Annotated in this window: 115 protein-coding genes (2 of these 115 only partly in view); 65 read left to right on the top strand and 50 right to left on the bottom strand. The window is 69.4% G+C overall.

Going from position 1 to position 109736, the window contains the following annotated elements:
- From ASC65_RS01340 to ASC65_RS01375, 9 genes are all read left to right on the top strand, one after another.
- Window positions 1-115, top strand: the end of a protein-coding gene (locus ASC65_RS01340) for a F0F1 ATP synthase subunit delta (protein WP_056448405.1). The gene continues 440 nt to the left of window position 1, outside the view; the window shows 115 of its 555 coding nt (coding positions 441-555); its start codon lies off the left edge, out of view; it ends in the stop codon at window positions 113-115.
- Between the two features lie 69 nt (window positions 116-184).
- Window positions 185-1717, top strand: a complete 1533-nt coding sequence (gene atpA, locus ASC65_RS01345) for a F0F1 ATP synthase subunit alpha (RefSeq protein WP_056448408.1) — start codon at window positions 185-187, stop codon at window positions 1715-1717.
- 30 nt (window positions 1718-1747) lie between these two features.
- Window positions 1748-2626 carry a F0F1 ATP synthase subunit gamma gene (locus ASC65_RS01350; RefSeq protein ID WP_056448411.1) on the top strand — a complete coding sequence of 293 codons (879 nt, stop codon included), beginning with the start codon at window positions 1748-1750 and terminating at the stop codon, window positions 2624-2626.
- Window positions 2627-2670: 44 nt separating this feature from the next.
- The gene (atpD, locus tag ASC65_RS01355; RefSeq protein WP_056448414.1) at window positions 2671-4221 is read left to right on the top strand and encodes a F0F1 ATP synthase subunit beta; all 1551 of its coding nucleotides are present in this window, start codon (window positions 2671-2673) and stop codon (window positions 4219-4221) included.
- Window positions 4222-4223: 2 nt separating this feature from the next.
- Complete coding sequence (locus ASC65_RS16970; protein ID WP_156459509.1) at window positions 4224-4391, top strand: hypothetical protein; 168 nt, start codon at window positions 4224-4226, stop codon at window positions 4389-4391.
- 23 nt (window positions 4392-4414) lie between these two features.
- The gene (locus tag ASC65_RS01360; protein WP_056448417.1) at window positions 4415-4684 is read left to right on the top strand and encodes an ATP synthase F1 subunit epsilon; all 270 of its coding nucleotides are present in this window, start codon (window positions 4415-4417) and stop codon (window positions 4682-4684) included.
- 7 nt (window positions 4685-4691) lie between these two features.
- Window positions 4692-5642 (top strand): metallophosphoesterase, encoded by a 951-nt coding sequence (locus ASC65_RS01365; protein ID WP_056448421.1) that lies wholly within the window; start codon window positions 4692-4694, stop codon window positions 5640-5642.
- Between the two features lie 122 nt (window positions 5643-5764).
- Window positions 5765-6094, top strand: a complete 330-nt coding sequence (locus ASC65_RS01370; protein ID WP_056448422.1) for a DMT family transporter — start codon at window positions 5765-5767, stop codon at window positions 6092-6094.
- A gap of 227 nt (window positions 6095-6321) precedes the next feature.
- Entirely contained in the window at window positions 6322-6564 is a 243-nt protein-coding gene (locus ASC65_RS01375) for a DUF1272 domain-containing protein (protein ID WP_056448424.1), read from the top strand.
- Here the strand turns inward: ASC65_RS01375 and ASC65_RS01380 are convergent.
- The 10 genes from ASC65_RS01380 to ald all read right to left on the bottom strand — a co-directional run bounded on the left by ASC65_RS01380 (window position 6561) and on the right by ald (window position 16290).
- Window positions 6561-7034, bottom strand: a complete 474-nt coding sequence (locus ASC65_RS01380; protein ID WP_056448425.1) for an RNA pyrophosphohydrolase — start codon at window positions 7032-7034, stop codon at window positions 6561-6563. The two genes, ASC65_RS01375 and ASC65_RS01380, sit on opposite strands and share 4 nt — an antisense overlap.
- A 94-nt stretch (window positions 7035-7128) precedes the next feature.
- The gene (locus ASC65_RS01385) at window positions 7129-8319 is read right to left on the bottom strand and encodes a divergent polysaccharide deacetylase family protein (RefSeq protein WP_056448426.1); all 1191 of its coding nucleotides are present in this window, start codon (window positions 8317-8319) and stop codon (window positions 7129-7131) included.
- A gap of 142 nt (window positions 8320-8461) precedes the next feature.
- The gene (locus ASC65_RS01390) at window positions 8462-9832 is read right to left on the bottom strand and encodes a S41 family peptidase (protein ID WP_056448427.1); all 1371 of its coding nucleotides are present in this window, start codon (window positions 9830-9832) and stop codon (window positions 8462-8464) included.
- Window positions 9833-9967: 135 nt separating this feature from the next.
- The gene (locus ASC65_RS01395) at window positions 9968-11038 is read right to left on the bottom strand and encodes a murein hydrolase activator EnvC family protein (RefSeq protein ID WP_056448429.1); all 1071 of its coding nucleotides are present in this window, start codon (window positions 11036-11038) and stop codon (window positions 9968-9970) included.
- A gap of 21 nt (window positions 11039-11059) precedes the next feature.
- Entirely contained in the window at window positions 11060-11524 is a 465-nt protein-coding gene (gene rlmH, locus ASC65_RS01400) for a 23S rRNA (pseudouridine(1915)-N(3))-methyltransferase RlmH (RefSeq protein WP_056448432.1), read from the bottom strand.
- Window positions 11525-11533: 9 nt separating this feature from the next.
- A complete protein-coding gene (gene rsfS, locus ASC65_RS01405; protein ID WP_082525819.1) occupies window positions 11534-11938 on the bottom strand; it encodes a ribosome silencing factor in 405 nt (134 codons plus the stop codon).
- A 117-nt stretch (window positions 11939-12055) separates the two neighbouring features.
- Window positions 12056-12730 (bottom strand): nicotinate-nucleotide adenylyltransferase, encoded by a 675-nt coding sequence (locus ASC65_RS01410; protein ID WP_056448435.1) that lies wholly within the window; start codon window positions 12728-12730, stop codon window positions 12056-12058.
- 67 nt (window positions 12731-12797) lie between these two features.
- Entirely contained in the window at window positions 12798-13790 is a 993-nt protein-coding gene (locus ASC65_RS01415; RefSeq protein ID WP_056448438.1) for a DUF6624 domain-containing protein, read from the bottom strand.
- Window positions 13791-13839: 49 nt separating this feature from the next.
- Window positions 13840-14898, bottom strand: coding sequence for a GTPase ObgE (gene obgE, locus ASC65_RS01420; protein ID WP_056448441.1), 1059 nt, complete (start codon window positions 14896-14898; stop codon window positions 13840-13842).
- Between the two features lie 273 nt (window positions 14899-15171).
- A complete protein-coding gene (gene ald, locus ASC65_RS01425; RefSeq protein WP_056448444.1) occupies window positions 15172-16290 on the bottom strand; it encodes an alanine dehydrogenase in 1119 nt (372 codons plus the stop codon).
- A gap of 157 nt (window positions 16291-16447) precedes the next feature.
- On the opposite strand from ald, the gene ASC65_RS01430 reads away from it, so the two are divergent.
- The 3 genes from ASC65_RS01430 to ASC65_RS01440 all read left to right on the top strand — a co-directional run bounded on the left by ASC65_RS01430 (window position 16448) and on the right by ASC65_RS01440 (window position 17957).
- Window positions 16448-16915 (top strand): Lrp/AsnC family transcriptional regulator, encoded by a 468-nt coding sequence (locus ASC65_RS01430; protein ID WP_268750049.1) that lies wholly within the window; start codon window positions 16448-16450, stop codon window positions 16913-16915.
- An 86-nt stretch (window positions 16916-17001) separates the two neighbouring features.
- Complete coding sequence (locus tag ASC65_RS01435; protein ID WP_056448447.1) at window positions 17002-17409, top strand: hypothetical protein; 408 nt, start codon at window positions 17002-17004, stop codon at window positions 17407-17409.
- Window positions 17410-17465: 56 nt separating this feature from the next.
- Window positions 17466-17957 carry a hypothetical protein gene (locus ASC65_RS01440; protein WP_056448451.1) on the top strand — a complete coding sequence of 164 codons (492 nt, stop codon included), beginning with the start codon at window positions 17466-17468 and terminating at the stop codon, window positions 17955-17957.
- On the opposite strand, the gene ASC65_RS01445 is transcribed toward ASC65_RS01440, so the two are convergent.
- The 6 genes from ASC65_RS01445 to nepR form a co-directional block, all read right to left on the bottom strand.
- Window positions 17954-19405, bottom strand: a complete 1452-nt coding sequence (locus tag ASC65_RS01445) for an NAD-dependent succinate-semialdehyde dehydrogenase (RefSeq protein ID WP_056448454.1) — start codon at window positions 19403-19405, stop codon at window positions 17954-17956. The genes ASC65_RS01440 and ASC65_RS01445 overlap by 4 nt on opposite strands.
- A gap of 43 nt (window positions 19406-19448) precedes the next feature.
- Entirely contained in the window at window positions 19449-21110 is a 1662-nt protein-coding gene (locus ASC65_RS01450) for an MFS transporter (protein ID WP_056448457.1), read from the bottom strand.
- A 166-nt stretch (window positions 21111-21276) separates the two neighbouring features.
- Entirely contained in the window at window positions 21277-21414 is a 138-nt protein-coding gene (locus ASC65_RS01455) for an entericidin A/B family lipoprotein (RefSeq protein ID WP_056448460.1), read from the bottom strand.
- Between the two features lie 44 nt (window positions 21415-21458).
- Entirely contained in the window at window positions 21459-23204 is a 1746-nt protein-coding gene (gene phyK / locus ASC65_RS01460) for a sensor histidine kinase PhyK (RefSeq protein ID WP_056448465.1), read from the bottom strand.
- A gap of 34 nt (window positions 23205-23238) precedes the next feature.
- Window positions 23239-23847: a sigma-70 family RNA polymerase sigma factor gene (locus tag ASC65_RS01465; RefSeq protein WP_056448468.1), complete on the bottom strand. Its 609-nt coding sequence runs from the start codon at window positions 23845-23847 to the stop codon at window positions 23239-23241.
- Window positions 23844-24044 (bottom strand): anti-sigma T factor NepR, encoded by a 201-nt coding sequence (gene nepR, locus ASC65_RS16635; RefSeq protein ID WP_082525821.1) that lies wholly within the window; start codon window positions 24042-24044, stop codon window positions 23844-23846. The genes ASC65_RS01465 and nepR overlap by 4 nt, the downstream gene beginning before the upstream one ends.
- 195 nt (window positions 24045-24239) lie before the next feature.
- Between nepR and phyR the strand changes: the two genes are divergently transcribed.
- Complete coding sequence (gene phyR / locus ASC65_RS01470) at window positions 24240-25034, top strand: anti-anti sigma factor/receiver protein PhyR (protein WP_056448471.1); 795 nt, start codon at window positions 24240-24242, stop codon at window positions 25032-25034.
- Between the two features lie 66 nt (window positions 25035-25100).
- Here phyR and ASC65_RS01475 read toward each other — a convergent pair whose 3' ends face one another.
- Window positions 25101-25484: a hypothetical protein gene (locus ASC65_RS01475; RefSeq protein WP_056448474.1), complete on the bottom strand. Its 384-nt coding sequence runs from the start codon at window positions 25482-25484 to the stop codon at window positions 25101-25103.
- A gap of 341 nt (window positions 25485-25825) precedes the next feature.
- Between ASC65_RS01475 and ASC65_RS01480 the strand changes: the two genes are divergently transcribed.
- Both ASC65_RS01480 and ASC65_RS01485 read left to right on the top strand, forming a co-directional pair.
- Window positions 25826-26848, top strand: a complete 1023-nt coding sequence (locus ASC65_RS01480; RefSeq protein ID WP_056448477.1) for an NADP-dependent oxidoreductase — start codon at window positions 25826-25828, stop codon at window positions 26846-26848.
- A gap of 10 nt (window positions 26849-26858) precedes the next feature.
- Window positions 26859-27266, top strand: coding sequence for a hypothetical protein (locus tag ASC65_RS01485; RefSeq protein ID WP_056448480.1), 408 nt, complete (start codon window positions 26859-26861; stop codon window positions 27264-27266).
- 157 nt (window positions 27267-27423) lie between these two features.
- On the opposite strand, the gene ASC65_RS01490 is transcribed toward ASC65_RS01485, so the two are convergent.
- Window positions 27424-28215 carry a SapC family protein gene (locus tag ASC65_RS01490; RefSeq protein ID WP_056448483.1) on the bottom strand — a complete coding sequence of 264 codons (792 nt, stop codon included), beginning with the start codon at window positions 28213-28215 and terminating at the stop codon, window positions 27424-27426.
- A gap of 109 nt (window positions 28216-28324) precedes the next feature.
- On the bottom strand, window positions 28325-30370 hold the full coding sequence (locus ASC65_RS01495; protein ID WP_056448486.1) for a TonB-dependent receptor domain-containing protein: 2046 nt from the start codon (window positions 30368-30370) through the stop codon (window positions 28325-28327).
- A 113-nt stretch (window positions 30371-30483) separates the two neighbouring features.
- Between ASC65_RS01495 and ASC65_RS01500 the strand changes: the two genes are divergently transcribed.
- Both ASC65_RS01500 and ASC65_RS01505 read left to right on the top strand, forming a co-directional pair.
- Entirely contained in the window at window positions 30484-30969 is a 486-nt protein-coding gene (locus tag ASC65_RS01500) for a Fur family transcriptional regulator (protein WP_056448489.1), read from the top strand.
- A gap of 47 nt (window positions 30970-31016) precedes the next feature.
- Complete coding sequence (locus ASC65_RS01505) at window positions 31017-31907, top strand: alpha/beta fold hydrolase (protein WP_056448492.1); 891 nt, start codon at window positions 31017-31019, stop codon at window positions 31905-31907.
- Here the strand turns inward: ASC65_RS01505 and ASC65_RS01510 are convergent, their stop codons facing one another.
- Both ASC65_RS01510 and ASC65_RS01515 read right to left on the bottom strand, forming a co-directional pair.
- Window positions 31908-32282 (bottom strand): hypothetical protein, encoded by a 375-nt coding sequence (locus ASC65_RS01510; RefSeq protein ID WP_056448495.1) that lies wholly within the window; start codon window positions 32280-32282, stop codon window positions 31908-31910.
- Window positions 32279-33922 (bottom strand): TROVE domain-containing protein, encoded by a 1644-nt coding sequence (locus ASC65_RS01515; RefSeq protein ID WP_082525822.1) that lies wholly within the window; start codon window positions 33920-33922, stop codon window positions 32279-32281. Before ASC65_RS01515 ends, ASC65_RS01510 begins: the two co-directional genes overlap by 4 nt.
- Before the next feature lie 640 nt (window positions 33923-34562).
- Here ASC65_RS01515 and ASC65_RS01520 point away from each other — a divergent pair.
- From ASC65_RS01520 to ASC65_RS01530, 3 genes are all read left to right on the top strand, one after another.
- On the top strand, window positions 34563-36065 hold the full coding sequence (locus ASC65_RS01520; RefSeq protein ID WP_056448498.1) for a CoA-acylating methylmalonate-semialdehyde dehydrogenase: 1503 nt from the start codon (window positions 34563-34565) through the stop codon (window positions 36063-36065).
- 62 nt (window positions 36066-36127) lie between these two features.
- Window positions 36128-37075 (top strand): hypothetical protein, encoded by a 948-nt coding sequence (locus ASC65_RS01525; protein WP_056448501.1) that lies wholly within the window; start codon window positions 36128-36130, stop codon window positions 37073-37075.
- An 82-nt stretch (window positions 37076-37157) separates the two neighbouring features.
- Complete coding sequence (locus ASC65_RS01530; RefSeq protein ID WP_056448504.1) at window positions 37158-38027, top strand: hypothetical protein; 870 nt, start codon at window positions 37158-37160, stop codon at window positions 38025-38027.
- 58 nt (window positions 38028-38085) lie between these two features.
- On the opposite strand, the gene ASC65_RS01535 is transcribed toward ASC65_RS01530, so the two are convergent.
- The gene (locus tag ASC65_RS01535; protein WP_056448506.1) at window positions 38086-39252 is read right to left on the bottom strand and encodes an aminotransferase class V-fold PLP-dependent enzyme; all 1167 of its coding nucleotides are present in this window, start codon (window positions 39250-39252) and stop codon (window positions 38086-38088) included.
- Window positions 39253-39353: 101 nt separating this feature from the next.
- Window positions 39354-42248, bottom strand: a complete 2895-nt coding sequence (secA, locus tag ASC65_RS01540) for a preprotein translocase subunit SecA (protein WP_056448509.1) — start codon at window positions 42246-42248, stop codon at window positions 39354-39356.
- 242 nt (window positions 42249-42490) lie between these two features.
- Between secA and ASC65_RS01545 the strand changes: the two genes are divergently transcribed.
- From ASC65_RS01545 to ASC65_RS01560, 4 genes are read left to right on the top strand one after another with little or no spacing between them, the layout of a single operon-like run.
- Window positions 42491-43477: a peptidylprolyl isomerase gene (locus ASC65_RS01545; protein ID WP_056448513.1), complete on the top strand. Its 987-nt coding sequence runs from the start codon at window positions 42491-42493 to the stop codon at window positions 43475-43477.
- A complete protein-coding gene (argJ, locus tag ASC65_RS01550; protein ID WP_056448516.1) occupies window positions 43474-44865 on the top strand; it encodes a bifunctional glutamate N-acetyltransferase/amino-acid acetyltransferase ArgJ in 1392 nt (463 codons plus the stop codon). Before ASC65_RS01545 ends, argJ begins: the two co-directional genes overlap by 4 nt.
- A gap of 20 nt (window positions 44866-44885) precedes the next feature.
- A complete protein-coding gene (gene mutT / locus ASC65_RS01555) occupies window positions 44886-45284 on the top strand; it encodes an 8-oxo-dGTP diphosphatase MutT (RefSeq protein WP_056449174.1) in 399 nt (132 codons plus the stop codon).
- 18 nt (window positions 45285-45302) lie between these two features.
- Window positions 45303-45491, top strand: a complete 189-nt coding sequence (locus ASC65_RS01560) for a Flp family type IVb pilin (protein ID WP_056448519.1) — start codon at window positions 45303-45305, stop codon at window positions 45489-45491.
- A gap of 3 nt (window positions 45492-45494) precedes the next feature.
- Here the strand turns inward: ASC65_RS01560 and ASC65_RS01565 are convergent, their stop codons facing one another.
- Window positions 45495-46388 (bottom strand): methyltransferase domain-containing protein, encoded by an 894-nt coding sequence (locus ASC65_RS01565; RefSeq protein ID WP_056448522.1) that lies wholly within the window; start codon window positions 46386-46388, stop codon window positions 45495-45497.
- Between ASC65_RS01565 and ASC65_RS01570 the strand changes: the two genes are divergently transcribed.
- Genes ASC65_RS01570 through ASC65_RS01595 form a run of 6 tightly spaced genes read left to right on the top strand, consistent with a single transcriptional unit; the run spans window position 46387 to window position 49719 of the window.
- A complete protein-coding gene (locus tag ASC65_RS01570; protein WP_056448525.1) occupies window positions 46387-47193 on the top strand; it encodes a ComF family protein in 807 nt (268 codons plus the stop codon). The genes ASC65_RS01565 and ASC65_RS01570 overlap by 2 nt on opposite strands.
- Window positions 47194-47246: 53 nt before the next feature.
- Window positions 47247-47504 (top strand): glutaredoxin 3, encoded by a 258-nt coding sequence (gene grxC / locus ASC65_RS01575; protein ID WP_056448528.1) that lies wholly within the window; start codon window positions 47247-47249, stop codon window positions 47502-47504.
- Complete coding sequence (locus ASC65_RS01580) at window positions 47504-48340, top strand: carbon-nitrogen hydrolase family protein (RefSeq protein WP_056448531.1); 837 nt, start codon at window positions 47504-47506, stop codon at window positions 48338-48340. Before grxC ends, ASC65_RS01580 begins: the two co-directional genes overlap by 1 nt.
- Complete coding sequence (locus ASC65_RS01585; RefSeq protein ID WP_056448534.1) at window positions 48337-48768, top strand: DUF1178 family protein; 432 nt, start codon at window positions 48337-48339, stop codon at window positions 48766-48768. The genes ASC65_RS01580 and ASC65_RS01585 overlap by 4 nt, the downstream gene beginning before the upstream one ends.
- A gap of 10 nt (window positions 48769-48778) precedes the next feature.
- Window positions 48779-49225 (top strand): DUF6265 family protein, encoded by a 447-nt coding sequence (locus ASC65_RS01590; protein WP_056448538.1) that lies wholly within the window; start codon window positions 48779-48781, stop codon window positions 49223-49225.
- Entirely contained in the window at window positions 49222-49719 is a 498-nt protein-coding gene (locus ASC65_RS01595) for a GNAT family N-acetyltransferase (RefSeq protein WP_056448541.1), read from the top strand. The genes ASC65_RS01590 and ASC65_RS01595 overlap by 4 nt, the downstream gene beginning before the upstream one ends.
- Here ASC65_RS01595 and ASC65_RS01600 read toward each other — a convergent pair.
- Window positions 49716-49946: a hypothetical protein gene (locus ASC65_RS01600; RefSeq protein WP_056448545.1), complete on the bottom strand. Its 231-nt coding sequence runs from the start codon at window positions 49944-49946 to the stop codon at window positions 49716-49718. The genes ASC65_RS01595 and ASC65_RS01600 overlap by 4 nt on opposite strands.
- Window positions 49947-50103: 157 nt before the next feature.
- Here ASC65_RS01600 and ASC65_RS01605 point away from each other — a divergent pair, with 157 nt between their 5' ends.
- Window positions 50104-50661, top strand: a complete 558-nt coding sequence (locus tag ASC65_RS01605; protein ID WP_056448548.1) for a lipocalin family protein — start codon at window positions 50104-50106, stop codon at window positions 50659-50661.
- A 6-nt stretch (window positions 50662-50667) separates the two neighbouring features.
- On the opposite strand, the gene ubiG is transcribed toward ASC65_RS01605, so the two are convergent.
- A complete protein-coding gene (gene ubiG / locus ASC65_RS01610) occupies window positions 50668-51471 on the bottom strand; it encodes a bifunctional 2-polyprenyl-6-hydroxyphenol methylase/3-demethylubiquinol 3-O-methyltransferase UbiG (RefSeq protein WP_082525823.1) in 804 nt (267 codons plus the stop codon).
- Between the two features lie 55 nt (window positions 51472-51526).
- On the opposite strand from ubiG, the gene ASC65_RS01615 reads away from it, so the two are divergent.
- From ASC65_RS01615 to ASC65_RS01650, 8 genes are all read left to right on the top strand, one after another.
- Window positions 51527-52801 carry an aspartate kinase gene (locus tag ASC65_RS01615; protein ID WP_056448550.1) on the top strand — a complete coding sequence of 425 codons (1275 nt, stop codon included), beginning with the start codon at window positions 51527-51529 and terminating at the stop codon, window positions 52799-52801.
- 112 nt (window positions 52802-52913) lie between these two features.
- Window positions 52914-55118: a phosphoenolpyruvate--protein phosphotransferase gene (ptsP, locus tag ASC65_RS01620; RefSeq protein ID WP_442854110.1), complete on the top strand. Its 2205-nt coding sequence runs from the start codon at window positions 52914-52916 to the stop codon at window positions 55116-55118.
- Window positions 55119-55307: 189 nt separating this feature from the next.
- A complete protein-coding gene (locus ASC65_RS01625) occupies window positions 55308-56414 on the top strand; it encodes a helix-turn-helix domain-containing protein (protein ID WP_056448556.1) in 1107 nt (368 codons plus the stop codon).
- A 57-nt stretch (window positions 56415-56471) separates the two neighbouring features.
- The gene (gene ispG, locus ASC65_RS01630; RefSeq protein WP_056449180.1) at window positions 56472-57620 is read left to right on the top strand and encodes a flavodoxin-dependent (E)-4-hydroxy-3-methylbut-2-enyl-diphosphate synthase; all 1149 of its coding nucleotides are present in this window, start codon (window positions 56472-56474) and stop codon (window positions 57618-57620) included.
- A 10-nt stretch (window positions 57621-57630) separates the two neighbouring features.
- Window positions 57631-57906, top strand: a complete 276-nt coding sequence (locus ASC65_RS01635; protein ID WP_056448559.1) for a putative hemolysin — start codon at window positions 57631-57633, stop codon at window positions 57904-57906.
- Window positions 57903-58505, top strand: a complete 603-nt coding sequence (locus ASC65_RS01640) for a glutathione S-transferase family protein (protein ID WP_056448561.1) — start codon at window positions 57903-57905, stop codon at window positions 58503-58505. The genes ASC65_RS01635 and ASC65_RS01640 overlap by 4 nt, the downstream gene beginning before the upstream one ends.
- Before the next feature lie 178 nt (window positions 58506-58683).
- Complete coding sequence (locus tag ASC65_RS01645) at window positions 58684-59169, top strand: translation initiation factor 2 (protein WP_200939767.1); 486 nt, start codon at window positions 58684-58686, stop codon at window positions 59167-59169.
- 25 nt (window positions 59170-59194) lie between these two features.
- The gene (locus tag ASC65_RS01650) at window positions 59195-59725 is read left to right on the top strand and encodes a hypothetical protein (protein ID WP_156459511.1); all 531 of its coding nucleotides are present in this window, start codon (window positions 59195-59197) and stop codon (window positions 59723-59725) included.
- Between the two features lie 76 nt (window positions 59726-59801).
- Here the strand turns inward: ASC65_RS01650 and ASC65_RS01655 are convergent, their stop codons facing one another.
- On the bottom strand, window positions 59802-60584 hold the full coding sequence (locus ASC65_RS01655) for a sulfite exporter TauE/SafE family protein (RefSeq protein WP_056448567.1): 783 nt from the start codon (window positions 60582-60584) through the stop codon (window positions 59802-59804).
- A gap of 168 nt (window positions 60585-60752) precedes the next feature.
- Between ASC65_RS01655 and prfA the strand changes: the two genes are divergently transcribed.
- Window positions 60753-61820, top strand: a complete 1068-nt coding sequence (gene prfA, locus ASC65_RS01660; RefSeq protein WP_056448569.1) for a peptide chain release factor 1 — start codon at window positions 60753-60755, stop codon at window positions 61818-61820.
- Window positions 61821-61826: 6 nt separating this feature from the next.
- On the opposite strand, the gene recF is transcribed toward prfA, so the two are convergent.
- The 12 genes from recF to ASC65_RS01720 all read right to left on the bottom strand — a co-directional run bounded on the left by recF (window position 61827) and on the right by ASC65_RS01720 (window position 71645).
- Complete coding sequence (gene recF, locus ASC65_RS01665) at window positions 61827-62963, bottom strand: DNA replication/repair protein RecF (RefSeq protein ID WP_056448573.1); 1137 nt, start codon at window positions 62961-62963, stop codon at window positions 61827-61829.
- 83 nt (window positions 62964-63046) lie between these two features.
- Window positions 63047-64165, bottom strand: coding sequence for a DNA polymerase III subunit beta (dnaN, locus tag ASC65_RS01670; protein ID WP_056448576.1), 1119 nt, complete (start codon window positions 64163-64165; stop codon window positions 63047-63049).
- A gap of 196 nt (window positions 64166-64361) precedes the next feature.
- Window positions 64362-65789, bottom strand: a complete 1428-nt coding sequence (gene dnaA / locus ASC65_RS01675) for a chromosomal replication initiator protein DnaA (protein ID WP_235561365.1) — start codon at window positions 65787-65789, stop codon at window positions 64362-64364.
- Window positions 65790-66250: 461 nt separating this feature from the next.
- Complete coding sequence (gene rpsT / locus ASC65_RS01680) at window positions 66251-66520, bottom strand: 30S ribosomal protein S20 (RefSeq protein WP_056448584.1); 270 nt, start codon at window positions 66518-66520, stop codon at window positions 66251-66253.
- A 188-nt stretch (window positions 66521-66708) separates the two neighbouring features.
- The gene (locus ASC65_RS01685) at window positions 66709-66888 is read right to left on the bottom strand and encodes a hypothetical protein (RefSeq protein ID WP_056448587.1); all 180 of its coding nucleotides are present in this window, start codon (window positions 66886-66888) and stop codon (window positions 66709-66711) included.
- Window positions 66889-66915: 27 nt separating this feature from the next.
- Window positions 66916-67704 (bottom strand): enoyl-CoA hydratase-related protein, encoded by a 789-nt coding sequence (locus ASC65_RS01690; protein WP_056448592.1) that lies wholly within the window; start codon window positions 67702-67704, stop codon window positions 66916-66918.
- Between the two features lie 52 nt (window positions 67705-67756).
- Window positions 67757-68206 carry a hypothetical protein gene (locus ASC65_RS01695; protein ID WP_235561366.1) on the bottom strand — a complete coding sequence of 150 codons (450 nt, stop codon included), beginning with the start codon at window positions 68204-68206 and terminating at the stop codon, window positions 67757-67759.
- Window positions 68207-68208: 2 nt separating this feature from the next.
- Window positions 68209-68757, bottom strand: a complete 549-nt coding sequence (locus ASC65_RS01700) for a DUF1697 domain-containing protein (RefSeq protein ID WP_056448595.1) — start codon at window positions 68755-68757, stop codon at window positions 68209-68211.
- The gene (locus tag ASC65_RS01705; protein WP_156459512.1) at window positions 68754-69311 is read right to left on the bottom strand and encodes a DUF1697 domain-containing protein; all 558 of its coding nucleotides are present in this window, start codon (window positions 69309-69311) and stop codon (window positions 68754-68756) included. The genes ASC65_RS01700 and ASC65_RS01705 overlap by 4 nt, the downstream gene beginning before the upstream one ends.
- Window positions 69308-70183, bottom strand: coding sequence for a TraB/GumN family protein (locus ASC65_RS01710; RefSeq protein WP_056448602.1), 876 nt, complete (start codon window positions 70181-70183; stop codon window positions 69308-69310). The genes ASC65_RS01705 and ASC65_RS01710 overlap by 4 nt, the downstream gene beginning before the upstream one ends.
- 50 nt (window positions 70184-70233) lie before the next feature.
- Window positions 70234-71097, bottom strand: coding sequence for a bifunctional DNA-formamidopyrimidine glycosylase/DNA-(apurinic or apyrimidinic site) lyase (mutM, locus tag ASC65_RS01715; RefSeq protein WP_056448605.1), 864 nt, complete (start codon window positions 71095-71097; stop codon window positions 70234-70236).
- A 95-nt stretch (window positions 71098-71192) separates the two neighbouring features.
- Window positions 71193-71645, bottom strand: a complete 453-nt coding sequence (locus ASC65_RS01720) for a c-type cytochrome (protein WP_056448608.1) — start codon at window positions 71643-71645, stop codon at window positions 71193-71195.
- Between the two features lie 212 nt (window positions 71646-71857).
- Here ASC65_RS01720 and ASC65_RS01725 point away from each other — a divergent pair, with 212 nt between their 5' ends.
- The 3 genes from ASC65_RS01725 (at window position 71858) to ASC65_RS01735 (ending at window position 76659) form a co-directional block, all read left to right on the top strand.
- Complete coding sequence (locus ASC65_RS01725; RefSeq protein ID WP_056448611.1) at window positions 71858-73924, top strand: OPT family oligopeptide transporter; 2067 nt, start codon at window positions 71858-71860, stop codon at window positions 73922-73924.
- A gap of 138 nt (window positions 73925-74062) precedes the next feature.
- Window positions 74063-75895: a translational GTPase TypA gene (gene typA / locus ASC65_RS01730; protein ID WP_056448614.1), complete on the top strand. Its 1833-nt coding sequence runs from the start codon at window positions 74063-74065 to the stop codon at window positions 75893-75895.
- Between the two features lie 203 nt (window positions 75896-76098).
- Window positions 76099-76659 (top strand): hypothetical protein, encoded by a 561-nt coding sequence (locus ASC65_RS01735; protein ID WP_082525824.1) that lies wholly within the window; start codon window positions 76099-76101, stop codon window positions 76657-76659.
- Window positions 76660-76730: 71 nt separating this feature from the next.
- Here ASC65_RS01735 and ASC65_RS01740 read toward each other — a convergent pair whose 3' ends face one another.
- The gene (locus tag ASC65_RS01740) at window positions 76731-76985 is read right to left on the bottom strand and encodes a GlsB/YeaQ/YmgE family stress response membrane protein (RefSeq protein WP_056448616.1); all 255 of its coding nucleotides are present in this window, start codon (window positions 76983-76985) and stop codon (window positions 76731-76733) included.
- Between the two features lie 182 nt (window positions 76986-77167).
- On the opposite strand from ASC65_RS01740, the gene ASC65_RS01745 reads away from it, so the two are divergent.
- Together ASC65_RS01745 and hisN are read left to right on the top strand one after the other, a co-directional pair.
- Window positions 77168-77545 carry a helix-turn-helix domain-containing protein gene (locus ASC65_RS01745; RefSeq protein ID WP_056448619.1) on the top strand — a complete coding sequence of 126 codons (378 nt, stop codon included), beginning with the start codon at window positions 77168-77170 and terminating at the stop codon, window positions 77543-77545.
- A gap of 96 nt (window positions 77546-77641) precedes the next feature.
- A complete protein-coding gene (hisN, locus tag ASC65_RS01750) occupies window positions 77642-78427 on the top strand; it encodes a histidinol-phosphatase (RefSeq protein ID WP_056448622.1) in 786 nt (261 codons plus the stop codon).
- 8 nt (window positions 78428-78435) lie between these two features.
- Here hisN and ASC65_RS01755 read toward each other — a convergent pair whose 3' ends face one another.
- The 3 genes from ASC65_RS01755 to ASC65_RS01765 all read right to left on the bottom strand — a co-directional run bounded on the left by ASC65_RS01755 (window position 78436) and on the right by ASC65_RS01765 (window position 81317).
- On the bottom strand, window positions 78436-79482 hold the full coding sequence (locus ASC65_RS01755; protein WP_082525825.1) for an alpha/beta fold hydrolase: 1047 nt from the start codon (window positions 79480-79482) through the stop codon (window positions 78436-78438).
- Window positions 79479-80381, bottom strand: coding sequence for a class I SAM-dependent methyltransferase (locus ASC65_RS01760; protein WP_056448625.1), 903 nt, complete (start codon window positions 80379-80381; stop codon window positions 79479-79481). The genes ASC65_RS01755 and ASC65_RS01760 overlap by 4 nt, the downstream gene beginning before the upstream one ends.
- Before the next feature lie 105 nt (window positions 80382-80486).
- Entirely contained in the window at window positions 80487-81317 is an 831-nt protein-coding gene (locus ASC65_RS01765) for a class I SAM-dependent methyltransferase (RefSeq protein ID WP_056448628.1), read from the bottom strand.
- A 537-nt stretch (window positions 81318-81854) separates the two neighbouring features.
- On the opposite strand from ASC65_RS01765, the gene ASC65_RS01770 reads away from it, so the two are divergent.
- On the top strand, window positions 81855-82325 hold the full coding sequence (locus ASC65_RS01770) for an Hsp20 family protein (RefSeq protein ID WP_056448631.1): 471 nt from the start codon (window positions 81855-81857) through the stop codon (window positions 82323-82325).
- Window positions 82326-82431: 106 nt separating this feature from the next.
- Window positions 82432-83703, top strand: a complete 1272-nt coding sequence (locus tag ASC65_RS01775) for a pentapeptide repeat-containing protein (protein WP_056448634.1) — start codon at window positions 82432-82434, stop codon at window positions 83701-83703.
- A gap of 119 nt (window positions 83704-83822) precedes the next feature.
- On the opposite strand, the gene ASC65_RS01780 is transcribed toward ASC65_RS01775, so the two are convergent.
- Entirely contained in the window at window positions 83823-84146 is a 324-nt protein-coding gene (locus ASC65_RS01780; RefSeq protein ID WP_056448637.1) for a hypothetical protein, read from the bottom strand.
- 126 nt (window positions 84147-84272) lie between these two features.
- A complete protein-coding gene (locus tag ASC65_RS01785) occupies window positions 84273-84824 on the bottom strand; it encodes a hypothetical protein (protein WP_056448640.1) in 552 nt (183 codons plus the stop codon).
- Between the two features lie 223 nt (window positions 84825-85047).
- Here ASC65_RS01785 and ASC65_RS16975 point away from each other — a divergent pair, with 223 nt between their 5' ends.
- Window positions 85048-85410, top strand: a complete 363-nt coding sequence (locus ASC65_RS16975) for a hypothetical protein (RefSeq protein ID WP_156459513.1) — start codon at window positions 85048-85050, stop codon at window positions 85408-85410.
- Window positions 85411-85968: 558 nt separating this feature from the next.
- On the opposite strand, the gene ribD is transcribed toward ASC65_RS16975, so the two are convergent.
- Together ribD and gpmA are read right to left on the bottom strand one after the other, a co-directional pair.
- Window positions 85969-86607 carry a bifunctional diaminohydroxyphosphoribosylaminopyrimidine deaminase/5-amino-6-(5-phosphoribosylamino)uracil reductase RibD gene (gene ribD / locus ASC65_RS01790; RefSeq protein ID WP_056448643.1) on the bottom strand — a complete coding sequence of 213 codons (639 nt, stop codon included), beginning with the start codon at window positions 86605-86607 and terminating at the stop codon, window positions 85969-85971.
- 5 nt (window positions 86608-86612) lie between these two features.
- The gene (gene gpmA / locus ASC65_RS01795) at window positions 86613-87332 is read right to left on the bottom strand and encodes a 2,3-diphosphoglycerate-dependent phosphoglycerate mutase (protein WP_056448646.1); all 720 of its coding nucleotides are present in this window, start codon (window positions 87330-87332) and stop codon (window positions 86613-86615) included.
- 159 nt (window positions 87333-87491) lie between these two features.
- Here gpmA and ASC65_RS01800 point away from each other — a divergent pair, with 159 nt between their 5' ends.
- The 3 genes from ASC65_RS01800 to ASC65_RS01810 are packed head-to-tail and all read left to right on the top strand — an operon-like array spanning window position 87492 to window position 90928.
- Window positions 87492-88988, top strand: a complete 1497-nt coding sequence (locus ASC65_RS01800) for a phosphomannomutase/phosphoglucomutase (RefSeq protein WP_056448649.1) — start codon at window positions 87492-87494, stop codon at window positions 88986-88988.
- 4 nt (window positions 88989-88992) lie between these two features.
- Window positions 88993-90312, top strand: coding sequence for an FAD/NAD(P)-binding protein (locus ASC65_RS01805; protein WP_056448652.1), 1320 nt, complete (start codon window positions 88993-88995; stop codon window positions 90310-90312).
- Window positions 90313-90340: 28 nt separating this feature from the next.
- Entirely contained in the window at window positions 90341-90928 is a 588-nt protein-coding gene (locus tag ASC65_RS01810; protein ID WP_056448655.1) for a DUF805 domain-containing protein, read from the top strand.
- Here the strand turns inward: ASC65_RS01810 and glmM are convergent.
- Window positions 90925-92274 (bottom strand): phosphoglucosamine mutase, encoded by a 1350-nt coding sequence (gene glmM / locus ASC65_RS01815; protein ID WP_056448658.1) that lies wholly within the window; start codon window positions 92272-92274, stop codon window positions 90925-90927. The genes ASC65_RS01810 and glmM overlap by 4 nt on opposite strands.
- A 166-nt stretch (window positions 92275-92440) precedes the next feature.
- On the opposite strand from glmM, the gene glmS reads away from it, so the two are divergent.
- Both glmS and galU read left to right on the top strand, forming a co-directional pair.
- Entirely contained in the window at window positions 92441-94255 is a 1815-nt protein-coding gene (glmS, locus tag ASC65_RS01820) for a glutamine--fructose-6-phosphate transaminase (isomerizing) (protein ID WP_056448661.1), read from the top strand.
- A 71-nt stretch (window positions 94256-94326) separates the two neighbouring features.
- On the top strand, window positions 94327-95205 hold the full coding sequence (galU, locus tag ASC65_RS01825; protein ID WP_056448664.1) for a UTP--glucose-1-phosphate uridylyltransferase GalU: 879 nt from the start codon (window positions 94327-94329) through the stop codon (window positions 95203-95205).
- 6 nt (window positions 95206-95211) lie between these two features.
- On the opposite strand, the gene ASC65_RS01830 is transcribed toward galU, so the two are convergent.
- Together ASC65_RS01830 and ASC65_RS01835 are read right to left on the bottom strand one after the other, a co-directional pair.
- Window positions 95212-95430 carry a hypothetical protein gene (locus ASC65_RS01830; protein ID WP_056448667.1) on the bottom strand — a complete coding sequence of 73 codons (219 nt, stop codon included), beginning with the start codon at window positions 95428-95430 and terminating at the stop codon, window positions 95212-95214.
- A 38-nt stretch (window positions 95431-95468) separates the two neighbouring features.
- Window positions 95469-96206 (bottom strand): alpha/beta fold hydrolase, encoded by a 738-nt coding sequence (locus ASC65_RS01835; RefSeq protein WP_056448670.1) that lies wholly within the window; start codon window positions 96204-96206, stop codon window positions 95469-95471.
- A 71-nt stretch (window positions 96207-96277) separates the two neighbouring features.
- Here ASC65_RS01835 and ASC65_RS01840 point away from each other — a divergent pair, with 71 nt between their 5' ends.
- From ASC65_RS01840 to ASC65_RS01895, 12 genes are all read left to right on the top strand, one after another.
- Window positions 96278-97243 (top strand): glycosyltransferase family 9 protein, encoded by a 966-nt coding sequence (locus ASC65_RS01840; protein ID WP_056448673.1) that lies wholly within the window; start codon window positions 96278-96280, stop codon window positions 97241-97243.
- Window positions 97244-97358: 115 nt separating this feature from the next.
- Window positions 97359-97880 (top strand): translation initiation factor IF-3, encoded by a 522-nt coding sequence (gene infC, locus ASC65_RS01845; protein WP_056448676.1) that lies wholly within the window; start codon window positions 97359-97361, stop codon window positions 97878-97880.
- Window positions 97881-97981: 101 nt separating this feature from the next.
- Window positions 97982-99232 carry an MFS transporter gene (locus tag ASC65_RS01850; RefSeq protein WP_082525826.1) on the top strand — a complete coding sequence of 417 codons (1251 nt, stop codon included), beginning with the start codon at window positions 97982-97984 and terminating at the stop codon, window positions 99230-99232.
- A 91-nt stretch (window positions 99233-99323) separates the two neighbouring features.
- Window positions 99324-101255 (top strand): alpha/beta hydrolase family protein, encoded by a 1932-nt coding sequence (locus ASC65_RS01855; RefSeq protein ID WP_162245648.1) that lies wholly within the window; start codon window positions 99324-99326, stop codon window positions 101253-101255.
- Between the two features lie 164 nt (window positions 101256-101419).
- Window positions 101420-101617 (top strand): 50S ribosomal protein L35, encoded by a 198-nt coding sequence (gene rpmI / locus ASC65_RS01860; RefSeq protein ID WP_003166435.1) that lies wholly within the window; start codon window positions 101420-101422, stop codon window positions 101615-101617.
- 104 nt (window positions 101618-101721) lie between these two features.
- On the top strand, window positions 101722-102078 hold the full coding sequence (gene rplT / locus ASC65_RS01865) for a 50S ribosomal protein L20 (RefSeq protein WP_056448681.1): 357 nt from the start codon (window positions 101722-101724) through the stop codon (window positions 102076-102078).
- Window positions 102079-102247: 169 nt separating this feature from the next.
- Window positions 102248-104218, top strand: a complete 1971-nt coding sequence (locus ASC65_RS01870) for an alpha/beta hydrolase family protein (protein WP_082525827.1) — start codon at window positions 102248-102250, stop codon at window positions 104216-104218.
- A 52-nt stretch (window positions 104219-104270) separates the two neighbouring features.
- The gene (locus ASC65_RS01875; protein ID WP_056448684.1) at window positions 104271-105218 is read left to right on the top strand and encodes a polysaccharide deacetylase family protein; all 948 of its coding nucleotides are present in this window, start codon (window positions 104271-104273) and stop codon (window positions 105216-105218) included.
- Window positions 105219-105275: 57 nt separating this feature from the next.
- The gene (gene pheS / locus ASC65_RS01880) at window positions 105276-106364 is read left to right on the top strand and encodes a phenylalanine--tRNA ligase subunit alpha (protein ID WP_056448687.1); all 1089 of its coding nucleotides are present in this window, start codon (window positions 105276-105278) and stop codon (window positions 106362-106364) included.
- A gap of 4 nt (window positions 106365-106368) precedes the next feature.
- Window positions 106369-106761, top strand: coding sequence for a hypothetical protein (locus ASC65_RS01885; RefSeq protein WP_056448691.1), 393 nt, complete (start codon window positions 106369-106371; stop codon window positions 106759-106761).
- Window positions 106758-109166, top strand: a complete 2409-nt coding sequence (gene pheT / locus ASC65_RS01890) for a phenylalanine--tRNA ligase subunit beta (RefSeq protein ID WP_056448695.1) — start codon at window positions 106758-106760, stop codon at window positions 109164-109166. The genes ASC65_RS01885 and pheT overlap by 4 nt, the downstream gene beginning before the upstream one ends.
- A 112-nt stretch (window positions 109167-109278) precedes the next feature.
- Window positions 109279-109736 carry the 5' portion of a TIGR00645 family protein gene (locus tag ASC65_RS01895; RefSeq protein ID WP_082525828.1) on the top strand. The gene runs 85 nt beyond the window's last position, so the window shows 458 of its 543 coding nt (coding positions 1-458); the start codon lies at window positions 109279-109281; its stop codon lies off the right edge, out of view.

Consider the following 109736-nt stretch of genomic DNA (forward strand, 5'->3'; position numbering starts at 1 on the left):
CCGCGTCGATCCGTCGATCCTGGGCGGCCTCAAGGTCAAGGTCGGCTCGAAGCTCTTCGACGCCTCGCTGAAGACCAAGCTCGACCAGATGAAGTTCGCCCTCAAGCGCGCCTAAGCGCGCCCCGACCATAAGATTGCAGCGCGCCTGACGGCACGCCCGAAAGACGAAGACAGAGAGATCCACATGGACATCCGCGCCGCCGAAATTTCGGCCATCCTCAAGTCGCAGATCGCCAACTTCGGCGTTGAAGCCGACGTCTCGGACGTCGGCCAGGTGCTGTCGGTCGGCGACGGCATCGCCCGCATCCACGGTCTGGACAACGTCCAGGCCGGCGAGATGATCGAGTTCCCGAAGGCCGGCGTGAAGGGCATGGCCCTGAACCTCGAGCGCGACAACGTCGGCGCCGTGATCTTCGGCGCGGACACCGCCATCGCGGAAGGCGATGAAGTCCGCCGCCTCGGCGAGATCGTGGACGTGCCGGTCGGCAAGGGCCTGCTGGGCCGCGTCGTCAACCCGCTGGGCGAGCCGATCGACGGCAAGGGCCCGATCCAGTTCACCGAGCGTCGCCGCGTGGACGTGAAGGCCCCGGGCATCATCCCGCGCAAGTCGGTCCACGAGCCGATGCAGACCGGCCTGAAGGCGATCGACACCCTGATCCCGATCGGCCGCGGCCAGCGCGAGCTGATCATTGGCGACCGTCAGGTCGGCAAGACCGCCGTCGCCATCGACACCATCCTGAACCAGAAGTCGGTCAACGCCACGTCCGACGAGTCGGCCAAGCTGTACTGCATCTACGTGGCCATCGGTCAGAAGCGTTCGACCGTCGCCCAGATCGTGAAGACGCTCGAAGAGTCGGGCGCCCTCGAGTACACCATCGTCGTCGCCGCCACGGCTTCGGAACCGGCCCCGCTGCAGTTCCTGGCTCCGTTCGCCGGCACCGCCATGGGCGAGTTCTTCCGCGACAACGGCATGCACGGCCTGATCGTCTATGACGACCTTTCGAAGCAAGCTGTGGCCTACCGCCAGATGTCGCTGCTGCTGCGCCGTCCGCCGGGCCGCGAAGCCTACCCGGGCGACGTCTTCTACCTGCACTCGCGCCTGCTGGAGCGTTCGGCCAAGCTGAACGCCGACTACGGCTCGGGCTCGCTGACCGCCCTGCCGCTGATCGAGACCCAGGCCAACGACGTGTCGGCCTACATCCCGACCAACGTGATCTCGATCACCGACGGCCAGATCTTCCTGGAATCCGACCTGTTCTACCAAGGCATCCGCCCGGCCGTGAACGTCGGCATCTCGGTGTCGCGCGTGGGCTCCTCGGCCCAGACCAAGGCGATGAAGAAGGTCGCCGGCACCATCAAGGGCGAGCTGGCCCAGTACCGTGAAATGGCCGCCTTCGCGAAGTTCGGCTCGGACCTGGACGCTTCGACCCAGAAGCTTCTGGCCCGCGGCGCCCGCCTGACCGAGCTGCTGAAGCAGCCGCAGTACTCGCCGCTGACCATGGAAGAGCAGGTCGTCTCGGTTTACGCCGGCACCCGCGGCTACCTGGACGGCGTCGCCGTCGCCGACATCGGTCGCTTCGAGAGCGAGCTGCTGGCCCGCATCAAGTCGTCGAACGCCGGCCTGCTGGAAGGCATCCGCACGAAGAAGGATCTGACCGCCGAGCTCGAAGCCGAGCTGAAGTCGGTGCTCGAAGCCTTCGTCAAGACCTTCGCCTGAACTGACCCCGGACTGAGAGAGTAGCGCCGGATGGCCAGCCTCAAGGAAATGCGCAATCGGATCGACAGCGTGAAATCCACGCAGAAGATCACGAAAGCCCTGAACATGGTCGCCGCGGCCAAGCTGAAGCGCGCCCAGGAACAGGCCGAGAGCGCCCGTCCCTATGCCCGCAAGATGGCCGCCGTCATCGCCAACCTGGCGGCCGGCGTCTCCGGCGACGGCGCGCCCAAGCTGCTGGCCGGCACGGGCAAGAACCAGAAGCACCTGATCGTCGTCGCCACCGGCGACAAGGGTCTGGCGGGCGGCTTCAACACCAACGTGATCCGGGCCGCGCGCGATCGCATCAAGGACCTGATCGCCGACGGCAAGGACGTCCGCATCATCGCCGTGGGCCGCAAGGTCCGCGACGGCCTGTCGCGCCTGTACGGCGACAAGCTGGTCAAGACGTTCGAGATGTCGGACCACAAGGTCATCGGCCTGCCGGCGGCGGAGCCCATCGCGGCCCTGATCGCCGAGGAGTTCGAGGCCGGCAACGCCGACGTCGTGACCCTGTTCTACAGCCGCTTCCAGTCGGTCATCTCGCAGGTGCCGACGCCCAAGCAGCTGATCCCGGCCGTGGTCGACGGCGACGCCGAGCCGATCAACCTGAACGGCGCGGTCTATGACTACGAGCCCTCGGAAGAGGAAATCCTCGACGTCGTCCTGCCGCGTAACATCACGACCCAGGTCCTCGCCGCCCTGTACGAGAACCAGGCCAGCTTCTTCGGGGCCCAGATGGGCGCCATGGACAACGCCACGCGCAACGCGGGCGACCTGATCAACAGCCTGACCCTGCAGTACAACCGCAAGCGCCAGGCCCAGATCACCACCGAACTGATCGAGATCATCGCCGGCGCTGAAGCGCTCTGATCCCGATACCCGCCCAGACAAGACTTTCCGAACGGAACGAACCGATGACCGACACCGCCGCCCCGAAGAAACCCGCCGCCAAGAAGCCCGCCGCCCCGAAGGCCCCGAAGGCCGCCGCCGCCACCGCCCCGAAGGCTTCGGGCGCCGTCGCAACCGGCCGCATCGCCCAGGTCATCGGCGCCGTCGTCGACGTTGAGTTCGACGGCCACCTGCCGGCCATCCTGTCGGCCCTGGAAACCCAGAACATCGACCAGAAGACGGGCGAGCCCTTCACCCTGGTCCTGGAAGTCGCCCAGCACCTCGGCGAGAACGTGGTCCGCACCATCGCCATGGACACCTCGGAAGGCCTGACTCGCGGCCAGCCGGTGACCGACACCGGTTCGTCGATCCTGGCGCCGGTCGGCCCGGGCACGCTCGGCCGCATCATGAACGTCGTCGGCGCGCCGATCGACGAACAGGGCCCGATCAAGACCACCATGTACCGCCCGATCCACCGCGAGGCGCCTTCGTTCGAAGAGCAGTCGACCTCGTCGGAGATCCTGGTCACCGGCATCAAGGTTATCGACCTGATGTGCCCCTACACCAAGGGCGGCAAGACCGGCCTGTTCGGCGGCGCCGGCGTCGGCAAGACCGTGACCATGCAGGAACTGATCAACAACATCGCCAAGGCGTACGGCGGTTATTCGGTTCTGGCCGGCGTGGGCGAGCGCACCCGCGAAGGCAACGACCTGTACCACGAGATGATCGAGTCCAACGTGAACGTGGACCCGACCAAGAACAACGGCTCGACCGAAGGCTCCAAGTGCGCCCTCGTGTATGGCCAGATGAACGAGCCGCCGGGCGCCCGCGCCCGCGTCGCCCTGACCGGCCTGGCCCAGGCCGAGTATTTCCGCGACGAAGAAGGCAAGGACGTGCTGCTGTTCGTCGACAACATCTTCCGCTTCACGCAAGCCGGTTCGGAAATGTCGGCTCTGCTGGGCCGCATCCCGTCGGCGGTGGGCTATCAGCCGACCCTGGCCACCGAGATGGGCAACCTGCAGGAGCGCATCACCTCGACCAAGAAGGGCTCGATCACTTCGATCCAGGCCATCTACGTCCCCGCCGACGACCTGACCGACCCGGCGCCCGCCGCCTCGTTCGCCCACCTGGACGCCAAGACCGTGCTGTCGCGCGACATCGCCGCCCAGGCCATCTTCCCGGCCGTCGACCCGCTGGACTCGACCTCGCGGATCATGGACCCGCTGGTCATCGGCGAAGAGCACTACCAGGTCGCCCGTTCGGTCCAGGAAGTCCTGCAGTCTTACAAGGCCCTGAAGGACATCATCGCCATCCTGGGCATGGACGAGCTGTCGGAAGAGGACAAGCTGGTCGTCTCGCGCGCCCGCAAGATCTCGCGCTTCCTGTCGCAGCCGTTCTTCGTGGCTGAGCAGTTCACCAACTCGCCGGGCAAGTTCGTCGAGCTGAAGGACACCATTCGCTCGTTCAAGGGCATCGTGGCCGGTGAATACGACCACCTGCCGGAAGCGGCCTTCTACATGGTCGGCTCGATCGAGGAAGCCGTCGAGAAGGCCCAGAAGCTGGCCGCGGACGCCTAATCATGTCGGTGGAGGAGCCGCTCTCGGATCGGCTCCAACGCCTGCTGGAAGGCAAGGTCGTCAAACAGACTCGGTTGACCGAGACTGAAGTGATGATCGAGTTCACTGATGGCAGTCGGTTCTACATCGACGGCCGAGAAGACAGAAAGATCGAGGTGTCGGTCACCTGACCGACGGTTCGAGGAAGAAGCACATGGCAGGCAAGCTGCAGTTCTCTCTGGTGTCGCCGGAACGCGAGGTCTTCTCGGGCCTCGTGGACCAGGTCGACGCCCCGGGCGTCGAAGGCGACTTCGGCGTCCTCGCGGACCACGCTCCGTTCATGACCGCCCTGCGCGAAGGCGTGGTGACGGTCATCGACGGCGGTTCGCGCCGCCAGTTCGAGGTGCACGGCGGCTTCGCCGACGTCACCCCGGCCGGTCTGACCATCCTGGCCGAACAGGCCTCGGAAGTGACGGCCGCCTGATCCGGGAATGTCAGGAGGGGGCGTCGTCCTGATCCTGGCCTGGGTCGCCGCCGCGGTCGGCCCGTTCCTCTGTTTGCTATTGGTCCGGCGGATGCTGCGCGTCCGCCGGATTTTTCTTGGCTGGAGCCTGGCGGCCGTCACGGCCGTAGCCTGGGCGCTGGGCGTCTGGGCCTTCCTGCTCGAGCCGACGACCCTCAAGGTCCGCCACGTCACCATTGAGAGCGCGACCTGGAGCGGCCCGCCGGTCCGTATCGGCGTCATATCCGACACCCATGTCAGCGCGCCGCACGTCGATGTCGGTCGGCTGCGCGGCCTTGTTCGGCGGATGAACGGCGAGCAGCCCGACATCATCCTGCTGCTCGGCGACTACACCGGAGGCTCGAGCTGGGCCGCCGAACGGAACCGCGCCGAGATCCTGGAGGGGATCGAGGCGTTCGGCCGCCTCAAGGCTCCGCTGGGCGTCTACGGCGTGCTCGGCAATCACGACTCGGATTTCGACGACGCCGCCATCGCCGCCGCCATGGGCCGGGCCCAGGTCCCCGTGCTGGAGAACCGCGCTGTCCGCATCGACCGCCCGGGCGGGGCCTTCTGGATCGCCGGCCTGGCCGACATGCACTCCCCGCGCACCCCTCCGCTGCCGCGCACGGCCCTACGCGAGGTCTCGCCCGGCGAGCCCTCGATCGTCATCACCCACTGGCCCGATCCCTTCGTCGCCGTGCCGCAGGACGTCGCCCTGACCCTCGCCGGCCATACCCACTGCGGCCAGGTCAACCTGCCCGTCCTCGGCCGACTGGTGCACGCCTCGCCGGCCTCGGAGCGCTGGGCCTGCGGTCTCTACGACGAGGGCGGCCGCAAGCTGTTCGTCACCGGCGGGGTCGGCGTCTCCATCCTGCCGGTGCGCTTCCGCGTCCCGCCGGAGATCGTGGTGGTGACCCTGAAGGGGCCATCGGGGACTTGACCCCCGGGCCCCAGGCCCTAGATAGCCCCTCGCAAGACGAGGCCACGTCCTCGCCCCGGCGGCCGCACGGCCGAGGGCCAAGTCCGGGACGGCCCGGCCCTTTGCAAGGAGGGCCGGAAACCATGGCCTGGATCTATCTTCTCATCGCCGGACTGTTTGAAATCGTCTGGGCGTATTTCATGAAACAGTCGGACGGCTTCACCCGCCTGTGGCCCAGCGTCGCCACCATCGGCTTCATGGTGGTCAGCTTCGCCCTGCTGTCCCTGGCCATGAAGAGCCTGCCCATGGGCACCGCCTATGTGGTCTGGACCGGCATCGGCGCCGTCGGCGCCTTCGCGGTCGGCGTCATCTTCCTCGGTGAACACCTTAGCCCGATGCGCATCCTCGCGGCCGTACTGGTGTTGGCCGGCCTGGTGATCTTCAAGCTGGCCCCGAACGGCGCGGCGCACTGACGGCGGCGTGAGACGGCGGCGGAGGGGCGCTCGGGCGCAACTGGCGCGTTGCAAGTGGCTAGTGGCTAGTGGCTAGTGGCTGGCAGGCGACGGTACAGCCGCGCTGTTAGCGCCGCCGCCCGCCAAGGTCAGTTGATCAGGGCCCTCCGACCCGCCACCGTCCACTAGCCACTAGCCACTAGCCACTAGCCACTAGCCACTAGCCACTAGCCACCCAGCCGCCGCCCATGCTCGAACTCCGCCCCAACTGCGAATGCTGCGACCGCGACCTGCCGGCGGACAGCCCGGACGCGCGGATCTGCACCTTCGAATGCACCTTCTGCGCCGACTGCGTGGGCGGCGTGCTCAAGGGCGTCTGCCCGAACTGCGGCGGCGATTTCGCGCCCCGCCCCATCCGCCCGGCGCGGCTGCTGTCGAAATACCCCGCCTCGACGGAGCGCGTGTTCAAGCCCGAAGGCTGCAGGTCCTAGACCAGCAGCGGCGCGAACACCGAAACCATCCGCTCATAGGCGTCGCGCTTGAACGGCACGATCAGGTCGGGCGCTTCGGACAAAGTCCCCCAGCGCCACGCGTCGAACTCGATCTCGTCGTGCTGGTTCAAATCGATCTCGGCCTCGTCGCCGGTGAAGCGGAAGGCGAACCACTGCTGCTTCTGCCCGGCCCAGCCGCGCGCATGCTTGGTCCCGCCATAATCGGCCGGGAAGTCGTAGGCGATCCAGTCCTCGGTGCGGGCGATCAACTCGGCGGAGGTCACGCCGGTCTCCTCGGCCAGCTCGCGCCGCGCCGCCGCCTCGAGGTCCTCGCCGTCGTCGACCCCGCCCTGCGGAAACTGCCAGTTGTGCGGCCCGGGCGTGCCGGCCCGCCGCCCGTACCAGACCCGCCCGTCCGGATGGAACAGCACGACGCCGACGTTGGGGCGGTAGTTCGCGAGATCGCTCATAGGGGCTAGGTTTTAGGTTCTAGGGGCTAGGGAAGGAAGACGGTCTGGCGGACGCGCAGGCGTCCCCTGGAACCTAGTCCCTAGAACCCAGAACCTACCGCCCGGGACGGGCGGTGACCGCGCTGGCCGGAGCCAGCTGCAGGCCGCGGGCGTCGAGACCGGCGGTCCAGCGGGCGGCGGCCTCGACCGTCACCGGATAGCTGAAGCCAGTCCCCAGGGCCTGGCCGCGCGCCTTGGCCAGGGCCTCGAGCGCATTGAGCTGGCCGACGATGGCGGTGGCGGACTGTTCCTCGTCGATGATGCGGTTGGCGCTGGCGCGGGCCCAGGCGCCCGGCTTGCGGCTCATCGAGCCGTCGTCGAGGAAGGCCACGCCGCGCGAGCGCAGCACGCCCATGAAGGCGGTCATGCCCTCGTCCGAGGCGGCGAAGCGGTCACCGAGATAGTTGGTCACCCCGAAATAGCCGGTGGCGCGGCCCAGCAGCCAGTTCATCTTGGCCTGAATGTCCGAGGCGTCGGCCGAGGCCAGCAGGGTGTAGGGGCCCGGGTCGTTGTTCGGATAGCCGGTGGGCTCCATCGGCATTTCGAGCATGACCTCGTGGCCGTGGGCGCGGGCGAGGTCGATCCAGCCCTGCAGGCCCTCGGCGTAGGGCACGAAGCTGAGGGTGACCTCGGCGGGCAGGCGCTCGATGGCGGCCCGGGTGGTCACGGCGTTGAGGCCGAGGCCGCCGACGATCAGGGCGATGCGCGGCTTGCCGTTGGACGTGAACGGGCGGGCGTAGGCCTGGGCCGGCACGCGGCCGTCCGGGGCGATGCGCGGCAGCAGGCCGTCCGGGCCCGGCTGGGTCAGGCCGGCGATCGGGGCCTGGGCCAGGGGGCGGGCGGTCAGGCGCGGAGCGGTGATGGGGGCGCCCGGACCGGAGACGGTGGCGCCGTCCGGCAGGGTGATGACGGCTTCGCCGGCCACGTCGGGCACGCCGTCGCCGGTCAGGTCCTGGTACAGGCCCGAGCCGTCCAGCGAGAACGCCTCCAGCCCGGTCGGGGCCGTGGCGGCTGCGGCGGTTGGGCGGTTCAGCGAAACCCGGGCCGACGGGGCGCCGGCGCGCGGATCGCCCAAGACGGTGATGAACAGGGCCGCGGCGCCGATCAGCAGGGCTCCGGCCCCGGCGACCGCAACGGGCGGCTTGGTCACGATGCGCAGCACCGGCGCGAAGGTTTCACGCAGGCTCTTGCGGACGGGCGGGGCCCCCGCGGTGGCGGCGAGTACGGACTGGCGCTTGGCGAACATGGGCAGGATGTGACGCTCGGGGCGAAGCCCGCACGCGGACCTCTTCGCAGCGGACACTGCACCGGGCCCGGTTAAGAAAGCCTAACGCTCCGTTAGCCATGCGGCAGGTCTGCGACGACCTGCCTCACGGCGTCGGACGGGTTCACTCCGACGGCGCGTCCGACGTCTCCACCGCGGCCATGGCGGTGCCCGGGGCGGTGACCACGATGCCTTCCGGCGCGGCCGCCAGCTGGGTCAGCTTGCCGCCGGCGCGCAGCACGTCGAAGGCCCGCTCCAGCTGGTAGTCCTTCTCCTTGTCGTAGGCCTCGCTGGGCGCCTCATGCGGCGTGTGCGGACCCTTGCGCTCGGCCCCGATCGAGGCGTCCAGCGCCGTGGCGTAGGCCGCCTCGGAGTAGATGAAGTTCGAGCGCGAGACGATCTTGGCCTCGGCGAAGGAGCGAGCCACCTCCAGGTCCGGCTCGATGCCGATCTTCTGGATCGAGGCGCCCGACGGAGTGTAGTAGCGCGCCGTGGTGATCGACAGGGCGCCATCGGCGCCGCCGCGCAGCGGGATGACGCTCTGCACCGAGCCCTTGCCGAAGCTGGTCAGGCCGACGATCGTCGCGCGCTGGTGATCCTTCAGGGCGCCGGCCACGATCTCCGAGGCCGAGGCCGAGCCGTAGTTGACCAGCACGACCAGCGGCAGGCCGCCGGTCAGGTCGCCGGGCTTGGCGGCGTAGCGCAGGATCTGGTTCGGCTGACGGCCGCGCTGGCTGACGATCTCGCCGCGCTCAAGGAAGGTGTCCGACACGGCGATGGCCGCATCCAGAAGACCGCCGCCGTTGTTGCGCAGGTCGATGACATAGCCCTTCAACGCCGGGTTCTCGGCCTTCAGCTTGGCGATGGCGTCGGACAGTTCGCGGCCGGTGTTCTCGTTGAAGGTCGAGATCCGCAGCACGCCGTAGTCGCCCTCGACGCGGCCGGTGACGGAGTCGATCTTGATGATCTCGCGGGTCAGGGTGACTTCGCGCGGCTCTTCGCCGTCGCGCAGGAAGGTGACCTTGACGTTGGTGCCGGCGGCGCCGCGCAGCTTCTCCGAAACTTGGCTGACGGTCAGGCCGGAGGCGCTCTGGCCCTCGATCGAGGAAATGACGTCGCCCGCCTGGACGCCGGCGCGTGCGGCCGGGCCGCCGTCCATCGGCGAGATGATCTTCACCAGGCCGCCTTCCGACGAAATGGTCAGGCCGACGCCCGAATACTGGCCCTCGGTGCGCTCGCGCAGCTCGCCGTAGTCCTTCAGCGGCATGTAGCTGGAGTGCGGATCCAGCGCGCCCATCATCCCTTGCAGGGCCGCCTCGACCAACTTCTTGTCGTCGACCGGCACGACGTAGTCGCGCTCGACGATGGTCAGCGCGTCGCCGAACAGGCCGAGAAGGCGATAGGCCTCGTTGCGCGGGGTCTGCCCGGCGGTCGTGGCGGCGCCCAGACCGACCACGGTAACGGCGGCGGCGCCGATCATCAGCAACTTGCGCATTGGTCTCTTCCAGCGGACTGCGAAACAGCAGCCTGAACATCAGCAGTTACAGACCGCGCGGCGCCCAAATCGTGGCCGAGCGGCGGTCATTGGATAAAATCAGCGTCATCTCTGAATGGAAAGCGGTTTCGCGTGTCAGCGTAGCCAGGGCGCGGGGTCCACGGCCCGTTCCTCGCGCCGCAGTTCAAAGGTGATCTCGCCGTCGGCGCCCGATCGACCCAAGACCTGGCCGTCGGCGACGCGGGCGCCGCGTTCGACCCCGACCGTCTCCAGCCCGGCGACGACCGCGCGCCAACCCGGGCCCAGGTCGATGATCACCACCTGGCCCCAACCCCGCAGCGGGCCGGCGAAAGCGACGTAGCCGGCGGCGGGGGCGCGAGCCTCGGCGGCGTCCGCCCGCCAGCGCCAGCCGTTCGAACCCTGGCCGAAACGGACCGACGGGGCGCCGTCGATCGGCGGGGTCAGGCGGTTGCGGCCGGCGGGCAGGCGGGCGACCGTCACCGGAGCCTCCGTATCCGGACCGGGCACCGTCCCGCCGACAGCGCGGAGGCGGGCTTCCAGCGCGCTCGAGGCCCGCTCCGCCGTCTCGGCCTCGGCGCGCAGGATCGCTTGCTGCCGCAGCTGACGACGCGAGGCCGACTCCAGTTCGGCCCGCCGGTCCCCCTGCGCGCTTTCGGCGGTGAACAACTCCTCGCTGCCCAGGGCGGCGAGGCGGCGGATGCGGTTGATCTCGTTCTGGCGATCCGCCAGCACCCTCGACTGCGCCTGAAGTTCGGGGGCCATGGCCTTCATCAGGATGGCGGCGCGCACCGTGTCCACGGCCTTGTCCGACGGCGTCAGCAGGGGCGGCGGCGGGCTGCGGCTCATCATCTGCAGGGCCGACAGCAGCCGCGCCTGACGCCCGCGCGCCTTGGACAGCTCGGCCACGAGGAGGGCCTCGCGCTCGCTGAGGTCGCGCAGCCGGGCGCGCTGGGCGTTCATCGTCGTGTCGCCGGCGGCGATGTCAGCGCCGAGGGCGTTCAGTTCGCGCTCGAGCCGGGCGGTCTCGGCGGCGGCGTCGGAGGCCTCGGCGCGCAGCTGCTTGGCCCGGGCCCGCTCGTCGCGGAACTCGGTCTGCAGCCGCCGGATCTCGCCGGCCTGCGGACCCGCGGCGGCGACAGGCGCGGCCGCCAGCACGATCAGAAATGAAAGGAGCGCCCGACGCATGGCTCTTGGTGTGAATCCGCCCTAGTCGCGATGATAGGGCGATCCGGCCAGGATGGTCACGGCCCGATAGAGCTGCTCGGCCAGCATGGCGCGCGCCAGGGCGTGCGGCCAGGTCTGGGGGCCGAAGGCCAGGGTCGAGGACGCCGCGGCGCGCACGCTCGCGTCCAGCCCGTCGGCCCCGCCGATGGCGAACACAAGCCGCCGCTCGCCGCGGTCGCGCAAGCCTGCGATGTGCTCGGCGAAGGCGCGGCTCGAAAAGGTCTTGCCGCGCTCGTCGCAGGCGATCAGGTGCGCGCCCTCGGCCGCCTTGAGGATCAGCTCGGCCTCGGGCGCCTTGCCGGCCTTGCGCGGTTCGAGGTCGACCAGCTCCAGCGGGCCGAGGCCGAGCGCGCGCCCCGCCAGGGTGGCGCGCTCGGCGTAGTCGGCGGCGAGGGTGGACTCCGGCCCACGCCCCGGCTTGCCGATGGCGATGACGGCCAGCTTCATCGGCTCAGATCAGGAGCGGGTGTCGACGCGGTGGCCGCTCTCGACCGACCAGATCTTCTCGATGTTGTAGAAGGTGCGCACTTCCGGCCGGAACAGGTGGACGATCACGTCTCCGGCGTCGAGCAGCACCCAGTCGCAGTGCGGCAGGCCCGAGACCTTCACGCGGCCCAGACCCTGTTCCTTCAACGTGCGCTGCAGGTGATCGGCCAGGGCGCCGACGTGGCGGTGCGAACGGCCGGAAGCGATGATCATCGTGTCGGCCATCGGGCTTTTGCCCTTCAGGTCGATCAGGACGATGTCCTGGGCCTTGTCATCGTCCAGGCGCGAAAGGATCGCCTGTTCGAGCACAGTTGCGCCGACGGGAAGGGAAGCCTGCGGACCGTCTTCGGATTGGATGGCCGGGATTACGTCCATCTCGTGCGCCGTGTTGGAAACGGCGGCGTCTTGCGCGTCATGCGCGGGCGAGGGGGTCAGCGGAGGGCTCCAGGGAGGTTGACTAAAGAAGGACCCTAGCACGGACCGGGCCCGCCGTCACGGGCGGCCGGTCGCGGCCTTGCGTCTCGCCCTCAACGCGGTCGACGATCGATCGTTCAGCGGCCCCGCGATCCAGGTCCAGGCCGGGGCTTCCATCCCGTGCAGAAGCTTGGCCTTTTCAGTCGGAATTCGAGCGCCCGCGAAGCGCCGGGCGGCCGGGGACGTGGGTGCGCTGAGGGTCGAGCCGGGCCGGGCGATCACCGCCACCGGCATCATCTGGAGGATGTCGGTCCAGCCCCTCCAGCGATGAAAGCTCGCCAGATTGTCCGATCCCATCAGCCAGACGAAGCGCACGCCGGGGTGGCGTTCTGCCAGGGCGCGCAGGGTGTCGACAGTCCATTGCGTGCCGATGCGGCTCTCGACGTCCGAGACGATCATGGCCGGGCCGACCGTCGCCGCCACGGCCCGCGCCGAGGCCATGCGCTCGGCCAGGGGCGCGCTGTGGCGGGCGTCTTTCAGCGGGTTCTGCGGCGAGACCAGCCAAACGACCCGGTCGAGGCCCAGCTTGCGCAGGGCGGTTTCGGCCAGGTGGGCGTGGCCGTCGTGGGCCGGATTGAACGACCCCCCGAACAGACCGACCGTCATCCCCGGCGCGAGGTCCAGCCCGTCGCGCAGGGCCCCCCGGCGAGGGCCGGGACGGCGGGGCGCGGGTCCGGCATGGAAGAAGGGCAAGGCGGGGCTCGCAGGGCTTATGCTCAGGCTGGAGCTAACACGCCGCCGCGGCGGTGTCGCCTCCGGCTCAGCCGGTGAAGTCAGCGCACCACCGGTTCATATGGGCGGCGTAGTCGGCCAGCGGCCCGAGGTCGACCGAGGCGCGCAGCGCATCGACCCGGCTCTCGTCCTCCAGGGGCTGCGGCCCCCAGACATTGGCGGCGACGCAGCGCCCTTGGCTGCCGTACCGCTGGGGGCGGCCCGTCCCGACCGCGATCCGGTCGTAGAGGTAGGCCACGTCGGCGGGCTCGACCTCTTTCTCGACGGCGAGGGGCTCCAGCAGGGCCAGCACCTCGCGCTGGAAGGCCCGGTCGTTGTCGGCGTGCTGGGTCATCAGCCAGGCGGCCTTCGAGGGCCCTTCGCCGTAGGTTGAGATGCGGTACCAGCCATGGGCCGCCAGATCAGCCCTGAGCCAGGACGTGTTCTCGGCGTCGGTCTCGCACATCTGCCGGGACAGGCGGGCCTCGAAGCGGGCGCGTGCGCCGGGCGACGGGGCGTTGCTCCACACCGCGGCGCCGGCTTCCCAACCGCGCCGGATCAGCTGGTCCCGCGCGGCGCGGCTCAGCAGTTCGCGCGATCGGGGATCGGTCGCCGCCCCGGCCAGTCGCACGCGCTCGGCCACGTAGCTGAAGGGCGGCTCTGCGATCTGCGCGCCGCCCAGGACGTGATCTCCGAAGGCCACCCAGCGTCCCCAGGCCGCTTCCGCCGCCGCCCGGTCGGCGTTGAGGGTTGCCGCATCGGGCGCGGCCGCCGCGGCCGCAAGCTCGGCCTGCAGCACGGACTCGGCCTCGGTTAGGCAGCGACGCGTGTCCGCATCGACCTGGGCGCGCATGTAAACGGCGTCGGAAAGAGCGCCCAGGTTCGCGCCTTCGCCCCTCAGCGCCCAATAGTCGAAGGTCCGCGCGGCCTCTGCGTCCTCCGTCAGGACGAGCAGTTCGGGCGTCAGTTGCGGCGGCCCAGGCGGCGCCGACTGGAAAGCCATGAGCAGCGCGGCCACCGCGACCGTAGCGAAGCGAACCATTCGATGCTCTCCCGTTTGCCGGGAAGACATGCGCTGCTTCAGATCGAAATCAAGGCTGCCAGCCGCCGGGGCTTTCGATCGGCACTTCCTCGTCGTCGACGATGGCGATCTCGCCGCGGGTCTTGCGGACTTCGGCCCAGGCGGCGCGCAGCAGTTCGGTGACGCCTTCGCCCGACACGCCCGAGACCAGGTAGGGCTTCACGCCGGAGACGGCCTCCAACTCGGCGGCCTTCTCCTCCCGCATCTCGGGGGTCAGCGCGTCGATCTTGTTGAGCGCCAGAATCTCGGTCTTCTCGCCCAGGCCCTCGCCATAGGCCTCGAGCTCATGGCGGATGGTGCGATAGGCGCCGGCGACGTCGTCCTGGGTGCCGTCGATCAGGTGGATCAGCGAGGCCGAGCGCTCGACGTGGCCGAGGAAGCGGGTGCCCAGGCCGGCGCCTTCCGAGGCGCCCTCGATCAGGCCGGGGATGTCGGCGATGACGAACCGCTCCGACGGGCTCAGGTCGACCATGCCCAGGTTGGGGGTCAGGGTCGTGAACGGATAGTCGGCGATCTTGGGCCGCGCGGCCGAGGCGGCGGCGAGGAAGGTCGACTTGCCGGCGTTGGGCAGGCCGGCCAGGCCGATGTCGGCGATCAGCTTCAGGCGCAGCCAGATCCAGCGCTCCTGGCCTTCCTGGCCCGGATTGGCATGGGTCGGAGCCTGGTTCGACGGGCCCTTGAAGCGGGTGTTGCCCCAGCCGCCGTTGCCGCCGCGCAGCAGCATCTCGGTCATGCCGGCGTGGTCCATGTCGAGCAGGACCGTCTCCTTGTCCTCGTCCAGCACCTGGGTGCCGACGGGAACCTTCAGGATCACGTCCTCGCCCTTGCCGCCGTGCATCTGGCGGCCCTGGCCGTGGTGGCCGGTCTGGGCCTTGAAATGCTGCTGGTAGCGGAAGTCGATCAGGGTGTTCAGGCCGTCCATGGCCGTGATCCAGACGTCGCCGCCCTTGCCGCCGTCGCCGCCGTCCGGCCCGCCCTGCGGGATGAACTTTTCGCGGCGGAAGGAGACGGAGCCCGCGCCGCCGTTGCCGGAGCGGATGTAGATCTTGGCCTGGTCGAGGAACTTCATCGCGGGCTTATGCCGCAAGAGAGCGGCGATTTACAGGCGGCAGTGTGGGCGGCGGCGCGCGCTGCCGAGAGGGCGAGCCCGGAAAGTGGCTGGTGGCTAGTGGCTAGTGAGCGGCGTGGGGCCTGCACCGGTGCGAGCTGTCGTCGACAACGACAAACCCCGCCCGGACGAACCGGGCGGGGTCGCTCTCTCAGCATGGCGGCAATCCACTAGCCACTAGCCACTAGCCACTTGGCCGCCGCGGACCGTGGAGACGGCCCGCATCAGCCAGCCTTAGCCCTTGGCCCAGACGCCGAACGGATCGCTCCACGGCATGTCCAGCGCCTCGGCGACGGCCGGGTAGGTCAGCTCACCCTTCAGCACGTTCAGGCCGCGGGCCAGGTGAGGGTTGTCCTTCAGGGCGTCGAGGCCCTTGTCCGCCAGGGCCAGGCCGAAGGGCAGGGTGGCGTTGTTGAGGGCTTCCGACGAGGTGCGCGGGGCGGCGCCCGGCATGTTGGCGACGCAGTAATGGACGACGCCGTCGACGACGTAGGTCGGGTCCTCGTGGGTGGTGGCCTTCGAGGTCTCGAAGCAGCCGCCCTGGTCGATGGCGACGTCGACCAGCACCGAACCCGGCTTCATCTGCTTCAGGTGCTCGCGCTTGATCAGCTTCGGCGCCTCGGCGCCCGGGACCAGCACGGCGCCGATGATGACGTCGGCCTTGACCAGCTCCTCCTCGATCGCGCCGATCGAGGAATAGCGGGTGACGACCCGGCCGTTGGTGACCTCGTCGATGTAGGCCATGCGCGGGATCGAGCGTTCCAGCACCACGACCTCGGCGCCCAGGCCCATGGCCATGCGGGCCGAGTTGAGGCCGACGACGCCGCCGCCCAGCACCAGCACGCGGGCCGGGGCCACGCCCGGAACGCCGCAGAACAGCAGGCCCATGCCGCCGTTGTGCTTCAGCAGGGTCTCGGCGGCCGAGAAGACGGCGATGCGGCCGGCGACTTCCGACATCGGCGCCAGCAGCGGCAGGCCGCCCTGGGCGTTGGTGACGGTCTCATAGGCCACGGCGGCGCATTTGGAGGCGATCAGGCCCTTGGTCTGCTCGGGATCGGGCGCCAGGTGCAGGTAGGTGAACAGGATCTGGTCTTCGCGGAGCATCTCCCACTCAACCTTCTGCGGCTCCTTCACCTTCACGATCATGTCGTTGTTGGCGAAGATGTCGGCGGCGTTCGGCGCGATCTGGGCGCCCGCCTTCTTGAAGTCGGCGTCGGTGAAGCCAGCGCCGAGGCCGGCGCCGGTTTCGATCGAGACGGTGTGGCCGTGGGCCACATACTCGCGCACGGCGGTCGGCGTCAGGCCGACGCGGTGCTCGTTCTTCTTGATTTCCTTGGGGACGCCGACGCGCATGGGGCTTTTCCTCTTCCGAATGGGACGGGCGCGCTCTCGGGGCCGCCTCGTTTCGCGCGGCAATCTAGCGGCGGTCCTCGCGCAGGTTCCTGTTCTTTTCGTCACCTGATCACTGTAAACTCGCAGAATCTGCGAACAGGAGGTCAGATTGAAGACCATTTCCGCTGTCGCCCTCGACGACACCGACCGGCGCATGATCCGCGCCCTGCAGGGCGACGGGCGCATGACCAACGCCGATCTGGCCCGCACGGTGAACCTGTCCGAGAGCGCCTGCCTGCGCCGCCTGCGAGCGCTGGAGGCCGAAGGGGTGATCAGCCGCTACGCCGCCATCATCAACGAGCGCGCCGTCGGCCTGCCGATCAGCGTCTTCGTCACGGTCACCCTGTCCTCCCAGGCCGAGAGCGCCCTGACCGCCTTCGAGACCGCCATCGCCACGGTGCCCGAGGTCGTCGAATGCTATCTGATGACCGGCGGCTCGGACTATCTGCTGCGGCTGGTGGTGCGCGACGTCGACGACCTCGAGCGGGTCCACTCGCGCGAACTGACCCGCATCCCGGGGGTGACCCGCGTGTCCTCCAGCGTGGCCATGCGGACGGTGGTCAAGCGCGGCGCGCTGCCGGTGTGAAAATCGGCCGATCTGGCCGATTTTACCAATCGCAGGTGGGAGCCAGGGGTTTGACTTCGCTTCGACGAAGCGCCCCTATCCAACTCATGGCCGTGCACGAGACCATCGCCGTTTGGACCGATCGAGAACCGACCCTCGATGAGGAACTGCGCGTGCTCGGGGAGGAGGACGTTTTCGAGATGGCCAATCTCCCGCCCGAGTGGACCGGAGTGCTCGCGACCATCTTCATCTCGACGGCGCTCGGCCAGCACGGACCCCGCATCAAGCTGTACCTGAAGCCCGGCCGGCATCAGCCCAGCGCGTCCATATCGATCGGTCCGAATCCTCGTGTTCTCGCAAGCAGCCTGGACGAACGGGACCTCGCCCGCATTGCGCCCAAGGCGCTGGAGTGGGTGGCCTTGAACCACGCGGCGCTGACGAGCTTCTGGTTCGAAGGCGAGACGATGAACATCTCGGATGTCGCGGATTTCGGCCGGAGCCTCAAGAAGGTCTGACCTTGCGCCCGCGGCGTTCGCTCCCACCTGAAAGCGTGGCTGTTCGGGAGGAAGCGATGACGCGCGAGGCGTGGGTGTGGTTCGGGCTGGCGATGCTGTCGCTGCTGTGGTGCGGCGTCTGCCTGGCGCTGGATGGCGGGCTGTTGCTCCCGGCCTTGGCGGCGACCGTCACCATGATTTGCGCCGCGGACGCCTCGGCGCGCGGACGGACGGCGCGGGGTGTCGGTTGGGTGTTCTCGGGATCGATCTGGCGAACCGCCCTGATCCTGGTCGGCGCCCTGATGTTGATCCAGTTGCTGCCCGTCGAGATGGCCTTGCTGCTGGCCGGGGACGTGCTGGCCTATGTCGAGGTCTTGGCGGCCGTCGGCCTGATCGCCGCCAACACCCGGCTGAAGGCTGTCGTCGAGGCGACGCGCCGCGCGGTCGAGGGTTGGCTGGGGCCGGTCCTGAGGACGCGGACGGCGGCGCGCGCCATCCGTTCGCCGAGGCCTCCGCGCCGACCGTCCTCCGCCGACGACGCCGACGGACGAGGCTGGGCCTTCGCCTAGCGCAGCGCCAAGGTCAGGGTCTTGATGTCCACATACTCGGCGATGCCGTGGGTCGAGCCCTCGCGGCCGTAGCCGGACGACTTGACCCCGCCGAAGGGCGCGACCGCGGTCGACATCAGGCCGGTGTTGATCCCGCACATGCCCGCCTCGATGCGCCGGCCGATGCGGAAGGCGCGGTCGAGGTCGCGGGCGAACAGGTAGGAGGCCAGGCCGAACTCGCTGTCGTTCGCCTTTTCCAGCACCTCGTCCTCGGTCTCGAAGGCGAAGACCGGGATCAGCGGGCCGAAGGTCTCCTCGTCGCGGAACAGCTTGTCGTCGCCGCCCAGGGTCACGGTCGGCTGGAAGAACCGCCCGCCCAGGTCGTGCCGCCCGCCGCCGATCAGCACCTTGCCGCCCGAGGCCTGAACCTTCCTGAGGTGGTCCTCGACCTTGGCGATGGCCTTGTCCTCGATCAGCGGCCCGACCTTGACCCCCGGTTCGAAGGCCGGACCGACCGGGATCTGCGACACCGCCTCGGCCAGCTTGCGGGCATAGGTCTCGGCCACCGAGGCCTCGACATAGACCCGGTTCGGACAGACGCAGGTCTGGCCCGAGTTGCGGAACTTGCCCTTGATGGTCTCGGCCACGGCCAGGTCGAGGTCGGCGTCGGCGAAGACGATCAGCGGGGCGGCGCCGCCCAGCTCCATCGACACCCGCTTCAAGGTCGGGGCGCACTGCGCGGCCAGCAGGCGGCCGACCGGCGTCGAGCCGGTGAAGCTGAGCTTGCGGATCTCCGGTGAGGCGGTCAGCGCCCCGCCGATGGTCGCCGCGTCGCCGGTGACCACGCTGAGCACGCCGCGGGGCAGGCCGGCGCGGTCGGCCAGTTCGGCCAGGGCGAGGGCGGTGAAGGGGGTCTGGCTGGCCGGCTTGACCACGGCGGTGCAGCCGGCGGCGAAGGCCGGGCCCAGCTTGCGGGTCAGCATGGCGGCCGGGAAATTCCACGGCGTGATCAGGGCGCAAGGGCCCACCGCCTCGCGGAAGGTGAGCAGCACATGGCCCAGCGGGCTGTCCTGGGTCTCGCCCAACATCCGCTCGGCCTCGCCGGCGAACCATTTGATGAAGCCGTTGGCGTAGGCGACCTCGCCCTTGGCCTCCTCGAACGGCTTGCCGTTCTCAAGCGCCATCAGCGCCCCGAGGCCCTCGGCGTTCTCGTCGATCAGCCGGGCCCACTCGCGCAGGATCTGGGCGCGCTTGTGCGGGTCGGACCGCGACCAGGCCGGGAAGGCGTCGACCGCCGCTTGGATGGCCCGCTCCGTCTCGGCGACGCCCAGGTCGGGGATGCGGCCGATGATCGAGCCGTCGGCCGGGTCGTCGACCTCGATCCAGGCCGAGCCCTTCACCGCCTCGCCGGCGATCAGGGCGTGTTCGCGCAGCAGCTTCAGGCCGGCGTCGCGGGCGTTCTGGCTCATGGTCTCGGTCCGGTTCGGGGAGGAACGGATAAACGCGTCAGGTCTAGATCGTGTTCAGGTCTCGGCCCTTGGTCTCGGGCAGCCAGAGCAGGCTGACGATCACCGCCACGACGGTGAAGCCGATGGAATACCAGAGACCGAAATAGATGTTCCCGGACCAGGCCACGAGGGCGAAGCTGGCCGCAGGCAGCAAGCCCCCGACCCAGCCGGTGCCGATGTTGTAGGGCAGGCTCATCGCCGTGTAGCGCACCCGCGTCGGGAACAGCTCGACCAGGGCCGCGGCCTGCGGGCCGTACAGAGCCGTGGCGGCGACCATGAAGAGCATCAGGATGCCGAACACGAGCGGCAGGTTTATCCGCGCCGGGTCCGCCTTGGTCGGATAGCCGGCCTCGGCCAAGGCGGCCTTGATGCGGGTCTCGACGTCGGTCCGCGCGGCCTTCAGCTCGGCCGGGGCCAGGCCGGTCGCTTCGACCGATGGGATCTCGACCTCGCCGACGCGGACCACGGCGACCGAGCCCGGCTCTGCGGCCTCATTGCTGTAGGAGACGCCGGCGTTGGACAGCACGCTCTTGGCCAGGTCGCACGAACTGGCGAAGGTCGCCTTGCCGACCGGGTCGAACTGCAGGGCGCAGGTGGCGCGGTCGGCGATGACGGTCACGGGCGCGGCCGCCTGGGCCTCGGCCAGGGCTGGGTTGGCGGCGCGCGTGAGAGCCTGGAAGCCCGGGAAGAAGGCGATGAGGGCCAGGATCATGCCGAACAGCATGACCGGCTTGCGCCCGACCCGATCCGAAAGCCAGCCGAAGAAGACGTACAGCCCGGCCGAAGCGATGGTGACGGCGAGGACCAGCTGGTCGACCGTGTTGGTGTCGACCCTCAGCATCCGCTCCATGAAGAAGCGGGTGTAGAAATAGCCGCAGTACCAGACGGCGCCCTGGGCGATCATGATCCCGAACAGGGCGATCAGGACGAAGCGGCCGTTGCTCCAGGTCAGGAAGGCTTCGCGGAAAGGCGCGCGGTGGTCGTCGTCCGAGGCCTCGGCCTCCATGCGCTGGTAGGCCGGGCTTTCATGCAGTTTGAGCCGGATCCACAGCGAGATGGCCAGCAGCAGGGCCGACAGGATGAAGGGGATGCGCCAGCCCCAGGCGTCGAACGCCTCAGTCCCGAGCGCGGCGCGGGTGGTCAGGATCACCGCCAAGGCGCCGATCAGGCCGAAGGCGGCGGTTGTCTGGATCCAGCCGGTCATGAAGCCGCGCTTCTTCGGGGGCGAATGCTCGGCGACATAGATGGCCGCGCCGCCGTACTCGCCGCCCAGGGCGAAGCCCTGCAGCATGCGCATGATCAGCAGCAGGATGGGTGCGGCGATGCCGATCTGCCCGTAGTCGGGCAGCAGGCCGATGGCCACGGTGGCCAGGCCCATCAGGGTGATGGTGACCAGGAAGGTGGTCTTGCGGCCAGTGCGGTCGCCGAACCAGCCGAACACCAGCGCGCCCAGCGGGCGGACCACGAAGCCCAGACCGAAGGTCAGCAGGGCCATGATGTAGCTGACCGTCTCGCCGGCGTCGGCGAAGAAATGCTTGGCGATGATCGTGGTCAGGGACCCGAAGACGAAGAAGTCGTACCACTCGAACGCGGTGCCCGCCGCGGAGGCGGTCACCACCGTCTTGAGGCCGGGCCCCTGGGTTTCTTCAGTCGTTTGCGCGGTCATGGTCTTCCCCCCCGGCGTCGTCTGCCGGACGCCTTGGCCCGGATGCTAGCGCCGCCGGCGCGTCAGGCAAGCGCCAGACAAGCGAAGGCCCGCCGGCGGGGGGAACTCGGCGGGCCTTCTTCGTCCGAACCGCGCGTCGGGGGGGTAACGCGGCCGGGAACCGATATTAGTTCTTGGCGTCTTCCGCCGCGCCGCTGACGGCGTTGCCGGCGGCCGAGGCGTCCTTGCCGACACCGGAAACGGTGTTGCAGGCAGCAGTGGTCAGGGCGGCCGCAGCCGCGACCAGAATGAAGAGCTTGCGCATGGGGTTGAACTCCTGGGGCGCCGGGGAGGGCAGCGGGTTACACCCTAAGAACGCCGCGTCCCTTGGCGGGTTCCCAGGTCGGCCGGGTCAGTTGGAGTCACCGCCTCTGGCGTCGCGAAGGTCATCCGCGCGATCGCCCCGCCGGTCGGGGAGGGCACCAATTCCGCCTCGCCGCGCAGCTGTTTGGCGAAGGCCCCCATGAGGGTGCGGCCCACGCCGGCCCGCTGGGTCTCGCTGACGCCGGGGCCGTCGTCCTCGACCTCCAGCACGCTCTTGTCGCCCAGCACCTTGAAGCGGACCTTCAGGTCGCCGCCGCGGCCGGCGAAGGCGTGCTTCTGCGCATTGGTCACCGCCTCGACCAGCCACAGCGCCAGCGGGGCCAGCTTGTCCGGGTCGACGACCAAGGAATCCGCTTCGACCGAGGAGGTCACCACGGGCCCGCGTCCGGCCTCGCTGGACACCAGCTGGCCGACCAGGTCGGTCAGGAAGATGCGGGCGTCGGCGTAGCGCAGGTCGGCGCTCTGGTAGAGGGTGCGGTAGATCAGGGCGAGCGCCGAGATGCGCTGGCGCGTGTCGCTGACCGCCACCTTGGCCTGCGGGTCGGTCAAGGCCCGCTGCTGCATCGACAGCAGGGACGAGATGATCTGCAGGTTGTTCTTCACCCGGTGATGGATCTCGCGCATCAGCGCGTCCTTCTCCGCGATGGAGGCGTTCAGCGCCTTGTCCCGAACGGTGATGGTTTCGGCCAGTTCGTCGAGGGTGCGGGCCAGGACGCGGATCTCCGACGGGGCGTTCATCGCCTGCACCGGGCGCACCGTGAACCGGCCGCGGGCGTAGATGGCGGCGACCCGCTCCAGATAGGCCAGCCAGCGCACCACGATCCGCTCCGACACCCACATGACGGCGGCGAAGGCGAACAGCCAGGCCATCAGCGGGGCCAGCAGGGCGCCCACAGGGTTCAGCCGGGCCCACGACAACAGTCCCGGCGCCGGGGCCGACAGCAGGGCGTAGACGTCGCGGCCGGCCAGGGCCGAGCCGGCATAGACCCGCCGCCGACCTTGCGCGTCGTCGGCTTCGAAGATGGCCGAGGCGTCCTCGCGCGCCCGGTCGACCCAGCCGATCAGGGTCTGGCCCTCGGACAGGGTGAAGGCGCTCATGTCGGTGGCCGTCAGGATGCGCCCGTCGCCGTCGGTCAGGGCCGCCTGCGACCCCTCGGGAAGGGCGCGGTCGTTGACGTCGGGCTGCAGCGACGACAGCGGAATGACCGCCACCATCACGCCGTCGAAAGCCCCCAGGGGACGCTCCAGGCGGATGGCCACGATCAGCCCCGGGGGGCGGCCGGGCTGGGCCGGCGCGCGGGCCAGCACCGTGTCTTCGCCGGCGCGCAGACGCTGGAACCAAGGCGAGGCCCGGGCCTGCACCAGCCAGGACGGAGGGCTTTCGTTCAGACTGTCCGAGGCGCAGGTGGTCTGGCCTGTCGGGCTCAGCCGCGCCAGCCCCTCCAGGTCCTCGATGCGGTCAACCAGGGCTGTCAGTCGCGGCTCGCAGTACAGCTCGAGCGCCTCGGGACGCAGGGCCTGGAGCAGCACCGTGGTGCTGTCCAGGCGCGCCTTTACGTTGGCGGCCGTGCGTTCGGCGGCCTGCTGCAGATCCTGCCGTCGCTCCAGATCCTGGGTGCGGAACTGCGCCTGGGCCTGAAACAGGGCCAGGGCCAGGATCGGCAGGAGGGCGAAGGTGGCGAGCGCGAGCCCCAGCCGGAATCGGATGCCCTGGAACTTAGGCGGAGCCAATCCCCGGCCGAGCGCTCGCCCGATACGGACCACCTCAGCCCCGGACGCTGCTCAGGCGATCCGCATCGGCTAGGATGGAGCGCATGGCGTCGCCGGCCGCGCGCCCGTCCCGGGCGTAGCCGCCCCGTTCGAGCGTGGCCTGCAGGGCCTTACGGGCGCGCGAGACCCGGCTCTTCACCGTGCCCACCGCGCACTGACAGATCTCGGCCGCCTCTTCATAGGCGAAGCCGCCGGCCCCGACGAGGATCAGCGCCTCGCGCTGCTCTTCCGGCAGGGTCGCCAGGGCCAGACGCAGTTCGTCCAGCGCCACCGGCGATTCCGGATCGTCGACGGCGACCAGGGTCCGCTCGGCGGCTTCCTGGTCCAGCTGCGACTGACGCCACGAGCGCCGCTTCTCGGAATAGAACTGATTGCGCAGGATCATGAAGGTCCAGGCCTTCATGTTGGTGCCCATCTGATAGCTGGCCCGAGCGTCCCAGGCCTTCATCATGGCGTCCTGCGCCAGATCGTCGGCTGCGGTCGGATCGCCCGTCAGGGTGCGCGCGAACGCCCGCAGATGCGGGATGAGCGCGACCAGCTCCCTCTTGAAGGCGTTATCGTCTGCGGAGGGCGGCTTGGGCGGCGGATTGGACGCGCCACTCATGCTTTTTTCCCCGACGACCGCTCATCGGCCCGGCGGAGAATCTCTAGGAATTCATCCGGCACGGGCTCGTTGACGACCTCGTCGAACATGTGCCGGAGCTTTACCCCGATCGCCTGTTGGCGAAGACGCGCTTCCTCAAGGGCTGCGCCACTCGTAGGCGGCGCCGCCTTCCGGGAAGGGTTCGGATTGTCTGTCATGAATTGAACGGCCGCCACCCTGACGCTGTTTGCTTGCGATTGCCGAAAACGCCAGCGCCTCTCGACGGTTCCTACGCCCGTGACGATTTATGCTCAAGCTTGCGCTGGTCTGACGGGAACCGTGCCCTATTTGATACGTTGACGGTGCCTGCTCGGGTTCCATCATTGGAACCGCATTTTGTCGGGGACTTATTCATGAGCTTGCTGGCCCGTCTTGCGCCGCATCTTCCTTATGTGCGTCGATACGCGCGCGCCTTGACCGGCGATCAGACCACTGGCGACAACTACGTTCGCGTCGCCCTGGAGGCCCTCGCCGCCGGCGAGCGCCAACTGCCGGCGGAGATGACTCCGCGGGTCGCCCTGTACCATGTGTTCCACGCCATCTGGGCCTCTACCGGCGCTCAGCTCGAGGACAAGAGCGGCATGGAGGGCCAGGACGACGCCTCGCGCCGGCTGATGCAGATCGCCCCGCGTTCGCGCCAGGCCTTCCTGCTCACCGCGCTCGAAGGCTTCACCCCCTCCGAGGCCGCCCAGATCCTCGACGCCGACGCCCAGGACGTTGAGCGCCTGATCGCCGAGGCCCAGTCGGACATCGACGCCGAACTGGCCACCGACGTCCTGATCATCGAGGACGAGGCCATCATCTCGGCTGACATCGAAAGCCTGGTGCGCGAACTCGGCCACCGGGTCACCGGCACCGCCACCACCCACGACGAGGCCGTCGACGCCGTCGCCCGCCACCGTCCGGGCCTGGTCCTGGCCGACATCCAGCTGGCCGACGGTTCGTCGGGCATCGACGCGGTCAAGGACATCCTCAAGCGGATCGACGTGCCGGTCATCTTCATCACCGCCTTCCCGGAGCGCCTGCTCACCGGCGAGCGGCCGGAGCCGACCTTCCTGATCACCAAGCCCTTCCAGCCGGAGACGGTGAAGGCGGCGATCAGCCAGGCTCTGTTCTTCCACCCGTCGCGGCAGCGCGAAGCGGCCTGACGGGTCTGTCCGGACAAAGGAAAAGCCCCGGTCTCGCGACCGGGGCTTTTTTGTTTTCCCAGGTGATCAGTAAGCGGGCGCTGGCGTGGTCGCCGCCGGCTGGGTCGCCGAGCTCGTCGGCGCATTGACGTTCGGCGCCTCGCCGGGCGGCGGGGTGGTCGGCTGACCGGTCGCCGTGGTCGGGGCGTCGGCCGCCGGGACTTGCTCGGCGTCGGTGCGGAAGGCGGCGGAATCGATGGCCTGAGCGCCGGTGTTGGCGTTAGTGCGAGCGAAACCGCCCTGGCTGAGGAACCACATGCCCAGCAACAGGACAGCCACCGCCGCCAGGGAGATGACGAGCAAGGTCAGGATACGAACGCCGCCCCGACCGCCGCGGACGTACTGAGCCTCGACCGGGCGGCCTTCGTGGACCGCGTCGGCGGCCTTGTCGTGGGGGGATTCGTGGGTCATCCGGGGCCTCCGTCCAAGGGTGATCTGCCCTTGATCAACGCCTCGGCCAGCGGAGCTGTTCCGGCCACTTGGCGGGGCGTTCGCCCCTCTGGCGAAAAAAGTTCGAAATCCCCGGAACCGGGTTCGGTCGGGCTCGTTATCGGTCTGCGGAGGCGGCGACGCCCCCCCGACTTGAGACTGGCGAAAGCCAGTCTGTCGCCTCCGCGCCTCATTCTCGATGATGCCACTTCCGGCGGACCCCTTGCGGTCCGCCTTTTTCTTTGTCCCGCCCAATGAGCGACTGGACAGCCGCGCGGCGCGCACCATTATGCGCGTCCACAAAGAAAACTCGGAGGATCGTCATGGCTCGCGTCAACCGTCAGTGGGTGCTTCGTCAGCGGCCGCAGGGCCTGATCAAGCCGGGCGATCTTGAGCTCGTGGAAAGCGCCATCCCCGATCTCGCCGACGGCGAGATCCTGGTCCGCACCGTCTACCTGTCGCTCGACCCGACCAACCGCACCTGGATGAACGACGCCGAAGGCTACCTCCCGGCCGTCCCGCTCGGCGGGGTGATGCGCGGCCTGACCCTCGGCGTCGTCGAGGAGAGCCGGTCGGAGCGCCACAAGGTCGGCGACATCGTCTCCACCGCTGCGGGCGGCTGGTCGAACTACGCGGTCCTGGCCGACAGCGTCGTCTCGCGCGTCCATCGCGCGCCCGGCCTGCCCCTGACGGCTAACATGTCGGTGCTCGGCATGACCGGGATGACCGCCTATTTCGGCGTCACCGACGTGCTCAAGGCCAAGGAAGGCGAGACCCTGGTCATCTCGGCCGCCGCCGGCGCCGTCGGCTCGATCGCCGGTCAGATCGCCAAGGCCCGCGGCGCTCGGGTCATCGGCATCGCCGGCGGGCCTGAGAAATGCCGCTGGCTGACCGAGGAGCTCGGGTTCGACGCCGCCGTCGATTACAAGAACGAGGACGTCGGCGAGGCCCTCGACCGCCTGGCCCCCGGCGGCATCGACCTGAATTTCGAGAACGTCGGCGGCGACATCATGATCGCCGTTTTCAACCGCCTGAAGGTGCACGGCCGCATGGCCGTCTGCGGTCTGATCTCCGCCTACAACGCCACCCGCATGCCGCCGTCGCCGAACTTCAGCCGGCTCATCACCCATCGTCTGCAGGTCCAGGGCTTCCTGGTGCTCGACTACGCCCACCGGGCCAAGGAGATGGTCGCCGAGATGGGGCCCTGGCTGGCCAATGGGCAGGTCAAGTGGAAGGTCCACGTCGACGATGGCCTCGAAGGCGCCGTCGACTCGCTGAATCGCTTGTTCACCGGCGACCATGACGGCAAGTTGCTGGTTCGGGTCTCCGAGGAGCCCGCGGCCTGAGGACCTTCGCATGACCGAACCGCTGCACGTCCATTTCGAGGATCTGGCGGTAGGCGAGGTCGTGCCCTTGGGGGCCTGCATGGTGGACGCGGCGGCGCTCGACATGTTCGTCGAGCGCTTCCTGCCGGGCTGGGACGCCGCCTACGGCGCTCCCGACGCCATGGTCTACGCCCTGTGGAGCCGCCTGTTCACCGACAAGGCCGCAGGCTGGGCCCAGTCCAAGATCCTGGCCGTCGACGGCCTGCGCTACATGCGCAACCCGCCCGCCGGCGAACTGATGCGCGGCCGCATGACCGTCATGGGCAAGGACCCGGTCGGCGACGAAAAGGGCATCGTCATCGCCCAGCACGACATGCTCGACGAAGCCGGGCGGCTGATCTTCTCCTGCCTGACCCGGTCGCTGCTCGCCCGTCGCTGAGCCAGTGATCAGGGGGTGGGCGGCGGTTCGATCTTCACCCGCGCCAACGAAAAGCCCCGCCCGGCGAACCGGACGGGGCTTCTTGTAGGATCAGCCGAGGGCTGAGCAGTCAGTGACCAGCAACCCCTAGTCTCTAGCCGCTGATCACTGTCGCGCCTTAGGCGTTGCCGGCGGTCGGCTGGGCGGCGGCGGCTTGCTGCACGGCCATGGCGATCAGGCGATCCCAGCCCAGCAGCGAGACGATGTGGGCGTAGATCTGGCCCAGGGCGCCGTTGTCGCGCAGTTCGGCCAGCTTCTCGGCCGACAGACCCTTCACCTTCTCTTCCGAGACGGCGAAATATTCGGCGATCTTCTGCGGGGCGGCGGCGGTGCCGTCCGGGTTGCGCGGGGTGAACAGCGCTTCCTTGGTTTCCAGCAGGTCCAGCTCGGTCAGCAGGGCGATGAAGGCCTCGGTGCGCTGACGCTCCTGTTCGAAGCTGTTGCAGAACTCCATGGCCTGCTGGGTGTACGGCGAGGGCTGGCCGTCGACGAACAGCGGGGTCGAGCCGCCTTCCGTGAGGAACGGAGCCGAGCGATCGACGCACAGGATCAGGCGCTTCTGGACGTCGTCATTGGCGAAGACGAACGGATAGCGGCGGACATAGGCCGGAATGTAGGCCTCGGCGCGGAACTCGCCGCCTTCGTTGACGAACAGGTTCTCGCCCTGGCGCAGGCCCATGACCGCGACCGGCTGCTTGGCGTCGCCGACGAAGATGACCGGATAGGACAGGGCGGCCGGCGCGAATTCGGTGACCGTCAGCGGCACGATGTTACTTTGGGCGACGAAGGCGTACGGCTGGGCGACAGGCTCGACGCCCAGCTTGCCGTGGGTTTCGACCGAGAGCGGCTCCGGCTGGCTGTAGAACAGGACGTTGCCCGAGAGCGGGGCGGCGTTGGTGGTGTCGGTCATGGACGCGGCGGTCTCTGAAAGGAGAAAGGAGGGGGCGGTTCTAACCCAGACGCGGACGACCGGCAAACCGGGTTCCCCCGGCCGTTGCGCATCATCGTTACCGCCTCGCTCAGAAGCGGTAGGTGACCCCCGCGCGGAAGTTCCGGCCAGGAAGCGGCGCGATGTCCTTCTGGAAGCTGGCGTGCTCGCGCGCTTCCTCGTCGGTCAGGTTCGAGGCCTCGGCGAACAGGGTGACGTCCGTATCGGCGAACGGGCGCACCGCCCCCTTCAGACTGACGAGGGTATAGGCGTCGGTCGGGCGCTCGAAGTCGGCGGTCCGATCCTGCTCGCCCACATGGCGCACCTCCAGCCCGGCGTCGAAGCGGCGCGAGGTCCAGTCCAGCCCGGCGGTCAGCGACCAGGGCGGGATCCGCGCGGCCGGGCCGAGGTCGGTGTCGGCCTTGACCAGGTCGGCGGCCAGTCGGGCGTTCAGCTCGCGGCCGCCGCTTTCCCAGACCGCGTATTCGGCCTCGGCTTCGAAACCGCGGAACTCGGCGCCGGTCTGGACATAGGCGAAGACCGGCAGGTGGCTGTCCGGATCCTCGGCGCCGGTGGGGCGCAGGTCGATGAAGCCGTCGTAGTTCGCGGCATAGGCGTGCAGGTCGAATTCGACCGGCCCGGAGGCGTAGTGCATCGTCGCCTCCAGCGAGGTTGCGACCTCGGAGTCCAGATCGATGTCGCCGACCTCAAAGGCCCCGGTGGCCACGTGCGGGCCGTTGGCGAACAGCTCGACCTCGCTCGGCGCGCGTTCGTTGCGCGCCAGGCTCAGGCCGAGGAACAGCGGCTGCGACGGCCGCACGAACACCCCGGCCGACGCCGAGACGTTGGAGAAGTCGCGTTCGCCGGCCACGCTGTCCAACTTGCGCTTGTCGAAGCGCAGGCCGCCTTCGGCGCCCAGACTGCCGCGGTCGTAGCGCTGCACGGTGTAGATCCCCTGCTCTGAGATCTCGGTCTGCGGCACATAGGCCTCGTCGCCGACGGCGTCGAAGTCGCGCTGCAGCACCTGGGCGCCGAGCACGCCCTGCCAGCCGGCCCGCTCGCGCTGGATCAGCTCGAACCGGCCCTCGGCCCCTTCCGAGAAGAACTGGGTGCCCACCTCACCACCCTCGAACTCGGTGTGGTGATAATCGGCCCAGCCGCCCGACAGCCGCGCCGAGCTGAACGGGCCGCTGTCGAACTCGAGCTCTCCGCGCAGATCCCAGCGGGTCTGCTGCAGGCCGATTGAGACGCCGCCTTCCTCGTGCTCGTGGTCGTGATCTTCGTGCTCATGCTCATGCTCGTGACCCGGCACGCCGTAGGTGGTGTCGGTGTGCTTGGCCGAGACGCCGATGTAGCCGCGCGAGCCGATCCAGCTGACCCCGCCGCCGATCTGGTTCAGCTCGACGAAGGTGTTCTCGACCGTGCGCTCCGGCCCGGCGGTCTCGCCCTCCTCGTCCAGCAGCCGCTGCGATTCCGGATAGACCGGAACGGCGTAGTCCTCGGCCTCGTGGGTGTAGCCGTCCAGGGTCAGGACCAGCGGCCCGGCGTTGAACTTGGTGTGGGCGCCGAAGCCGCGTCCGTCGTCGACCGTCGAGGCCTGGGCCGAGACGTGGCCGTCGACGCCGCCTTCGGCCCGCTCGGTAGGGATGCGGTCGTCGATGATGTTGACCACCCCGCCGATGGCCGAGCCACCGAACACCAAGGTCGAGGGGCCGCGCACGATCTCGATCCGGCGCGCCTCGGCCGGGTCGACCGCCACCTGGTGGTCCGGCGACACCGAGCTGGCGTCGATCATACCCAGGCCGTTGGTCAGCACCTGCACGCGCGGGCCGGACAGGCCGCGGATCACCGGGCGGCTGGCGCCGGGCGCGAAATTGGTGCTGCGCACGCCGGGCAGGCCGTTGACCAGATCGCCCAAGGTCGCCGCCGGGGCCACCGCCAGGTCTTCCTCGTCCAGCACGTCGACGGCCAACAGGCTGGCGCGGTCGGTGACGCCGAACGGGGCGCCGGTGACCACCACATCGGCCAGGGTCGCCTCGTCGTCCTGGGCCGGGGAGGGCGCAGTCTGGGCGGCGGCGACGCCGGACAGGCCGCTCCAGGCGGCGGCGGCGAGCAGGAGGGAACGGGAAGAGGTCATGAACAGTCTCGGCGTCGGGGAGGCTGTAGTGTTATGAGATAACATCACAGATGGTCAAGCCCGGCGTTGCGGCCGACGTTGCGGCTTGGGGCCCGAAGCATTAGCTGTGGCCTATGGGCGAAGCCTGTCACCACCACCATTCCGATGGTCCGCCGAGCGCCGGCGAGGTCGAGCGCGCCCTGCACGCCGCCGAGACGCGGCTGATCGGCGAGGGCGAGCGGATGACCGCCGCCCGCTCGCGCGTCCTCGCCCTGCTGCTGGAATCCGGCGAGCCGGTGAAGGCCTACGACCTGATCGCTCGCTTCGGCGAGGACGGCCAGCCCGCCAAGCCGCCGACCGTCTACCGCGCCCTGGAGTTCCTCGAGCGCAAGGGCCTCGCCCACCGCATCGCCTCGATCAGCGCCTATGTCGCCTGTTCCTCCGGCGCGCGCGACCACGCCGCCGCCTTCCTGATCTGCGACTGCTGCGGCGCGACGGAAGAGGTGTCCTCGCCGGTGGCCGGGGACCTCGGCCGCGCCGCCGAGCAAGCGGGCTACGCCATCGAGCGCACCACCATCGAAGCCCACGGCCGCTGCCCCGCTTGCCGCGTCGCGGCCTGATCGCGCTTTCGCTGGCGTCCGCGCGCGTCAACGCCTATCTGCCCTGAATGGACGCGATCCGGCTCTCCCCGCCCCGTCGCCTGAAGCTGCCTGTCGATAACCGATGGGGCGCCGGCGAACTCAGCGTGCTCGACTTTGGTGATCCGAAGCGGCCCGTCGACATCATTTTCGTCCACGCCAACGGCTTCAACGCCCTGACCTACCGCACCCTGCTGGCCCCCCTGTCGGGCTCGCTGCGTCTGTGGGCTCCGGACCTCCGCGGTCACGGCGGCAGCACCCTGCCGGCCGAGCCGCTGGGGCGCCGCGGCTGGGGCGACCACCGCGACGATCTCGTGGGGCTGCTCGACGCCCTGGACGGCCCGCCGGTGGTTCTGGCCGGCCACTCGATGGGCGGAACCTCGGCCCTGCTGGCCGCCGCCGAGCGCCCGGCCAAGGTCTCCGGCCTGGTTCTGCTCGATCCGGTGATCTGGGGCCGGCTGACCGTCGCCGCCTTCAACCTGCCTCTGGTCGGCCGCTTGGCCGAGCGCATCCCCCTGGTCCAGAACGCCCGCAAGCGCCGCGCCGTCTTCGAAAGCCGGGAGCAGGCCATGGCCGCCTACACGGGCCGCGGGGCCTTCCGCGGCTGGCCCGAGATCATGCTGGCCGACTACCTCGCCGACGGCCTGGTGGAGACGCCAGAGGGCTATGTTCTGGCCTGCCCGCCCGAATGGGAGGCCTCCAACTACGCCGCCCAAGCCCACAACCCCTGGCGGGCCCTGAAGCGGTTCGACGGTCCGGTCCACATCCTCAAGGGCGAGGCCGGCTCGACCTGCGTCATGTCCGACCGCCCCTACGGCCTGCCGCACGTCACGGTCGAGACCGTCCACGGCGGCACCCACTTCTTCCCCATGCTCAAGGCCGACGTCGCCCGCGACGCCCTGTTCGACGCGGCGGTCTGATCAGTCGTCTTTCCGGCCGGTGCGCTCGCGGGTCAGGCTGGTGCTGCGCGGCCGCGAGGGTAGGGGCGCCGGCGTCGGCTCCCGCCCGGCCAGCAACTCGCCGGCCTCGCGGGCGGTGAGCATCAGGCGGATGGCGACCTTGGCCGGATTGGGCACCGCCACCGCGCCCGAGACCCACCGACGCACGGTCGACCCATCCACTTCCAGCGCCTCGGCCAGGCGGGTCTGCCAGCCCCAGCGTCCGAACAATCGCTCGCCGGCCAGGGCCAGGTCTTCGGGCGTCAGCGACGCCCCCGGCGCGAGCGTCGCCGGAACGAAAGACGCCCCCGCCCCGGGCAGGGGCGAGGGCGTCTGGGCTGTGCCCTTGCCGGTCACTCGGCTTCCCGCAGGAAGTCGGCGATCAGGGCCGGGGCGGCGGCGTCGAAGCCGACTACGTCGAGCATGCCGCCGTCGGTCGGATCGGCGATGCTGAAGCCGTTGGACACCAAGCCCACGACCACCAGCTTCGCCGGGATCCCGGTCGCCTGCCGGTAGCGGCGCAGGGCCTCCACCGGCTTGACCTGACCGGCCCAGGTCTCCGAGTCCGTGTAGATCACGAACGCATCGACCTTCAGGCCCCGATCGAGGGCGTACAGCATCGGCGCCGCGCAGTCGGTCCCGCCGAACGGCAGGTTCGCGACCGAGGCGACCGCATCGCCCAGGCGCTGGCGCGGCGACAGAGACAGGGGCGAAATCCCCACCTCGTAACCGTGCATCGCCCCGCCGCTGCGCCAGGCGCCCGGCAGGCCGGCGGTGAAGCCGACCACATGGGTGTGCGGCTCCGTCGCCAGGGTGACCAGGGCCATGGCCGCGGCCGCCTCGCGGGCCGTCAGGGACGACCCGGCCACGCCCGCCACACCCATGGAGCCGGACACGTCCAGCGCCACCAGCATCCGCTTGCCGCTCGGCTCGACGGTTTCGAACGCCTGGTAGAAGGCGTCGTCCAGCGCGTCGACGACCGGGATCACGGGATCCCAGGTCAGCGAGCCCTTCTCGCCGCGGCCGGACCCATAGGTCCGCTGGGCGAGCAGCAGCTGCATCGGGTGGACCCGCGCCTTGGCCAGAACGCGCGCGTCCCGCAGGCGGCCGAGGACATGCGCGGCCGCGTCGGAACCCGGAGCGACCAGACCCACCGCCGTCATTCGGTTCAGGGTCCGGATCAGGGCGGTCGACGGCATGTCGGCCAGCAGGGCGTCCCAGATCGCGGCGTCCTTCAACGCCTCGGTCGGCACGGCCTCGCGCGGCAGCGACTCCATCCGGATCAGCTCGGCCAGGGCCGCGCGCTCATCCTTCAGGGACCGCGCCTGGATCGTCGCGCGGACGAGCGCAGGCAGGGTCTCGGCCTCGACCTCGCGGCCGCACAGCCAGTCGAACAGGGCCCGACGGCCTGCGTCCTCGGCCGCCGCCTTCGGGTGGGCCAGACGCAGCAGGTCGCGGTGCGACCAGCCCTCGCGGGCGCCGTACTTCACGGCCTGCAGGGCCAGCCGGTCCAGCGGCATGTCCAGGTACCAGCGGGCCACCGCGCGGCGGAGGCCGCGGCCCCAGCCGCGCAGGCCGTCCACCGCTGCGGCGAACTGGAACAGGTGCGTCCCGGTCCGCGCCACGCGCGGCAGGGCGGCCAGCGCCAGGGCGCGCGTCGCCTCGTCCCCGACCGAAGCAGCCAGGGCCAGGGCGAACAGGGCCGGATCGTTCTTGGGCGCGCGGCCGGCCTCCGAGACCTGAACGATCGTTTCGACCGCGCGGGCGCCGTCGGCGGCCAGACAGCGTTCGACCGCCTGGGCGTTCTCGCGGGTCAGGGTGCGGGCGCCGGCGTAATAGGACGCGCTCTCCGACCCGAGGATCAGGAAGCGCTTCAGGCGCGTCCAGTCATCCACCGGGAAGGCGAAGCCTCCGGCGCTGTTGGGAACCAGGCCCGTATTGGCGGCCCTGCGCTTGTCACCCGACAAACCCAAAAGCCGCGCGTAGAACCCGCTCATGCAAACCTCCTTGGCTGAGCGTTGACGCGGCGTCCGCCGGGCGTGGGGTGAGACGGGATCAGAGGCGCGGCGAACCACGGCTCCGGCGGGATTTGAACCCTGCTTGACACCAGATAACCCGAGCTCTTCGGCCCGGCGGACGAGGCTGATTTAGTGCGTAATGCACTAATGCGCAAGCGGCTTTCGCAGCCTCGCCGGGCGTGGGTCGATTCCGGGCAGCCTGGCGCCGAAGCGCCTCCCGCTTGCGGCGGGAACGGCCAGGGGTGCGAGAACCCGGAAATCATCGGCCCGGCGAGGCCGCGAGGCGAACAGGCGTGGGTGGCGAGGGTGTGGCGTACCTAAAACGATAACCCTCGGCCTTCGGCCCGTTCGGTTCGCGGACGTGGGATCGGCCAGGCTCGGTGCTCTACCATCTGAGCTACGGCGTTTCCGCCGGCGGGATTCGAACCCGCGACACCCGGTGTGACAAACGTTAAGCCTGGGCCATCGGCCCGCGAACGAGATGCGATTAGTGCATTATGCGCTAACGGTCAAGCCGTGCCTGTGACTGCGGTGCCTGGGCGCCCTAGCCGAGGCCGCCCCGGGGGGCTAAACCGCCGCCCATAAGAACAAGCCCCCCAGTTCAGGAAACGCCCACCCCATGCGCGACATCCATCACTTCATCGACGGCGCCTCGTTCACCGGCGCGTCGGGCCGCTTCTCGGACGTGTTCAATCCGAACACCGGCGAGGTCCAGGCCCGGGTCCAGCTGGCCACCGCCAGCGAGGTGGACCGCGCTGTCCAGGCCGCCCAGGCCGCCTTTGACGGCTGGTCCTCGACCAATCCGCAGCGCCGCGCCCGGGTGATGTTCGAGTTCAAGCGCCTGGTCGAGGCCAATATGGGCGAGCTGGCCGAGATGCTGTCCAGCGAGCACGGCAAGGTCATCGCCGACTCCAAGGGCGACATCCAGCGCGGCCTCGAGGTGATCGAGTTCGCCTGCGGCATCCCGCATGCGCTGAAGGGCGAATACACCTGGGGCGCCGGCCCCGGCATCGACGTCTATTCGATGCGCCAGCCGCTGGGCGTGGTCTCGGGCATCACCCCGTTCAACTTCCCCGGCATGATCCCGATGTGGATGTTCGGCGTCGCTATCGCCGTCGGCAACACCTTCGTGCTGAAGCCGTCCGAGCGTGACCCCTCGGTGCCGGTGCGCCTCGGCGAGCTGATGATGGAGGCGGGCGCTCCCGCCGGCGTTCTCAACGTCGTGCACGGCGACAAGACCGCCGTCGACGCCATCCTGACCCATCCCCAGGTCCACGCCGTCAGCTTCGTCGGCTCGTCCGACATCGCCCACTACGTCTACCAGCTGGGCGCCGCCCACGGGAAACGGGTCCAGGCCATGGGCGGGGCCAAGAACCACGGCATCGTGCTGCCCGACGCCGACATGGACCAGGTGGTCAAGGACCTGTCGGGCGCCGCGTTCGGGAGCGCCGGCGAGCGCTGCATGGCCCTGCCAGTGGTCGTGCCGGTCGGCAAGAAGACCGCGGACGAGCTGCGCGAGCGCATGGTCGCCGAGATCGACACCCTGCGCGTCGGCGTCTCGACCGACGCCCAGGCCCACTACGGCCCCGTCGTCACCGCCGCCCACAAGGCCCGCGTCGAGGGCTGGATCGACCAAGGCGTCAAGGACGGCGCCGAACTGGTCGTCGACGGCCGCGGCTTCAAGCTGCAGGGCCACGAGAACGGCTATTTCGTCGGCCCGTCGCTGTTCGACCACGTCACTGCGGACATGGAGTCCTACAAGGAAGAGATCTTCGGCCCGGTGCTGCAGATCATGCGCGCCGCCAGCTTCGAGGAGGCCCTGAGCCTGCCGAGCAAGCACCAGTACGGCAATGGCGTGGCCATCTTCACCCAGAACGGCCGCGCGGCCCGCGACTTCGCCGCCCGCGTCAACGTCGGCATGGTCGGCATCAATGTGCCGATCCCGGTGCCGGTGGCCTATCACACCTTCGGCGGTTGGAAGCGCTCGGCCTTCGGCGACACCAACCAGCACGGTATGGAAGGTCTGAAGTTCTGGACCAAGGTGAAGACCGTCACCGCCCGTTGGCCCGACAGCGAGCTGGAGCACGCCGACTCCAGCTTCGTCATCCCGACGATGGCCTGATCCGACAAAGGCGCGCCCTCCGGGGCGCGCCTTTCTTTTCCAGCCCCTGACCCGAGGACTCCATGAAGCCCAGGCTCCGCCTTCTCGCTGTCGCCCTCTGCCTGGCCTTTGCCTCGCCCGCCGCGGCGCAGACGATGAGTCCCGCTCTGGAAGCGAAGGTCATCGAGCGGGGCGAAGCCATCTCCGCCGCCACGGTGCGGACGACCGAACTCCTCGCCGGGACGATGAGCGATCCCGCGATCGCGTCGCCGACGTCGCTTCCCGGCCTCGTCGCCGCAATCGAGGCCAAGGCTGACGTCATCGCCGCCGCCCGCGTCGAACTGCGCGCCCTTCACGACGATCTCCTCGCCCGCGCCAATCTGGCGGATCAAGGCGACGGCCTGGGCGCGTCCGACGCGGCCACGCTTCGGGGCATGGACGGCAATGCGCACAAGATCGCGGCCCTGACGCTGCGCGCGGACGCCATCCTGGAGGCCTTGCAGGCGATCCCGCCGGCGGCGCGGAGCGGCGACGCTGAGCGCGTCAACGCCTCGATTCGCACCTTCGTCAGCGGGACCGTGGTGCTGCACGAGGTCCAGGCCCAGAACATGCGGTCGAAGGCGTCGGAAATGGATTCGGGCTCCCCGCAGGAAGCGCAGTTCCTCGCCATGGCCTGTTTCAGCGACGGCCAGGCGACGCTTCAGTCGGCCGTGGCCGGACTGACGGCGCGACCCGCGGCGGTCGGCGAACTGGCCAGCGCCGAGGCCTGCATGCGCGACAGCGTCGCCGCCGGACGGCGCAGCCTCGAGGCTCTTCGGCCCTGGGACGAATTCGATACCCTGGACGGTGAGATGCTGGACGCCATCGACGCGGGGGCCGGCTGGCTGGCCGACGTGAAGGACGCCGTCGCGTCCAATCAGGATACCGGCGCGATCGCCCAGGGGTTCAACCCGCCGTACTATCAGGTCGTCGCTCGGATCCAGGACGTGACCATGCGGATGAACGCCGCAGTCGCCGCCCACGCCGACTGACTCCGCCTTCTCCGTTCCCGACAACGCATTTCAATGTTAGGCGTTAAACCCGTCGCACAGTGAAGCTGGAGCGCCCTGCCGAATGCGTCGTTTTTTCATCTGGTCTGCCCTGGCGGCCGTGCTCGGCCTGGCCGTCGCCATCGGCGGTTTCTGGGCCTATCAGCACTTCTACGCCCGCTTCCAGCCGATCACCGTGGCCCAGAACCAGGCCGCCATCCAGAAGCTGCTGGATGAATCCTCGTGGCTCTCGGACGGCGGCGGCGGCGAGCCGCTCTACATCATCGGCTATCGCGACAGCCCGGCCATGCAGCGCTACGAGCGCGAGGAGGCGCCCAAGCTGCGCGCCGCCGGGGTCGAGGTGCGGGTCGTCGTCTTCGCTCGCCCTGACCGCGAGGGCCTGACCCAATCGACGGCGGCCGAACGCGCCACCGTGGCCGAGTTGTGGCTGACCCGCGATTGGACCCTCTATCAGCGGTGGACCGCCACCCCGCCGCGCAACTGGACCGCCGCCGGCATCCCCAGCGCCGATGACAGCCTGGCGCGTCGCGCCGTCGTCGACGTCGGCCGAAGCTTCGCCCAGGACCTCAGCGACAACCTCAACGGCGCCGGCCTGCAGGTCCGCTATCCGCTGATCATCTGGCGCGACCGCGAGGGCTTCATGAAGGCCTGCGCCTGCTCCGACAACCGGTCCTGGGCCTTCGTGCGCGACGATCTGGGCGCGCCTGACCGCATCGACAACGCTCCGGTCGACGCCACGCCTCTGGCCCCGGAGCCGAACGCCGAGACCCAGAGCCTGCCGTATCCGAACCTGCCGACGATCCCGCCGGCCGAGACCCCGGCGGACCCGTCGACGGCCGAGGGCGCCGCCCCGGCCCAGCCGCAGGCCGGTCGCGCTCCGACGCCGCGCAAGGCGCCCGTCGCCAGCCAGCAGGCCGAGTCGACCTTCTTCTGATCGCGTGGGGTGAGGGACGGAGGCCGGCGTCGGCGCGCCTCCAGCCGCTCGCTGGCGGCTAGAGCGCGCGCCGACAGGCCGTGATCAGTCGGGCCAGATCGCCCTCGTCCTGATACAGACCGAAGCCGAAGCGGATCGTGTCGTCGCGCACGTCGGTGACGACATTATCCTCCAGCAGGCGCTTGCGCCACGCCTGGGCCTCCGGGTGGCGGAAGGCCAGGAAGCGCGCCCGGTCGCCGTCGCCCGACACCGGATTGATCAGTTCGGCTTCGGACAGCCGCCCCGCAGAGCCGGACGCGACCGCCTCCTGTAAGCGCCGCGCCAGGGCGTTCGAATGGGCCGCGATGTCGGCGGTCGTCAGGCCGACCTGGTCCAGCAGACGGCGCACGGCGTTGAAGCGGTAGAGCGGCGACGGGTCGAAGGTGGCGCCCCAGAATCGGCCGGCGTCGCCGCGGTAGCGAACGCCCTCGGGCGGCCCCTGCAGATTGCCGAATTCGGCGAACCAGCCGGTGATCACCGGCCGCGGGCAGAAGCCGTCGGGTGCGTGCAGCATGCTCGCCCCCTCGCCGGTCATCGCGTATTTGTAGCCGCCGGTGACGTAGAAGACCTTGTCCGCGATCGCCGACAGGTCGGTCGGAATGGCCATGAAGCCGTGGTAGCCGTCGATCACCACCCACGGTCCCGCGGGCTTGGAGAGATCCGCCAGCTCCTTGAGGCGGCCGAACACCTGGCCGGTCTTGAAGAAGACGTGGCTGATGACGATCAGGTCGTAGTCGCCGCTGCGCGCCGCCTCTAGGAAGCGTTCATCGAAGGTCCCGAACGGGTGCAGGGGCACGCGGGTGACGATGGCCTCGCCGGCCTCCTCCCAGCGTTCGCCCTGGCGGCGGAAGGAGTGGAACTCGCCGTCGGTCGACAGGATGCGGGCCGGCTTGCGCTCCACGCCCGAGAAGATGCGCAGCAGGAAGTCGTGGGTGTTCGGCGCGAAGACGACGGTGTCGAGGGTGGGCAGGCGCAGCTCGCGCGCCACATGCGCCTGGGCCTCCGGGATCACGTCGCCGAAGACCAGGTCCCACTTCCGGTCGGCGAAGCGGTTGGCCTCGACCCAGGCCCGCACCTGGGCGTCGAAGGAGGCGTCAGGCCAGAGGTGGTGGCTGTGGGCCGCGAAATGCAGCCGCTCCGGATCCAGCGAGAGGGCGCGGGAGAAGAGGTCCTTGCGAGCGGGCATACGTCGTCTCCCCAGTTTCCGTCCCCACAGGTTCGATAGCGACCCGCGGGCGTCGGCTCAAGCCGTGAGCGACCGGGGGTCGCCCACGGCTCGGGGAGAAATCAGACCAGGGCGCCGTGACAGTGCTTGAACTTGCGGCCCGAACCGCACGGGCAGTCGGCGTTGCGGGGGGTGCGCTCCCAGCCGACCGGCAGGGCGTCGACGGGCAGGCGGGCGCGGTCTTCGCCCTGCAGCTGGCCTTCCGGCAGCTGGGCCAGCGGGTTGGCCATTTCATTTTCGCCGGTGCCCGGATTCAGGTGGATTTCCTGGAATTCCGGCATCTCCATCGGCGGCGGGGTCTCGAAGCGGAACTCCACCGTCATCAGCCAGCGGGTGACGTTGTGACGGAGGTCGTGCAGCAGCGTCTCGAAGAGGTTGAAGGCCTCGGTCTTGTACTCGTTCAGCGGATCGCGCTGGCCGTAGCCGCGCAGGCCGATGACCCCGCGCAGGTGGTCCAGGTGGACCAGGTGCTCGCGCCAGTTCAGGTCGATCATCTGCAGCAGGAACTGCCGCTCGAGGTGACGGGTCTGGTCGGCGCCGATCAGGGCTTCGCGCTCGGCGACGCGGGCGTCGGCGGCCTGGACGATACGCTCCTCGACTTCCTCGTTCGAGACGCCTTCCTCCGCGGCCCACTCGGCCAGCGGCAGCTCCAGACCGAGGGTCGAGCGGACCTTCTCATCCAGGCCCTCGATGTCCCACTGCTCGGCGTAGGCCTTCGGCGGCATGTAGCGCTCGACGAAGTCGGCGATGACGTCGTTGCGGAATTCGCTGACCAGCTCCGACAGGTCGGTGGAGTCCATGAACTCCTGGCGCTGCTCGAACACGGCCTTGCGCTGGTCGTTCACGACGTCGTCGTACTTCAGCAGGTTCTTGCGGATGTCGTAATTGCGGGTCTCGACGCGCTTCTGGGCGGTTTCGACGGCGCGGTTCAGCCACGGGTGGCTGATGGCCTCGCCCTCGGCCACGCCGAAATTGCGCATGATGGCGTCCAGGCGGTCGCCGGCGAAGATGCGCAGCAGGTCGTCCTCGCAGGACAGGAAGAATTTCGACGTGCCCGGGTCGCCCTGACGACCGGTCCGGCCGCGCAGCTGGTTGTCGATGCGGCGGCTCTCGTGGCGCTCGGTGCCGAGCACGAACAGGCCGCCGGCGGCCAGCGACTTCTCTTTCTGGACCGCGATGTCGGCCTTCAGGCGGGCTTCCTCGGCCGCTTCCATCTCAGGGGTGATTTCCTGCGCCAGGTTGCGCAGCTCCTGACGCCACTTCTGCAGGCGCATTTCCAGGTTGCCGCCAAGCTGGATGTCCGTGCCGCGGCCGGCCATGTTCGTGGCGATGGTCACCACGCCCGGCAGGCCGGCGTCGGCGACGATATAGGCTTCCTGTTCGTGCTGGCGGGCGTTCAGCACGCTGTGCGGGATGCCCTTGCCCTTGCGGACGTCCAGCTCGAAGTCCTCGTCCTTCAGCGCCTGATAGGCCTTCTTGGCGGCGACGCGGACCTTCTGGTCGTCGCTGGCCGCCTCGGTCAGCAGGTGGGCGTGCTGCGGCTTCAGGGTCTTGAGGGTGACCTCGTATTCGAAGGTCTTGAGCAGCTCCGACAGGACTTCGGACTTCTCGATCGACACGGTGCCGACCAGGATCGGCTGGCCGCGCACGTGGCAGTCGGCGATCAGGGCGGCGATGGCCTGGTTCTTCTCGGCTTCGGTGCGGAAGATTTCGTCGTCGTGGTCGATCCGCTTGATCGGACGGTGGGTCGGCACCTCCAGGACATCCATCTTGTAGATGTCCATGAACTCCTGGGCCTCGGTCGCGGCCGTGCCGGTCATGCCCGAGAGCTTCTCGTAGAGGCGGAAGTAGTTCTGGATGGTCACCGAGGCCAGGGTCTGGTTCTCGGGCTGGATCTTGACGCCTTCCTTGGCCTCGATGGCCTGGTGCAGGCCTTCCGACAGGCGGCGCCCGGTCATCATGCGGCCGGTGAACTCATCGATGAGCATCACCTCGCCGGCCTTGATGATGTAGTCCTTGTCCTTCTGGTACAGGGTGTTGGCGCGCAGGGCCTGGTTGATGTGGTGCACCAGGCTGATGTTGGCGGCGTCGTACAGGCCGGTGGTGTCGGCGGCGAACAGGCCGCGGGACTCCATGATCTCCTCGATCTTTTCGGAGCCTTCCTCGGTCAGCAGGGCCTGGCGCTGCTTTTCGTCGAGGTCGAAGGTCGACTTCTCCTGGATCAGGTCCTTGATGATCGCGTCGACCGTCACATACAGATCCGAGCGGTCCTCGGTCGGGCCCGAGATGATCAGCGGCGTGCGCGCCTCGTCGATCAGGATGGAGTCGACTTCGTCGACGATGGCGAAGTGGTGCGGACGCTGCACCATCTCCTTGCGGTCATAGACCAGGTTGTCGCGCAGGTAGTCGAAGCCGAATTCGTTGTTGGTGCCGTAGGTGATGTCGGCCGCGTAGGCCGCCTGACGCTGGCCCTGCGACAGGCCGTTGACGATCACGCCGACCTCCAGGCCGAGGAAGCGATAGACGCGACCCATCCACTCGGCGTCGCGGCGGGCCAGGTAGTCGTTCACGGTGATGACGTGCACGCCCTTGCCCGACAGGGCGTTCAGATAGGCAGGCGCGATGGCGACCAGGGTCTTGCCCTCGCCGGTGCGCATCTCGGCGATGCCGCCCTCGTTCAGGATCATGCCGCCGGTCAGCTGCACGTCGTACTGGCGCTGGCCCAGCACCCGCTTCGAGGCTTCGCGGGCGACGGCGAAGGCGTCGTTGAGGATCTTGTCCTGGGTCTCGCCGGCGGCGAGGCGATCCCGGAACGTGTCCGTCATCATGCGCAGCTCGTCGTCGGACAGCGCGGCGTACTTGGCCTCCAGCGCGTTGATCTTCTGAACCCGGCCCATGAAGTCCTTGACCTTGCGGTCGTTGGAGGAGCCGAAAATCTTCTTGGCGATGCCGAGCATGAATGATCCGAAGGCGGGTGAGCGCGGGGGCTCTGGTACTGGAACGGTCCCGAAGGAGCGGTGGCGAAGGGGCGCTGTGCGAGGCCTCGGCGACGGCGGCCCGGTGCGCCTGTCACAAGGCGCGCGCGAGGGCCGCGCGAACGATCGAAAACCCCTCGACTTGGGCGCAGGCGGGACTTAAGCACCGCCCTTATCCCTGTCAACGCGAGGGCCTTTCCCGCCCGTGACGGAGCGCGCACGAAATGAGCCTCATCCTGCCCCGGACTCTGGCCCGTAGCCTGTTCCCGCTGGTGCTCGCGGCGACCCTGGCCCTGGCCGCCTGCGGTCAGGGCGGCGGCGGCGAAAAGGCCCCCGAACCGGGCGATCGCGCCGTGGCCAAGGTTCAGGACGAGACCATCTGGGCCTCCGACGTCAAGCGCGAGGCCGTGGCGCAGGGACTGGTCGGCGAGGGCGAGCCGCTCGATCCGACCTCCGACCTTTTCCGCCGCGTGCTCGATGAAGTGATCGACCAGAAGCTGCTGGCCCGCGAGGCCGAACGCCGCGGCCTCGACAACTCTCCGCTCGCCAAGCGCCGTCTCGAGGCCACTCGCGAACGCATTCTCGGCGACATGCTGGTCGAAACCGTCGTCAATGGCACCATTTCCGACCGCGCCGTCGAGACCATCTACCGCGAACAGGTCAAGCTGGCCGAGACCTCCGAGGAGATCCGCAGCCGCCTGATCCTGTCGCGCACCCGCGCCGAGGCCGACGCCGTCGTCGGCCTGCTCGCCCAGGGCGCCGCCTTCGAGGCGGTGGCCCAGCAGCGTTCGATCGATGAGGCCACCCGCTTCTCCGGCGGCGATCTCGGCTACGCCACCCTCGACGTCCTGCCCCAGGCCTACGCCGACGCCATGCGCGATCGGCCGGCCGGCTCCACCGTCGGCCCGTTCCAGACCGAGGGCGGCTGGGCTGTTCTGCGCATCGAGGATCGCCGCAAGGAGACGCCGCCGACGCTTGAACAGGCCCGTCCCCAGATCGTCCGCTACCTGACCTATGAAGGCGTGCGCCAACTGCTCGAGCAACTGCGCGGCAAGGCCGAGGTGGAGGTGCTGCTGAACGGCGACGCCGCGACCCGCGAACCGGCCTCGGCGCCGCGGCCCGCCGCCGCAACGAAAGCCGCCGCCGCTCCCGCGCCGGCCGCCCCAGCGACGCCTGCCCCGGCGACCCCTGCCCCGGCGAAATCCCAATGACCCCTCCGAACCAGAACCGCGGCAAGGGCCAGAAGCTCGAGCAGGCCCTCGAGAAGGCCCTCGACCCGCTGACCACCGCCCTCAAGCGCGCCACCGCGCCCGCCAAGACCGCCGCCCCGGCCGCCCCGGCCGCCGCGCCCGGCAAGCCCGGCCTGCAGATTTCGCCGCTCGCCGTGCCCTTCCCGACCATTCCGCCGATCGGCGGGGTCGAGATCGCCACCGCGCGGGCCGGCTTCTACAAGCACGAGCGCGACGACCTGGTGGTGTTCAGCTTCGCCCGCGGCACGACCTGCGCCGGGGTCTTCACCCGCCACAAGGTCGGCTCCGCGCCGGTCGACTGGTGCAAGCGACACCTCGACGCCGAGGGCGGCGGCTCGGACGTCCGCGCCCTGGTGGTCAACGCCGGCTGCGCCAACGCCTTCACCGGCAAGGCCGGGGCCGACGCCGCCCGACGCACCGCCTCCGAGGTGGCCAAGCGCTTCGGCTGCCGCCAGCGCGACGTCATGCTGGCCTCGACCGGGGTGATCGGCGTGGTGCTGGACGACCGCAAGATCGCCGCCCGCCTGTCCGACATCGAGGCGGGCCTGGACGCCGACGCCTGGGCCAAGGCCGGCCAGGGCATCATGACCACGGACACCTTCCCCAAGGGGTCCTACGCCGAGTGCGAGATCGACGGGCACACGGTGCGCATCGCCGGCATCGCCAAGGGTTCGGGCATGATCGCCCCGGACATGGCCACCATGCTGGCCTTCATCGTCACCGACGCGGACATCCATCCGAACGTGCTGCGCGCCCTGCTGGGCCTGCACGTGCGCACCACCTTCAACAGCGTCACGGTCGACGGCGACACCTCGACCAATGACACCGCCCTGCTGTTCGCCACCGGGGCCTCGGGCGCGCCGCGCATCGGCCGGGTCGGCGACCGTCGCCTGAAGGATTTCTCGGCCGCCCTGGACAAGGTCATGCTCGACCTCGCCCACCAGCTGGTCCGCGACGGCGAGGGGGCGACCAAATTCTTGCGCGTCCAGGTCGACGGCGCCGCCAGCCCGGCCTCGGCCCGCAAGCTGGCCAAGTCGATCGCAGACAGTCCCCTGGTCAAGACCGCCCTGGCCGGCGAGGACGCCAACTGGGGTCGCGTCGTCATGGCTGTCGGCAAGACCGAGGAGGCCGTCGACCGCGACCGGCTGATGATCAAGTTCGGTCCTCACGTCGCCGCCATCGACGGCGCCCCGTCGCCGACCTACGACGAGGCCAAGATGAGCGCCTATATGAAGAACCCGGAGATCGACATCACCGTCGACGTCGGCTCCGGTCGCGCCTCGGCCACCGTCTGGACCTGCGACCTGACCAAGCGCTACGTCGAGATCAACGGCGACTACCGCTCGTGAGCGAGACCTCAAAGGCCGATCTGAAGACCGTCCTCGTCGTCGCCGTCGCCCTGATCGACGCCGACGGCCGCGTGCTCATCGCCCAGCGGCCCGAGGGCAAGCAGCTGGCCGGCCTGTGGGAGTTTCCGGGCGGCAAGGTCGATCCCGGCGAGCGGCCCGAACAGGCCCTCATCCGCGAGCTGAAGGAAGAGCTGGGCATCGATGTGAACGAGGCGTGCCTGGCTCCGTTCGTTTTTGCGAGCCACGCTTACGATTCATTTCACCTGTTGATGCCACTCTACCTCTGCCGCCGCTGGTCAGGGGTGGTGCAGGCGCACGAGCATTCGGCGCTGAAATGGGTGCGGCCCAACCAATTGGCCGACTACCCCATGCCCCCGGCCGACGAACCTCTGGTCGCCTGGCTGCGCGACCTGCTCTAGCCGCCGAAGGAGGGGGCCATGCGCGATCTGGCGTCCCGGGTCCTGTCCGACGAAAGCGGCGCCACGGCCATCGAGTACGGCCTGATCGTCGGCTTGGTCTTCGTGGTCATGCTGGCGGCGCTGAGCGCCTTCGCCGAGAACGGCACCGGCGTTTTCAACGACGCCATGAACGCCATCTCCGCGGCCATCACCGGCGCCCTGAGCTAGGCTTCAGCCCGGGTCTTCGGTCCCGGTCCATTCCTTGACCCCCAGGGCGTCCGCCAGGCGCACCTTGGCCGAACCGCGCGGCAGCGGCTTCTGCTGGCGCTCGTGCGGGGCCCAGCCCGCCAGGTGGACGATTTCGAAGGTCGCCTGCAGCCGCCCGTCGGGCTCGCTGAAGCGCTCGGCGTAGAGTTCGGCGGCGCGGGCGAGCAGGCCGCGCGTCAGCGGCCGTATGCCGCCCGCCAGCGCATTGGTCTCGCCCATGCCCCTCAGGTCGGTGATCAGGGCGTAGAGATCGCGATAGCGCACCGTCACCCGGTCGACATCGGACACCGGCAGGGCGAAACCGGCCCGCTGCAGCAGGGCGGCGCCGTCGAAACCGTCGGCGAACGGCGACACCCGCGCCTGGGCCCCGCCGCGCACCTCCAGCTCGGCCTCGGTCAGGACCTGGCGCAGCTCCTTCAGCGTCCCGGCCCCCAGCAGGGTCCCGATGAACAGCCCGTCCGGCTTCAGCGCCCGCCGGATCTGGGCCAGGGCGCCGGGCAGGTCGTTGGCCCAGTGCAGGCTCATCAGCGAGACGATCAGGTCCTGCGACTGGTCCGGCAGGTCCAGCGGCGTCGCCCCCGGCGCGGCCCGGGCCGCGGCGTCTCCGACCACCTTCGCTGCTCCGACCCGCTGCGCCGCGTCGCTCTCGGCCATCAGGCGCGCGAACGGCCCCGGCCGCGCCGACAGGTCGACGACGTCTGGAAAGTCGCGCAGGATGACTTCCAGGCTGTTCACCGCATTGTCGGCGGCTCGGACGTGCAGAAAGTCAGAGGCCGCGAAGGCGGTCTCGCCGCGGGCCAGCTTGGCGGCGCGGCGGCGGGCGTCGAAGATCTCGGGGGGACCGGAGGAGGGGGGCATGGGCGTTCAGGATGGGGCCTGGCGTGCGCGATTGGAAGCGGGCGGCGCGCATCTGGCGCACGCCCTGCGCGCCGTCGGGCGAGGCGCGGCCGACCTGCTGCTTCCGCCTCTGGCTCACGACAGCGCCGAAGCGACCGCTTCAGCCGGGCTGACGCCGGACGCCTGGAGCCGCATCGTCTTTCTCGAGGATCCGGTCTGCGACGGCTGCGGCGCGCCGTTCGCGGTCGAGGGCGGGGCCTTTGCCGACGCCCGCTGTCCGGCCTGCATGGCCCAGCCCTACGCCTTCGATCGAGCCCGCGCCGCCTGTGTCTACGACGAGGCCTCGCGCGGCCTGATCCTCAAATTCAAGCATGGCGACCATCAGCCGTTCGCCCCGCTGTTCGCCCGCTGGGTCAGCCGCGCCGCCGCGCCCCTGCTGGCCGAGGCCGACTGCGTCGTACCGGTGCCGCTGCACCGCTTCCGCCTGCTGGCGCGCCGCTTCAACCAGGCGGCCGAGGTCGCCCGGCCGCTGGCCCGCGACGCCGGCCTCGACTTCATTCCCGACGCCCTGGTCCGCCAGACCCATACCGCCACCCAGGGCGGCAAGTCGGCGCGGGGGCGGCGCCTGAACGTCAGGAAGGCCTTCGCCGTCACCGAGGCGGGCCGTCGCCGCATCAAGGGCCGGCGCATCCTTCTGGTCGACGACGTGTTGACCACGGGCGCCACCGCCGAGGCCTGCGCCCGCGCCCTGGTCGAGGCCGGCGCCCGCGCCGTGGACCTGGCCGTCGTCGCCCGGGTGCGAAGTGCGCGCGAACTGACTAAATGATGTCTACGCCCCGGGACTGCGCGCCCGAGGCCCAGTTGATTTGGAGATATTTGTTGGCCGACGTCGTCATCTACACCAAGCCGGGCTGCGGCTACTGCTACGCCGCCAAGGACCTGCTCGATCGCAAGGGCGTCGAGTACACTGAGATCGTAGCCTCGGCCGATCCGACCCTGAAGCAGGAGATGATCCAGAAGTCCGGCGGGCGGATGACCTTCCCGCAGATCTTCATCGACGGAAAGCACATTGGCGGCTCCGACGACCTGCACGCGCTTGACGCCCGGGGCGGCCTGGACCCATTGCTCGAGGCCTGATGTCGAACCTCCCCATCGCCCTGATCCAGACCCGCACCCCGGCTTCGCCGGCGGCGGGCCTCGCCCACGTCGAACCGCTGGTCCGCCAGGCCGCGGCCGGCGGGGCGAAGCTGATCCTGACGCCTGAGGCCACCAATTTCCTGATCCAGGATCGCGCCGCCCGCGACGCCGTCCTGGCGGAGGCCGACCGCGATGCGACCGTCATCGGCCTGCGGGCGTTGGCGAGGGAGCTGGGCGTCTGGTTGCTGATCGGCTCGGCCATCGTCCGCTCGGGTCACGAGGGCGACGAGCGCGCCGCCAACCGCTCCATCCTGGTCGACGATCAGGGCGAGGTGGTCGCCACCTACGACAAGCTGCACGTCTATGACGTCGACCTGCCGACCGGCGAGCGCTGGCGCGAGAGCGCTGCGGTGCGGCCCGGCGACGGCGCCGTGGTCGCCGACACCCCTTGGGGCAAGCTCGGTCTGACCATCTGCTACGACATCCGCTTCCCGCAGCTGCATCGCGCCCTGGCCAAGGCCGGGGCCGCCATGATCGCCGTGCCGGCCGCCTTCACCGTCCCGACCGGCGAGGCCCACTGGGAGACGCTGCTGCGCGCCCGGGCCATCGAGACCGGCGCCTATATCCTCGCCCCGGCCCAGGCCGGGACGCACGAGGACGGCCGCAGGACCTGGGGTCGCTCGACGGTGGTGGCTCCGTGGGGCGAGGTCATCGCCAAGCTCGACCATGACGAGCCCGGCGTCCTGTACGCCGAGCTTGATCTGGAGGCGGTCGAAAAGGCCCGCAGCGCGGTGCCTCAGTTGACCCACGACCGGGCCTTCGCCCTTCCGTCATGATCCGCTACGCCCTCCAGTGCGAGCACGGCCATGGCTTCGAAGCCTGGTTCGGGGCCTCGGCCGACTACGACGACCAGGCCGCGCGCGGGCTGGTGGAATGCCCGGAGTGCGGCTCCACGACGATCAGCAAGCAGATCATGGCCCCGGCGGTCGCGGGGACGAAGAAGAGCGCCGCCGCGCCGGACGCGACCCAGCTGCGCACCATGATGACCCAGGCGGTCCGCGAGGTCCGCGCCCACGTCGAGCAGAATTTCGACTACGTCGGCGACGCCTTCGCGCGCGAGGCCCGCGACATCCACGAGGGCCGCTCGGAGAAGCGCGAAATCTACGGCGAGGCCAGCCCCGCCGAGGTGAAGAAGCTGCGCGACGACGGGGTGCCCTGCGCGCCCCTGCCGTCGCTCCCGCCGGACCCCGCTAAGCTCAACTGAGGCCAGACCGATGTCGCCCGCCCTGCTCGCCGCCCTCGCGCTGGATCCGACGGTGGCCGACCTGTCCTGGATGTCCGGCTACTGGCTCAGCTGTGAGGACGGTCGCGAGGTGTCCGAAACGTGGAGCGACCCGCGCGGCGACCTGATGGTCGGCCATGGCGTGACCCTGTCCCGCGGCCGCTCCAGCTTTGAACTGTTCCGCATCGCCCCGCACGAGGGCGGCGTCGCCTATTTCGCCCAGCCGTCGGGCGGGCCGGCGACGATCTTCGCCGCGGCCGAGGTCGGGTCGGACCATGTCGTCTTCGTCAATCCGGAGCACGACTTCCCGCAGCGCGTCAGCTACCGCCTGGAAGGCGACGTTCTGAACGCCCGCATCGACGGCCAGATCGACGGCCAGCCGCAGGCGATGGAGTGGCGCTACCGCCGGGCCGAGCTCAACGCCCGCTGCCCGGCATGAGCACCCTGGCCTGGCGACCGATGACCGAGGCGGACCTCGACGGCGTGGCCGCGGTCGCCGCGGTCGGCTTCCCGGATCATTTCGAGGGGCGCGACTGTTTCGAGAACCGGCTCGCGCTCAATCCGTCCGGCTGTTTCGTTTTGGCCGGGGAGGGGGGCGTGAAGGGTTACCTCGTCGCCTATCCGTGGACCTTCGGGAGCGCCCCGGCGCTCAACACCCTGATCGAGGCCCTGCCCGCCGAGGCGGACGTCTTCTACCTGCACGACCTGGCCCTGCATCCGGACGTGCGCGGCGGCGGCTGGTCCCGCCCGATCGTCGAACAGCTGGCCGTCGAGGCCGGCGCCGCCGGCTGGCCGGCCGTCGCCCTGGTCGCCGTCAACGACGCCGCCCCCTTCTGGGAGCGGCACGGCTTCGCGGTCAGCGACGCGTCGGGGATGGCCGCGAAGCTCGCCAGCTATGGCCCCGACGCGCGCTACATGGTGCGCGAACTCTAGTCGGCGTCGCGGGTCCAGCCCTTGCCGGCCATGCAGGCGGCGAAGGCGTCGCTGTGTTCGTTGCGGCCGGTGCTGTTGCGGCAGCCTTCGCGGGCGTCGTCGAAGGGCTGGGCGTTCTGGCCGCTCCAGCCGACGTGGTCATGGCCGTCGGCGTCGATGACGGTGATGCAGGCCGAGGTCGACAGGGCGGCGGCGGCCACGGCGGCGAGGATCAGAAGGCGATTCATGGAACAGCTCCGGTTCGGGGGGATGGCGTTATCTCCCACCGCCAAGCTCGGCTGTCCCGTTACATCGACGCAAGGTCGCTGAACGCCTGTTCAGCTTGAGCGTAAGACGCAGCCCGGGGGACGGGAACCCTGCGCCTCGCCACGCGCTGCTGCGCCCATGACCAAACGTCTCTCCCTCATACTCCTCCTCGGCGGTGCGGCTCTCGCCCTCGGCGCATGCGCCACCCTGCAACGCGGACCGGTCGGCAACGCCGCCGTTCCCCAGCCTGCGAAGGCGGTCGATCTCGATCGCTACGTCGGCCTCTGGTACGAGATCGGCCGGTACGAGAACGGCTTCGAGCGCGGCTGCGAAGGCGTCACCGCGCGCTACGCCCGCCGCGAGGACGGCCTGGTCAGCGTGGTCAACAGCTGTCGCCAGGGCGGCCCGGACGGCCCGGAAAAGGTCTCCGAGGGCCGCGCCAAGGTGGTTGCGGGCAGCGACGGAGCCAAGCTGAAGGTCAGCTTCTTCGGCCCCTTCTTCGTCGGCGACTATTGGGTGCTCGACCGCGCGGACGACTATTCCTGGTCGATCGTGGGCGAGCCTTCCGGGCGGTACCTGTGGCTGCTCAGCCGGACGGCCGAGCCCTCTCCCGAGATGCGTCGCGTCATGCTCGATCGCGCGCGCGACCTCGGCTACGACCTCGACCTGGTCCGGCCGACGCGACACGCCGGCTGAGGCTGATCAGTCCCGGGTCGCGATCATCATGTAGTTGATGTCCGCGTCGGCGCTCTCGCTCCAGCGGTCGGCCAGCGGATTGTAGGCCAGGCCGTAGGGTCCGGTGACCGTCAGCGGCTCCTGGGACAGCATCGCCCGGATCTCGTCCGGCTTGAGGAACTGGCGCCAGTCGTGGGTCCCCGCAGGCACCCAGCGCAGCACGTACTCGGCCGCGACCTTGCCCAGGGCCAGGGCCTTGAGCGTGCGGTTCAGGGTGGCGACGATCATCATCCCGCCGGGCTTCACCAGCCGCGAGCAGGCGCGGATGAAGGCTTCGGGGTCGGCGACGTGCTCAATGACCTCCATAGTCAGCACCACGTCGAATGGCCCGGCCCCCGAGGCTTCCATCTGCTCGACGGTGGCCGCGCGATAGGCGATGTCCAGGCCCTGCTGCTCGGCGTGGGCGCGGGCGGTGCCGATGTTCTCGCTGGAGGCGTCGACCGCCGTGACCTGGAAGCCCATGCGCCGCATCGGCTCGGCGATCAGCCCGCCGCCGCAGCCGATGTCGATCAGGGTCAGGCCGGCGAAGGGTTCGCGGGTCTTCGGGTCGCGGGCGAAGCGCTCCGCCGCCCGGTCGCGGACGAAGGCCAGCCGGGCCGGATTGAACCGATGCAGGGGCGCGAAAGGGCCCTTGGCGTCCCACCATTCGGCCGCCTGGGCCGAGAAGCGGGCCACGTCTGCAGGATCGATCGACGGCCCCGCCGCCTGATCGTTGAATTCCCCCGCGGATTGGGGTTCCCGCGCCGATACGGTGTCGTTAGAAGCGACCATGGGCCGAGGGATGAACCCGGACGGTCCTCCTTGCAAGACGGAGCTTCACGGCACGATGACGCGGCCCGACCCAGCCAGACTGGTGATGAAGTTCGGCGGCACCTCAATGGCCGACCTGGAGCGCATTCGCCGCGCCGCCCGGATCGTCGCCGCCGAGGCCGCCTCGGGCAAGAAGGTCACCGTGGTCGTCTCGGCCATGGCCGGCAAGACCAATGAGCTGGTGGCGTGGACCGACGGCGCCGGCCGCCCCGGCCAGGGCATCGAGATGTCCGACGACGAATACGACGTCGTCGTCGCCTCGGGCGAGCAGGTGACCTCGGGCCTGCTGGCCCTGACCCTGCGCAACATGGGCCTGAACGCGCGCAGCTGGATGGGCTGGCAGATCCCGATCATCACCGACGACGCCCACGGCCGGGCCCGCATCGACGACGTGCCGGGCGACGTGCTCGGGGCCGCCATCGATGCGGGCGAGATCGCCGTCGTCCCCGGCTTCCAGGGCGTCACCCGCGACGGCCGCATCACCACCCTGGGCCGCGGAGGCTCGGACACTTCGGCGGTGGCGGTGGCTGCGGCCCTGGGCTGTCCCTGCGACATCTACACCGACGTCGACGGCGTCTACACCACCGACCCGCGCATCGAGCAGCGCGCCCGCCGCCTCGAAAAGGTCTCCTACGAGGAGATGCTGGAGATGGCCTCCCTGGGCGCCAAGGTGCTGCAGACCCGCTCGGTCGAACTGGCCATGGCGAAACAGGTCCCGGTCCGGGTCCTGTCCAGCTTCATCGAACCCGACGAGAACGGCGTGCTGCCCGCCAAGTCCGGCACCCTGATCTGCGACGAGGAGGAAATCGTGGAAAAACGCATCGTATCCGGCGTGACCATGAGCCGTGACGAGGCCCGCATCACCCTGCTGGGCCTGTCCGACCGGGTCGAGGCCCCCGCCGACGTCTTCACCCGGCTGGCTGACGCCAACGTCAACGTCGACATGATCGTCCAGAGCCAGGCCCGCACCGAGGGCGCGGTCAACCTGACCTTCACGACCGGCCGCCGCGACGCCCAGCGCGCCGCCGAGCTGATGCGCGCCGCGCAAGCCGAGATCGGCTTCGAGGAGCTGCGCGTCGACGAGGACGTGGCCAAGGTCTCGGTCGTCGGCGTGGGCATGCGCAGTCATGCGGGCGTCGCACAGACCATGTTCAAGGCGCTGGCCGACAAGGGCGTGAAGTTCCAGGCCATCTCCACGTCGGAGATCAAGATCAGCGTGCTGATCGATGCGGCCTATGCGGAACTGGCCGTTCGTGCGCTTCATTCGGCTTACGGATTGGAAGCGGTCTAGGAATTAAGCTTTGCGGCGCCCATCTGGGGCGCTCGAGACGGGAGGGGCCATGCCGGTTGGCGGATTGACGACGAGGGGGCCGCGGAACCTCCTTCGCCAGATCCGCGAGGCTATGGCGGGGGCCGCGCCGCCCCAGGACCGGCTCGACACCGTCGTGCGCATCATCGCCCAGTCGATGGTCGCCGAGGTTTGCTCCATCTATCTGCGCCGCGCGTCGGGCGAGCTGGAGCTGTTCGCCACCCAGGGCCTGAAGCCCGAGGCCGTGCACAACACCCGCCTGCGCCCCGGCGAGGGCCTGGTCGGCGAGGTGGCCCGCTCGGCCGAACCGATCAGCCTGTCGGACGCGCCTTCGCACCCCAGCTTCGCCTACCGCCCGGAAACCGGCGAAGATCCGTACCACGCCTTCCTCGGCGCCCCCCTGCTGCGCGGCGGCCGGGCCATCGGCGTGCTCGTCGTCCAGAACCGCTCCGAGCGGCGCTACGACGAGGACGAGATCGAGGACATCCAGACCATCGCCATGGTCCTGGCCGAGACCGTCGCCTCGGGCGAACTGCTGGCCCAGGAAGAGCTGCGCGACATCGAGGTCGCGCCGCACCGGCCCGAACGCCTCAAGGGCCAGCGCTTCGCTGAAGGGCTCGCCTACGGCCACGTCGTCCTGCACGAGGCCCCGGTCCCGCCCGAGAACCTCCTCGCCGAGAACCAGCAGGTCGAGGAGATCCGTCTGCGCGAGGCCCTGATCGGGCTGAAGGCCAACATCGACTCCATGCTCGAAGGCGGCATGGGCGGCCTGTCGGGCCCGTCCTTCGAAGTGCTCGAAACCTACCGCATGTTCGCCGACGACCGGGGCTGGAACCGGTCGCTGGAGGAGGCGGTGCGCACCGGCCTGACCGCCGAGGCCGCGGTCGACCGGGTCCGCAACGAACACCGCGCCCGCTTCGCCAAGGCTCGCGATCCCTACATCCGCGAGCGGCTGCACGACTTCGAGGACCTGGCCAACCGCCTGCTGCGCGTCCTGGCCGGCGACCGCCCGGGCGAGCGGGAGATGCCCGACGACGCCATTCTCGTGGCGCGCAACCTCGGCCCGGCTGACCTGCTCGAATATCCGCGCCACAAGATCCGCGGCCTGCTGCTCGAGGAAGGCTCGGCGGCCAGCCACGCGGCCATCGTCGCCCGCGCCCTGCAGATCCCCTGCGTCGGCCGCCTCATGGGCCTGCGCGACCGCCTGTCCGAGGGCGATCTGGTCATCGTCGACGGCGAGACCGGCGAGGCCTTCCTGCGTCCGCGCCCCGACATGCTGGCGGCCGTGCAGTCGCGCATCGAGGTCCGCAGCGAGCGGCAGAAGGAGTTCACCCGCCTTCGCGACGTGCCTGCCGTCACCCAGGACGGCACCCGCATCACCGTCCTGACCAACGGCGGCCTCGCCGTCGACCTGGAGAACCTCGACGCCACCGGCGCCGAGGGCATCGGCCTGTTCCGCACCGAGTTCCAGTTCATGGTCTCCGAGGAGCTGCCGCGCCTCGACGCCCAGACCGCCCTCTACAAGCTGGTGCTCGACACCGCCGGCGACCGGCCTGTCACCTTCCGCACCCTCGACATCGGCGGCGACAAGGTGCTGCCCTACCTGGAGACCGAGCGGGAGGAGAACCCGGCGCTTGGCCGTCGCGCCATCCGCCTCGGCCTCGACCGGCCCGGCCTGCTGCGCCTGCAGCTGCGCGCCCTGCTGACCGCCGCCGCCGGGCGTGAGCTGCGCGTCATGTTCCCGATGATCGCCACCGTCGACGAGTTCCGCGCCGCCCGCGAACTGGTCGACGTCGAGATCGCCTGGGCCCGCCGCCGCGGCCGCGCCCTGCCGGCCCTGCTGCGCGTCGGGGCGATGATCGAATGCCCCAGCCTGCTGTGGCACCTCGACGCCCTGCTGCCCCTGACCGACTTCGTCTCGATCGGCACCAACGACCTGTTCCAGTACATGTTCGCCGCCGACCGCACGAACCCGCTGGTCTCCGATCGCTACGACCCGCTGTCGCCCCCCGCCCTGCGCGCCCTGGCCGAGATCCAGAAGAAATGCGCCGACACCGGCACCCCGGTTTCGGTCTGCGGCGAACTGGCCGGCCGGCCGCTCGAAGCCTTCGCCCTTCTGACCCTCGGCTACACCCGGCTGTCGGCCCCGGCCGGCGGCGTCGGACCGGTCAAGCGCATGATCCTGTCCGCCGATCTGCCCGCCGCCCGCCGCGGCATGGCGAACCTGCTCGGCTCCTCCGCAGGATCGATCCGCGGCGAACTCGAAAGTCTGGCCCGGAAATTGAACGTCACGATCTGACCCACGCCGGCCCTTCGGGCCTTTCGTGGCTAACAAATCGTTGATCGGTCAGCTCTTATGAGTTATCCACAAGGTGAACCCGGGGGGTCTGCGGGGTCGGGCCTTCAAGGCCATCCCGATATGATACAGGGTCCCCGTCTGAGTACCGTCGGCGCGAGTCTCTCGCCGGCAAGCGTGGGGTCGAGCGTCATGGCGCTGGATACGGGGCGAGGCTCCGAAGAGTATCGGGTGCATTCCGACTGGAAGGACGTGACTCCTTCGGTCACTGACGCGGCGACGCTCGGTGACGGCCTGCGCGTCGCCCGGGACCAGTCCGGCCGTTCCCTCGCCGAGCTCGCCAGCATCACCCGCGTCCCGGCCCGCTACCTGACCGCCCTGGAGCAGAACGATTTCTCGGTCCTGCCCAACCGCGTCTTCTCGATCGGCTATGTGCGCGCCTACGCCTCGGCCCTGGGCCTCGATGAGCAACTGGCCGTCGAGCGTTTCAAGCGCGAGAGCCCGGACCCCTCGGTGCCGCTTCAGCCGCCGGTGGGCGTCGCCTTCGAGGAGGTGAAGCGCTACTCGCCCCGCCTGATCGCCGTCGGCGTCGCCCTGATCGTCGCCGTGGTCGGCTGGAACGTCTTCCAGCGCGTCAGCCTGATGCGCGCGCCGCAACCCTCGGACCTCGCCGCCGTGCCGGAGAGCTGGACCCTCGGCGCCGTGCCGGGCCAGGAGCAGGTCATCCGCCTGGCCGCGCCGCACCCCGCGCCGCCGGACCAGACCATCCCGGCCCTGTACATCACCCCCGGCCTCGAGACCGAGCTGACCGGCATCGACCCGACCTCGCCCGAGGCGCTCGCCGCCGCTGCTGCGGCCGCCGCCCCGGTCCAGAAGGCCTTCAATCCGCGCGGGGCCATCTACGGCTCGCCGGCCAACGCCTCGCAGGTCGTGCTGCAGGCCAAGAAGTCCGCCTATCTGATCGTGCGCATGGCGGACGGCCGCGTGCTGTTCGCCCGCCAACTGGCCGCCGGCGACGCCTGGCGCGCGCCGCTCGGCGTCTCGGCGACGGTGGATGTGCAGGACGTGACCGCCTTCGACGTCTATCTGAACGGCGAGCACGGCGGACCGCTGCAGGCGCAGCTGACGCCCCTGGCCCAGCTCAACAGCCGCGCCCAGACCCAGGCCCGGACGAACGCAGCCGAGGTCGCCGCCCGCGCCGCAGCGGTTCAGGCCCAGGCTCAGCAGGCCCAGGCGCAGCTGCAACCGGCGGTCGCCGCGGTCCCTGTGACTCCGACCCCGGCCGTCACTGGCGGCTGATCCGCGACCCTGCGTGTCGTGGCCATGCCGCAATCGAAGGCCTATGTTGGCTCCAGCATGAGCCTTGACCACACCCACGTCCGCCCGTGGCGCCACATTGAGCGCCGCAAGAGCCGCCAGATCATGGTCGGGAACGTCGCCGTGGGCGGCGACGCCCCGATCACGGTCCAGTCGATGACCAACACCCCGACGTCTGACGCCGGGGCCACCATCGACCAGATCCGCCGTCTGGAGGAGGCCGGGGCCGATATCGTCCGCGTCTCGTGCCCGGACGAGGACTCGACCGCCGCCTTCAAGACCATCGCCCGCGAGGCCAAGGTCCCGCTCGTTGCGGACATCCACTTCCACTACAAGCGCGGCATCGAGGCGGCCCAGGCCGGCGCCGCCTGCCTGCGCATCAACCCGGGCAACATCGGCTCGGCCGATCGGGTCCGCGAAGTCATCCAGGCCGCCAAGGATCACGGCTGCTCGATGCGGATCGGCGTCAACGCCGGCTCGCTCGAGAAGGAGCTGCTCGAGAAATACGGCGAGCCCTGTCCCGACGCCATGGTCGAGAGCGCGCTCAATCACGCCCGCATCCTGCAGGACCACGACTTCCACGAGTTCAAGATCTCGGTGAAGGCGTCCGACCCGTTCCTGACCGTCGCCGCCTACCAGCAGCTGGCCGAAGCCATCGACTGCCCGCTGCACCTCGGCGTCACCGAGGCCGGGCCGCTGCGCACCGGGACCATCAAGTCCGCCATCGGCATGGGCTCCATGCTGTGGGCCGGCATCGGCGACACCATCCGCGTCTCCCTGGCCGCCGACCCGGTCGAGGAGATCAAGGTCGGCTTCGACATCCTCAAGTCGCTCGGCCTGCGCCACCGCGGCGTGAACATCATCGCCTGTCCGTCGTGCGCGCGGCAGGGCTTCAACGTCATCGAGACGGTCGGCATCCTCGAGGAGAAGCTGGCCCACGTGACGACGCCGATGTCGCTCTCGATCATCGGCTGCGTGGTCAACGGCCCGGGCGAGGCGCTCTACACCGACGTCGGTTTCACCGGCGGCGGCAAGGGTGCGGGCATGGTCTATCTGAACGGCAAGATCGCCCACAAACAGGCCAACGACGGCATGATCGACGAGATCGTCCAGCAGGTCGAACGCAAGGCCGCCGAACTGGACGCCGCCCGCGCCGCCGACAAGGGAGCGCTCGCCGCCGCGGAGTGAGGAGGGACCGATGGTCCGGATGTGGAAGGCCTGCTTGCCGCTGCTGCCTCTCCTCGCAGCAGCCTGCGCCCCGCCGCCGCCCGCGCCACCCGAGCCTCCCGCCGTCGTCGGCCTGCCGAACCCGGCCTCTGTCAATTGCGTCAACCAGGGCGGCGTCCATCAGGTCCGCAAGACCGCAAGCGGCGACGAGTACGGCGTCTGCCTGTTCTCCGACGGCCGTCAGTGCGAAGAGTGGGCCCTGCTGCGCGACAAGCGCTGCGTCGCTCCCAGTCCGGACGCTCCATGAAGCTCTACATCACCACCCCGTCGCCCTATGCCCGCAAATGCCGCATCGTCGCCCGCGAGAAGGGCTTGGCCGACCGCATCGAGGAGATCGCGGTCGACCCCTACGGCAACGCCCCCGAGCTCCTCGCCTCCAACCCTGTGGTGCAGGTCCCGACCCTGATCGCGGAGGACGGCCTGCCGATCACCGACAGCCCGGTCATCTGCGAATATCTGGACGCCCTGGGCGAGGGCGCGCCCCTGTTGCCGGCGGCGGGCGAGGCGCGTCTGCGGGTGCGGCGGTTGGAGACCCTGGCCAACGGTGCCTTGGAGATGGGCGTCAAACTGGTGCTGGAGAAGCGGCGGCCGGAGAGCGAGCGCTCACCCTCCTGGATCGCGCGCTGGACCACCAACCTGGACCGCGCCCTGGACGCTCTCGAGGCCGCAGCGCCGGACGCCTCGCGACTGGACGTGGGCGTGATCACCGCCGGCGTTGCGGTGACCTGGATCAGCTTCCGGCATCCGGACATCGACTGGAAGACCGGCCGACCCAATCTCGTAGCGTTGCAGGCGGTCCTGGAAGAACGGCCCAGCTTCGCCTCGACGAGGCCGGACCAAGGCTGAGGCTCGAGACCGGCGAAATACGAAGCCGAGGAATCCGCGACTAATCCGATGGTTGTGTGGAGTCCGGGAAAGTTCCGTCAGTAATCATCACGTTCCGGTGATTGACTGTGGGTCCTCAGCGATGCGAAACAGCGGCCTAGGGTTCGCAGGGGGCGGCCCGATCCTTTTGGGGCCTACCATGATCTCTTCCCGCACCGCGCGCATCGGCGCGCGCGTCCTGGCGCTCGCCGCCGCTGCTCTGACTCTGCCGGCCTGCGCCACCATCACGCGCGGCTCGAGCCAGGAGTTCACCGTCGAAAGCACCCCGCCGGGCGCCCGCGTTTCGACCTCGAACGGCTTCCAGTGCGACGCCACGCCGTGCACCTTCCGCATGCCGCGCAAGGACGCCTTCCGCGCCTCCATCTCGATGGACGGCTACGTGACCCAGGAAGTCCAGATCAAGAGCGGCATCTCGGGTGAAGGCGCCGCCGGCCTGGCCGGCAACGTGATCTTCGGCGGCGTCGTCGGCGCCGTGGTCGACGGCACCTCGGGCGCCATGAACGACCTGACCCCGAACCCGCTGATCGTCACCCTGCGCACGCCGGCTGAAGAAGCTGCGTGGCAGGATTCCGAGCGCGCCCGTCTGGCCTCGGCCGCCTCGGCCGCTCCGGCCGGCGGCCAATAGTTCTAGAGTAACAGGAATTCCAATGATGCTTCGTCGTCTCGCGGCTGTCGCCGCCGTCGCTTCCCTGATGGGTCTGGCCGCTTGCGCCACGCCGTCGAACCCGGCCGCCATGACGCTGCCGGCCACCGCCGGTCTGACCGCTTCGGCCGGCGACGTCGGCTACAAGTCGGTGACGACGGTCAACGTCTCGGGCGGCAACGAAACCAACCCGCTGTGGACCGCCCAGGTCTCCAACGCCGACTTCAAGACGGCGCTGGAGAACTCGCTTAACGCCGCCGGCTACATGGGCTCGGAAGGCCGTCCGCTGGTCGTCACGGCCAGCCTGGTCAACCTGAAGCAGCCGATGGCCGGTCTCGACATGTCGGTGACCAGCGAAGTCCGCTACAGTGTGACCCGCGACGGCACGGTGATCTTCAACGACACCGTCTCGGCCACCGGCGTCGGCACCATGGGCGAGGCTTTCGTGGGCACCGAGCGCCTGCGCATCGCCAACGAGAAGTCGATCCAGGAGAACATCAAGGAGTTCCTGAAGCGCTTCCGCGCCCAGGCTCGCTGATCCTCGATCGCGACCGATCAAGAAGGGCGGGGCGGACTTCGGTCCGTCCCGCCTTTTGCGTTTCAGGCCCCTTCCATCAAGCCATGACCCCGGCCAACTGCAGGCCCTGGAAGCCGGCAAGGAAGACCAGCAGGCCGCCGACCGAATAGGCCAGCACCCGACGCGGCACCCGCTTGGCGATGAGCCCGGCGAAGGGGGCGGCGATCAGGCCGCCGACGACGAGGCCGGCGACGGCCGAGGCGTGGTTCTCCAGGGCGTCGGCGTCGCGCCAGTGCCCGGTGACCAGCGACCAGACGAAGGTGGCGCTGATCGCCACAGTGACGAAGAACTCGGCGGTGTTGCCGGTGCCGATCGCCCGGCGCGGCTCCTGGCCGGCGCCGACCAGGGTCGAGGACACGGTCGGGCCCCAGCCGCCGCCGCCGATGGCGTCGAGGAAGCCGCCGATGGCGCCCAGCGGGGCGACGATCCAGGCCGGACGAATGTGCCGCGGTTTCACGTCGTGGCCGGCCCGCCAGAGGATGTAGCAGCCCATGATGGCCAGGTAGGCGATGACGAAGGGCTTGATCAGGTCGCCCTCGATCCCCGCCAGCACATAGGCCCCCAGGATGCCGCCGATCACCCCCGCCCCGGCGAGGGGGAGCAGCAGCCGCCATTCGACGTTCTTGTGGGCGATGTGGCTGCCGGCCGAGGCGGCCGTGGTGAACACCTCGGCCGTGTGGACGCTGGCCGAGGCCGTGGCCGGCGGCACGCCGAAGGCCAGCAGCACCGAGGAGGAGATCACCCCGTAGGCCATGCCCAGGGAGCCGTCGACCGCCTGGGCCAGCACGCCCACCAGCAGGAAGAGCAGAAAGGTTTCCATGAAGCCCCCGGCATCGCATGCGCCATGTCGAACGACTGCAATGGGCCCGGCCGGCGAAGGTTGCGTCGGTCACGGCGCGTTCGCGCAGAGGTGACCGCTGCTGCCGCATCGACAGGGACGGGCTCGGCGCGGTAAGGACCCCTCCCGCAATCGAAGGCTCCAACCGACGTGAGACTGCCCCAGGCCCGGCTCGATCAGGTGCTCGACCGCTTCCACCAGGTGGAGGCGCGGATGGGCGCGGCCACGGACGGCGCGGAGATCGTCCGCCTGTCCAAGGAGCACGCCGAGATCAAGCCGGTGGCCGATGCGGTCCAGGCCCTGGCGCGCCTGCGCGCCGAGATGGCCGACCTGGAGGTCATGGCCGCCGATCCCGAGATGGCCGAGATGGCCGCCGAGGAGCTGCAGGACCTCAAGGACCGCCTGCCGGACATGGAGCGGAGCGTCGCCCTGCTGCTGGCCCCGCGCGACGCCGACGAGAACGCTTCGGCCGTGCTGGAAGTCCGCGCCGGCACCGGCGGCGACGAGGCCGCCCTGTTCGCCGGCGACCTGTTCCGCATGTATTCGCGCTACGCCTCGACCGTGGGCTGGCGGGTCGAGATCGACAGCGCCACCGAGGGCGAGGCCGGCGGCTACAAGGAGATCATCGCCACCGTCACCGGCGAGGGCGTGTTCGGCCGGCTCAAGTTTGAGAGCGGCGTCCACCGGGTGCAGCGCGTTCCGGCGACCGAGGCCGGCGGGCGCATCCACACCTCGGCCGCCACCGTCGCGGTGCTGCCGGAGGTCGAGGACGTCGAGATCGAGATCCGCGACCAGGACATCCGCATCGACACCTTCCGCGCCTCTGGCTCGGGCGGCCAGCACGTCAACAAGACCGACTCCGCCGTGCGCATCACCCACTTCCCCTCGGGGATCATGGTGACCTCGTCGGAGAAGTCGCAGCACGTGAACCGCGACAAGGCGATGAAGAACCTGCGCGTCCGCCTCTACGACATGCAGCGCCAGGCCAAGGACGCGGCCCGTTCCGACGCCCGCAAGTCCCAGGTCGGCTCGGGCGACCGCTCCGAGCGCATCCGCACCTACAACTTCCCGCAGGGCCGGGTGACCGACCACCGCATCGGCCTGACCCTTCACAGCCTGCCGCAGATCCTCGAGGGCGACCTCGACCCGATGCTGAACGCCCTGATCGCCGAGGACCAGGCGGCGCGGCTGGCGGATCTGGAAGCCGAGTTCAACTGATCGGGACTATCCCTCCGCCGTCAGCGTCCCGCCCTCGACCCGCACGAACTCGGCGCGGCCCCTGAGAGGCGCGAACAGCTCGGACTCGGTGCCGGTCAGGAAGGCCTGCAGGCCCAAGGCCTCGATCTCGTCGAACAGGGCGGCCCGCCGCCGCGCGTCGAGGTGGGCCGGGGCCTCATCCAGCAGCAGGATGGGGGCCGCCTTCTGGCCCGACAGCCGCGCCAGCTGGGCCAGGATCAGGTTCAGCACCAGCGCCTTCTGCTCCCCCGACGAGCCCTCGGCGGCGGGCCGGTTCTTCTCGCGGTGCAGGGCGGTCAGGTCCGAGCGGTGCGGCCCGAACAGCGAGCGGCCGGCGCCGGCGTCGCGGGCGCGCGATCGGGCCATGCCCTCGCGGATGGCGGCGGCGATATCGGCGTCCGAGACGCCCTCGGCGGCCAAGGTCTCGGCCTCGCCGGCCAGGCCGAGGTCGGCCTGGGGAAAGGGGCGGTCGCCGCGCGCGTCGATCTCGGCCTGCAGGACCTTGAGCGCGGCGGCGCGCGCCGTCGCGGCGGCGGCCCCGGCCTCGCCGAGCCGGATCTCCAGGGCGTCGAGCCACAGCGGATCGGCCGGCTGGCCCTCGGCCCCGTCGGTCAGCAGCCGCAGCCGTTCGCGCAACGCCTTCTCATAGGCCGAGACCGCGGCGGCGTGGGCCGGGTCGGCGGCGAAGACCAGGCGGTCGAAGAATTTCAGCCGGTCGGCGCGGGCGTCGGAGAACAGGCGATCCTGCTCGGGGGTGGCCCAGATCGGCCGCAGATGATCGAGCAGCCGCCCCGGCTGGGCCGTTTCGCCATCGATCCGGACGATGCGCCGGGCCGCGCCGGCCGCCTGCACCCCGGTGCCGAGCCGCACCTCGTCCTCGCCGTCGGTCAGCACCGCCATGACCGCCCAGGCCCGGCCGCCGGTCTCGCCGGGCTCGCGCCGCCCCATCTCCGGCGCCGTCGCCCCGCGCAGCCCCTTGCCGGGCGTGAACAGGCTCAGCGCCTCCAGCAGGTTGGTCTTGCCCGCCCCGTTCGGCCCATGCAGCACCACCGTCCCCGCCGTGACCGGCAGGGTCGCGCTCGCATAGGAGCGGAAGTCGGTGAGGGTGAGGGCGGTGATCACCATTGGCGAGTGGCGAGTGGCGAGTGACGAGTGACGAGTCAATCCGAGCAAGGACCTTCCTCGTCACTAATCACTCGCCACTTCGATCACACCCGCAGCGGCATCAGCACGTACTGCACGCCCGGGTCGCCCGGATCGAGCACCAGGGTCGGGCTGGCCGGGTCGGCGAATTTGAAGTGCGCCGTCTCGCCAGTGATCTGGCCGGCGACGTCCAGCAGGTAGCGGGCGTTGAAGCCGATCTCGAAAGGCTCTTCCGAGTAGCCGATCTCGACCTCCTCGACGCCCTGGCCGGCCTCCATGTTGCGGACGGTCAGGGTGACGCGGTCCAGCTCGAAGGCCAGTTTCACCGACCGGCTCTTCTCGGCCGAGATGGTGGCGACGCGGTCGACCGCCGAAGCGAAGACCGAGTTGTCGATGTCGGCCTGCTTGTCGTTCCCCTTGGGGATGACGCGCATGTAGTCCGGGAAGGCGCCGTCGATGACCTTGGAGGTCAGCGAGGCCTGGCCGAACTCGAAGCGGATCTTCTGCGGGCTGACCATGACCTCGACCGGGCCGGAGCCGTCGTCGAGCAGGCGGCGGACCTGGTCGATCGTCTTGCGCGGCACGATGACGCCGGGGCCGCCGGCGGCGCCCTCGGGAGCCGGGGTCTCGGCCAGGGCCAGGCGGTGACCGTCGGTGGCCACGGCGCGCAGCAGCGGGATGCCGGCCTCGGCCACGGTGTGGAGATACAGGCCGTTCAGATAGTAGCGGGTCTCCTCCGTGGAGACGGCGAAACGGGTCTTGTCGATCAGCCGGGCCAGGTCTTCCTTGGGCAGGGTGAAGCGCGTGCCCGAGGTCTCGGTCGACATCACCGGGAAGTCGCCGGCCGGCAGCACCGGCAGGTTGAACTTCGAACGGCCGGCCTGGACCACCAGCCGGGGATCGTCGCCCGAATAGGACAGGGACACCTCGGCGCCGTCCGGCAGCTTGCGGACGATCTCGTACAGGGTGTGGGCCGGGGCGGTGATCTGGCCCTCGACGTTCACCGTCGCCTCGGCCTCGTCGACCATCTCCATGTCGAGATCGGTCGCGGCGAAGGCGAGCTTGTCGCGACCTGCGCTGAGCAGGACGTTGGACAGGATCGGAATGGTGTTGCGCCGCTCGACGACGCTCTGGACGTGCCCGAGGGCCTTCAGGAGCGCGGATCGTTCGATAGTCAGCTGCATGTCGTCTCGCCCGGCTGCGGCGACTCAAGCGTCACCGCTGATAGAGGGCCTTGGACACTAGCGGATTGGTCGGCAGGAGCAAGGAAGGGACTAGGTTCTAGGTGTTAGGGGCTAGGGACGATGCCGGATCGAATGTGGATAATCGTCGAGATGCGGCCGTTGGCCTCCCTCGACCCTAGAACCTAGCCCCTAGAACCTAACCCCTGAGCTTGCGCGTCAGCGCCTCGACGTCCCGGGCGATCTGGTCGTCCTGGGCCATCAGCTCCTCGATCTTGCGCACGCCATGCAGGACCGTGGTGTGGTCCCGCCCGCCGAAGCGGCGGCCGATGTCCGGGTAGGAGCGCGTCGTGTGCTGCTTGCACAGCCACATGGCGATCTGGCGCGGACGGGCGACCGAACGGGTGCGGCGCTCGCTCAGCAGATCGGCCTGCTTGAGGGTGAAATGCTCGGCGACGGTCTTCTGGATCTCGTCGACGGTGATGCGGCGCTCCGGCCCGCCGCGCAGGGCGGAGCCGAGCAGGGCCTGGACCTCGTCGGCGGTCAGGGCCGACAGGCGGGCGCCGGCGACGGCGGCCAGGGTGTTCACGGCGCCTTCCAGCTCGCGCATCGAGCCGGGGGTGCGGTCGACCAGGTGCTCGAGCACTTCCGGACGCGCTTCGCCCGAGACGACGCCGAGGCCGGCCAAGGCGGCGATGCGGTTGCGGGCCACGGCCAGTTTGAGGGCGCGGTCGGCGGGCTCGACCGGGCAGGTCAGGCCCGAGGCCAGGTGGCTGCGCAGGCGCGGCTCGACCTCGGTCAGGGCCATCGGCGGACGGTCGGCCGACAGGATGATGCGTTTGCCGTCCTCGATCAGGCTGGTCAGCGTGGCCAGCAGCTCGTCCTGGGTCGAGGCCTTGCCGCCGACGAACTGGACGTCGTCGATCAGCAGCATGTCGGCGCTGCGCAGGCTTTCCTTGAAGATCGCCGTCGAGCGGTCCTGCATGGCGCGCACGAAGGTCGAGAGGAAGCGTTCGGCGGTCAGATAGACCACCTTGGCGTCCGGACGCAGTCGCTGGGCCTCCCAGGCGATGGCGTTCAGCAGGTGCGTCTTGCCGTAGCCGTAGGGGCCGCAGAAGAAGATCGGGTTGAAGTGGCCGTCGGCCCAGGCGGCGGCCTGGCGGGCGATGGCCAGGGCGAAGGCGTTGCCCTGTCCCTCGACGAAGCTGTCGAAGGTCAGGCGCTCCTGCAGGCCGGCGGCGCGCACCGCGCGGGCGCCGTCGGCGACCGGGGCCACGGTGGCCATCGGCATGGGAACGACGTTGGGGGCGGTGATAGGGGCCTCGGCGCGACCGGCGGCGACCTGCGAGGCCGGCGGGGTCGAACCCATCTCGGCGCGGCAGCGCACTTCCAGGCGGCGCGACAGGCCGTCGAGGCCGAGCCACAGCTCGTTCATGCGGCGCAGGGCGTTCTTGCGCACCCAGTCGCGGGCATAGGCGGTCGGAGTGACGAGGATCAGCTGACCGGCGGTGTCGATGCGCACCGCCGAGGGGGCGATGTAGGAGCTGAAGGCGCCTTCGCCGATTTCGCTCCGCAGGCGGCCCGCCGCCTCCGTCCAGATACGATCCGGATCGGTCATCCCCGCCATCTGCGCGCCCCCCGCCATATCAGCCACCCACCATAGGTTTCACCACCAAACGCGCTTCAGAGCGGCCTGGATCGGGGACGACTTCTCCTGACCGGTGCGGCTTGTGGGCCGCCCGGGGGGGTCGTACTCTCAATCAGACATCTCTCGCCGACGCGAAACTACTGGTCCCGCGCCGTCTTCATCCGTGTGGGGATGGAAGTGCGTTAGAGCCCCAAACTTACGCCGGGACCGGGCGCCGTCAACGCTGATTCGATTCGCGAAATGCAGTTAAATTGTTTGACTCCGCTAAAGTGAAACCCCGTCTGCGAAAAACGGGAATTCGCCACAAGCGGGAGCACCGATAGGCCCGGTGGAGGTTAGCGTCAGACGTGCAAACGGCGAGGGAGCCTTCGCTCCCTCGCCGTTGTAATTGCTAGCTTTTGATGTGACGTCCCGTTGAAAGGCCGTCCGGCGCCGTCAGATCAGGCGGCCGACATCTTCTTCAGCTGGGCGGCCAGGCGCGAGACCTTGCGCGAGCCCGTGTTCTTGTGAACCACGCCCTTGGAAACGGCGCGCATCAGCTCCGATTGAGCCTCCACGAAAGCGCCCTTGGCGGCGCCGGCGTCACCACCGACGACGGCTTCCTGGAACTTGCGCAGGAAGGTCCGGACGCGCGTGCGGCGAGCCTTGTTCACTTCGGTGCGAGCGGCGATCTTGCGGATCGCTTTCTTGGCGCCGGCATTGTTGGCCATCAGTCAAACCTTCGAACGAAAACGCCGCGGAGCTACACGTCCACGGCGCGGAAATCTCAAGAGCGCGCGGCTATAGCCGAAAGGGGCGTACGCGGCAACAGGAGTCTGACTCCTTTTGGCGGACCGCCTTTCGAGCGGTTCGCGCGCGAGGTCAAGACGGGCGCTCGGCCCCCGCGCCTCGATCCCGATCAGAGCGCGGCCATCGCGGGCGGCGCCGTCGCGGCCGCCACCCCGACGCAGATCCCCCTGCGGGTCTCGATCGTCCCGCCGGCCTCGCGGCAGGCGTCGGCGTTGCGGTAGCTGCGCGTCGCCCAGCCGGCGCCGAAGCCGAGGGCGAGCACCAGGATGAAGCCGATGATCTTGAGCATGCGAGGTCTCCTCGACCCCGCAACGCCTCAGCGGCCGGTGAAGTTCGGCTTCCGCTTCTCGACGAAGGCGGCCATGCCCTCTTTCTGGTCCTCGAAGGCGAACAGGGAGTGGAACAGGCGGCGCTCGAACTGGACGCCCTGGGTCAGGGTCGTCTCCAGCGCGGCGTTGACCATCTCCTTGTTGGCCATGACGGCCAGCGGGCTCTGGGCGGCGATCTTGGCGGCGATCTTGCGGACCTCGTCGAGCAGGGTCTCGTGCGGCACCACGCGGGAGGCCAGGCCGGCGCGCTCGGCCTCGGCGGCGTCCATCATCCGGGCGGTCAGCACCATGTCCATGGCCTTGGCCTTGCCGACCAGCCGGGTCAGGCGCTGGGAGCCGCCGATGCCGGGGGCGACGCCGAGGTTGATCTCGGGCTGGCCGAACTTGGCCTTCTCACTGGCGACGATGAAGTCGCACAGCATGGCCAGCTCGCAGCCGCCGCCCAGGGCGAAGCCGTTGACCGCGGCGATGATCGGCTTGCGGAAGCGGGTGATGCGGTCGTGGCCCAGGGCGAAGAAATTGCCCGTGTACATCTGGGCGTAGGTCTGGTCCGACATCTCCTTGATGTCCGCCCCGGCCGCGAAGGCCTTCTCGCCCGCGCCGGTCAGGATCACGCATCGCACGCTGTCGTCGTGCTCGACCGCATCCAGGAAGTCGGCCAGGTCCTTGAACAGGGCGGAGTTCAACGCATTCAGCGCCTCGGGCCGGTTCAGGGTGACCACCGCATAGCCGTCGGCGTGGCGTTCGATCAGCAGGGTGGAATAGGCGTCGGCCATGGGAAGCTCCGGTGTTTGGGGCTTCATACCGATCCGCTCATCCCCGCGAAAGCTACCGCCGCGGCATCAGCGCCAGGGTCAGGGCCGCGCGCGACAGTTCGGCGATCACCACCATGGCCAGCAGGACGTTGGCGGCGATGACCTGGCTGCGCGGGGCGGCGAGGTCGAAGCTCCACCCGAGCAGGGCGCAGACGGCCAGGACGGCCGCCGTCCCGAGGGCCAGGGCGATCAGGATCATCAGGGCGACGTGGCTGGCCTGCAGGGCGGCGTTCAGCGTCGGGCCCTCGTCGAGCACGCGCGAGCGGCGGCGGAACAGCCAGGCGATCAGGCCGGTGGCGACGCCCTCGACCACGACGATCAGCGCCAGGGCGCCGAGGAACCACAGGGCCAGGCCGCCGGTCTCGCCGCGCCAGGTCATGCCGATGAAATGGGTGAAATAGGCCCCCCAGACGACGGCGCCGACGATCAGGCTGATCCAGAGGTGGGTCTTGCGCAGGTTCATCCTCAGGCCTCCCCGCCGGCCAGCTCGGCCATCTCGGCCAGTTTCAGCACGGTGTTCCAGTTGCGCCCGGTGCCCAGGCCGATCAGGCGGGGCAGGGCCTTTTCGGCCATCTTCGAGCGGCCGATGCCGTCCGGGTGCCAGAAGAACAGGTCGCCGCCGACGGCCTCGACCTTCTCCTCGCCGGCCGCGAAGCCGCGCAGGGCCTCCACGGCGCCGGCCTTGATCCCGTCCTTCATGATCATGACCAGCAGCTTGGAGCCGTTCTCCTTCGCCTGGGTGGTGAAGGGGTTGGCGGCGATCAGGCCCTTCCACTGCTCCGGCGTGCGCACGATGACCTCGATGCGACGGCCGAAATGGGCCTCGATCGCCGCTTCCAGGGTTTCGGCGACCGACCCGGGCGCAGCCTCGCTGTCGATCACCAGATTGCCGCTGGCCAGCAGGGTGCGCGGATTACCGAAGCCCGCCTCGGCCGCGCTCGCCTTCAGCTCGGCCATGGGAACCTTGACCCCGCCGACATTGATCCCGCGGAGCAGGCAGATGCGGGCGCTCATGAGCTGCGCTCCAGTTCGTCAAGGACGGCGGTGATCTTCGTCACCGTGTTCCAGTTGCGGTTGGTGCCCACCGCCCCCAGCGACTTGAGGCCGAAGCCCGCCGGCAATTTCGAGGCGTTGATGTCCTCGCCGCCGAACCAGCAATAGAAGTCGCCTTCCGCCGTGCGCTCGACCCGCTCGTCCGGCCCGGCGCGGCGGCGCAGCTGCTCCAGACCGGCGTCGGGCAGGGGGTCGCGCATGGCCCAGGCGAGGACCCGGCGCGGCTCGACCGCGGACTCTTTCATAAAGGGATTGGCCGCCAGCAGGGCGCGCCACTGGTCGGCGGTCTTGACCACCATCTCGGTGGCCCGGCCGTATTCGGCGGCGCAGGCCGTCTCCAGTTCGCGCTCCAGCGTGGTCGGCGCCTTGCGAGACCGGAACACCAGATTGCCGGTCGCCATGATCGAACGGACATCGGTCGCGCCCACCGCTTCGGCCAGGCCGCGCGCTTCGACGCCCTTCACCCGGCGATCGCCGATGACGATGCTGCGCATCAGCGCAACCCTCAGGCTCAAGGGCCCTCGACCTCATAGCCCGCCGCGCGGAGCAGGGCCGGCAGGCCGTCGTCGCCGACCATGTGCGCGGCCCCGGCCACCACCACCACGCGGCCCTCGGTCTCCATCATCCGGGTCAGGGCCGGCATCCAGCCGTGGTTCCGGTCGACCAGCAGGGCCTGATAGAGCCGCGGCGCCTCCAGCTTCATGTCTTTCATCTCGGCCTCGATGGCCTTGATGTCCCCGGCGACCCAGGCGTGTTCCAGCGTCAGGTCGAGTTCGTCGTCGTCGAGGCCGTCGAGCACCTCGATCAGCATCTCCTCGCCCTCGACGTCGCCCGCCTCGGACAGCGCCTTGATGGAGGCCAGCAACAAGGCGTCGGTGTCCAGCGCCTCCTTGCGGCGGCCCGCGGCCAGCGAGGTCTCCAGCACGGTGTCGACGCCGAGGTCGCCGGTGCGGCCCAGCGCCTCCTCGGCCGCCATGTCCAGCATCAGGGCGGCGGCCCAGGGCTTCATCATGTCGAGCATCTGCACCGGATAGCCCTGGCGCTCGGCAGCGGCCTGGACCCGGGCGAAGGTCTCGGCGGAAACCACTTCGCTGAGCGGCTCCTCGGCGATCAGGTAGCGGAGATAGGGCAGCACCATCTGCAGCTCCTCGGCCTCGGTCTCGGGCGTGAGGATCTCGAAGGCCACCAGGTCCGCTCCGTCGAGGGCGGCGTCCAGCTCGGCCGTGCGCCATTCGATGCCCGGCGGCAGGGTGTGGATGGAGCCGAACAGCACCATCTCCGTGTCGGCGTCGCGAACGCGCCAGATCGGCGGGTCGGCGCGGGCCGGCGCGACGTCAGCCGCCGCAAGGACAAAGGCCAGAAGGCCGCCGACGAACCAGGCACGCATCACGCTCTCCAGTCTTGGGGGTCGAAAGTGCCGGAAATCGGCGGCCGGCGCTATCGCTTCTGGCAGGCGGGACACCAGAAGGTTGAACGCCCGGCCTGTACGGTTCGCTTCACGACGCCGCTGCAATTTGCGGTCCCGCACGGCTGGCCCTCGCGGCCGTAGACGTCGAAGCGGTGCTGGAAATAGCCTTGGCCGCCCTCGGCGTTGGCGAAGTCGCGCAGGGTTGAGCCGCCGGCGGCGATGGCGTCGTTCAGAACGTTGCGCACCTCGCCCGCGAGGGTCTCCAGCCGCGGACGCGACACCTTGCCGGCGGCGACGAGGGGCGAGATGCGGGCCCGGAACAGGGCCTCGCAGACATAGATGTTGCCCAGGCCGGCGACGGTGCGCTGGTCCAGCAGCGAGACCTTGATGTTCTGCTTCTTGCCCGCGAACGCCTCAGCCAGATGGGCGCCGGAGAAGCCGTTGCCGAGCGGTTCAGGGCCGATCCCGGCGAACCAGGGATGCGTCTCGACGGCGTCGGTCGGGATAAGGCCCATGAAGCCGAAGCGGCGCGCGTCGGCGAAGCCGATGCGGGTGGTGGTCCCGGCGTGGACCGCGCACAGGCTGACATGCTCGTGCTTGCCCGTGGCGGGGGCGTTCTCCTCGAACTCGCCGACCTGGGAGCCGTCCAGGGTGAAGCGGCCGGTCATGCCCAGGTGGGTGACCCAGGTCTCGCCGGTCGACAGCGGCATCAGCAGATATTTGGCCCGTCGGTCGATGCGCTCGACCGTGGCGCCCTCCAGCCGCTCGGCGAACCGTTCGGGGAAGGGGAAGCGCAGGTCGGGCCGGTTCTGCCGCACCCGGCTCAGCCGCGCGCCCTCAAGCACCGGCTGCAGGCCGCGACGAACGGTTTCGACTTCAGGAAGCTCGGGCATGAGGGGGTTCTAGGGGCTAGGTTTTAGGGTCTAGGAACGCGAGTTCGAGCGGCGGCGCCGTCCTCCCCTAGCACCTAGAACCTGACCCCTAGAATCTAGTCCACCCGGTACGCGTCGTGACACGACTGGCAGCTGGCGCGCACCGTCGTCCACTGGGCCGAGAACGCCGCGGCGTCGTCGCCGGCGGACAGTTCGGCCAGGCGGTCGGCGGCGGCGGCGAAGGCGGCGGCCTTGGCCTCGAAGCCGGGGCGGTCGCTCCAGATCTCCGCCTTGGCCTCGGTGGGGACGCCGGCCTCGGCGCCGGTGCCTTGCGGGAACATCCCCGGGATGGCGTGGGCCCAGCGGGCCAGGGAGCGGGCGGCGAAGGCTTGGGTCGTCGGGGCCTGGCCGGCGTCGACGGCGTTCTTCATCGAGCCCATGGCTACGCCCGACAGCATCATGGCCGCCTGGCGGCCCTTGATGACGCCGGCCGGCCCGTCGCCTTGCGCATTGGCCGCGCCGCCGATGCAGAGCACTCCAACCAGGGCCGCAATCATGATCCGCTTCATGGGGTGGTCCTCCTGTGTGAAGGCACGCTCTGCTCAGCTACCGTCGGTGTCAATCACGCGCACCGTTCCTTCTCCCCTTGCGGGATGAGGGGGGACGGGGCGTAGGCCATCCAGCATCCCCTCATGACTAACCACCCATCACTCGCCACACCCCCACTAGCCACCCGCCGCTTTTCCGGCTTAGGTCCGGCCAACAATTGGGAGGGGCCGCAATGACGGACGCCGCTGCGAAGACGCCGACGATCGGCAAACGCATAGAATTGACCCTGCGGGCCCTGGTCCTGGGCTGCATCCTGGCGGTGATCTTCACCGCGGCCAACACCTACCTCGGTCTGCTGGTCGGCCTGACCTTCGCCTCGGCCATCCCGGCGGCGGTGATCTCGATGGCGGTGCTGCGCGCGTTCCGCACCTCGACCATCTGGGAGAATATGACCGTCCAGACCGTCGCCTCGGTCGGCGGGGCCATGAGCTCGATCATATTCGTCCTGCCCGGCCTGGTGATGATCGGCTGGTGGCTGGAGTTCCCGTTCTGGCAGTCGGTCCTCATCTGCATCTTCGGCGGCGTGCTGGGGGTGACCTTCTCGATCCCGCTGCGCCGCGCCCTGGTGACCGGCAGCGACCTGCCCTACCCGGAAGGCGTCGCCGCCGCCGAGGTGCTGAAGGTCGGTTCGCGCGGGGCTGAACAGACCGAGAGCGCGGTGCGCGAGAACAAGGCCGGCCTGTGGGTCGTCGTCTTCGGCGCGATCGTTTCCGCCGGCTACGCCCTGCTCATCGCCGCCAAGGCCTTCGCGGGCGAGGCGGCCAAATTCATCAAGCTTCCCGCCGCCCTGGGTGGCGGCGCCACCGGCATCGGCTTCGGCATGCAGTTCGCCCTGCTCGGCGCGGGCCACCTGATCGGCCTGACGGTCGGCCTGGCCCAGCTGTTCGGCCTGATCCTGGCCTGGTGCATCGCCGTGCCGATCCTGACCTCGCCCGAGACCATCGCCTGGCTGACGGCGCACGGCATTCCGTCGATCGCCACCACGCTCGAGCCCGGCGTCGCCGCCGAGGAGCTCGCCGGCACGGTGTGGAGCAAGGAAGTCCGCTTCATGGGCGCCGGCGTCATCGGCGTCGCCGCGATCTGGACCCTGCTCAAGCTGGCCGGCCCCCTGGTCGGCGGTCTGACCTCCGCCCTGGCGGCCCAGGCCCGTCGCAAGTCGGGCGAGGTGCTGGCGCGCACCGAGCAGGACATTCCGATCAGCCTGGTCGGCTTGATCTCGCTGGGCTGCCTGGTCGGCATCGCCGGCCTGCTGGCCTGGTTCGCTCAGAGCTCGCCGGCCCTGGCGGGATCGACCTTCGTCCTGGTCGCCGGCGGCCTTGTCTATGTGGTGCTCATCGGCTTCGCCGTCGCCGCCATCTGCGGCTACATGGCCGGCCTCATCGGCTCGTCGAACAGCCCGGTCTCGGGCGTCGGCATCCTGGCCATTGTCATCGCCTCCCTGCTGATGGTCGTGGTCATGGCCATCGCCAAGGTGCCGGCCGACGGCTCGGTCATCGCCTTCGCCCTGATCGTGACCGCGGTGGTCTTCGCCGTGGCGGTCATCGCCAACGACAACCTCCAGGACCTCAAGACCGGCCAACTGGTCGAGGCCACGCCGTGGCGTCAGCAGACCGCCCTGATCGTCGGCGTCGGCGCCGGCGCCCTCGTCATCCCGCTGATCCTGAACCTGATGAACCAGGCCTTCGGCTTCGAAGGCGGTCCGGCGGCCATCGTCCAGGGGGCCAAGACCCTCAGCGCTCCGCAGGCGACCCTGATCTCCGCCCTGGCCAAGGGCGTCATCTCGGGCGGCCTGCGCTGGGACCTGATCGGCCTCGGCGCGGTCATCGGCGTCGTCATCATCATCCTCGACGAGGTGCTGAGCCGCGTCTCCAAGGGCAAGGTCAAACTGCCGCCGCTGGCGGTGGGCATCGGCTTCTACCTGCCCGCAGCCGTGACCACGATGCTGGTCGTCGGCGCCGTGGTCGGCTGGATCTACGAAAAGGTCATCGCCAAGAGCCGCTTCGCCGAGGTCGGCCGCCGTATGGGCGTGCTGCTGGCGTCTGGCCTGATCGTCGGCGAAAGCCTGTTCGGCGTCCTCAACGCCGGCATCATCGTCGGCACCAAGGAAGCCGAGTGGGCGGCCGTATTGCCGCTGCCCGCGGGCTGGCCCGCCATGCTGGCCGGGATCGTCGCCTTCGCCGGTCTGACCTTCCTGCTCTACAGCTGGATCATCCGCCAGTCGGCCAAGGTCCAGGGATAACACTGGCCTTCAATCCGCCGCACGCGGCGGTGATGCTGGCTTTTCGGCGCGCGCTTCGGTAAGAGGCGCGCGCCTTCCCGCAATTACGCCCCTGCCCAGCGGCCCGCCCTGTCCCGGCCGCCCATTCGCGAATTTCAAATGAACCTGCGCAACGTCGCCATCATCGCCCACGTCGACCACGGCAAGACCACGCTGGTCGACCAGCTGCTCGCCCAGTCGGGCGTGTTCCGAGCCAACGAGGCGACCACCGAGCGCGCCATGGACTCCAACGACCAGGAGCGCGAGCGCGGGATCACCATTCTCGCCAAGGCCACCTCGGTGCTGTGGAACGGCAAGGCCGGCGAAACCCGCATCAACATCATCGACACCCCCGGCCACGCCGACTTCGGCGGCGAGGTCGAGCGGATCCTCGGCATGGTGGACGGCTGCGTCATCCTGGTGGACGCCGAAGAAGGCGTCATGCCGCAAACGAAGTTCGTGCTGACCAAGGCGCTGAAGATGGGCCTGCGTCCCATCCTCTGCATTAACAAGGTCGACCGCGCCCACGCCGATCCGGACCGCGTCCACCTCGAGACCATCGAGCTGTTCGAAGCCATCGGCGCGACGCCCGAGCAACTCGACTTCCCGCACATCTACGCCTCGGGCCGTAACGGCTGGGCCACGCTGGACATGAACCAGCCGTCCGACAACCTGGGCCCGCTGTTCGACTTGATCGTCGACCACGTGCCGCCCCCGGCCGTGCAGGCGAACAAAGACAAGCCGTTCCAGATCCTGAACGTGCTGATCGAGTCCGACCCGTTCCTGGGCCGCATCCTCACCGGCCGCATCGAGAGCGGCAAGGCCGTTCCGGGCATGGCCATCAAGGCGCTGGACCGTGACGGCAAGCAGATCGAACAGGGCCGCATCACCAAGGTGCTGGCCTTCCGCGGCCTGAAGCGCCAGCCGGTCGAAGAGGGCGCGGAAGCGGGCGACATCGTCGCCATCGCCGGCATGTCCAAGGCCACCGTGGCCGACACCCTGTGCGCCCTGGAAGTCACCGACGCCCTGCCGGCCCAGCCGATCGATCCGCCGACCATCTCGATGACCGTCTCGGTCAACGACAGCCCGCTGGCCGGTCGCGAAGGCGACAAGGTGCAGTCGCGCGTCATCCGCGACCGCCTGCTCAAGGAAGCCGAAGCCAACGTCGCCATCCGCATCACCCAGACCCCGGGCGCCGACGCCTATGAAGTCGCCGGCCGCGGCGAACTGCAGCTGGGCGTGCTGATCGAGAACATGCGCCGCGAGGGCTTCGAAGTGTCCATCTCGCGTCCGCGCGTGGTCTATCAGACCGGCGAGAACGGCGAGCGTCTGGAGCCGATCGAGGACGTCATGATCGACGTCGACGACGAATACACCGGCGTGGTCATCGAGAAGCTGTCGACCCGCAAGGCCGAGCTGAAGGACATGGGCCCGTCGGGCGCCGGCAAGACCCGCATCCAACTGATGTGCCCGTCGCGTTCGCTGATCGGCTATCAGGGCGAGTTCCTCACCGACACCCGCGGCTCGGGCGTGCTGAACCGCGTGTTCAGCCACTATGAGCCGCACAAGGGCACGATCGAGGGCCGCCTGAAGGGCGTGCTGGTCTCGAACTCGGACGGCGACACGGCGGCCTTCGCCCTGTGGAACCTCGAGGATCGCGGCGTGATGTTCGTCGGCGCCGGCGAGAAGACCTACCAGGGCATGATCATCGGCGAGAACTCGCGGTCGGACGACCTCGACGTCAACCCGATCAAGGGCAAGCAGCTGACCAACGTCCGCGCCTCGGGCAAGGACGAGGCCGTGCGCCTGACCCCGCCGCGCCGTCCGTCGCTGGAACAGGCCATCGCCTATATCGAGAGCGACGAGCTGGTCGAGGTGACGCCGAAGTCGATCCGCCTGCGCAAGGCCGTGCTGAACCCCTCGTTCCGCAAGAAGCGCGTTCGCGAGGACTAGGGTCCAGCGACTTTCGCCAAGGCTTTTCGGGCCGCTCCTTTCGAGGGGCGGCCCGAACTGTTTCCAGCGGCGCGTTCGGCGAGCCGAAATCGGTCAATCGCGGCGGCTCGGAGGTCATTTGCGGGCCCGGGGAACTCCGGGGAAACGCGCCGGTTGCCGCGCCGTGGCGAGCCGTCCCGCTCGCGTAGACCGAGGTCCCGACCATGTTGAAGACCGCGCTCCTCTCCGGGGCCGCCGGCCTGTTGCTGATGGCCGCCCCTGCATTTGCCCAGGACGCCGCGACCCAGACGCCTCCGCCTGCAGGCGAGCAACCCGCCGAGCGGCAGACGTTGCAGATCGCGCCCGGCGCCAAGGTGCGCGGCGGCGATGGAACCGAGCTGGGCGCCATCGAAAACGTCCGCGCCAATGCCGACGGCGGCCAGGAGCTCCTGGTTCGCGGCGTGGACGGGGTTCTGCGCGCCGTGCCCGTGGCGGGCATCCGGCAGGATGGCGATGGCGTTGTCGTCGATTTCACCTCGGCCCGGTACGCCTCTGCGGCCGCCATCGAGGCCCCCGCCGCTCCTCCAGCGCCGGATGCCCCGCCGCCGCCTTCGGCGCCCGCCGCCCCGGCTGCACCTGCGGCGCCCGACGCGCCGACCCCAGCGACCGAGCCGGTCCCACCGCCTGAGCAGTCGCCGCCGACCCTGCCGCCGAGCAACCCTGCGACGCCTGAGCCGAACGAAGGCCAGGAGCCGGCCCCTACGCCGGAGCAGCCGGGCGCCTGATCAGGCGCTCGCGCAAAGAAGAAGGGCGGCCCCTTGCGGAGCCGCCCTCATTCCTGACTCTATGCTGACCCTTAGGCCCGTCGTTTGACGAGTCCCAGCAGGAACAGCAGGACGATCGCGCCTAGCGTGGCGACGATGACTCCGACGATCCAGTTGCCGCCGGCGTCGCCGCCGAGGGTGTTGTACAGGAAGCCGCCGATCAGGGCGCCCACGATGCCGACGATCAAATTCGTCAGCAGGCCGTGATTACGCCCCATGATTTGCTCTGCCAGCCAACCGGCGATGATGCCGATGACGATCCATGCAATCCAACCAAACCCGCTCATAGTCCTCTCCTTCCACCAAATCAGTGGCCGATAAATGCGCCGGAGCCGCAACGGTTGCGGTTGTCTCGGGAGACCGGTGTTCGGCCGTTATCCCTCTTGGGGCGAACGCGGCACGGCCCTTGCCGCCTCCAGGGCGAGCCGTCCCGCATCGGGACAGCCTTGGGAACAAGGGGATTGGGGCCATGGCCACCGACATCGACCTTCACCTCGGACGCCGCCTGCGTCGCCGCCGTCGCCTGCTGGGCCTGACCCAGCAGCAGCTGGCCAACCAGGTCGGCATCCGCTTCCAGCAGATCCAGAAGTACGAATGCGGCGCCAATCGCATCTCGGCCGCCCGCCTGTGGCAGCTGGCCGAAGCCCTGGAATCGCCGGTCAGTTATTTCTACGACGGCCTCGAGGAAGCCATCGAGCGTCGGGAGGCGGCCAACCAGGGCGGCGAGATGTTTTCCCGCAAGGAGACGCTCGACCTGATCCAGGCCTACTACCAGCTCGGCGAGCGTCCGCGCCGCCGTCTGCTCGATCTGGCCAAGTCGCTGCACGCCGAGGGCGACGCGGCCTGAGGGTCGAGGGTCGAGGGACGAGGCAGGGTGTGAGTGCAGGGGATGGGAGTCAGTCTGCCTTGACTCGACCCTCGACCCTCGCCACTCGACCCTGTCATGACCGAGTTCGAGCTCTTCGCCGTCGAGCTGGCCCGTGAGGCCGCCCGCATCTCCCTGCCGTATTTCCGGGGGACGTACGAGGAGGTCGACAAGGGCGGGCCCGGGGCCTTCGACCCGGTGACCCAGGCCGACCGCGAGGCCGAGGCGGCGATCCGCAAGCTGATCGCCTCGCGCTATCCGGAACACGGGATCATCGGCGAGGAGTACGGCGAGGACAGGCCCGAGGCGGAGCACGTCTGGGTGCTGGATCCCATCGACGGCACGCGCGCCTTCATCGCCGGCCTGCCGCTGTGGACCAACCTCATTGCCCTGCGCCGGCGCGGCAAGCCGATCGTCGGGGTGATCGGCCAGCCCTATCTGGACGAAATCTTCCTCGGCGGGCCGTCAGGGGCGCGGCTGCTGAAGGGGGGCAGCGACACGCCGCTGGCCGTGCGCCGCTGCGAGAAGCTGACCGACGCGGTCATCGCCACGACCGATCCCAATCTGTTCACCGGCTCGGAGCTCGGCGCCTGGACCCAGGTACGGGCGGCGGCGCGGCTGGCCCGGCTGGGCTGCGACGCCTACGCCTACGCCATGCTGGCCGCGGGGCGCATCGACCTGGTGGCCGAGAGCCAGCTGAAGGTCTGGGACTGGTCGGCCCTGGTCCCGGTCATCGAGGCGGCCGGGGGCGAGGTCACCAACTGGCGCGGCGAGGCGCCGGACGGCGCGGGCCAAATCCTCGCCGTCGGCGACGTCTCGATCCGCGAGCAGGCCCTGGTCACCCTGCGCCGGGCCGCCCTCTAGATGGGGCTCTAGGCGGCGTCCGGCTCACTCGGAAAGGGCTGGGCGGCGGGCTGGGCGACCGGCGACAGGTCCTCGACCGGCGACACATAGGCCGCCATGGCGTCGAACTCCTCCAGGAAGACTGCGCGCAGGTCGTCGGTCTCCATGATGACCTCGTGCTTGGCGCCCGGGACCTCGACGTAGCGGCCCCGGCCGAGACGCTTGGCGGCCCATTTGTTGGTCTGTTTCCAGACCCGGTCGTCCTCGCCCGACTGCACCACGGCGACGGGAACGCGCACGGATTTCAGCGCCTTGGGCTTCAGGGCCCGCTCGCCGGCGTCCAGCGCATAGGCCAGCCAGCCCCAGGTCGGACCGCCGACGGCCAGGTGCGGGCACGCGTACAGCTGCTGTCGCCACTGCTCGTACCGGGTCTCGTCCGAGGTCAGGGCGTCCTTCTCGAAGGTGTGATCGAAGGGGTCGTCAGGATTGTCGAGGACGTAGTCGCCAGCCTTGCCGTGGCGCAGGTTCCAGCGCACCGCCAGCTTGACCGACCACATCGAGCGCTTGCCGGTGCGGATGCGCAGCATCGGGCTGGTCAGGACCGCGCCGGAGAAGCGCTCCTCGCCGGCCTCGAGGCTCATCAGGTTCAGGGCCGCGCCCATCGAATGGCCGACCATGATCCACGGCTTGGGCGCGCGGGTTTCATAGGCGTCGAGCAGGCGGGCGTAGTCGTCGAGGAACTCTTCGACGGCGCGGGCGTGGCCCTTGAGACGGTCGGGCAGCAGGCGGGCCGAGAGGCCCTGGCCGCGCCAGTCGTGGGCCAGGACGCACCAGCCGCGGGCGAGGAAATTGCCGATGACCTCGAAATATTTCTCGATCGGCTCCGTGCGGCCGGGGCTGACGACCACCGTGCCGCGCGGCTTGGAGACCACCAGGGCGGACGGGGTCCAGAAGGCGGCGCGCAGGCGCAGGCCGCCGGCGCCGCGGAACCATTCGCCGGTTCCGCCCGGAGGCGCCGAGGCGCCGGGCACTCCCATCAGCGGGGCGTTTGCGGCGTAGGCGGCGGCTCGGCTCACTCGGGCTTCCTGAACTTCAAGGTCATGCGGTCGCTCTCGCCGATCTGGTCATACTTCGACCGGTCGAACGACGGGTCGGGCGGAGAGCCCCTCGGCGCCGTCAAGGCCATGGGCGCCAAGGTCTCCACGCCGAAGGGATGATCCTTGGTATCCCTTTCATTCGCGTTGATTTCCGACGCCGCGACGAAGATGAAGCCGGCCTCCGCCGCGAGTTGCTTGACGAAGGCCTCCTGGACATAGCCGTTGGCGGCCGCCGGGTCCTGGTCCTTGTCCGGGCCGAGGCGATGCTGCTCGATGCCGAGGACGCCGCCGGGCCGCAGGGCGGCGTAGGCGTCGGCGAACGCCTTTTCGGCGATCCCGGCCGCCATCCAGGCGTGGATGTTGCGCAGGAACAGCGCCAGATCGACGGTTCCGGGTTCGGCGACCGGGCCAGATGTCGGGCCGAAGGCGGCGATGGTCACTTCGCCATAGAGCTTGCGGTCATTGGTGAACCGCTCCTCGAAGGCGGCCATGAGGCGCACCTGGGACGGGTCGGCGCCCGGACCGGTCTGGAAGCCGGCGGCGATATATTTGCCCTCGCCCTCGGCGAGGTAGGGGGCCAGGATCTCGGTATACCAGCCGCTTCCCGGCCAGAACTCGACCACCGTCATGCGCGGCTGGAGCCCGAAGAACCGCAGCGTCTCCATCGGGTGACGCCAGGCGTCGCGCGGCTTGTCCTTGGCGCGCCAGGGGCCGCCGACGGCCCACTCAAGCGAACCCTGCGGAGGACCGTCGGCCGCGGGCGGGGGCTCAGCGGTCTTCTCCTGGCTGCAGCCGGGCAGGGCGGTCAGGGCGACGGCGGCCATCAGCATGCCCCGTCGCGACAGAAGCGGTCGCCTGACCATGTTGTGTTCAGCCATACACGTCCCCCGCGAGGCGCACGGCCCCATACGGTTCGTCCCCGATTGAAACCGGATTAACCCTGTTCCCCGGGCCGGTCAAAGCCGTTGCGGCCTTGATCCGCATCAGGCCGGCTTGCGGAAGCGCAGGGTCATCCGGTCGCTCTCGCCGACGGCGTCCGCGGCCGCGCGCTCGGCCTCGGTCAGCGGGGTGGGCCGGTCGTAGGTATTGCCCTCGCGCGGAGCGCTGACGCGGGTCGGCGGCAGGGTCCAGACCCCGTACGGATGGTCGCGGTCGTCCTTCGGGTTCGCGTTCAGCTCGCTGCGGCCGTCCAGGACGAAGCCGGCGGCCTGGGCGGCGTGAATGACGTAGCTCTCGGGCACATAGCCGTGCGGCGCGGTCTCGTCCGGGTTGAGGCCGTCGACGCTGCGGTGCTGTTCAATGGCCAGAACGCCGCCGGGCTTCAGCGCCTTGAAGAAGGCCTGCATGTAGGGGGCGGTGCGATCATTGCGGTGCCAGTTGTGCAGGGCGCGGGCGACCACGATCATGTCGGCCGAGCCGTCGGGCACCTGCATGCCCTCCAGCGGACGGCTGACCGCCACATAGGTCCCGCCCGTCGCGGCGGCGTAGGGCTCGAGGATGTTGCGCCACCAGCCGGCGCGGCCGGGTTCGATCTCGACCACGGTCATCCCGGGCGTCAGGCCCCAGAAGGTCAGGGTCTCGAACGGGTGGCGGTAGACGTCGCGGGCGCGGTCGGCCTCGGGGCGGGTCGTGGCGGCGACGGCGGCCTGCAGGGCCGTGTCTTCCTGCGGCACCGGCGGAAGCATGGCGGCGCGGCGCGCGGTGCGCTGCGCCGGGGTCTCGTCGAGGGCAGGCAGGGACGGCAGGGTCTGGGCGGCGGCGAGGGTCGGGGCCGCCAGGGCCGCAGCGGCCAGGACGAGGACGGACAGGCGCATTCGGGCGTCTCCACGGTAGCGATAGCGAGCGAACCTAGGGCCTGACGCGGGACGGGCAAGTCACGATGGCGCCGGGCGGCGAATTGAGGCGCCGCCGGTTCGGATGACGAGACGAAAAAACAGAGTCTGAATCGTCTGAATCGTCTGAAATCCGCCGACTCCGGCGCGCGAAAAAAACAGAGTCTGAATCGTCTGAATCGTCTGAAATCTGGCTTCGCGAACGAAGGTCGGAAGCCTATGCCGGTTTTGAAGGCGACTATGTCAGATCCGGTCTGCCGCCTCTCAACCTTTTGAAATTGCTGGTCGGCGGTGCGGTTTCGGGCGCCGGCAAACCGCGGCGGACACAGTCGAGCGTCACGCGACGGGGCGCCCCTTGACGCTGGAGAACGGCTTCCCAAATCCTTGACCGAGGCCGCCGATGTCGGGGCTTCCAGACCGGACGGGGCCGATCACGGGCCGTCAGGACTGAACTCCCACCGCCGGTCCGGGCATCAAACCGCGGGACCGGTTCACCTTGCTGATCCCAGGAGGATGACCATGCGTACCTATGACTTCTCGCCGCTCTACCGTTCGGCCGTCGGCTTCGACCGCCTCGCCGGACTGCTGGAGAGCGCCGCGCGCACCAGCCAGGAAAACGGCTGGCCGCCCTACAACATCGAGACCACGGGCGAGAACGCCTATCGCATCGAGATCGCCGTCGCCGGCTTTACGCCCGACGAGCTGAACATCGACGTGAAGGAGAACCTGCTCACCGTCGCCGGCCGCAAGACCGCCAACGATGACGGCGCGGCGGAGCGCAACTACCTGCACCGCGGCCTGGCCGAGCGCGACTTCGAGCGCCGCTTCCAGCTGGCGGACTACGTCGTCGTCAAGACGGCCGACCTGTCGAACGGCCTGCTGACCATCGACCTGGTTCGCGAACTGCCGGAAGCCCTGAAGCCCCGCCGCATCGAAATCGGCACGGGCGGTCAGGCGCTGATCGAAGGCAAAAAGCGCAAGGCGGCCTAAGCCCCGCTTTTCCAAGCGTTTTCGAGGGGACGGCGTTCGCGCCGTCCCCTTTTTCGTGACACCGTGATTTCAGGCTTCCTTAAGCGCCCTGTGCCATAGCGGGACCATGTCGGGAACCGCCGCCAAGACCGTCGCCAGAAGGCGCATCGACCAACAGGAGCTGGACGCCATCTGCGCCCGGCACGATCGCCTGTGGCAGGCCAAGCCCGGGGGCGCGCGCGCCGTCTTCGCCTGGATGGACCTGTCCGGCCTGTCTCTGCGCGGTCGCAACCTCGCCGACGCCGATTTCGCCGCCGCCTGCCTGCACGAAACCGACCTGACCGGCGCTAAGCTGGACAACGCCACCTTCTTCGGGGCCGACATGCAGGACTGCCTGCTGGTCGACGCCTCGATGCGCCGGGCGGATCTGCGCGGGGCCTGCCTGCGCGGCGCCGACCTGACCGGCGCCGACCTGTTCGAGGCCGACCTGCGCGAGGGCGCCATCGCCGCCGCCGACGCCAAGCTGGGCTTCCGGGTCGTGGAGGCCAAGGCGCGCCATGACACCCAGGCCCAGGGCGCCTGCCTGGCCGGCGCCAACCTCGAACGCTCCAAGCTGACCGGCATCGTCGCCGTGCAGGCGGACTTCACCGACGCCATCATGAAGGACTGCAAGCTGGTCCGGGCCAACCTCAAGCAGGCCAGCTTCCGCGGCGCCGATCTGGCCGGGGCCGACCTTTCGGGCGCGGACCTGTCGGGCGCGGACCTGCGCGACGCCGTGCTGGTCGGCTGCAAGATGGCCATGTGGCGGACCGACGGGGCCGACATGACCGGCGCCCTGACCGACAACCGCGCGGCCGGCGAACCCGTCGACAAGATGCCCGCCGCCGAGATGCTGGCCGAGCACGCCCAGTGGTGCGAGACCGGCGGGGCCTCGGGTCAGCCTTCGGTGTTCAACGGCGTCGACTTACGGGCGCTGCGCTCGATCAAGGGCTACAACCTGACCGCCCTGTCGGCCAAGTGCGCCGTCTTCTACGGCCTCGACATGGAAGGCGTGCAGCTGCAGGGCGCTCATCTCGAGGGGGCCGACCTGCGCTCGGTGAACCTCAAGGGCGCGGACCTGCGCGGCGCCCGTCTGGCCGGGGCCCGGCTGAACGGCGCCGACCTGCGTCAGGCCCAGCTGGGACCGCTGATGATCGGCCCCGACCGCCTGCTGCCCGTCGACCTGTCGGGCGCCTGCCTGCGCGGCGCGGACCTGTCCGGCGCCGACATGAAGCGCGCCAACCTGACCCAGGCCGACCTGTCGCGCGCCACGCTGCGCGGGGCTTGCCTGAGGCAGGCGGAACTGATCGGGGCGATTACGGACGGGGCGCGGGGACTGGAGCTGGATCCGGCGGGTTAGACCTGCCGGCCACCCGGGGCGGTGCTCCCGAACCATACAGCAGCAGGCAATCGAGTGGCGTCGCCCAGAACGGACCTGCCGGAGTTCCGCTGAGGGTGGGAAGCGGACGTTCCAGCCGCCTACTGCGGTAGGCGCCAGTCTTTCAAACGCCACTTGGCCTTAGAAGCAGGAGCGACAAAAAAGCCAAGTGCGCCGCTGCCAGCGAAGACCAGCATCGGAAGTCCGACGTAGCCGAGGAGGCCGATCAGCCACCAACCTACGGCAGCGGACCAAGCTGCTTTTCCTCCCTCGACGCCTCCCCACGCCATTATGGCTGTGTAGATGATCAACGGGAGAGCGAGCCAGAGCCAGAGGACGGGAAGCCGCCAGCGGCCAAAGACGCAGGCGCCAACCAAGATCCCGCCTAAAAAGCCTATCAGGAGAGCCAAACCGTAGAAGATCATGGCGAGAGCTTGGCTGAGAGATGGCCGCTCGGCAATGTCCCCAACGGGTCGGATGCGTCCGGCCGGAAAGCAGTCCTTTGGCGCAAGCCCCCGGGAGCGGACTTCGCCAAGGTCGCCCAGCTGTCATTAGGCGACAGCGCCAGTCGTTTCGAGGGCCGCGCGTAGAGCCTTCAATCGGCGGCTCAGCACCCATGCGCCGATCATCCAGTAGACCATCAGCAGGAACGTCCCTACGGCCTTATGGACGGCGATCTTCGGCGTCCCTTCCTCCGATGCCACCAGAGCGGCGGAGGCCAGCCACAGGGAGGCGAAATAGCTCAGCACGAGTGCGAGCGTGATGAATCCGAACACGCCGTCCATCACCCCTCCGGAGCCCCTCAGGGCGTTGCTGCCTAGTGCGAGGACGGGGACGCAGATGACGCCGATCTCGGCGATGTAGAAAATCCAGTCGCGACTCGGGCCGACCGTGTTCGTTTTGGCGAGCACAAGACGTGCGCCCCTGTAGATGCCGTGCGCCCATCCCAACGGAAGCAGCATTGCGCAGACCGACATCATGGCGACCGCGACCACAGAGCCGGTGTCGCCGTTCATCGTCAGCGCGGGCGCGATGAAGAGGGTCGCGGCAAGTGCGACGAACCAGATCGGGTGGATGAACGCGAGCCTTATGGGGAAGGGCATAGCCGATCCTCCGTCAGTTGGTGAATGTCCGCAACGGGTCGTAAGCAGCCATTCGCACCCGGCCCGAAAGCGGACGTTTGACCCAAGCCCCTGGTGCGGACTTCGCTAAGCTCCGCTAGGGGTGGTGAGCGGAAGTTTCTATTGTAAAGCTCGCATCACAGCGAACAGGCGACCTCCCATGCAGCTACCAAGCCCCGAACTGTCCCTAGAGGATGCTCGCGGATTGGCCGAAGCCGATGCTCGGAACACTTGGGGCAAGTTCGCGGCTCAAGATTGTCCGTTGCTTAGCGCGCATGTGCTGGAAGGGGAGCATTGCTGGTTTTTCTTCCGCAACCCGACCACCGAGGTACCGAGCGCCGCCTGGTACGCGGCAGGGTGGGCGTACGCGATCAGTCGTCGAGGACAGGTGCGCTCAATTGCCGACCTCTCCGCGGAACCCGACAAGCAGCGGGCCTATCTCGAATTGATGTCGGCGCATTTCGCGCACATCGAACTCGGCGGACCTAAACCTGATCTTCCCGAGTGGGTAACCCGGCCGCATAGCAGCACTAAAGAGGGTCAGCTTTGGGTGGATAGGAAAAGCTAGACCGGTAGTTGATTGGATTGCCGGAAGAGTCCGCTCAGGGTCGGAAGCCGACGTCACACAGTCCCGGATAACGCACGCTAGGCACTAATCCGCATCGGATGATGGGGATTGCGCTGGATGAAGGCGTCAACCTCTCGCACCTCTTCGGGATACGGTTCCGCGTCGGGAAAGCTGCGATAGCTCCAAAAGCGGAACCCGGCATTCCAAAGTCGGCGCACCTTTTCCCACTGAGCTTCGTCAGCCTTCGTTGGCGCCTTGAACGTTCTTCCCATCAAGGCCAACGGGCCTCGGCACTGCGGACACAACTGCGCGGTATCGCCATGGCGTTTCCACGACTTCCGACAGTCAAAACACGCATGGGCGATCAGGTATTCAGGCCCGCGATGATATGGAGGCACGTGCGGTCCTGGCGCCTTTCGGTTGCCGACAGATCGGCGCAGTTCCATGCGCTCTGACTTGCTCGGTGGGCTGCTCATGAGGCGATCCTGAAACAGGCAGCCAACGTCCGCAATGGGTCGGTAGCGGCTGTCGCCGCCAGACTGAGGGCGGCCGATCGCCCTACTGCGTCAGCAGCCCCTGCTCCTGCAGCGCGTCCGCTAGCTCGCCCGCGCCGACCCAGACGCGGGTGTAGCCGGCCTCGCCGAGGCGCTTCAGCTCGGTGGTCAGGTCGGCCTTGGGGGAGGCGGCGAAGCGGGCGTCGAAGCCCTGGCCGTCCTCGCTGATGCGGACCATCGGACGGCCCGTCTCGAGGCGGTGGAGGTAGCCCTCGTAGAGGACCTTGGCCTGTTCGGAGAGCAGGCCGGTCTCGACGTCCAGGCCGGCCTTCTTCAGCCGCTCGACGCCGCGCCCCGAGGCGAAGGGGGAGGGATCGACGGCGGCGACGACCACGCGGCTGACGCCGGCGTCCATCAGGAAGTTCGAGCAGGAGGTGCGGCCCGACGACCGGGCGCCGCACGGCTCCATGGTGACATAGGCGACGGCGCCCGCGGCCTTGTCGCCGGCGGCGGGGACGGCCTGTTCCTCGGCGTGGGGCCGCCCGCCCGGGGCGGTGGCCGCCTCGGCGACGATCTCGCCGTCCTTGACGATGACGCAGCCGACGGCCGGGTTGGGCCAGGTCTGGCCCATGCGCGCGGTGGCCAGCTCGATGGCCCGCCCCATGAAGCGGATGTCGTCCGAGGCCTGCTGCGCGCTGGTCATGGTGGTCAGGCTCCCGGGATCGGCGGCAGGGGCTGGGCGCGGTCGGCGTCCAGGTAGCGGGCGTCGGTCGGCTTCAGGTTCGGGTCGAGGTCGATCTCGAGCGGATTGCCGGTCGGGATCTCGACGCCGACGATCTGGTCGTCCGGCACGGCGAACAGGTGCTTCACGATGGCGCGCAACGAGTTGCCGTGGGCGGCGATCAGCACGTCGTCGCCGGCCTTGAGGCGGGGGGCGATGGCCTCGTTCCAATAGGGCAGGACGCGGTCGAGCGTGGTCTTCAGGCTCTCGGTGTCCGGGATGGTCTGGCCGGCGTAGCGGGCGTCCGAGCCGAAGTCGAACTCGCCGCCGGGGGCCAGCGGGGGCGGCGGCACGTCGTAGCTGCGGCGCCAGATCTTGACCTGGTCCTCGCCGTGCAGGGCCGCGGTCTCGGCCTTGTCCAGACCGGTCAGGCCACCGTAGTGGCGCTCGTTCAGCCGCCAGTCCTCGACCACCGGCACGTCCTTGAGGCCGGCGGAGTCCAGGGCCAGGGCGCCGGTGCGCTTGGCGCGGGTCAGGACCGAGGTGAACATGACGTCGGGGGTGAAGCCGGCCTGGGCGATCAGTTCGCCGCCGCGCCGCGCCTGGGCCTCGCCTTCCGCCGTCAGGTCGACGTCGACCCAGCCGGTGAAGCGGTTCTCGAGGTTCCACTGGCTTTGGCCGTGGCGCAGCAGGATCAGGCGGGGCATGCGGGTCTCCGAAGATGATCCGGTGGGGTAGGCCCGGCCTCGGGACCGGTCAAGGTTGGCTGACCTCAGGGCAACGCCGCACCCATAGCGCTGTTCCCGCGTTGTTGTGGCCCTCCAGCGGCCTGCTATACCGGGCGCCGCTCGCATCAGGACCCGAACATGATCAAGCCGCGCCAGGACCTTCGCCCCAACACGGCCGAGTACGAGACCACGCCGCTGGTGAAGCCGACCGGGTTCCGGGAGTACGACGCGCGCTGGATCCTGGATAAGGAGATCAACCTGCTCGGCATCCAGGCGCTCGGCCTGGGCCTGGCGACCTACATCCACGAGATCGGCCAGACGCCGCGCATCGTGGTCGGGCACGACTACCGCTCCTATTCGCTGAGCGTGAAACAGGCCCTGATCCTGGGCCTGCTGGAAGGCGGCATGGAGGTGCTGGACATCGGCCTGGCCCTGTCGCCGATGGCCTATTTCGCCCAGTTCGCGCTGGAGGCGCCATGCGTGGCCATGGTCACCGCCAGCCATAACGAGAACGGCTGGACCGGGGTCAAGATGGGCGCCCAGCCGCCGCTGACCTTCGGCCCCGACGAGATCGGGCGGCTGAAGGACATCGTGCTGGAAGGGCAGGGCGTGTCGCGGGGCGGCGGGAGCCTGGTCCGGGTCGAGGACTTCCGCGAGCGCTACATCGAAGAGATCAGCCAGGTGAAGCTGACCCGCCCGATCAAGGTGGTCGCCGCCTGCGGCAACGGCACGGCCGGCGCCTTCGCCCCGGAGGCCCTGCGCCGCATGGGCGCCGAGGTCATCGAGATGGACGTCGAGCTCGACTACACCTTCCCGAAATACAATCCGAACCCGGAAGACCACGCCATGCTGATGCAGATGGCCCAGCGGGTGCGCGAGACGGGGGCCGACCTGGCGCTCGGCTTCGACGGCGACGGCGACCGCTGCGGGGTGGTCGACGACACGGGCGAGGAGATCTTCGCCGACAAGATCGGCCTGATGCTGGGCCGCGACCTGTCGGCCCTGCACCCCAACGCCACCTTCGTCGTCGATGTGAAGTCGACCGGGCTGTACAAGACCGACGAGGTTCTGAAGGCCAATGGCGCGAACACCGTCTACTGGAAGACGGGTCACTCCTACATCAAGCGCAAGACCGCCGAGCTGGGCGCCCTGGCCGGGTTCGAGAAGTCGGGCCACTTCTTCTTCAACGCCCCGCTGGGCCACGGCTATGACGACGGCATCGTCGCCGCCGGCGCCGTGCTGGCCATGCTGGATCGGAACCCCGGCAAGAGGCTGAGCGAGCTGAAGGCGGCCCTGCCGGACGCCTGGACCTCGCTCACCATGTCGCCGCACTGCGACGACGAGCTGAAGTACGAGGTGCTGGAGCGGATCGTCGCCGAGTATCAGGCCCTGGCGGACAGCGGCGGCGAGATCCTGGGCCGCAAGATCGTCGAGGCCATCACCGTCAACGGCGTGCGCGTGCACCTCGAGGACGGCTCGTGGGTGCTGGTTCGCGCCTCGTCGAACAAGCCGGAGCTGGTGGTGGTGGTCGAGAGCATGCGCTCCGAAGACGACATGCGCGCCCTGTTCCGCGAGGAGGTGAAGCCGCGGCTGGCGAAGTACGCCGAGATCGGGGCCTACAACCAGGAGATCTGAACGAGTGGCCGACGGCAGCCTGCGCATCGCGATCATCGGCGGAGGCTTCTCCGGCGCCATGCTGGCTGCGCGGCTGGCCGAGGCGGGCGTGGGCTCGGCGCTGATCGACCGGACGGGATCGTTCGGGCCGGGGCTGGCCTATTCGACGCCGTTCGAGGGTCACCTGCTGAATGTGCGCGCCAACCGGATGAGCGCGGTCGAGGGGCGGCCCGACGACTTCACCGACTGGCTGAGGGATCACGCCGGCTGGCGGGCGGACCCCGAGGGTTTCGCGCCGCGCCGGTTCTACGGCGAGTACCTGCAGCACCGGCTGAACACAGTGCGGCTGGCCCATCCGGGCCTGATCGAGCTGGTCACCGGCGAGGTGCGGGCGATCGAGGCGGACGGCGTTCAGCTGGCTGACGGGCGGCGGATCGAGGCGGCAGCGGTGGTGCTGGCGACCGGCAATCCGGCCCCGGCGACGGCGGAGGGGCGCTCCGGTCGGCTGATTCACGACCCGTGGGGCCCCGGGGCTCTGGACAAGATCGGACCGGAGGACGCGGTGGTCATCGTCGGCTCGGGCCTGACGATGATCGACATGGCCCTGTGGCTGGAGGCGAACGGGCGGAGGGGGCCGATCCGGGTGCTGTCGCGGCGCGGCCTGACGCCGCGGGCCCATGGCGCGCACCACGACGCCCCGACGCCGCCGACCGCGACCCTGCTCGAGGGCGCGCCGTCGGAACGGCTGGCGGAGGCGCGACGGCTGTCGGCCGAGAGCGGCTGGCGGAGCGTCATGGAGGGGTTGCGGCCGGTCACCGCCCGGCTGTGGAGCGAAGCGGACGCGCCGACCCGCGCCCGCTGGCTGCGCCACCTGCGCCCGTGGTGGGACGTGCATCGCCACCGCGTCGCGCCCGAAGTGCAGGCCGCGATCGACCGGCTGACCGCCGAGGGGCGGCTGACCGTTTCGGCGGGGCGGGTGGAGCGGATCGCCGCGGACGCCGACGGCGTCTCGGTGCGCTGGCGGCCGCGCGACGGCTCGGGCCAGCCCCCCATCACCGGAGACTGGCTGATCGACTGCACCGGCCCGGGCCACGACCCGGCGAAGGACCCCCTGACAGGGCCGCTGATCAAGAGCGGCCGGGCGCGGCTGGACCCCTTGCGGATCGGGCTGGACGTCGCCGCGGACGGCCGGCTGATCGGCGCGGACGGAACGCCGGACGACCGCCTGTTCGTCCTCGGCCCGCCGGCCCGCGCGGCCTTCTGGGAGACCACCGCCGTGCCGGACATCCGCAAGCGGATCGAAGGTCTGGCGGGCGTCTTGGCCAAGGCGAGCGATGCCGTCTAGCCTGTGCCCGGCAAGGGGAGACTGAGCCATGGCCAATCCGATCATCCGGGGCGTCAGCAGCCTGACGCGCTTTTCCGGGCGCGACCGGCGCAGGCAGTTCTGGCCCTATGCCGGGGTGGTGATCGCCCTGAGCTACGGCCTGATGATGGTGTTCGGCGTCGCGGCCATGGCTCCGATGATCACCGCCATGACCGACTATGCGGCGGCCAATCCCGAGCATGCGACGGTGACCACCGGGCCCGGTCATTACGAGGTCAGCATCGACGCCGCGGCGCCGGGCGCGCCCAGTCCTGATTTTCTACCGTTCCTGACGGTCGTCGGGGCCGTCGCCCTGATCGCCGTCGTCCTGCTTTCCGCTGCGGTGTCGCGGCGTCTGCACGACACCGGGCGGACGGCGTTGTGGGGCCTGGCGCCGCTGCCTTTCCTGACTTTCGGACTGGTCGTGACGCCGATGATGATGGGGAATTTCATGGGCGAGGCAGAGCCGAACTTCGCCCTGTTCGGCCTGCTGTTCCTCAACAACGTCGTCTACATGGCGGCCCTGGTGGGCTTGATCGCCGTGCTGTGTCTGGCCACCAAGCCGGGGCCGAACCGGTACGGCGAGGAGCCGGCCTAGCCCGCCGCCTTCACCGCCGCCGCCACGTCGGCGACCACCGCCTTGACCAGCTTGGCGTCGTCGCCCTCGGCCATGACGCGGATCAGCTTCTCGGTGCCCGAGGGACGGACCAGCAGGCGGCCGACGCCTGCGAGGCGGGCCTCGGCGTCGGCGATGGCGGCCTTGACCTTGGCGTCCTCCAGCGGCTTGCCGGCGGTGTAGCGGACGTTCTCGAGCTTCTGCGGAACGGTCTCGAACTGGCGGGCCAGCTCGCTCATCGGCTTGCCGCTTTCGACGAGCACGGCGAGCACCTGCAGGGCGCTCATCAGGCCGTCGCCGGTGGTGGCGTAGTCGTGCAGGATGATGTGTCCCGACTGTTCGCCGCCGAGGTTGAAGCCGCCTTCGCGCATCCGCTCCATGACGTAGCGGTCGCCGACCTTGGTGCGCTCCAGGGTCAGGCCCTCGGCCTGCAGCCGGCGCTCGAGACCGAGGTTGGACATGACGGTGGCGACCAGGCCGCCGCCCTTCAGCTGGCCGCGCTTGGCCCAGTCCAGGGCGACCAGGGCCATGATCTGGTCGCCGTCGACCACGCGACCGTTCTCGTCGCAGATGATGACCCGGTCGGCGTCGCCGTCCAGCGCGATGCCGACGTCGGCGCGGTAGCGTTTCACCGCCTCGGCCAGGGTCTCGGGATGGGTCGAGCCGCACTGGTCGTTGATGTTCAGGCCGTTCGGCTCGACGCCGACGGCGCAGACCTCGGCGCCCAGTTCATAGAGGGTGGTCGGCGCGACCTTGTAGCCGGCGCCGTTGGCGCAATCGACGGCGATGCGCAGGCCCTGCAGGCTCAGGCCCTTGGGGAAGCTGGCCTTGGCGATCTCGACGTAGCGCGCCTGGCTGTCGTCGATGCGCTTGACCCGGCCGATGCGGTCGGCGGCGGCGAGGCCCGAGCCCAGGTCCTCGTCCATCATCGACTCGATCTTCAGCTCGACCTCGTCCGAGAGCTTGTAGCCGTCCGGGCCGAACAGCTTGATGCCGTTGTCGAGGAAGGCGTTGTGCGAGGCCGAGATCATCACCCCGATGTCGGCGCGCATCGAGCGGGTCATCATGGCGACGCCCGGCGTCGGCAGCGGCCCGAAGGTGCGCACGTCCATGCCCGCCGAGGAGAAGCCGGCGACCAGGGCCGGCTCGATCATATAGCCGGACAGCCGGGTGTCCTTGCCGATCACCACCAGGTGGCGGCGATCGTCCGAGGACATGAACATCCGCCCTGCGGCGAGGCCGACCCGCAGCGCCACTTCGGGCGTCATCGGATAGGTGTTAGCGCGGCCGCGAATGCCGTCGGTGCCGAAATAGCGTCTCTCAGCCAAGCGTGGTCTTCCTCTCGGGCGGCGCGCAGAAACCTTGCGAAACCGCTTTTTAGGTGCATATCCGGGCGCCTGTCGCCTACACCGGCGCCAGACAGTCAGGGTCCGGATTAGACCCTCCAGAGGCTGCACGCAAAGCGCGGCCCGCAGATTTCCGAGGGACAAATTCATGTGCGGCATCATCGGCGTGACCGGGACCGGCCCGGCGGTTCCCCGTCTGATCGACAGCCTCAAGCGGCTTGAGTACCGCGGCTACGATTCTGCGGGCGTGGCCGCCCTGGTCGACGGCCGCATCGAGCGCCGTCGCGCCAAGGGCAAGATCCGCGAGCTCGAGGCGGTGCTGGCCGCCGAGCCGCTCGAATCGACGATCGGCATCGGCCACACCCGCTGGGCCACCCACGGCGCCCCGACGACCGCCAACGCCCACCCGCACAAGGCGGGTCGGGTCACCCTGGTCCACAACGGCATCATCGAGAATTTCGCCGAGCTGAAGGCCGAGCTGGTGGCCGAGGGCCATTCGTTCGAAAGCCAGACCGACACCGAGGTGGTGGCCCATCTGCTGGACAGCGAGCTCAACAAGGCCAATGACCCGCTGGTCGCCTTCAAGACGGTGCTGGACCGGCTGACCGGGGCCTATGCCCTGGCGGTGCTGATCGAAGGCGAGGACGGCCTGATCCTGGGCGCCCGGCGCGGCAGCCCGCTGGTGGTGGGCTGGGGCGAGGGTGAGATGTACCTCGGCTCGGACGCCCTGGCGGTCGGCCCCTTCACCCAGAAGATCAGCTATCTGGAAGAGGGCGACTACGTCGGCATCGACCGTAACGGCGCGCGGATGTTCGACGTCAGCGGTGCGGCGGTGACCCGCCCGATCGTCCAGGTTTCGGCCTCGTCGGCGCTGGTCGAGAAGGGCGAGTACCGGCACTTCATGGAGAAGGAGATCCATGAGCAGCCGGACAGCGTCCAGCACACCCTGTCGGAATACCTCGACTTCGTGAACGGCAAGGCCAAGATCAACGCGGTCGATTTCGCCGCTGTCGACCGGATCCAGATCGTCGCCTGCGGCACCGCCTTCTACGCCGGCCAGATCGGCCGTTACGCCTTCGAGAAGCTGGCGGGCCTGCCCTGCGACGTCGAGATCGCCTCCGAGTTCCGTTACCGTCATCCGGCCCTGACGCCGGGGACCCTGGCCGTCGCCGTCAGCCAGTCGGGGGAGACCGCCGACACCCTGGCCAGCCTGACCTGGTGCAAGGGGCAGGGGCTTAAGACCGCGGCCCTGGTCAACGTCCACTCGTCTTCGATGGCGCGCGAGGCCGGCGTGCTGTGGCCGACCCATGCCGGCCCCGAGATCGGCGTCGCCTCGACCAAGGCCTTCACCGCCCAGGTCGCCGCCCTGCTGGCCCTGGCCGTCTCGGCCGGGGTGCAGCGCGGCCGCATCGACCCGGCGAGCGAGGCCGAGCTGGTCAAGGCCCTGTTCGAGGCCCCGCGCCTGATCGCCGAGGCCATGGGCATGGAGGCTGCGCTGAAGGCGGTGGCCCACGACATCTCAAAGGCGACCGACGTGCTGTTCCTCGGCCGCGGAGCGATGTTCCCCCTGGCCATGGAGGGCGCGCTGAAGCTGAAGGAGATCAGCTACATCCACGCCGAGGGCTATGCCGCCGGCGAGCTGAAGCACGGGCCGATCGCCCTGGTCGACGAACTGACCCCGATCGTCGCCCTGGCCCCGCTGGACGAGGTGTTCGAGAAGACCGCCTCCAACCTGCAGGAGGTCGCCGCGCGCGGCGGGCCGGTGATCATGATCGCGCCGAAGTCGGCCCCCGATCCGCACGGCGCCGGCATCCGCCGCGTCGATGCGCCCGAGTGCCACTCGCTGATCGCGCCGCTGATCTACGCCGTCCCGGTGCAGCTGCTGGCCTATTACACCGCGGTCCAGAAGGGCACCGACGTCGACCAGCCGCGGAATCTCGCGAAGTCGGTCACCGTCGAATAGGGCCGCTCAAGAGGGCTACGAAGTTCCGTATTGTGCGTTAGGGTGCCCGCCCTCGCAGTTCAGGACTTCGCATGCCCGCCCATTCCCGCCGCCTTCGCAAGGCCGTGCTGCCCGTCGCCGGCCTCGGCACCCGCGTGCTGCCCGGCACCAAGACCACGCCGAAGGAGCTGCTCAACGTCGTCGACCGGCCGATCCTCAGCTACATCGTGGAAGAGGCGCGTGAGGCCGGGATCGAGCACATCGTCTTCGTGACGGGGCGCTCGAAGGGGGCGATCGAGGACTATTTCGACCACCAGGTCGAGCTCGAGGCCCAGCTGCTGGCCAAGGGCAAGACGGACATCCTGGAGATGATGAACGCCGAGCTGGCCAGCGCCGGCGAGATGAGCTTCACCCGCCAGATGCAGCCCAAGGGGCTGGGTCACGCGGTCTGGTGCGCCCGCGACATCATCGGCGACGAGCCGTTCGCCGTGATCCTGCCGGACGTCATCGTCGACGGCCAGCCGGGCGCGCTGAAGCAGCTGGCCGATGTCTACGCCGAGGTCGGCGGCAACGTCATCGGCGTCGAGTCGGTGCCCGAGAGCGAGACCCACAAATACGGCATCGTGGATCCCGACGGCCGCGACGGCGACCGCATCCGCATGAAGGGGATGGTCGAGAAGCCGCCGCGCGGCGAGGCGCCGTCTAACCTGTCGATCTCGGGCCGCTACATCCTGCAGCCGGAAATCTTCAACATTCTCGAGACCCAGGAGCGCGGGGCGGGCGGCGAGATCCAGCTGACCGACGGCATGGCGCGGCTGATGCGCGACCAGATGTTCACTGCGGTCGAGTACGCCGGGGTGACGCACGACTGCGGCGACAAGATCGGCCTGCTGCGCGCCAACGTCGCCCTGGCCCTGAAGCGTCAGGATCTCGGCGAGGCGGCGCGCGCCGCCATCACCGCCCTTCTCTGAAGCGAATTACCGCGCGCGGATCGGACCGCCGCGGATCATGCAGACGTTGTCGAGCTCGGGGCGGCCGGTATTGGCGCCGGAAGCCTGCAGGATGCCCTCGCGCGCCTTGCAGTCGGCGGCCAGCCGCTCAAGTTCGGTCTGCTCCGGACCCGGCGTCGCGGTCGAGGCGCAGGCGCCGAGCGCCAGAGCGGCCGAAAGGACGAGGGAGGTGAGGGCGATACGCATGAACAGTCTCCAGGATGACCGTATAATGCAAAGCTTGTTCAGCGGTTCCTGTCTACCGCGTCGATGAGACGCTCCAGCTCGGCGGGCGCGGACAGGCGGTGGTCGCCGCCCTCGATCAGGTCCAGCCGCACGTCGCCGCCGGTCAGCCGCTCGACCAGGGCCGCCGCGTGACGCCAGGGCACGACGTCGTCGGCCCGGCCCTGCAGAATGTGCACGGGCGCGGCGATTTCGATCGCGCCGTCCAGCAGCAGCCAGTCGCGGGCCTCCTCGAACATGCGGCGAGTCAGGACGTATTCGCCGAGCCCTTCCTCGACGATCAGGGCTTCGCCGTCACGGACGATGGCCTGGCGAATGTGGTCGGCCAGGCCGGGCCACATCAGCCGCTCGGTGAAGTCCTGGGCCGGGTTGACCAGCACCAGCCCCTGGACCCGGTCGGGCCGCGCCAGCGTCGCCAGCAGGGCGACCCAGCCGCCCATGGACGAGCCGACCGGAATGACCGGCCCCTCGAGGCTGTCGATCAGGCCGACGGCGTCCTCGCGCCAGCGGCCGATGGTGGCCTGGCGCCAGTCGCCGGACGACTGGCCGTGGGCGAAATGGTCGTAGCGGACGTAGTTCCAGCCGCGCTCCCGCGCCGCCGCGTCCAGCGCCAGCGCCTTGGTCCCCTCCATGTCCGAGCGGAAGCCGCCGATCCAGAGCACGGTCGGGCCGGCGCCGCGGACCCGCTTCAGGGCCAGGGTCTCGCCGTCGGGGCGATGCAGGCGTTCGACGTCGTCCATGGCCGTTCCTCTCGCGAAATCGTTCGGGGACTGATAGCGAACCGAAGCCACCTAAGCGAAGGCTGAACCGCGTGTCCGAACCCAAAGTCCTGTTCGTCACCTCCAACCGCATCGGCGATTGCGTGATCTCCTCGGGGATCATCCGCGAGATCGGGCGGCAGATCCCGGGCGCGCGCATCACCGTGGCCTGCGGCCGACCGCCGGCGCCCTTCTTCCGCTCGGCTCCGGGCGTCGAGCGGGTCATCATCCTCGACAAGAAGAAGATGGCCGGACACTGGGTCGACCTGTGGAAGCAGGTGGTCGGGACCCGCTGGGAGATGGTCATCGACATCCGCGGCTCGGCGCTGAGCTATCTGATCCCGGCCAGACGGCGGGTGGTCTACAACCGCTCGTGGGAGACCGGGGTGCGCAAGGTCGAGATGGTGTCGCGCCTGATGGGCTCGGCGACTCCGCTCGATCCGGAGATCTGGCTGGACGACCAGGCCCGCACCGAGGCGGCGGCGGTCATCGATCCGCAGCTGGGAGGCGGCGCCGGACCAGGGCCGATCCTCGCCCTGGCGCCGATCGCGCACCAGCCCGGCAAGAGCTGGCCGGCCGAGCGCTGGGGCGCCCTTGTCGAGAAGCTGAAGGCCGAGCCCCGCTTCGACGGTTGGCGCTTCATGCCCGTCGGCGGACCCGGCGACCGGCCGCCGGCGACCCCGGCCCTGCAGGCGGCGGGCGAGCGCGGCATCGACTTCGTCGGCAAGGGCGACATCCTGGCCTCGGCCGCGGCGATCGAGCGCGCCGCGATGTTCGTGGGCAACGATTCCGGCCTGATGCACGTCTCGGCGGCGCTCGGCGGGCCGACGCTCGGCCTGTTCGGCCCGACCGAGTGGTGGCTGTACGGCCCGTGGGGCCCGAAGACCCGCACAGCCGCCTCAAACGAGACCCGCGGTCAGTTCGCCCCCATCGAAGACCTCACCGTCGACCATGTGTTCGACGCCGTGGTGGCCTTGCACGACGCCTACATCGCGCCGGAAATGCCCGCCAAACCTTGAAGAAACGCCTTTTCGCGGTCATATAGGCCGCTTGAGGGGAGCGCCGCGATCCGTCGCGCGTTCCGACTCGTCTGAATTCCGGCCACACAAGGAAACGACGCCCATTCGCCGTCCGATGCAAACGCCGCCCGTCAAAGACGGGCCGCCCATGAACCAAGAAATCCGCGCGCCGCGCGTTCTGCTCATTGATCAGAACGGCGAAAAGCAGGGCGTCATGCCGACGTCCGCCGCGCTGGAAGCCGCCGAAGAGGCGGGCATGGACCTGGTTCAGATCGTCTCCACGTCCGAGCCGCCGGTTTGCAAAATTCTCGACTACGGCAAATTCCGCTTCCAGGAGCAGAAGAAGAAGGCCGAGGCCCGCAAGCGTCAGAAGATCGTCGAGCTCAAGGAGATCAAACTCCGTCCGAACATCGACACCCACGACTATGAGGTGAAGGCCAAGGCCATGCACCGCTTCTTCGAGGAGGGCGACAAGGTGAAGGTCACCCTGCGCTTCCGCGGTCGTGAAATGGCGCACCCCGAGCTGGGCATGAAGCTGCTCAACAAGGTCCAGGCGGATTTCGAGGAAATCGCCAAGGTCGAATACGCGCCGCGTATGGAAGGCCGTCAGATGATCATGATCCTGGCGCCGAAGTAGACTTCAGGTCCGATCCGAAAATCAGACGCCCCGGTCCATCGGCCGGGGCGTTTTCGCATCCGCGGGGTGGCGCCGTGGAGCCGAGCCGCTATGAGGAAGTCGTGACCGAAGCCGCCCCCTCTCCGGACAAGTCCCGATCCGTCCTGGCGGTGTTGTTCGGCGTGGTCTTCATCAACCTCGTCGGCTTCGGCATCGTCATTCCGCTGCTGCCCTTCTACGGCAAGAGCTTCGGCGTCGAGGCCTGGCAAGTGGCCCTGCTGTTCTCGGCCTATTCGCTGGGCCAGTTCTTCGCCGAGCCGTTCTGGGGCCGCCTGTCGGACCGCATCGGCCGCAAGCCGGTGCTGATGGTCACGGTCGCCGCCAACGCGCTGGGCTACCTGGCCCTGGCCTTCGCGCCGAACATCTGGATCGCGATCGGCGTGCGTCTGTTCACCGGCCTGGGGGCGGGCAATATCTCGACTATCCAGGGCTATGTCGCCGACGTCACCCCGCCCGAGCGCCGCGCCGGCCGCATGGGGCTGATCGGGGCCGCCTTCGGTCTCGGCTTCATCGTCGGGCCGGGCCTGGGCGGGCTGCTGACCCGCGAGGATCTCGGCCATCTCGGCTATCAGCTGCCGATGTTCGTGGCCGCCGGCATGTGCCTCGTGGCCGTCCTGGGCATCGCCGTCCTGCTGCGCGAGAGCCGCTCGCCGGCCGACCCGGCCGCGCCGCGTCCGCCCTTCCTGCGCGGCCTGCACGACGCCGCGGCCAATCCGGTGGTGTCGCGGGTCCTGCTGGTGACGCTGATCTACATGGCCGGTTTCGCCGGCATGGAGTCGACCTTCGGCCTCTGGGCCGAGGCCCACTACGGCTGGGGCGCCCGCGAGGTCGGCCTGAGCTTCATGGCCGTGGGCATCGTCTCGACCGTCTGCCAGGGCCTGATCGCCGGCCGCCTGGCGCGGCGCTTCGGCGAAGCGCGGGTGCTGGCCGTCGGCTGCCTTATCTTCGGTACGGGCCTGATCGGCCAGATCGCGATGAGCCGCCTCTATCCTGGGCAGCCGCTGCTGGTCCCGGCCTTCATGGCCTTCGGCGCCTTCGGCATGGCGATGACGATGCCCAACATCTCCGCCCTGATCTCACGCTCCGTCGATCCGGAGCGCCAAGGGGCGATGCTGGGGCTGAACATGGCGGCCAGTTCGCTGGCGCGGATCGGCGGGCCGATCGCCGCCGGCGGCATCTTCACCTATGTCGGCCACGACTGGCCCTTCCTGATCGGGGCGGCCTTCACCGTCCCGGCGGCGGTGATGGCCGTCAACGCCGGCCGCGCCTTCCGTCGCCGACAAGTCCAGCCGGCGGCGCAACCGGCCGAATAGCCGAGCCGTCCTTATTCGGCCTATTGGCTAGGCCGCCCAACGCTCCTAAAAGTTGCGCTTACCTGCAAGGCTTGGGGGCCGTCCGATGTATATGCGTAATCTCTCCGTCGCTGTGGCGGCGGCCGTTTCGACGCTGGCCGCAGCGCCTGCCGTGCTCGCCCAGCCGGCGCCGATCGAGGCCTATGCGGCCCTGCCGGCGATCCAGGCCACGGCGGTGTCCCCGGACGGAGCCAATCTCGCCTACATCCGCCGCACGGGGGACAGCGCCAGCGTCGTCGCCCAGGCCCGCACGGGCGAAGTCCTGGTGACCATCGACGTCAGCGACCGCACCGCGCGCAGCGTCTTCTGGGCGTCGCCCGACCATGTCGTCATCCAGAGCACCGTCATCGAACACCTGCCCGGGTTCGCGGCGCCTTTGACCTTCGCCCAGCTGGACATCGTGAACGTCCGGACGCGGCAGGTCTCGCGCGCGCTGCGCAAGGCGGACCGCGCCGTGATCACGGGCAGCTGGGGGCATGTGGTCGGGACCTATCGCGGCGAGCCGGTCCTGTACGTCCAGACCCTGACCATGGAGACCCAGAGCCGCATTCCGTCGCTGGACGTCTATCGCGTGGGACTGGACGACGGCCGCGGCCGCCTTCACCAGGTGGGCGCCGAGGACACGCGGGACTATGTCGTGCGCCGTGACGGGACGATCGCCGCCCGGGTCACCTACGACGACGAGACGGGCGTCTGGCGCGTGCTGACGCCGGCGGGCGGCAATTGGCGCGAGATCCTGAGCCGACGCCAGCTGCTGGACATGCCGTCCCTCGTGGGCCTCGGCCGCAGCGAAGACACCGTCCTCCTCAGCGAACTGCGCGAGGATGGCCCGGTTCTGGTGGAGATCTCGCTGGCCGACGGCTCCGAGGTCGCCGAGCATGACAACAATGGCCTGGCCGGCATCCTGCGCGACAATCGCGGCCTGATGATCGGTCTGAGCCACGAGGGCCTGACCCAGGACTACACCCTGTTCTCGCCCGACATCCAGGCCGTCTGGGCGAAGCTGCAGCAAGGCCTGCCGGGGCGCCAGCTGACCCTCGGCGACATCAACGACGATCTGAGCGTGCTGGTCTTCCACTCCGAAGGCGCCGGTGATCCGGGCACGACCTACGTCTACGACGGCGCACGCCAGAGCGTGTCCCTGGTCGGCCGCGACTATCCGGACCTCAAGCCGGCCGACGTCGGTCAGGTTTCGGTGCTGCGCTACTCCGCCTCGGACGGTCGCGAGTTGTTCGGCTACCTGACCCGCCCGGCTTCGGGCGGCGACCGCAACCTGCCGCTGATCATCATGCCGCACGGCGGCCCGGAAAGCCGCGACCACGCCGGCTTCGACTGGTGGGCCCAGGCCATGGCCTCGCGCGGCTATCTGGTGTTCCAGCCGCAATTCCGCGGCTCCGACGGCTTCGGCCAGGAACTTCTGGAAGCCGGTTACGGCGAGTATGGCCGCAAGATGCAGACCGATCTGTCAGACGCGGTGGACTATCTGGTCAAGGGGGGGCTGGCGGACCGCAACCGGGTCTGCATCGTCGGGGCCAGCTACGGCGGCTATGCGGCGCTGGCCGGCATGACCCTGCAGCAGGACATCTATCGATGCGCCGTCGCCGTCGCTCCGGTCGCCGACCTGACGCGCAAGCTGGAGCTCGACCGTCGGCGGGGCGGCCGCGACCGCGAGAACACGTCCCTGCGGTACTGGATGCGCTTCATCGGCGTCGATCGCGACAATGATCCGCTGCTGGCCGAACTGTCGCCTTCGCAGCACGCCGCGCAGGCCCAGGGGCCCATCCTGCTCATCCACGGCCGCGCCGACACCGTCGTGCCGTTCGAGCACAGCACCATCATGGAGCGCGCTCTGCGCCAGGCGGGCAAGGACGTCGAACTGATCCCGCTCGACGGCGAGGACCACTATCTGTCCCTGCCGGCCACCCGGCGGCAGATGCTGGCCGAAACCATCGAGTTCCTCGAAGCGCACAATCCGCCGCGCTGAGTCCCTTTTCCTTGCCATCCGAGCGCGCTTCGACTAGAAGCCGCGCCTTCGCGTACCGAACCGCCGGGCGAACAGGCATGCCTGGGCGGTTCTTAATCAGGGCGACCACCCTCGGGCTCAAGTAGCTCGAAGAGCGGTAGCCCACTCAAGATGAGAGAGTGAAAATGCCGAAGCTGAAGACGAAGTCGGGCGCCAAGAAGCGCTTCAAATTCACCGCCACTGGCAAGGTCAAGGCCGGCGTCGCCGGCAAGCGCCACCGCCTGATCAGCCACAACTCGAAGTACATCCGCCAGAACCGCGGCACTTCGGTCATGGCCGACGCCGACGCCAAGAAGATCAAGTCCTACATGCCGTACGCCTGATCGGCGCACGCACTCCGGATCTGACCTCAGTAAGAATTTGAACGTTTCTCCTGAGCCGCGAGCGCTGAGCGCCGGGCCGGGGGACCCAATAGAAGGATAGCGACATGGCTCGCGTCACTCGGGGCGTTACGTCCCACGCCAAGCACAAGAAGGTTCTGAAGCAGGCCAAGGGCTTCTACGGCCGCCGCAAGAACACCATCCGCACCGCCAAGGCGGCCGTCGACCGCGCCGGCCAGTACGCCTACCGCGACCGCCGCAACAAGAAGCGCAACTTCCGCGCCCTGTGGATCCAGCGCATCAACGCCGCCGCCCGCATCGAAGGCTTCACCTACAGCCAATTCATGCACGGCCTGGGCAAGGCCGGCATCGAGCTGGACCGCAAGGTGCTCGCCGCCATGGCCGCCGACGAAGTCGCCTTCAAGGCGATCGCCGATCAGGTCCGCGGCGCCCTGGCCGCCTAAGCCAAGCGCACGTCGAGAACATGCAAAGCCCTCCGGTTCCGCCGGGGGGCTTTTTGCTGTCCGGCGCCCCCAAACCGTCAAGCGACTTGAGATTACGGCGACGCATGGGATGATGGCCGCGATTGATCGCGGCGGGGGTTGCGTGCGTCCTGTTCTGAAGCGTGGGCTGATGGCCCTTTTGTCGGCTGCGCTCCTTGCGACCGCGCTGGCTTCCACGCCGGCGGCGGCGATCGAGCCCGACCCGGCGCCCGCGCCGGCGGCGCCGGCGCCGTTGGAAGCCTACGGCGCTCTTCCGTCGCTGGAGCTGGTCGAGCTGTCACCCTCGGGCCGTCGCCTGGCTTTCGTCACCGTCCGTGGCGAGGACCGCATCCTGGCGCTGGTCGACCTGACCACGAACCGGCAGCTGGGCAGGGCCGGCATCGGCCTGGCCAAGGTGCGTGACCTGCGATGGATCGGCGAAGGCAAGGTGATGATCACCACGTCGTCGACGGAGACGGTCAGATCTCTCGGCATCGAGCAGACCGAATTCTACAGCGGGCAGATCTTCGATCCGGCGAGCTCCAAGATCGTGCCGATGCTCTCGCCCAGCCGAAACCTGTTCCCCGCCCTCGCCGGTCCGCCCGACGTCATCGAAGGGGATGATCCGGTCGTTCTGGTACGCGCCTATTCCTTCGAGGATACGGGCGGTCTGGACCTGTATCGCGTCGACCCGGACACCGGCCGGGCCCGGCTGGCGGAGCGGATGGCGCGGGACGTGGACGACTATGTGCTCGATCCCTCCGGTCGGTCGATTGCGCGCGGCGACTACAACCCACGATCGAAGGTCTGGACCCTGCTCCTGCGCCAGGGCGACGGCTTCCAGGAGAAATGGCGGACCACCGCTCCGATCGACCTTCCGCGCATCATCGGCATCGGCATGAACGGGGATAGCATCGTCGTCGCCGCCGATCGTCCGGACATGAGCCGCGAAGGGCGCGAGGACGCGGACTATTTCGATGTGGACCTGCAGACCGGCGTCTGGCGCCCCCTGCGCTTCGAGGTCGGTTTCACGGCGCTCCTGTTCCACCCCGCCACCCGCCGGCTGGTCGGGGGCGCCTGGACGGCGGAGGAGGGCCAGCAGTACGTCTTCTTCGAAGAAGGGGCCGCAACGCTGTGGGCCGGCGTGGAGTCGGTCTTCCCGGGCCAGTCGCCGGTTCTCGTGAGCTGGAGCGACGACCTGCGGCGGGCGGTCGTCTTCACCAGCGGCGCCGGGGACTCGGGAACCTACCATCTCCTCGACCTGGAGGAGGGCGCGGTCACGGCCGTCGGGGACGCCTACAAGGCGATCAGTCCCGAGAACGTGGCCCCGGTCTCCACCGTCACCTATGCGGCGGCGGATGGACTGGAGATCAACGGCTACCTGACCCTGCCGCCGGGGCGAGAGGCGAAGGACTTGCCGCTGGTCGTTCTGGCGCACGGCGGACCGGCCGCGCGCGACACCATGGGCTTCGACTGGTGGGCCCAGGCGCTCGCCTCGCGCGGCTACGCGGTCCTGCAGGCGAATTTCCGGGGCTCGACCGGCTATGGCCAGGAATTCCTCGAGGCCGGCTACGGCGAATGGGGCCGCAAGATGCAGACCGACCTGTCGGACGGCGTGCGGCATCTGGCGGCGCAAGGCCTCATCGATCCCGAGCGGGTGTGCATCGTGGGCGCCAGCTACGGCGGCTATGCGGCCCTGGCCGGGCCGACGCTGGACAAGGGCGTTTATCGCTGCGCCGTTTCGGTCGCAGGGGTCGCTGACCTGCGTCGCATGGTCGAGCATGAGGCGGAGGAGCGGGAGCGGCGCGACAACGAGGTGGTTCGCTACTGGAATCGCTTCATGGGCGACGAGCGGCTGGGCGACCGGTCCCTGGACGACCGCTCGCCGGCCCGACTGGCCGAGCAGGCCGATGCGCCCATCCTCCTGCTGCACGGGCGGGACGACACTGTGGTGCCGATCGAGCAGAGCCGCCTCATGGCCGCCGCCTTGCGCCGCGCCGACAAGCCGCACGAGTTCATCGAACTGAGCGGCGAGGATCACTGGCTTTCGCGCGCCGAGACCCGCCAGCGCATGCTCGTCGAAACGGCGCGCTTCCTGCAGGCCCACAACCCGGCGGACTGAGGGTCGGGGGGCGCGTTTTCGTTTTCCGGCGACTTAAGGCTAGGCTTCGGCCATGACCCTGCGCCCGATCCTGATCGCCGCCGTCCTGCTCGCCCTCGCCGGCCCTGTCGCCGCCCAACAGCGGACGGTCGCCGTCACCTTTGACGACCTGCCTTACCAGGCGGCGGACGAGGCGGATCTGTGCGATCCGGCCAAGGCCATGTCGATGACCCACGATTTCGTCGACATGCTGCGCCCGCTCGACACCCATGCGGCCGTCTTCGTCAACGAAGGCAAGGTCTGCGCCGAGAACCGGGACGAACTCCTGCCCGAGATCCTCGGCGTCTGGCTGGACGCCGGCCTGGATCTCGGCAACCACACGGCCAGCCACATCAACATCCACCAGAACACCGTCGAGGCCTATCTGGCCGACGTCGACGCCGGCGCCCCGGTCAGCCGCGCCGCCCTGCAAGAGCGCGGCGAGACGCTGAAGTATTTCCGCCATCCCTATCTGTTCACCGGCGAAACGCCCGAGAAGAAGGCCGCCATCGCCGCCGGCCTGGCCGAGCGGAGCTACACGGTCGCGCCGGTGACCATCGACAACAACGACTGGATGTTCGCCGCCGTCTATCGCCAGGCCGAGGCGGCGGGGGACGAGGCGCTGAAGACCCGGATCGGCGAGGCCTATGTGGCGCACATGACCGCCGCGCTGGATCATTTCGAGCCCTACAGCGCCGAACTGACCGGCGGGCGCGAGCCGGCGCAGGTGCTGCTGCTGCACGCCAACAGCCTGAACCGGGACTGGTATCCGCAGATCCACGCCCTCTATCTGGCGCGCGGCTATCGGTTCGTGTCGCTGGAAGAGGCGCTGGCCGATCCGATCTACAGCCACGCCGACGACTATGTCCGCGCCGCCGGCATTTCCTGGCTGCACCGCTGGACCCAGACCGACGGTCGGCCGATCCGCTGGGAGCCCGAGCCGCCGCAGTGGATTCGGGACGCCTACAAGGCCGGGAACTGACGCCTGAGCGCCTGACCGGGTGACGAAACGGCTCCGGCCCGCTAGACGACTGCGACCATGCCAAATTCCAATCCGGGCCTAGCCCAGCTCGAACTCGACCTGATCAACGCCATCGGCTCGGCGGAGACCGCCGCCGCCGTCGAGGACATCCGCGTCGCCGCCCTCGGCAAGTCGGGGTCCATCTCCGGCCTGCTCAAGGGGATGGGGGCGCTGAGCCCCGACGAGCGCCGCGAGCAGGGGCCGATGATCAACGGCCTGCGCGACCGCGTGTCCTCGGCCCTGGCCGCCCGCAAGGGCGAGCTGGAGGCGGCCGAACTGGACGCCCGGCTCAAGGCCGAGCACGTCGACCTGACCCTGCCGCCGCGTCCGCGCCGCAAGGGCAGCGTCCACCCGACGATGCAGGTCATGGACGAGATGGTCGCCATCTTCGCCGACATGGGCTTCGCGGTGGCCGAAGGTCCGGACATCGAGGACGACTTCCACAACTTCACCGCCCTGAATTTCCCGCCCAAGCATCCGGCGCGGGAGATGCACGACACCTTCTTCCTCAAGCCCGATCCGGCCACCGGCGAGCGCAAGGTGCTGCGCACCCACACCAGCCCGGTGCAGGTGCGGACCATGCAGACCCAAAAGCCGCCGATCCGCATCATCGCGCCGGGCCGGACCTTCCGGAAAGACAGCGACGCGACCCACACCCCGATGTTCCACCAGGTCGAGGGCCTGGTGATCGACAAGGGCGTACACATGGGCCACCTCAAGTGGACCCTGGAGACCTTCGTCGCCCGCTTCTTCGAGGTCGACGGCGTCGACGCCCGCTTCCGCCCGCACCACTTCCCGTTCACCGAGCCTTCGGCCGAGATGGACATCCGCTGCGACCGCTCCGGCGGCGAGCTGAAGCTCAACCAGGGCGACAGCTGGATGGAGATCCTGGGCTGCGGGATGGTGCACCCGAACGTGCTGCGCAACTGCGGCATTGATCCGGACGAGTACCAGGGCTTCGCCTTCGGCATGGGCGTCGATCGCCTGGCCATGCTGAAGTACGGCATCCCCGACCTCCGCCCCATGTTCGAGGCCGACACCCGGTGGCTCGCCCACTACGGCTTCTCCGCCTTCGCCGCGCCGAATTCGGCCAGCGGCCTGAGCTGATCCCATGACCCCTGCATCCCCGCTGTTCCCGCTGACTCCCCTGGGCGTCGGCCCCGTCTATGAAGGCGTCCACATCTGGCTGCCGCAACTGTTCGCCGAGCACATGCAGGCCGGCCAGTCGGTCATTGAGGGCAAGACGTTCGACAACTGCCGCTTCGAGGGGCCGGCCGTGCTGTTGCCGCTCAGCGGCTGCTCGTTCCAGGCCTGCAACATGGGCGAGGCGGGCGGCGATACGCGCAACCTTCTGCTCGCCCCGGTCGGCGCCGCGAAGGTCGTGGGCGTGATCCCGGTGCGCGACTGCATCTTCCGGGGCAGCGCCTTCTACATGGTCGGCTTCACCGGCTCGTCGGCCTTCCTCAAGCAGTTCCACCAGATGGTCGGAGGGCCGACCCTGTGAAGTTCACCCTTTCCTGGCTGAAGGATCACCTCGACACCGACGCCGAGGTGGCCGCCGTCGCCGACGCCATGACCATGGCCGGCCTTGAGGTCGAGGAGGTTCATGACCCGATCGCCTCGCTCGCCCCCTTCACCGTCGCCAAGATCGTCTCGGCCGAGCGCCACCCCAACGCCGATCGCCTGCAGGTCTGTCAGGTCGACACCGTCGACGGCCGCAAGGAGATCGTCTGCGGGGCTCCGAACGCGCGGGCGGGTCTGACCACCATCTACGCCCCCATCGGCGCCTATGTGCCGGGCCTGGGCGTCACCCTGGTCGAGAAGCCGGTCCGCGGCGTCGTCTCGCACGGCATGCTGTGTTCGGCCTCGGAGCTGGAGCTGGCGGATGAGTCCGACGGCATCCTGGAGCTGTCCGACGACCTGGCCGTGGGCGAGCCCGCCGCCGGCGTCTTCGGCGCGGAGCCGGTCATCGACTTCGAGGTCACCCCGAACCGCCCCGACTGGCTGGGCGTCGCCGGCATCGCCCGCGACCTCGCCGCCGCCGGCCTGGGCCAGCTCAAGACGCCGTCGATCGCCCCTGTCGCCGGCAGCTTCGCCTCGCCGATCACGGTGCGGCTGGACGCGCCGGAGATGTGCCCGGTCTTCGCCGGCCGCTTCATCCGCGGCGTCCAGAACGGCCCGTCGCCCGAGTGGCTGCAGCAGCGGCTGACCGCCATCGGCCTGCGCCCGATCAACCGGCTGGTCGATATCACCAACCTGATCACCTACGACCGCGCCCGGCCGCTGCACGTCTATGACGCGGCCAAGCTGGTCGGCGGCGAAATTGTCGTGCGCGGCGGCCAGGTCTCGAAGGATACCGGCGAGCACGAGCACCTCATCGCCCTGGACGGCAAGACCTACACGGTCGACCCGACCATGTGCGTCATCTCCGATGCGGCGGGCGAACGCCCGATCGGCCTCGGCGGCGTCATGGGCGGCGAGTCCACCGGCTGTTCCGAGGAGACCGTCGACGTCTTCCTCGAGAGCGCCTGGTTTGATCCGATCCTGATCGCCCAGACCGGCCGCGCCCTGACCATCAACTCCGACGCCCAGTACCGCTTCGCCCGCGGCGTCGATACCGACTCCCTGGTCCCCGGCATCGAGCTGGCCACCCGGATGATCCTTGACCTGTGCGGCGGCGAGCCGTCGGAAGTCATCGTGTCCGGCCAGGCCCCGGCCGCGCCGGTCGGCTTCGCCTTCGACCCGGCCCGCGTCGGCGCCCTCACCGGCCTGTCGCTCAGCGACGACCGCATCGCCGAGATCCTGACCCGCCTCGGCTTCGCCGTCGAGCGTGGAGCCTCCTGGACCGTCACCCCGCCGACCTGGCGCCGCGACGTCGAAGGGCCGGCCGATCTGGTCGAGGAAGTCGCGCGCATTCAGGGCTTCGATGACCTGCCGGCCACGCCGCTGCCCGACCTCGGCGCCCCGTCGCAGGGCGTGCTGAACCCGCGCCAGGCCCGCGTCCGCGCCGCTCGGAGGGCGCTCGCCGCCTTGGGCTACGCCGAGGCCGTGACCTGGTCCTTCACCAAGCAGTCTACCGCGGCCCTGTTCGGCGGCGGCGACGAGCGGCTGGTGCTCGAGAACCCGATCGCGGCCGACCTGGACTGCATGCGGCCCTCGGCCCTGCCCAACCTGATCCAGGCCGCCGCGCGCAACGCCCACCGCGGCCACGCCGACGCGGCCCTGTTCGAGATCGGTCCGATCTATCTGGATGACAGCCCGACCGGCCAGCGCACCGTCATCGCCGGCCTGGTGGCTCCGAAGTCGGCCCGCCACTGGGGCGGCTCGGCCGAGGACGCGCTGTTCAACCTGAAGGGCGACCTGATGGCCCTGCTCGACCTCCTGGGCGCCCCGACCGCCTCGCTGCAACTGGCCCAGGGCCAGAACCGCGACTGGTGGCACCCGGGCCGCTCGGCCCGCCTGCAGCTGGGTCCGAAGAACGTCATGGCCGAGTTCGGCGCCCTGCACCCGCGGGTGCTCAAGGCGCTGGACGCCGACGCCCCGATGCTGGCCTTCGAGATCGTGCTGGACGCCGTGCCCGAGCCGCGCGGCAAGGGATCGAAGGCCCGACCGGCCGCCAACCTGGCCGCCCTGATGCCGCTGACCCGCGACTTCGCCTTCGTCATGGACGACGGCAAGGCCGTGGGCGATCTGGTCCGCGCCGTGGCCGGAGCCGACAAGGCCCTGATCGCCGACGTCCGCGTCTTCGACGTCTACCGCGGCGCCGGCGTGCCGGAGGGCCACAAGTCGGTGGCTCTGGAGGTCGTGGTCCAGCCGCGCGAAGCCACCCTCACCGAAGCCGAGATCGAGGCCCTGTCGGCCAAGGTCGTGACGGCCGGGACCAAGCTGGGCGCGACCCTACGGGCCTGACGGCTCGGCTGGCGCGCGACCGGCTCCGGTTGCAGCGAAAACCGTGGTACAACCGGCCCGGGCCGTCCTCGCGACGGCTCGGGGGGCTGACTCATGCACTGAGGAGGCCAGGGTGGACGTAAAGGCAGGCGTCGAGTCCGCGATCGAGCGGTTCCTGTTCATGTCGCGCTGGCTGATGGCGCCGTTCTACATCGGTCTGGTGATCACGCTCGGCCTGCTGCTGGTGGTTTTCGTCCAGGAGCTGCTCCACTACATCCCGCTGGCCTTCCAGCCACTGCATGAGAAGAGCTCCAGCAACGCCATCCTGGCCGTGCTGTCGCTGGTCGACATAACCCTGGCCGGCAACCTGCTGCTGATCGTGGTCTTCGCCGGCTATGAGAATTTCGTCTCCAAGCTCGACCTCGACGCGGAGCATGACCGGCCGCCGTGGATGGGCACGGTCGATTTCTCGGCGCTCAAGATCAAGCTGATCGCCTCGATCGTGGCCATTTCGGCCATCCAGCTGCTGCGCTACTTCATGCAGGAGCCGGTGGGGGTCCCGGGCATGGATGTCGAGGAGGCGCGCTGGCG

Origin of the sequence: Brevundimonas sp. Root1279 (genome assembly GCF_001425945.1) — a bacterium.
Lineage (GTDB): Bacteria > Pseudomonadota > Alphaproteobacteria > Caulobacterales > Caulobacteraceae > Brevundimonas.

Bases quoted from the DNA above. Each gene is read 5' to 3' on its own strand.
- ASC65_RS01395 (WP_056448429.1), bottom strand. From the start codon at position 11,038: ATGCGTCGGGCGCTCCTTTCATTTCTGATCGTGCTGGCGGCCGCGCCT.
- ASC65_RS01475 (WP_056448474.1), bottom strand. From the start codon at position 25,484: ATGACCCACGAATCCCCCCACGACAAGGCCGCCGACGCGGTCCACGAA.
- ASC65_RS01770 (WP_056448631.1), top strand. From the start codon at position 81,855: ATGCGTACCTATGACTTCTCGCCGCTCTACCGTTCGGCCGTCGGCTTC.
- ASC65_RS01835 (WP_056448670.1), bottom strand. From the start codon at position 96,206: ATGGACGACGTCGAACGCCTGCATCGCCCCGACGGCGAGACCCTGGCC.
- ASC65_RS01870 (WP_082525827.1), top strand. From the start codon at position 102,248: ATGGCCCTTTTGTCGGCTGCGCTCCTTGCGACCGCGCTGGCTTCCACG.
- ASC65_RS01885 (WP_056448691.1), top strand. From the start codon at position 106,369: ATGACCCCTGCATCCCCGCTGTTCCCGCTGACTCCCCTGGGCGTCGGC.
- rsfS (WP_082525819.1), bottom strand. From the start codon at position 11,938: ATGGACGTAATCCCGGCCATCCAATCCGAAGACGGTCCGCAGGCTTCC.
- ispG (WP_056449180.1), top strand. From the start codon at position 56,472: ATGAGCCTTGACCACACCCACGTCCGCCCGTGGCGCCACATTGAGCGC.
- ASC65_RS01655 (WP_056448567.1), bottom strand. From the start codon at position 60,584: ATGGAAACCTTTCTGCTCTTCCTGCTGGTGGGCGTGCTGGCCCAGGCG.
- ASC65_RS01855 (WP_162245648.1), top strand. From the start codon at position 99,324: ATGCGTAATCTCTCCGTCGCTGTGGCGGCGGCCGTTTCGACGCTGGCC.
- ASC65_RS01390 (WP_056448427.1), bottom strand. From the start codon at position 9,832: ATGCGCAAGTTGCTGATGATCGGCGCCGCCGCCGTTACCGTGGTCGGT.
- ribD (WP_056448643.1), bottom strand. From the start codon at position 86,607: ATGACCAGCGCGCAGCAGGCCTCGGACGACATCCGCTTCATGGGGCGG.
- ASC65_RS01625 (WP_056448556.1), top strand. From the start codon at position 55,308: ATGGCGCTGGATACGGGGCGAGGCTCCGAAGAGTATCGGGTGCATTCC.
- dnaN (WP_056448576.1), bottom strand. From the start codon at position 64,165: ATGCAGCTGACTATCGAACGATCCGCGCTCCTGAAGGCCCTCGGGCAC.
- ald (WP_056448444.1), bottom strand. From the start codon at position 16,290: ATGCGCGTCGGCGTCCCCAAGGAAATCAAGAAGAACGAGCACCGCGTC.
- rlmH (WP_056448432.1), bottom strand. From the start codon at position 11,524: ATGAAGCTGGCCGTCATCGCCATCGGCAAGCCGGGGCGTGGGCCGGAG.
- ASC65_RS01385 (WP_056448426.1), bottom strand. From the start codon at position 8,319: ATGTTCGCCAAGCGCCAGTCCGTACTCGCCGCCACCGCGGGGGCCCCG.
- ASC65_RS01645 (WP_200939767.1), top strand. From the start codon at position 58,684: ATGATCTCTTCCCGCACCGCGCGCATCGGCGCGCGCGTCCTGGCGCTC.
- ASC65_RS01520 (WP_056448498.1), top strand. From the start codon at position 34,563: ATGCGCGACATCCATCACTTCATCGACGGCGCCTCGTTCACCGGCGCG.
- ASC65_RS01765 (WP_056448628.1), bottom strand. From the start codon at position 81,317: ATGCGCCTGTCCGTCCTCGTCCTGGCCGCTGCGGCCCTGGCGGCCCCG.
- ASC65_RS01595 (WP_056448541.1), top strand. From the start codon at position 49,222: ATGAGCACCCTGGCCTGGCGACCGATGACCGAGGCGGACCTCGACGGC.
- ASC65_RS01810 (WP_056448655.1), top strand. From the start codon at position 90,341: ATGGCCAATCCGATCATCCGGGGCGTCAGCAGCCTGACGCGCTTTTCC.
- ASC65_RS01605 (WP_056448548.1), top strand. From the start codon at position 50,104: ATGACCAAACGTCTCTCCCTCATACTCCTCCTCGGCGGTGCGGCTCTC.
- ASC65_RS01735 (WP_082525824.1), top strand. From the start codon at position 76,099: ATGTTGAAGACCGCGCTCCTCTCCGGGGCCGCCGGCCTGTTGCTGATG.
- obgE (WP_056448441.1), bottom strand. From the start codon at position 14,898: ATGAAGTTCCTCGACCAGGCCAAGATCTACATCCGCTCCGGCAACGGC.
- ASC65_RS01640 (WP_056448561.1), top strand. From the start codon at position 57,903: ATGAAGCTCTACATCACCACCCCGTCGCCCTATGCCCGCAAATGCCGC.
- ASC65_RS01580 (WP_056448531.1), top strand. From the start codon at position 47,504: ATGTCGAACCTCCCCATCGCCCTGATCCAGACCCGCACCCCGGCTTCG.
- ASC65_RS01530 (WP_056448504.1), top strand. From the start codon at position 37,158: ATGCGTCGTTTTTTCATCTGGTCTGCCCTGGCGGCCGTGCTCGGCCTG.
- ASC65_RS01480 (WP_056448477.1), top strand. From the start codon at position 25,826: ATGGCTCGCGTCAACCGTCAGTGGGTGCTTCGTCAGCGGCCGCAGGGC.
- ASC65_RS01785 (WP_056448640.1), bottom strand. From the start codon at position 84,824: ATGCCCTTCCCCATAAGGCTCGCGTTCATCCACCCGATCTGGTTCGTC.
- ASC65_RS01365 (WP_056448421.1), top strand. From the start codon at position 4,692: ATGTCAGGAGGGGGCGTCGTCCTGATCCTGGCCTGGGTCGCCGCCGCG.
- ASC65_RS01720 (WP_056448608.1), bottom strand. From the start codon at position 71,645: ATGAAGCGGATCATGATTGCGGCCCTGGTTGGAGTGCTCTGCATCGGC.
- ASC65_RS01600 (WP_056448545.1), bottom strand. From the start codon at position 49,946: ATGAATCGCCTTCTGATCCTCGCCGCCGTGGCCGCCGCCGCCCTGTCG.
- ASC65_RS01435 (WP_056448447.1), top strand. From the start codon at position 17,002: ATGGCCGTGCACGAGACCATCGCCGTTTGGACCGATCGAGAACCGACC.
- ASC65_RS01760 (WP_056448625.1), bottom strand. From the start codon at position 80,381: ATGGCTGAACACAACATGGTCAGGCGACCGCTTCTGTCGCGACGGGGC.
- argJ (WP_056448516.1), top strand. From the start codon at position 43,474: ATGACCCCTCCGAACCAGAACCGCGGCAAGGGCCAGAAGCTCGAGCAG.
- ASC65_RS16970 (WP_156459509.1), top strand. From the start codon at position 4,224: ATGTCGGTGGAGGAGCCGCTCTCGGATCGGCTCCAACGCCTGCTGGAA.
- recF (WP_056448573.1), bottom strand. From the start codon at position 62,963: ATGGTGATCACCGCCCTCACCCTCACCGACTTCCGCTCCTATGCGAGC.
- ASC65_RS01710 (WP_056448602.1), bottom strand. From the start codon at position 70,183: ATGCGTGCCTGGTTCGTCGGCGGCCTTCTGGCCTTTGTCCTTGCGGCG.
- atpA (WP_056448408.1), top strand. From the start codon at position 185: ATGGACATCCGCGCCGCCGAAATTTCGGCCATCCTCAAGTCGCAGATC.
- ASC65_RS01740 (WP_056448616.1), bottom strand. From the start codon at position 76,985: ATGAGCGGGTTTGGTTGGATTGCATGGATCGTCATCGGCATCATCGCC.
- ASC65_RS01375 (WP_056448424.1), top strand. From the start codon at position 6,322: ATGCTCGAACTCCGCCCCAACTGCGAATGCTGCGACCGCGACCTGCCG.
- ASC65_RS01775 (WP_056448634.1), top strand. From the start codon at position 82,432: ATGTCGGGAACCGCCGCCAAGACCGTCGCCAGAAGGCGCATCGACCAA.
- ASC65_RS01800 (WP_056448649.1), top strand. From the start codon at position 87,492: ATGATCAAGCCGCGCCAGGACCTTCGCCCCAACACGGCCGAGTACGAG.
- ASC65_RS01455 (WP_056448460.1), bottom strand. From the start codon at position 21,414: ATGCGCAAGCTCTTCATTCTGGTCGCGGCTGCGGCCGCCCTGACCACT.
- nepR (WP_082525821.1), bottom strand. From the start codon at position 24,044: ATGACAGACAATCCGAACCCTTCCCGGAAGGCGGCGCCGCCTACGAGT.
- ASC65_RS01525 (WP_056448501.1), top strand. From the start codon at position 36,128: ATGAAGCCCAGGCTCCGCCTTCTCGCTGTCGCCCTCTGCCTGGCCTTT.
- ASC65_RS01570 (WP_056448525.1), top strand. From the start codon at position 46,387: ATGGGCGTTCAGGATGGGGCCTGGCGTGCGCGATTGGAAGCGGGCGGC.
- ubiG (WP_082525823.1), bottom strand. From the start codon at position 51,471: ATGGTCGCTTCTAACGACACCGTATCGGCGCGGGAACCCCAATCCGCG.
- mutM (WP_056448605.1), bottom strand. From the start codon at position 71,097: ATGCCCGAGCTTCCTGAAGTCGAAACCGTTCGTCGCGGCCTGCAGCCG.
- ASC65_RS01535 (WP_056448506.1), bottom strand. From the start codon at position 39,252: ATGCCCGCTCGCAAGGACCTCTTCTCCCGCGCCCTCTCGCTGGATCCG.
- ASC65_RS01450 (WP_056448457.1), bottom strand. From the start codon at position 21,110: ATGACCGCGCAAACGACTGAAGAAACCCAGGGGCCCGGCCTCAAGACG.
- ASC65_RS01560 (WP_056448519.1), top strand. From the start codon at position 45,303: ATGCGCGATCTGGCGTCCCGGGTCCTGTCCGACGAAAGCGGCGCCACG.
- ASC65_RS01685 (WP_056448587.1), bottom strand. From the start codon at position 66,888: ATGCTCAAGATCATCGGCTTCATCCTGGTGCTCGCCCTCGGCTTCGGC.
- typA (WP_056448614.1), top strand. From the start codon at position 74,063: ATGAACCTGCGCAACGTCGCCATCATCGCCCACGTCGACCACGGCAAG.
- ASC65_RS01650 (WP_156459511.1), top strand. From the start codon at position 59,195: ATGCTTCGTCGTCTCGCGGCTGTCGCCGCCGTCGCTTCCCTGATGGGT.
- hisN (WP_056448622.1), top strand. From the start codon at position 77,642: ATGACCGAGTTCGAGCTCTTCGCCGTCGAGCTGGCCCGTGAGGCCGCC.
- ASC65_RS01585 (WP_056448534.1), top strand. From the start codon at position 48,337: ATGATCCGCTACGCCCTCCAGTGCGAGCACGGCCATGGCTTCGAAGCC.
- ASC65_RS01830 (WP_056448667.1), bottom strand. From the start codon at position 95,430: ATGCGTATCGCCCTCACCTCCCTCGTCCTTTCGGCCGCTCTGGCGCTC.
- rpmI (WP_003166435.1), top strand. From the start codon at position 101,420: ATGCCGAAGCTGAAGACGAAGTCGGGCGCCAAGAAGCGCTTCAAATTC.
- ASC65_RS01465 (WP_056448468.1), bottom strand. From the start codon at position 23,847: ATGAGTGGCGCGTCCAATCCGCCGCCCAAGCCGCCCTCCGCAGACGAT.
- ASC65_RS01695 (WP_235561366.1), bottom strand. From the start codon at position 68,206: ATGAACCTGCGCAAGACCCACCTCTGGATCAGCCTGATCGTCGGCGCC.
- ASC65_RS01440 (WP_056448451.1), top strand. From the start codon at position 17,466: ATGACGCGCGAGGCGTGGGTGTGGTTCGGGCTGGCGATGCTGTCGCTG.
- ASC65_RS01565 (WP_056448522.1), bottom strand. From the start codon at position 46,388: ATGCCCCCCTCCTCCGGTCCCCCCGAGATCTTCGACGCCCGCCGCCGC.
- infC (WP_056448676.1), top strand. From the start codon at position 97,359: ATGCAAACGCCGCCCGTCAAAGACGGGCCGCCCATGAACCAAGAAATC.
- ASC65_RS01635 (WP_056448559.1), top strand. From the start codon at position 57,631: ATGGTCCGGATGTGGAAGGCCTGCTTGCCGCTGCTGCCTCTCCTCGCA.
- phyR (WP_056448471.1), top strand. From the start codon at position 24,240: ATGAGCTTGCTGGCCCGTCTTGCGCCGCATCTTCCTTATGTGCGTCGA.
- ASC65_RS01360 (WP_056448417.1), top strand. From the start codon at position 4,415: ATGGCAGGCAAGCTGCAGTTCTCTCTGGTGTCGCCGGAACGCGAGGTC.
- rpsT (WP_056448584.1), bottom strand. From the start codon at position 66,520: ATGGCCAACAATGCCGGCGCCAAGAAAGCGATCCGCAAGATCGCCGCT.
- ASC65_RS01590 (WP_056448538.1), top strand. From the start codon at position 48,779: ATGTCGCCCGCCCTGCTCGCCGCCCTCGCGCTGGATCCGACGGTGGCC.
- ASC65_RS01380 (WP_056448425.1), bottom strand. From the start codon at position 7,034: ATGAGCGATCTCGCGAACTACCGCCCCAACGTCGGCGTCGTGCTGTTC.
- ASC65_RS01725 (WP_056448611.1), top strand. From the start codon at position 71,858: ATGACGGACGCCGCTGCGAAGACGCCGACGATCGGCAAACGCATAGAA.
- ASC65_RS01700 (WP_056448595.1), bottom strand. From the start codon at position 68,757: ATGAGCGCCCGCATCTGCCTGCTCCGCGGGATCAATGTCGGCGGGGTC.
- ASC65_RS01495 (WP_056448486.1), bottom strand. From the start codon at position 30,370: ATGACCTCTTCCCGTTCCCTCCTGCTCGCCGCCGCCGCCTGGAGCGGC.
- ASC65_RS01515 (WP_082525822.1), bottom strand. From the start codon at position 33,922: ATGAGCGGGTTCTACGCGCGGCTTTTGGGTTTGTCGGGTGACAAGCGC.
- ASC65_RS01490 (WP_056448483.1), bottom strand. From the start codon at position 28,215: ATGACCGACACCACCAACGCCGCCCCGCTCTCGGGCAACGTCCTGTTC.
- ASC65_RS01780 (WP_056448637.1), bottom strand. From the start codon at position 84,146: ATGATCTTCTACGGTTTGGCTCTCCTGATAGGCTTTTTAGGCGGGATC.
- glmS (WP_056448661.1), top strand. From the start codon at position 92,441: ATGTGCGGCATCATCGGCGTGACCGGGACCGGCCCGGCGGTTCCCCGT.
- ASC65_RS01545 (WP_056448513.1), top strand. From the start codon at position 42,491: ATGAGCCTCATCCTGCCCCGGACTCTGGCCCGTAGCCTGTTCCCGCTG.
- ASC65_RS01370 (WP_056448422.1), top strand. From the start codon at position 5,765: ATGGCCTGGATCTATCTTCTCATCGCCGGACTGTTTGAAATCGTCTGG.
- gpmA (WP_056448646.1), bottom strand. From the start codon at position 87,332: ATGCCCCGCCTGATCCTGCTGCGCCACGGCCAAAGCCAGTGGAACCTC.
- ASC65_RS01615 (WP_056448550.1), top strand. From the start codon at position 51,527: ATGACGCGGCCCGACCCAGCCAGACTGGTGATGAAGTTCGGCGGCACC.
- rplT (WP_056448681.1), top strand. From the start codon at position 101,722: ATGGCTCGCGTCACTCGGGGCGTTACGTCCCACGCCAAGCACAAGAAG.
- galU (WP_056448664.1), top strand. From the start codon at position 94,327: ATGCCCGCCCATTCCCGCCGCCTTCGCAAGGCCGTGCTGCCCGTCGCC.
- ASC65_RS01415 (WP_056448438.1), bottom strand. From the start codon at position 13,790: ATGGTTCGCTTCGCTACGGTCGCGGTGGCCGCGCTGCTCATGGCTTTC.
- ASC65_RS01445 (WP_056448454.1), bottom strand. From the start codon at position 19,405: ATGAGCCAGAACGCCCGCGACGCCGGCCTGAAGCTGCTGCGCGAACAC.
- ASC65_RS01500 (WP_056448489.1), top strand. From the start codon at position 30,484: ATGGGCGAAGCCTGTCACCACCACCATTCCGATGGTCCGCCGAGCGCC.
- ASC65_RS01350 (WP_056448411.1), top strand. From the start codon at position 1,748: ATGGCCAGCCTCAAGGAAATGCGCAATCGGATCGACAGCGTGAAATCC.
- ASC65_RS01875 (WP_056448684.1), top strand. From the start codon at position 104,271: ATGACCCTGCGCCCGATCCTGATCGCCGCCGTCCTGCTCGCCCTCGCC.
- atpD (WP_056448414.1), top strand. From the start codon at position 2,671: ATGACCGACACCGCCGCCCCGAAGAAACCCGCCGCCAAGAAGCCCGCC.
- ptsP (WP_442854110.1), top strand. From the start codon at position 52,914: ATGGCGGGGGCCGCGCCGCCCCAGGACCGGCTCGACACCGTCGTGCGC.
- ASC65_RS01745 (WP_056448619.1), top strand. From the start codon at position 77,168: ATGGCCACCGACATCGACCTTCACCTCGGACGCCGCCTGCGTCGCCGC.
- ASC65_RS01690 (WP_056448592.1), bottom strand. From the start codon at position 67,704: ATGGCCGACGCCTATTCCACCCTGCTGATCGAACGCCACGCCGACGGC.
- secA (WP_056448509.1), bottom strand. From the start codon at position 42,248: ATGCTCGGCATCGCCAAGAAGATTTTCGGCTCCTCCAACGACCGCAAG.
- pheS (WP_056448687.1), top strand. From the start codon at position 105,276: ATGCCAAATTCCAATCCGGGCCTAGCCCAGCTCGAACTCGACCTGATC.
- ASC65_RS01505 (WP_056448492.1), top strand. From the start codon at position 31,017: ATGGACGCGATCCGGCTCTCCCCGCCCCGTCGCCTGAAGCTGCCTGTC.
- dnaA (WP_235561365.1), bottom strand. From the start codon at position 65,789: ATGGCGGGGATGACCGATCCGGATCGTATCTGGACGGAGGCGGCGGGC.
- ASC65_RS01485 (WP_056448480.1), top strand. From the start codon at position 26,859: ATGACCGAACCGCTGCACGTCCATTTCGAGGATCTGGCGGTAGGCGAG.